Source organism: Gemmatimonadota bacterium (assembly GCA_026387915.1).
Lineage (GTDB): Bacteria > Gemmatimonadota > Gemmatimonadetes > Gemmatimonadales > Gemmatimonadaceae > Fen-1231.
In genome coordinates this window covers 1-115,343 of sequence record JAPLKS010000020.1, presented here as the reverse complement: position 1 = coordinate 115,343, position 115,343 = coordinate 1, and the positions used below count along the sequence as shown (strand labels likewise).

Here is a 115,343-nt window from a genome sequence, read left to right as displayed (position 1 = left end):
CGAGCAAAAAGGCGGGCCCGGTCGTTCCTGCTACCGTGATACCCACACGCGAGATGTACGCGCGCTCAATCGTCGACGGAAACTGATAGCGAACCTGCAGCGTCATGGCGCCATGCGTGGCGGCAAACGTCAGTGTGGAATCCGCGCCGGCAGTCCCACGCGTCGCCGTGAACGTCGCGGCATCAAACCGCACCGTGTCGTTCGCCATAATGACGCGGTAGCGCAACATCGGCTCGGCGCCGTGACGGAGCGTCACGGCGGGACGGGCCGCGCCTTTCGCTCGCCCGGCATTGAGCGCGGGGTAGCTGTCCAACTGCACGGTGAGCGGTGCCGCGCCAACCGTGCTAAACGACATCACCGCCAGCGGAGCATGCACCAGCACCGTCTCGGCCGCTGTCGCGGGGAGCGCGAGGGGCGCCGCTCCTGGGACTGTGGTCAGGTCGGCTTTGGGCGCCAGCGCGGCCGGAGACGTCACCGGCGCGCTCGCGTTGGATGAAGCCGCGGCGCCCGTCGCGGATGAATCCGCAGCGGTGGTCGAAACGGCAGGAGCCGGTGGAGTCGGCATCAAGAGCGGCGTCACCGCCACCACAGCACCCGTCAACAGCAGGGCGAGAACGAAACGCTTTTCCATCTAGCGATTCACACGAAGGTTAGGGAACCGGATCAAAGCCGCCGGCACGAAACGGATGACACCGCGCAATGCGTCGCGCCGCCATCCAGCCGCCGCGCCACGCACCATACTTCTCGAGCGCCTCAATCGCATATGCTGAACAACTTGGAAAATACCGACACGACGGTGGCAGCAGTGGTGAGAGTGCCACTTGATACGCACGCACGAACCAGATGAACACGTGTCGCATCACGACGTCTCGCGCACTTCAAGAGTTTCCCGAACGCGGCGCGTGGCGTCGCGTAACCGGTCGAAGCTTGCGCCATACGCGGAGGGCGCCGCCCGCACCACCACATCAAGGGACGGAAGAAACGGCAATAGTTCGCGTCGGACCAGCTCTCGCAGGCGTCGCTTGACCAAGTTGCGTTCAACCGACGAGTGCGAATGCTTCGGCACGATCACCCCCACTCGGGCATGACGCAGAAGGGAAGCGAGATACCGAACCTCGATTACTCCGGTTCGGATCCGCTTCCCTTTCAGCCGCACGGCGTCGAGCTGTGCAGCACGCGTCAGCCGGGCTGCACGAGGCAGCCGGGCGCGATCAGACGCCGGCGTACTTCGACGGGAGCTTAACGGTCAAGCGCTTGCGCCCCTTCTTGCGACGGCGGCTCAATACGTCCCGGCCCCACTTGTCTTCCATCCGCGCACGAAAACCATGCGTCTTGAGACGACGCGTATTGCGCGGACGATAGGTCGGCTTACCCATGCAAACTCCAAAAGAAAACTGTGCGCGATTCTGATCTAATACAGACGGCTAAACCTAGTTCGTTACTAGAGATAGGTCAAGTCCGGCACTTCTGGCTTGCACTCTCGAATGTTGACTTATCCACATCGCTGGGGTAGGTTCGCTCCCCCACCCAAGGCACCACCCTGCGACACCGCGAATGACCCTCACCGCCGCCGAAGTCTGGTCTCGACTGCTCGATCGGGCAAAAACCGAACTCCCGGCGCACGTCGTCGAGACTTGGTTGATTCCCCTAGAACCAGCGGTGTATGCCGACTCGCAGCTCACGCTGACCGCCCCAGACCAATGGTCCGTTGAGTGGAACGAAACAAAACACAGCGCCCTCCTCGAAAGCTATGGCCCGATCTGTATCGGCGAGCCACTCAAAATTGTTCTTAAGGTCCAGCAGGAGCGTATAACACGCCAGCAAATGGACCTGTTTGTACCGCAATCTGGCGCCACCATAACGCCACCAAGGCGCGACAATAACGTCGTTTTAAGTGTTTTGAGCGATCGTTACACCTTCGCCAACTTCGTGGTCGGACGCTCAAACGAACTTGCTGCCGCTGCTGCCACCTCCGTCGCCAGCGCTCCAGGAAAGAGCTACAACCCGCTCTTCATTCACGGCGCCACGGGGCTTGGCAAAACCCACCTGATGCAGGCGATTGCGCACGAAATCCTCACGCGCAATCCCAACACCCGCGTCATGTACATCAGCACCGAGCAGTTCACCAACGACGTCATTACCTCGATCGGCCGGCGCACCATGGTGGACTTTCGCCGGCGATATCGAGAATCCGACCTGCTCCTCGTCGACGACGTGCAATTCCTCGGCGGCAAGGAAGCCACCCAGGAAGAGTTCTTTCACACGTTTAATGCCGTCTACGAGGCCGGTCGCCAGATCGTCCTCACGAGCGACCGGCCACCGTCTGAAATTCAAAAACTCGAAGCGCGCCTTGTGTCACGCTTCGAGTGGGGTATGGTCGCCGATGTCATTCAGCCGGACCTTGAGCACCGCATCGCCATTCTCCGAGAGAAATCGCAAGCGGATCACCTCGAGCAGACCATCCCGGACGATGTGCTGCACTTCATTGCGGATAACGTACGCGCCAACGTGCGAGAGCTTGAGGGAGCCATCATCAAGCTGCTCGCCTTTGCCTCGCTCAAGCGGCGCGTGGTCACGGTCGAGCTCGCCCGCGAAGCACTTCGGGACAAACTGAAAGCAAATGATGACGCACCACCCCGGAGTTCGCGTCATGATCGCATGCGCACCGTCCAACAGCGGGTCGCCGCGGAGTGGGGGGTCACCATTGAGGGGCTCCAGTCCAAAACCAGGACCAAGACCCTGACGGTGCCACGTCAGGTGGCCATGTTCCTCTCGCGGGAGCTCCTGGGGCTACAGCTGGTCGAGATCGGCCTCGCCTTTGGGGGACGAGACCATTCGACCGTTATTCATAGTATTGAGCGGGTTGGTGAGGAAATGCGGGACGATGCCGCCTTCCGAAACCGTGTGGAAAAGGTGAGGGAAACTTTGCGTCGTGAACAATGACCATCGGTTCCAGAAAGGTGGGCGAGACCCGGGCCCCTCAATCCACGGCCTCCCCCGAAGTTTCCACGGCGTGTTCACATCACCTGACAGACGAGAAGTTCAAGTAAAACAACGACTTGTATTGCTTTTCAACTTTCCACACCTTACTACTTCTACTGCGAGAGTTGGAGACTCCTTAATCAGTAAAAGATAGAGCGAGTCGGTGTCCACACTTTCAGGGACTTGGTCGCGTATGCGCTTTACAATTTCGCGGGAAAAACTCCAGGAAGGGCTCGCCGCGGTTGCCTCCGCGGTCCCCTCCAAAACCACGTTGCCGGTTCTCGCGAACTTGCTCGTGCAGACAACCGAGAAAGGCATCCGGATTTCCGGTACCGATCTCGATATTGCCATAAGCACGGAAGTGACCGCCGACGTCGAGGCAGCGGGAGCGATTACGATTCCGGCGCGAAAGCTGTCGGAGATCGCTCGCGAGCTTCCGCCGGCCCCAGTCAAAATTTCGGCGACCGGCGACCAGCGCATCACCCTCGAGTGTGGGCGCTCACGCTTCAAGTTGCTTGGACTCCCAAAGAGTGAGTTTCCAAGCTTCCCGGCTGTGCATTTCGAAAAGGCAATGCGTATTCCGTCTGGTGAGTTGCAAAAACTCATTCAACACACGGCCTTCGCAGCAAGTACCGAGGAGAGCCGACCGATTCTCAACGGTGTGCTCTGGGAGCTTCGCCCGGAGTACATGCGCATGGTCGCCACGAATGGACATCGCTTGGCGAAAATGGAAGTTCCGGGACGGACCGCCGGCACAACCAGCGATCTCATTATTCCGCCAAAAGCGCTCGAACAGATCCGACGCCTCTTTCCGGCAGAAGAGGAACTCGAGGTCGCGCAGGGTGAAAATCACCTCGGCTTCCGTTCACCGTTCACCGCCGTGTACACCCGCCTCATCGAAGGCCCGTACCCGAGCTATGATCAGGTGATTCCCAAGGACAACGACAAGTACGCCATTCTCGACAAGAGTGCGTTTGCTAGCGCGCTGAAGCGAATGTCCGTCGTGGCGTCCGACCAAACACACCGAATTCGCCTCTCGTTCAACGCCGCGATGGTGAAGTTCAGTGTGAGCACACCGGACCTTGGCGACGCCCAAGACGAAATGCCCGTACGGTTTGTTGGAGATCCGCTCGACATCGGCTTCAACGCGGCCTATCTGCTTGAGATTCTCCGCTATATGCCGACGGATGAAGTGCGCATGACCTTCAAGGCACCAGAGCGTGCGGCGACGATCGAACCGGAAGGCTGGTCCGATCCCACCAAATACCTCTGTCTGTTGATGCCGCTGCGCCTGGTGGACTAACCACACAGGACAAAGGGCGAAATAGTATCACAGTGATACTATTTTAGCGCACGACGAATCCGAGTCATGGTGGTCTGGCGCACGCGTTGCATGCGACGCGTGCCGCCGAACCGCAGCTCAAGGACTCCAGTCCCCTCTGCCGTGAGCAACGCGCCCGTGCTCGCGGAGACACGCAAGCTCATCTGTGAATCTCCCGCGCCCTCGGCAGAGACCGCCTCGCCCCACTGGTCGCCACGGCCACTGAGTGTGAGGTGCTGGCCGCGCGTGATGACCACGACCACCCCGTCATCGGTGTCCTCGGTTCGTGCGACGCGGTACGAGCGAACCGCGCTCAGGTGCAGCGGAATTCCGTCGCGACACTGTACCATCGTGGCCGTGTCTTGCCACACCGTGCCAACGCGCAACGTATCGGGAAGGCGAAACCAGAGATCTCGCGTGCTGTAGATCGCGGCGGCCACGGCAGCCGCAGGTGCGGGCGCCGCGCAGCTTGGGGTCGGTGAAGAAAGCAGAACACTCCCTGACGTTCGTGCGTCGCCAGAAAAGGCGAGCGGGAGCGTGTTGGGAGAAACCGGAGTGGACGTGTTGCCTGTTCGCGTCACAAAGACACCGACCCGGCCACTAAACCGACCAGACGTGACGCCGCGCCACAACAGCTCGGTGTGTGCCGAAGTACTGTCGGTTCGCACCGTCGTGTCTTGGGCCACCTGCAGAGACGACATCGCGTCAATCACGAACGTCATCGAGTCACCCGAAGAGCGCGGAACCCACCACTCCGCGCGCGCGCCGAGCAGCGGTCCCGCCGGCGTAGGCATGGACGGATGAAGGACTTGTTCCGGAACGGGCGGACGGCAGGCGCTGACACCAGCAACACCTACGAGCACCAAAGCGCTGACGAGCGAGCGGATGAGTGAAGGCGCGCGCATAAAAAACGAGGTGGGGTGAATCCCTCGGCCTGTAAGCCGGGTTCTGTCAGCGTCAAATCAACGCCGTACGGTCATTTCTCTCGGAGTACGGTCGCCCGTACCCTCTAGCAGCCTACCCGCGGCGTCTGGATCGCAGAGGACTGCTGCTCGCCGCCTATTCGGCCTTGCTCCCGCTGGGGTTTGCCGTGCCGTCCGTGTTACCACGAACGCGGTGGGCTCTTACCCCACCGTTTCACCCTTACCCACCGAAGTGGGCGGTCTATTTTCTGTGGCACTGTCCGTCACCTCTCACGAGGTGCCCAGGCGTTACCTGGCAACGTGTCCATGGAGCCCGGACTTTCCTCGGCGCAGAAATCCAACCTCTGCGACGCGACCGTCCGGCCGAGGGAATCCCCGTCTGTAAGGTAGTCGCTCTGGGGACGGTCTGCACAGGAGACAGTGCAAAGCACGCGCAGGGGCGCAAAAAAGGGCAGAGTGACACCCAAGCGTCTGGCGGGGCGTGGGGGTGACAGGAGGGTGACGAGGCGCATGAACCGTTGGCGCGACCCCCACCCACCCCACCCTGGAGGGAACACCATGACACACCGCGCCTCACCACACATGGCTCCGGTTGCAACGATGCTGGAGCCGCACGAACGTTCGCGCGTTGACGCTGCCGGCGCCGGCCTCTATCGCACCATCCATCGCGAGCGCGTTGATGAGATTGTGCGGGATCTGCGAGAGCGACGTGTGAGTGCCGTCCTCCTGTCCGTCGCGCGATGTGTGCACGAGGAGCCCGCGCGTGTAGAAGCGATGGTGCGAGAATTTCCACGCATCCCTGCCGTCGCGCTGCTGTCATCGAACACGGGTCAGCGCAACGCGGAGGCGATTCTTGCGATGGGAAACTGCGGCGTGCGTTCGCTCGTGGATGCACGGGAACCCGCAGGATGGGCACAGCTTCGGGAGTTGCTCGGAGCAGAAGCGTCGCGCGACGTCGACCGGGCAACACTCGCGCTGCTGCGCGAGGATCTCGCGGGGGTGCCTGGAGATTGCTGGCGATTTTTCGAGTCGTTGTTCGCGGCTGGCGCGCAACTGTCGACCGTTCGTCAACTCGCGAGCAGTCTCGGTGTTTTGCCGTCAACCCTCATGAGTCGATTCTTTCGAGCGCGGCTGCCGGCACCCAAGCGCTATCTCGCGTATACGCGACTGATTCGCGCGGCGCGCTTATTCGAGAACACCGGACTCTCGGTTGCCGATGTCGCCAACCATCTCGACTATTCGTCACCCCAAAGCTTTGGACGGCACGTTCGTACGCTGTTACATCTCACCGCCAGTGAGTTTCGCGCGCGCTATACGGGAGATGCGATGTCGGAACGATTTCGCGCCGACCTCGTGCTGCCGTATCTGGATCGGCTCCAAACCTTGCGACCACTCGCGGTGCGGGCGACGGTGCGGGCGGTCGCCGTTCCCGGTACTATTTCCGCCGCCGCTTAGGACCCTGAGGTTTCTGGCATGCGCGCGATGATTTCAGCCGCGCCCGCCAAGGCAATGGCCGTCACCCCCGAGGCGGCAATAGCCTCACGCCCCCCCTCTTCCCGGTCCACAACGGCGAGCACGCCGAGGACCGTCGCGCCGGCAGCTCGCACGGCGGCGATGGCCTTGAGCGCCGATCCGCCCGTCGTGATAACATCCTCAATGACCACCACGCGGTCGGTCGGCTGGAACGGCCCTTCAATGAGCTTGCCTGTACCGTGTGCTTTCGCTTCCTTCCGAACCGTGAACGCACGGATCGGAGCTCCCGCGAGGGCGCTCGCATACGCAATCGCGTAGCTCACAGGATCGGCACCAAGGGTTAAGCCACCAACAGAGTCTGGTGACCACCCCGCATCATGAATGGCGGCGAGTGCCAGGGGGCCAATCGTGGCGAGGCCATCCGGGCTCATCGTGGTCAGGCGTGCGTCGATATACAACGACGACTGGCGTCCGGAGGCCAGCGTGAAGTTGCCGCGGCGCGCCGAGCGTTCGGCGAGGAAGGCGAGGAGTTGTTCGTGAGGCGTCATGGTGCAGGAAGTAAGGAGCGGACGAGGGGCGCGTCAATGTGTCGACGAATTATTGCCGGGAGGAGTTGAGGTGAGTCTGCGGTTTCGGTTGCGCGCTTCTACGGTCGCCCTAGGCACGGTGTTTGTCAGCGTCTTCATCGTATTGGTGATCGCGGACCGCTACGTGCGGCAGGCAGGCTGGCCGATGCGCTTGGCGTTATGGGCCACCCTCCTGGTGGCCGTGATCGCCATTCTTGTGGGGCTGGTGTTCGAGCGCCGACAGGCCCGCAGTATCGCGGAGCGATCAGCCGAACTGGAGCAACTTTCTGCGGAACTGTATCGCGCGAATCGGGCCAAATCCGAATTCCTCGCGAACGTCTCGCATGAGCTTCGCACGCCGCTGGCGGCCATCGTCGGGTTCGTGGACCTCTTACGCGAGGGCGCGTATGGAGAGCTCAGTGCGCGTCAGACGGGCCCCGTCGAGCGCATTGAGTCGTCGGCCAATCATCTGCGCGAGCTTGTGGAGCAGGTGCTGGATCTCGCCAAAATGGCGGCCGGCCGCCTCGATGTGCATCGCGAACTCATCAAGCTTCGCCCGTTTGTCATCGACGTGGCCGCTGAAGTGGAGCCACTGATTACAAAGAAAGGGCTCGCGTTTTCTATTGCGGTGCCGTCCACACTTCCGCGCATCGCCACCGACCCAACGCACCTGCGGCAGATTCTCGTGAACCTTCTTGGCAATGCCATAAAATTCACAGCCGAAGGAAGTATCACGATGCGCGCGGCCTTCGTGCTGGAAGGGCAGGTGACAACGTTCGCGGCCGCGGCCCACGCTCGTCCGCTGTTAGCGGCGGGCGGGAACTGGGTGGCGCTGCAGGTCATCGACACGGGCCCAGGGATCGACGAGAAGGACCTGGAACGGGTGTTCGAAGAGTTTGAGCAAGTGAATGCGGGGCCGCGCGGCGATTCGATGCGGCGCGGAACGGGGCTTGGCCTTTCAATCTCACGGCGCCTAGCCCGACTGCTCGACGGGGATATCACCCTCGAGAGTCAGCTCGGTAAAGGAACGGTCTTCACGCTGTGGGTGCCTGCCGACTCACCGCCACCGGAAAAACAGACTAGTTCTTTCCCCGAAACAAGCCCTTCATCCGCGTCATAAAGCCCCCACCGTCCTCAGCCTTCCCGCCATCGGCGAGAGAAAGTTCGAGGGCCTTGGCAAACGCCAGAACGTCGGCAAAGCGATCCGCGGGCGCCTTCTCGAGTCCACGCATAACGGTCTGCTCAACCACCGGCGAGAACTGGACGCCTGGCTTGGCCTTATTGAGCGCAATCGGCGGCTGAGAGAGCAGTTGCGTGAACATCTCGCGCGGCGTCTTGGCGGTGTACGGCAGGGTGCCAGTCAGCAGCAGATAGGCGATCGTCGCGAGGCTGTATTGGTCGGCAGCAGGTGTGACCACTTCTCCGGACAACGCTTCGGGTGCGACGTACATCAGGGTGCCGACAAAAAATCCCGCACGCGTCAGGCGGTCGTCTGCCGTTGCGTCTGTGGAAGTGGCAATACCAAAATCCAGCAACTTGACGATGCGGGTTGCCGGGTCATACATGAGATTTTCGGGCTTTAAGTCCCGATGGACAATGCCGCTACTGTGAGCGGCGTACACGGCATCGGCGATCTGAAGGATGATCGCCGATACTTCGTCGGCCGGAAGCGGGGCGTGTCGCTTGGCGTATCCCTCAAGGATCTCGCCCGGAGCCCATTCAATGGCCAGAAAGTGAAGTCCTTCGGCGGACTGTCCAGTTTCGAGCGTTCGTACCACATTTTGGTGTTGGACGCGGGTGCCGTATGAGGCCTCGCGGAGAAAACGGGCGACCGCGGTCTTATCTTGACGAAGCCGCTCGCGTAAAACTTTGACGGCGCACTCACCAAACGTTGGGTGAGTGGCACGGTATACCGTGGCCGTGCCCCCCTCACCGACGCGGTCGAGAAGGGCATAGCCTGCCAATGTTGTGCCTACAAGGGGATCACGAGCCACGCGGGCGAACCTAACTGGCGGTGCGGAGACTGGCAAGCGAAACGCCCGAGCGACTTTCGGGTACGTGTAAGATTGAGCGGGGCCAACGACACTTTAAGGGACGCAATAATGCCAACACAGGCCGGCCGCGCAGTTGCCTTTACGGCAACCATTCTGATTCTCTCTGCCTGCCGCGGAGCGACTCCAGCGAGCGCTCCAGGGCGCGGCCCAGCTCCGTCAGCTGCGCCAGACGCTGGCGCGCGCCGCGTCACACCGGCCGGTCCTGAGTTTGATCAGGCCAAGCTGTATCAGGACATGGGATTCCTTGCTCGTGGCGCGCCGATGCCATTTATCGGCACCATTTCCTTTCTTGCCGCACCCAGTAAAGACTCCACACACGCGCTGTTCGCCGTCTCGATGACCAATGCCGCGCTCACCTTTGCCCGCGAAAACGATCGTTTTCGCGCCGGCTACAGCATCAGCATTTTCATCAAGGACGGTGGCGCAACAGTCGCGCAGAGTGAAGCGCACGAATCTGTGTTGGTCGCGAGCTACAAGGAGACATCCCGTATCGATGAAAGCATCATCTATCAGGATTTGCTCACGGTAAAACCTGGGCGCTACACGCTGAGTGTGACGGTTCGCGATGATGGAAGCTCTCGCTCGGCCACTGAGGACGTCGCACTGATTGTCCCAACACTCGGTGTGGGAGCGGGCACGATCTCAACCCCCATCGCCTTCACGCGCGTATCGCCCCGCATTTCAGTGGATTCACTGCCTCGGCTCGTTGCCAACCCGCAGTCGGCGGCCGTCTTTGGGCGCGACAGTGTTGTGGGCGTTTACGTCGAAGCGTATGACAACGGAACGCAAGCACGCCTCCCGTTGAACGTGACAGTGACAGCGGATCGCGGCTCGCGCCTTTTTTCGGACACCCTCTCTCTTCCCCGCCGCGGCTCGCTGTACAGTGGCGTCGTGTATCTCGCCGTGTCCCGCGTCGGCATCGGCCCGGCAACGGTCGCGTTTTCGCGCCTCGGAACGGCGGACAGCGTAAAGGCGGTTGTATTCATTTCGTTCGGCGATGATCTGCCGGTCGCGTCCTATCAGGACATGGTCGACTATCTGCGGTGGTTTGCGAATCCCGTTCGACTCAAGGCGCTTCGCGATACGGCTCCTGAGATGCGGGCGGGGGCCTGGGCGGCCTTCCTCAAAACCAGCGCTTCGGCCGTGGCTGGAAATGACCCATTGCGCGAGTACTTCCGTCGCTTGCTCGACGCGAACACCCGGTTCCACGAAGAAGGATCTCCCGGTTGGAAGACCGACCGCGGGAAGGTCTTACTCGGATTGGGCGACCCAGATGCCGTGTTTGAGCAACAACCGAGAGCTGGTGACATGGGCCAGCGCGGGCGAACGCAAATCTGGGAGTATCGAGGCCTCAACGTGCAGTTGACATTCTATGACCAGAGTGGCTTTGGACGGTGGCGCCTGACGAATAGCAGCGAACTCGAGTTTACCGCGGCGTGGCGCCGGCGCGTGCAATAGCGCCGCTAGCGCCGCTCTGGCGCGAGCTTGCGCGCAAAGCCCTGCACTTCGCGACGTGCGCGGTGCCCGTCGCGTACGCGCTCGGGGTTTCCCGTGCGCATCTCTTGGTGCTACTGGGTTCGACCTGTGGGGTTGCCCTCTTGGTGGAAGGGGCGCGACGGGTACACGCGCCGAGCCGCGAAGCCTTCCGTCGTGTGTTCGGTTCGCTCCTCAGGCCATTTGAACACGAGCGCCTGACTGGCGCCACCTGGTTGGCGGTCGCCTGCGTTGCTGCCGTAGCCGTGCTTCCCCGCCCCGCAGCCGTAGCGGCCCTGTGGGCAGCCACGGCTGGCGATGCTGCCGCTGCGATCAGTGGCGTCGCGTGGCGAACTTGGCGAGGCGTCCCACCACAGGGCCGTTCGATCGCCGGTTCGACCACACTGCTTGTGGTGAGTGCCGTCGGAGTCGTCGCCCTGACGGGCGTTTCCCCTGTGACCGGGCTCTTGGTCGGTCTCTCGGCCGCCGCCGCCGAACGAGCCTCTGGGCGACTAGACGACAACGCGGTCATCGCCACGGCCGCTGCCGCTTCGTTCATTCTGCTGTCCTGAGACAGCGAACACGCCGATCTCCCCCGCTACAAGCGCGCACTCCTGTGGCAGGTGGGTGGTCAAGAACCGCCGCGGCGACCAACTTCCATCTATGTCTGCACCCACCGGTCCCCGTCTGTTTCTCATCGACGGCTACGCGCTCATCTATCGCTCGTTCTTTGCGCTCGGCGCACAACCGCTCCTCAACAGTCGCGGTGAAAACACGTCGATTGCGCGCGGGGCGAGTGATTTTCTCAAACGCCTCATCGAAAAACACAAACCCGAATATCTCGGGTGGGTCCACGATGCGGGCCTTTCGTTTCGGCACGAGCGCTACCCCGCCTACAAAGCCACCCGCGAACGACTTGAGCCGGCCATGCAGGCCGATTTTGACACCGGTGTCGAGCGGATTACGCAGATTCTCGAAGCGTATCACGTTCCCGTGCTGTCGCTCGAGCATTACGAAGCCGACGACGTCATTGGCACACTTGCGCGGCAGGCGGCGGCGCGCGGTCTCAATACGGTCGTGGTGTCCGGCGACAAAGATTTCGTACAACTGATCGACGAACACATTTGGATCTTGAATCCATGGCACGGGCGTCCTGGTTTCACGAGCGAGAAATGGTACGACCTCGCGAACGCCGCCGAACGGCTTGGGGTGCCACCCCACCTGGTGACGGACTATCTCGCGCTCCTCGGCGATAGTTCCGATAACGTGCCGGGCGTCAAAGGGATTGGAGAAAAAGGCGCCCACGCGTTGATCGAGAAATGGGGACCGCTCGAAGCGATTCTCGCGCACACGGAAGAAGTGGAACCGACCCGCGCCCGTAATGCGCTCAAAGAGTTCGGTGCCAACGGCGTGTTGTCGAAAGAATTAGTAACAATTAGAGACGATTTGGCGATGACACTCGACCTCGAGGCGCTTGCCCTGTCGACGCCCGACTGGAATCGTCTCCGTGAACTATTTGTGGAACTCGAGTTTCGCGGCGCCGCACAGGATGCGGCCGTGCAGGCGGGCGCGCCAGCGACGACCACGGCCACCGCTGTTGCTGATACCGGAGACCGTCCGGCGGGTGCGTCAGCAGCGACCGAGCCACCACCGCCTCAGGTAGAGAAGCGGTATCGCGTGATCGACACCGTGGCTGGGGTGCACGAACTCATCGCACGGGCCCGCCAGGTTCCGTTCATCGCCATCGATACGGAAACCGTGCTCGACGCTGGTGCGCCACCCATCATCACCCCGCTCCGTGCGAACCTCGTGGGGTTGTCTGTCGCGGTGGCACCAGGCGAATCCTATTATTTGCCATTCGCGCATCGCGACCGCGCGTCCTCGCAAGGCGACCTCGCGCTTGGGGCATCTCCCAAGAGCGCCACGGCGGCGGGCTCCAGTATTGCCGCCCGAGCGATCGCCGAAGGCGCTGCGCCAGCCCAAAATCTTCCATCGTTGCTCGGCGACGAGATGGCGCCGCTTCGGGCCCTCCTCGCCGATGTCTCGGTGCGCAAGACGGCACACAACGCGAAATACGATCTCTTGGTATTGCGCCGCACCGGCGTCACGGTGGGCGGACTTGATTTTGATTCGATGCTGGCCAGCTATGTGCTAGATCCAGGCCGTCGCTCCAATGCCATCGACGCACTAGCAATCGAGTTTCTGCAAATCCCCATGACAGGGTTCGACGAACTCACCGGCAAAGGCAAAACACAAATCCCCTTCGACGAAGTCCCGGTCGCGACGGCAGCGGAGTATTCGTGTGCCGATGCCGACATTGCGCTCCGGCTTCGCATGCTGCTCGAACCGCGGCTCGACACGGTCGAAGCCACTCCCCTGATGCGGGATGTGGAGCTGCCGCTTATTGAAGTGCTCGCCGAAATGGAATGGCACGGGATCGCGATCGATGTGCCGTGGTTTCATTCGCTCAAAACGCGCTTCGCGAAAGAACGCGAAGCGGTAGAGCAGCAGATTTACGCCGCATCCGGCGAAGAGTTCAACATCAACTCCAATAAGCAGCTCGGCGTTATTCTCTTCGGAAAACTCGGTCTTCCGGTTCGGAAAAAAACCACAACGGGCCCGAGCACCGACGCATCAGTTCTCCAGGAACTCGCGGACGAAGGCCACGTGTTGCCCGCACTGATGATGGAGTACCGCGAGCTGGCAAAACTCGAAAGCACATACCTCGATACGCTGCCGGCGCTCGTGAACCCCAGGGACGGTCGGCTGCATACGTCCTACAGTCAAACGGTGGCGAGCACGGGGCGCCTCGCGTCGAGTGATCCGAACCTGCAGAATATTCCCATCCGCCGGCAACTCGGCAAAGAGATTCGCAAAGGGTTTATCCCGGTTCCTGGTTGGACAATGCTTGCCGCGGATTATTCACAGATTGAACTCCGACTGCTGGCACATCTTTCGCACGACCCGGCGTTCGTCGAGGCCTTCAACGCCGGAGGCGATATCCACCGGCAAACCGGCGCAATCATTTTTGGGGTGCCGCTCGACTCGGTCACATCGGAAATGCGCGCGCGCGCCAAGACAATTAATTTCGCGACGATTTATGGCCAAGGCGCGTTCGCACTCTCTCGGCAGTTGAAAGTCGAGAACGCAGAAGCCAAGGCGTTCATTGAGACGTACTTCGAGCGGTTTGCTGGGATTCGGAAATTTCTCGACGATACGGTCACCCAGGCCAAGGCGCGGGGGTACGTCGAGACAATCTTTAAACGGCGGCGTTATATCCCCGAGCTTCAGGACCGCAATTTCAACATCAGGGCCTTTGGCGAGCGTACGGCCCAGAACTCTCCGATTCAGGGATCGGCGGCCGACCTCATCAAGGTGGCGATGATTCGCATCCACCACGCCCTGATCGCCGCGAAGCTGACTGGCCGGATGTTGCTGCAGGTGCACGACGAATTGGTGTTCGAGTGTCCCAGTGATGAGCTTGAAACCCTACGGACCCTCGTTGAGCACGAAATGACGACCGCCGTCGCGCTCGACGTGCCATTGGTGGTGGATATTGGGACGGGCCCCAACTGGCTGGAGACAAAACGCTAGCGCTTCAGGGGGGTCCACCGTCTTGCAGAGTGCGATGAATTGTGCGAAACGACAGCCAGCAGGCGCACGTGAAACCGATCCACTTGCCAGGCAACCTGTTGCGGTGTTTACGTTTATGTCACAATATGTACTGCGGCCTTGAGCTTGCCGTTATAGAAGAACAGTAACCAGGCGGCCCTTTCAACCGTCTTGGGATCGTGGGGGCTGTTCTGACCCTTCTCTCGCGTTACCGTTGACCGGATGCGTATGGGTGCTCAGAAGCGCGGGTTCACGCTGATCGAACTGCTGATCGTGGTTGTGATCATCGGCATTCTTGCCGCGATCGCGATCCCGAAATTTCAGAACACCAAGGGCAAAGCCAATGCTGCTGCCCTGAAGTCTGATTTGCGCAATTTATCGGCGGCCGAAGAAGCCTACTTCTACGACAACGACGTCTACACGTCGACCTCGAGCAGTCTGACTTTTCAAACATCTCCGGGCGTCGTGCTCACGATCACCAACGCCACGAGCTCTGGGTGGGCCGCAAAGGCCACGCACCCCGCGTCCTTTCCCTACACCTGTGCGATTTACTTCGGCAACGTGGCTGCACAGGCGCCCGCCACCGTCGAAGGGTTGATCGGCTGCCAGTAAGCCGGCAGCTGCCCGATGCGTCGCCAGCCCCAGAATGGCGTGAGTTCAAGAACCGCCGAGAGGGGATGATACACGCGATGTCGGGCGGTCTTTGGTTGCATCGCCACATCTGGATGGGTCGTCCAATGGCGCACCTCGTGTCATCAGACCACAGCGCGCTCGTCCGCTACGGCATCTCGCGCGGATTGAACCCGGTACGACTGCAGTTCAAACCGCTCCGAGACCCTCGGACCGAAGAGCGCCGCGACGCTTGGCATTGGGATCTTGTTGGTCCCTGGCTCCCACCCGTCACGGACACACGATGAATCGCGCGGTCGTCCTTTTGTTATTTGCTGCTGCCTGTGCGGACAGCAAGAACCCCAGCATCACCCCCCAAACACCAGCGGTGAGTCCGTCTGCGATCACGAGCACGAGTAGTGCCGTGTCGCCGATGGCGACCCGCGTTTGGGATGATGCGCTGGGCGCACTCGTGGCGACTCCTGCCATTGATGGCACGCAAACATTGGCATTCGTTCGCGACACTGCGGCCGGTACAGAAATGGTGGTGGACCTATTCTCTCACGACGAGCGCGCGGCCACCGGGACATTGCGCGTGGGGTCGCCGATTGGCGGCTGCAGCTGGCTTCGGCAAACGCAGTTGATTCACGGGCCGCAAGCCGACTCGCCGACCGTGTGGTCACTCGCGCTCGCTCCGGGAACGGCGACCGCACTTGGCATTACCGCCGTGGGAGATCTCGCGCCCAAAGATTCAAGCGCCTTGATCGTACGCATCAACAAACTGGTGAGTGCTCTGCCCGACGACTCTACCTCGGCGCCCTTTCGTGGACTTCCCGTGACAGTGCGGGATGCGTGGCAAGTGCAGCTCCCGAGCGGTACAACGGTGATTGCGGCGATCGCCACCCGTGCACTGAATGTCGAATCCAATCCACGGGCGGATGTGGTGACGCTGTTGGCAGAATCTGAGGGGACAGCCAAGAGCACCGCGTCATGGCGGACGGTGTTTACCCGTCGAGATGCGGGGCCTGAGGAAACGGTGAGTGGGGCCGATCTTCTCGCGGCGCTCGTGTTAGCCGACGGGCGCCCGACATTTGTCTTTGTGCGAGAAACGGATCGGGGGCCGCACATTGAGTTTGTCGAGCGCCTGTCGCAGGGCGACTGGCGACTGCGCTGGACAACACACTCCCTTCCCTGCGTGCGCTGACATTTAGTCTTCGCGCGCACCCAGCGCCGCTGGAGCCACCGCCCGTCCGCGCGTGACGGCCAACACCACTAACGTAAAGACGTACGGCGTGGCGAGTGACACAGAGTACGGAATAGGCCACGCCATGGCTTGCGCGAGAAACTGGAGCGCTCCGGCGGCACCAAAGAGCAACACAGCGCCAGCGACGCCGAGCGGGGTCCACCGCCCAAGCGCTACGATCGCGATGGCAATGAATCCTCGCCCCGCCGACATGCCCTCAAGAAACGTCCCCGCCTGCGCGAGAACGAGCGTGGCGCCGCTGAGGCCACCCATTGCACCACCAAACAAGAGGGCGAGCCATCGGACACGGGACACCGAAACCCCCGCTGCCGTGGCTGCGAAAGGTTTTTCACCAACCGCGCGGAGAGCAAGGCCAGCGGCGGTTCGATACATCCACCACGCAAGCAACGGAAACAAAAAATACAGCGGGTAAGTCATCACCGGCTGGGCAAACAACGCTCGTCCAACAACAGGTAACGAGGACAACCCGGGAACGGCGAACGGCGCAAAGGTTGGCGTGGTGAGTGCGACACCGACACTGCCGTACATGGTTTGATACAGGGCACCCGTCACTCCGAGCGCCAAAATACTGATGGCCGTGCCAGTAATAATTTGGTCCGCGCGAAACACCAACACAAAGACCGCAAAAAGAACCGCCAACAACACACCAGCCAAGAGCCCGCCCGCCACACCGAACACGGCGCCACCGTGTCCGGCGAAGACGAGTGCCCCATAGGCACCAGCAATGATGGACCCCTCAAGGCCAATGTTGATGATCCCCGAGCGCTCCACAACAAGTTCACCGAGCGCCGCATACGCCAACGGCGTGGCCACACGCACGACGGCTTCGGCGAAAGCGCTGGTTGTGTTCACAGGGTCATACCCCGTCGGCGCGCCTGTAAGCGATCAATCGCCAACACACCGAGAATAACGAGCGCCTCAATAATCGCGGCAAATTGAGAGGGAACACCGGCATCGCGTTGCATGGCCGACGCGCCCGCTTCTAGAGCGCCAAAGAAAATCCCGGCTCCAATCACTGCGGTGGGGTGCAGTCGCGCCAGTAGTGCGACCGCAATCGCGCTGTACCCGTACCCCGGAGAGATTCGCTCGAACAACGTATACGTGACTCCCGTGACTTCCACGGCACCAGCAGCGCCGGCAATGGCACCACTCGCGATAAACGCAAGAAACGATACGCGTGCGGTGTCGACCGCCCCCGCACTGGCCGCTGCCGCCGCCCCCGCTCCTGTAATGCGGATGCGAAACCCTGCCGCCGTGCGCGCGAAGATATACCACAACGCAAGACCAAGCAGTACGGCAAAGATGAACCCGAGATGCAGCCGCTGGCCATCAATCACAAAGGGAAGCCGCACAGCCAGCGGCAGTGTGGCCGACTGCGGATACGCACGCGTTGGCTCCTGCAGCGGTCCGTGCACGAGATAACTCACGCCATACAGGGCCACGAAATTCAACATCAGCGTGCTAATCACCTCGAGCACACCAAACCGTCGCTTGAGCTCAGCAGCGACCGCGGCCCACACGCCGCCGGCGAAAATGCCGGCACACAGGGCCAGTAGGAGGGAGAGGTATCCCGGAAGCACCGGAGCAGTTGCAAGCGCCACCGCGCCACCGGCGCTTGCACCAGCGATAAACTGACCTTCCGCGCCAATATTCAAAACACCGGCACGAAAGGCGAGTGTCACCGACAAGCCGAGCAGGATCAACGGAGTGGCTCGTACGAGCGTCGCCGAGAGCAACGCGTACGGGCTCCCGAGAGAGCCAAACCAGAGGGCGGAAAGCGTTGTGCGCAGATCAGCGCCCGCGCTCGAGAGTACCGCGAGCGCAACCAGCAACAGCGCGCCAGGAATAGCCATCACCGGCAGGACCTCACGCCATGCGCGCGCGCGGCTCACGCGATCCCAACCATCGCACGGCCGATCGCTTCCATATCCGCCGGAACCTCTCGCACATAACCCGCGTGACACACGACCATGCGGTCGACGAGTGTGAGGAGTTCGTCGAGATCGCTTGAGTATACGACCACCGCGCAACCGGAGGCGCGCGCCGACCGAATGCGATCCAGGACGAACTCAGCAGCCCGAATATCCAGACCGCGTGTGGGATTTTCCAACACCAGAAGCTCCGGCGATCCTCGGAGTTCGCGCCCCATCACGAACTTCTGCTGGTTTCCACCAGACAACGCTCCAAGCGTCTCACTGTCGGTCGGCCGCACATCGTACTCAGAAAAAATAGCGGAGGCCTCTGCGGAGAGTTGGCGCCACGGCATATGGCCGTGAAATTGATTGGCGTTGCGCAGCGCCACATTTTCAGCAGGCGACATCGTGGGCACAATGGCGTCACGCAGCCGATCTTCTGGAACAAAACCAATCCGTTTTGGCAATGTGACCGTGCCAGTCGACGGCGCACGACGGCCCGCCAGAAGACGGAGCAATTCAAACTGGCCGGCCCCTTCGATGCCCGCCACGCCGAGCACCTCTCCTGCACTCACCACAACCGTGGCGTCGCGAAGTCGCGACACCCCGTTCGGATCAACCGTACTGACGTCACGCAGCGCGACAACCGGCGCGTCGGTCCGCAGCACCTGCGGAGACTCAAGCACCGACCCGACGCGCGCCCCGCGCGATTCACCGTGTGAGTCCCCGCGCGATTGACCGCGCGATTGACCGCGCGATTGACCGCGCGATTCACCGCGCGATTCACCGCGCGATTCACCGCGCGATTCACCGCGCGATTCACCGCGCGATTCACCGAGGAGGGCCGCCACAACGGACTCTTCGGTGACATCACGAACAACCGACTGCAGCACCGTGCGGCCGTGACGCAACACCGTGACATCATCCGCCAGCGCCAGCGCCTCGCGCAATTTGTGGGTGATCAAAATTCCCGTTCCACCACCGGAGACGAACTGGCGCAACCAGTCGTAGAGCTCCACACTTTCGCGCGGTGAGAGCACCGCCGTTGGTTCATCGAGAATGAGCACGCGCGCATGTCGGGCAAGCGCTTTCACAATCTCCAGGCGTTGTTGTGCACCCACCGGAAGATCGGATACATACGAAGTCGGCTCGAGAACCAAACCCGTTTGTGCGCCGATCTCCCGTACGCGCGCCGCCGCCCGTGCCGGAGTGTAGCCACCCCAAAACCCGCGATCACCGAGCGCAACGTTCTCCGCAACGGTCAGCGCGGGAACAAGGGTGAAATGCTGGTGCACCATCCCAATGCCAGCGGCGATGGCGTCCGCGCTACTGCGCCACACGCGGTTCGTGCCGGAGAGCGCAACCACACCATCATCGGCGCGCAGTTCCCCAAAGGCAATGCGCATGAGCGTGCTCTTTCCAGCGCCGTTTTCACCGAGCAGTGCGTGCATCGTTCCAGCTCGCACTTCCAACGCTGCACCCTCGAGCGCGAGCGTTCGACCGAAGCGCTTTGAAATTCCGCGCAGCGACAGCGCGGCGTCACTCACAGGCCGGTGGGCGCTGGCAGGAAGCTCCACGGAAGGCCGAATTGCGCCGACGCATGCGCGGCGAGCGCCTGCACCCCAAGCGTTTCCGTGGCGTAGTGACCGGCGTAGATAATCGCGAGCCCCCGTTCCTCGGCGTCCACCGCGCTCCAATGCGGACCTTCCCCAGTGATCAACGTGTCGATACCCCGCGCCGCCGCTTCTGCCATCGTGTCGGCATTCGCTCCTGCACCGGAGCAGATCGCCCAGCGGGCAGTTTGGCGGCCAGCTGCAAAGAGGCTTGCAATGGCATCGCCACCGTGCAGCGCGGAGAACTGCCGAACGCGATCAAGCAACGCCGTCGTAGCAAGCGCACAGTCGCCGCTCACACCACAATGAATCGTTTGATAGCGCGCAAACGGCGCGGTCGGCTCAAGGCCAATGGCCTGGGCGAGCAACCGGGAGTTCCCAAACGTTTCGTGCGCGTCGAGCGGTAAGTGCGAGGCGTACAACGCAATATCGTGATCGAAAAGCAGTCGCAGGCGTGTGTGCATCGGCCCGGTGATGGGTCGTAGCCCGCCCCAGAAAAGACCGTGATGCACCAGCAACAAATTCGCGCCCGCCGCAGCGGCCGCGCGAATGGTTCGCTCTGAACAGTCGACGGCGGCTGCAATGCGCGAGACCGGACCACGATGCTCGACCTGTACACCATTCAGCGCCGGCGCATAGTCGGGCGTGTCGTGCGTGCCGAGGAGTGTGTCGAGGTGATCGGTGATGGTGCGCAGGGCGATCGGTGTCATCGGCTCACCGGAAGAGCAAAATGGCCCGCGAGCATAATCGCGCGCACGGAATCAATCATTGAGACGGCCTTGGCCGAAAGCAGCGACGCCGTCGCAGGGTTGGGTACCCAGCGCACCACTTCGCTTCGCGTGTCGAGTTGAATGACCCGCGGCTGGAATGTTTTCGCTTTCACTTCGCGGGCGACCGTGATGAAGGCATGCGGGAGGTCGATGACCACACTGCCGAGTGTCACGCTGGGCGCCACTTCGTTTTGATTGGAGTTAGACCCAACGACATACACGCCCTTGGACTCTCGGGCCGCCTGAAACACACCGAGCCCTGCGGCATCGGCGTTCTGAAAGATGACGTCCACTCCCCTGCCGATCTGTGCGAGCGCCTGTTCCTTGCCGGCTGCGGCGTCATCCCAATTTCCGATAAACGCCGAAATGACTGAGGCGTTTGGCTTCACGGCGTGTACGCCCGCCGTGAACGCAAGAAAACTGGCCTTTACCGGCGGGAGCTCCGTGCCGCCGAGGCACCCAATGATGCCGCTCTTACTGACCGATGCGGCGATCATGCCGGCGAGAAACGATGGCTCGTCAAACGAGAACGACATGGAGGCCAGGTTTTTCCCCGTGATCGTGCCGCCGGTCGTCACGTAAACGGTATTCGGATATTCAGGACTGACGCGTGCCGCGGCTTCTTGAAATTCAAAACCGTGTCCGAATACCAAGGAATAGCCGCCCGCGCCGTACTGCCGGAAATTTTCGTCAAACTCAGCAGGGGTCTTGGTCTGGATATGGCTGACCTGTGCGCCAAGACTGTCCTTGATCCGCATCAGTCCCGCGTACGCCCCACCGTTCCAAGATTGATCGGTAATGGGCCCGGGGGTCAGGAGAGCCACGCGAAAAGCGGCGTTACGCTCCGTTCCGGCACATCCACCAAAAACCAAGAGCGCCAGAACACCTGAAGCAAAACTCCTACATTTCAGCATTGTATCCTTCGTATTGACAAGTCTTTACGCCGGTGACGGAAACAAGTGTTTGAAATACGGTTTTCAGAAGGCTATTTAGGAACGTTTGTGGATATCTGCCACCCGGAGAACGCTCGGCACTACTGGTTTGCTTTCGCGACCTGAGTGCTGATTCGCGCCGCTACACCCGTCATGCGTACGGTTCCGTTGATTCGCGCGCCCTCGAGTACCACGATCGATTTCGTTTCGATGTCGCCGTTCACGACCGCGCTGGCCTGCAGTTCGATTCTCGTGGCTGCCCGTACACCACCATCCACCGTTCCACCAATCACCACCTCTTCTGCCGAGACATCACCCTGGATTGAACCACCTCGGCCCAGCATAAGTTGCCGCGCTCCAGATACAGAGCCTTCAACCCTGCCATCGATCTTCAGCGTTCCGGTTGTCTCAAGGTTGCCGACAATTCGAACGCTGGCTGACAGAATAGAAAGTGTGCCTTCGGTGCCGGCACCACGGGACTCCGGTCGTGCGGCAGCATCTTTTCCGAACATCACGACATCCCCTTTGAAAGCGTAGGCGCTACGGTTTTCTGGCGCTACTATCGGTTTTTGTTTTTCGTTCGGCGGACGCGGAATCGTTCTGTGTTTTTCGGCGAGGAGGCAACTGAGTGTCCGCGGCACTTTTTGTTCGCTTGAGCACCGCGAGCGCGGCCGTGGTGTCAGGCTTGCTCTTGTTTCCGGCAACTCGCTTTGTACTGTCGCGCGTTACCGTTGATAGTGCAGTGGCGGTCGGCGGTGTGGGCGTCGGTGATCCGGCGCCCGCGCCTCGTGCGCCGTTCTGGGCGCTCATCATTTTCTGCACCTGATCGTAGCGCTGCTGTAACTGGGTCAGCGCGCGCTGTAGCGTATCGAGGCGAAGCGCGTCCGCTTCCAGCACCACCAAGCGGCGGGACACGAGCGCCACGCGCGCGGCCTGAACAGCGAAGTACCCCCAACTGCAAACGGCAATGGCAAGGATCGCCACGAACCACCGCGACAGCGCGACCCGGAGCAACTGTACCTGCCAGGGACGCAGCGACATCGTGCGATGGGCAAGTCCGTTTTCCCGCTGCACGTGAATCAACATCGCTCCCGAGTGACGAGAGAAGATGTTCCCGTGGCGGTGTGACGTGGACTCGCTCCCGCGATCACTCACAGGCGTTCTCTCGACGCGCCCAGGAGGATGTCCAGCACACGCTCAAGGTCGTCGGTGGAATAGAACGCAATGCGTACCTCGCCCTTGTCCTGTGCAGACAGGTGAATTTTCACATCCGTCTGGAGGTGGCGCCGAAGTTCATCTTCAATACGGACGACCTCTGCTGGGCGCTTGGTTTCGGGAGTGGCGCTCGGGGCGGCTCCGGCACGAGTGCGCGCCGTACCGGACTCACGAATGCGACGCTCGACATCACGCACACTCAAGCCTTCTGCGATCACGATCTTGGCAAGTTCGAGCATTCGATGATCGTCGCCGAGCGCGAGGAGTGCGCGCGCATGTCCGAGCGTCAACTGTCCTTCGCGGACCATCCGTCGTACTGCCGCCGGTAATGCCAGCAAGCGCAGGACGTTCGCGACCGTTGAGCGATCCTTGCCAACGACCTCTGCCACTTCTTGCTGTGTCAGCGAGAACTGCGCAATGAGCTGCTGATATCCTTCCGCTTCTTCAATTGGATTGAGATCGGCGCGCTGTAGATTTTCGACAAGCGCGAGTGTGAGCGCGGCCTTGTCATCCACATCCGCTTCACCGCGAACAATCGCGGGAATCTCCGTCCATCCGACTCGCTGCACGGCACGGAATCTCCGCTCGCCGGCAATCAACTCGTAGCCATTCGCAGCGGTGCGCACCGTGACCGGTTGCAATAAGCCGTTCGCTCGAATGCTCGCCTCAAGATCCGCGAGCTCGGTGGCATTGAACTCTTTGCGCGGCTGCAACGGATTTGGGCGAATCTGCGAGAGCGGAATCTGGCGTAGCCCGAGCTTAGGCGTCTCTTCACCAGAGGGCCGCGCCGGCTGAACAGGCTCAGCTTGTGGAGGGCGCGGAGAGAGGAGCGCTTCGAGGCCGCGGCCAAGCCGCCGCGTTTTATCAGTTGACATAATATTACCGGCGAAAATTATTGAACGGCTAAAAGAATCAAGATTGAACGACCGACAGGTCCCAGTATTGCACCGTAACTATTTGTGGTTAAAAGAGTTACGGCCTCTTTGATGTCGATCGTTCAATCACCTCATTGGCCACACCCAGGTACGCCTGAGCTCCCACAGACGCGACATCGTAAAGAATGATTGGCTTTCCAAAACTAGGGGCCTCTGCCAATCGGACATTTCTGGGAACCACGCTTCGGAACACCTTTTCGCCGAAGTACTCGCGTGCGTCTGCTGCGACCTGGCGCGAGAGGTTGAGGCGCGCGTCATACATCGTGAGGAGCACACCATCGATTGCCAGCGTTGGGTTCACGCCCTGCTGCACGAGGCGCACGGTGTTGAGCAACTGTGAAAGCCCTTCGAGCGCGTAGTACTCGCACTGCAGGGGAATCAGGAGTGCATCCGCTGCCGCCAGCATATTGACGGTGATCAATCCAAGCGACGGAGGGCAATCGATAAGAATGAAATCGTAGTTCCCTCGGACGATTTCGAGCGCGTGCCGCATCGAAAGTTCACGATCGGTCTTCGAGACGAGTTCGACTTCCGCTCCAGCGAGATCCGGAGTAGCGGGCAACACATCGAGGTGCTTGAACTGCACCTCTCGCTTGATGACCGACTCAATAGTCGTTGGCTCTAGCAACACGTCGTAGACGGTGCCAAGGTAGGAGTCTCTGTCGAGGCCAATGCCGCTCGACGCGTTGCCTTGAGGATCCCCGTCTACAAGGAGCACCCTCTGTTCGGCGGCGGCGAGACTAGCAGCCAGGTTTACTGCGGTGGTTGTCTTACCAACTCCACCCTTTTGATTTGCGATTGCAATGACTCGAGCCACAGCCGGTGCCGTTGTTTTGGGAAACAGAGAGGGGGACCGAAGAAGTTACCGGTCCCCCCAACCCGTGGCAAGCACGGTTGTTCCACGTGGAACAATCCACACCCTACCTGGGGATAAACACCCATTTTCCGCTCACGAATGCGGAAAACTTTAGAAGACCGCGAGAAACCGGCGTTTCGGGAGGCGGGGAAGCGACCATCCTCGCTACACGGTAGTCAGCGGAGGCCTGCTCAAAAGCTTCGGGAGCCGGACTCGCGTTCATTTCGAGGAGTCCCCCGAGAGCTCCCCCTGCAGCTACGGCCATGGTTGCCGCTTCCTCTCGTGCCTTGGCTACAGCGCGCGCGAGTGCTTGAAGCCTTGCTTCGCTCGCCTTTGAGCTGCTAAACAGTAGCCCCCCAAGGCCAGAGGCTTCTTTGGCCAGTGCCGCGTCAATCAGCGCTCCCGTTTGGTCGATAGTGCGGACTTCCACTTGAATCGAGTTCCGCGCCACGTATCCGGTGAGCCGAGGAGGCTTACCCTCCCCCGGGTAGCTGTATTCAGGTGAGATGTCGAGGCGAAGGGTTTTTATAAGCTCACCGGACACCCCAAGGGCCCTTACGGTGTCGATCACAGCGCGTGCCTTTTGCGCAGTCTCTGCACCGGCCTTGGCGGCGGTGCTGCCACGGCCCTCGATGGTGAGGGTCAATGTTGCCTGGTCCGGCTTCACCTCAACCTCAGCGGACGCGGTGACCGACAGCTGTGGAGGTTGAGGCGAAGGACTGCCGCCCTGGGCCCGGCCAATGGAGGGAAGCAGACATGCGCCAGAGGCGAGCAGCGTTGCATGGAATACGCGAAGACGGGTCATGGCCTCTCCTGGGGATTATAAGTAACTATTTGATACTAAATATTGGCGATATATACAATAGTCGTTCGGTCCAGTGTAAAGGCTGGAGATTTTAATAGTATCAATCTGGAACTTAATTGGGCGCGCGGATGCGCGGGCACGGTCGCGGTGCGGGATACGGCGCTGGCGACTCGGCTGGCGATCCGGCTGGCGATCCGGCTGGCGATCCGGCTGGCGACCCGGCGCGCTACGGTGTTGACGACTCCGTGGGCTACGGCTCGCTGCGCCGCCATGCCGCGAACAACGAGTCGCGGCGGAGTGGCGCCCACTGCAGGGGCGCGTCCGCGTTCGTCCCAAGACGACGTAACAAGAACACGGGTCGATCGGGGTGCTCCTGGAGCAACAAAGAATCTCGGCTGTGCAAGTCGCGCGCATAGAGGTTCCGGCTCGTCCGCTCGAGCAGCAAGGGGGCTAAGTGGACATACCCCTCACGGTCCTGGTTGATGCGAGCGACACACACTGCGTCGTAGCGAGCGCCGCGCAAGAATTTTTCCGTGCTGTCCGGACTCCAAGGGCTCGACCGGACACGCGATGAATCCACAAGGAGTGGGGTCAGCGAACGCTCGGCGTCCACGCCCCGGAGTTCCGCCGTCTCTACGCGCTGCAACCCGCGCTCGAGCAGGCAGGCGTCCACCCCGGCGTAGAGTGCCGCGGTGGCGCTTCGTGAAACGCCAACCGCCCACAAACGCGCAATCAACTGCGCCCCCCAACTTTCCCGCACAAAAACAAGAGCGCCGCCAGCGCCCGCCGCCGCCGCCGACCGCGCGTAGTCTGTGCGCATCGACGTTAGCCCGCTTCGGTATTGCGTGATCCGCACGGGCAGTGAAAACCCGACAGTCATCACAATCCCCGCCGCAAAGAATGCGGTGAGTGCAGCCCGAGCCTCGATGCTCCGCGTGACCGGCCAGCGCGCGCGAATGACACCGGGAAGCCGCACCGTCCAAAGCACCAGCACCGGCAGCCACGCAAACACAAAACGGGGGCCGAGAAAGAATCCGTCATGCCAATACGCAAAGTAGAGCGCGCCGAGCAGGGCAGACGAGATGAGCAGAAAACGGTCGAGGGCGCCCAGTGGCGCGGCCAAGGCCAACGCGATGATGGCCGGTGCTACTGCGGGAAACGGTGTTTCGAACAGATACGTCTGGAGGCGCGTGACGTAGAGCGACAACAACTCCAACCCTCTCGCCGGCGTGTGCAACGCGCCCCATGGAGCGGCGTGAAAGCCAAGACCGTGTGCTTTTCCCCAGAGCACCTCATATCCAAACACAAGTGGCGATCCGGTGGTTTGTATGTTGACATAAAACATCGCGAGCATGGGGATGCTCACACCGACTCCGGAAAGCCAGAAGGCGCGGCGCGCGCGCGCGACACTCGCTGTATCTACATGCGACCGTACATAGAGCGCACGCCAGAGCAGCCAGCCGCCAATCGGTAACGCAAAAGCAAAGGCATCCAGCGGTCGTATCGTGGCAGCCGCTCCCAAGGCCAAACCAATCACGAGCCCCCACACGGGGCCGCGCGCGCGCAGCAACTCGCCTACCGCGACGAGCGCAACCAGGAGCCACATCAGGGCCGGCCCGTGATTCATGTGCGAGGAAAATTGAAAAACGCCGAACGGTGCGGCGGCAAAAAGTGCGCTCGCACCAAGGACGAAGGCGCGCGACGAATACGGCTGAATGAGGCGCACCAGGCGCGCAAAGAGCGCCACGGAGAGCGCGCCACACAGAGGCCCGGCCATCCACGACACGCCTGCGCCATCGGCGAGAGCGAGCATGGATGGCCACCCAGGGGGAAACTGCGAATACACGCGATCGCCCATGTCCACCACATGCAGCACCGAGAAGAACTCACGGTGCGCGGCGACGGGGAGTGCGAGCTGTCCAGACTCAAAAATGCGCGCCTGAAACAACTGCACGAGTTCGTCAATCAAGAGAGGCGCGGCGGAAAAGACCCAGTGGGCCACTCCCGCATAGAGTGCGAACGCCATCAGCGAAGCGGTGGCGAGCGTGAACACCGATTCGTCTGGGTGCGCAGCGATCGCTGATGGTGCGCCCGCGGCATCGTCTGCGCGACGCGAGAACCAGCGGCGTACGGGGTCACGCCGTGCCAGGATCGCCGCAATAATGGCAACGCCAACACAAATGCCGGTGCCATATCCCCACTCTGACCATCGTCGCGCATACGCAGGATCCACAGCGCCGCCGCCGATCCAGTTGGCGATCGGCAGCACGCCCAGGAGCGCGAGGACAACGGCGATTAGCCGCGCGATCGTTCAATCTCCATGATGAGGTTCTGGAGATCGCTCGGACTGACGCCCGGTATGTTAGCCGCCTGCGCCAGAGTAGTTGGGCGCCGAACGGCGAGTTTCTGTCGCGACTCCATCGATAGGGATCGCATGGATTCGTACACGGCATCCGGCGGAAGCGGAAACTGCGCCATGCGACGCAGTCGATCGGCGGCCACACGCTCACGCGCAAAATAGCCGTCGTATTTAAGTTCAAGCTCGACCGTGTCGAGCACCTCGCGTGGGAGCGAGGCTCCCACCTCGACCGCCGCGAACAGTGCGGCAAGGCTCACGCCGTTGCGTTTTGCAATTTCAGAAACGCGCATGGCGTGTGGGAGCGCCGTCGAGCCACCGGCTTCCAGTAACGCGGACACCTGCTCCGGCCGTACACTCGTTTCGCGCGACAAGACAAGTGCGCGGTCTTCCGCGTCCAGTCGATCGGTAATGGTCTGCCGTTCGATGTCGGTGAACATTCCGCGCGCCACTCCCACAGAGGCGAGCCGTCGCACCGCGTTGTCCTGTCGCACCGTGAGACGGAATTCCGAGCGAGAGGTGAACAACCGGTATGGTTCATCAACCCCTCGGGTCACGAGGTCGTCGATTAACACACCGATGTAAGACGTTTCGCGGCCAAGGATCAACGGTTCACGGCCAAGCGCTCGAGCGGCGGCATTGATGCCGGCCATCACTCCCTGCCCCGCAGCCTCTTCGTATCCGGTCGTTCCGTTGATCTGTCCGGCAAAGAACAATCCGGCAATGGCGCGCACTTCGAGGCTCGCACGCAACTGCGTTGGCGGATAATAGTCGTACTCAATCGCGTATCCGGCGCGCGTCATCTCGACGCGCTCGAGGCCGGTGACCGAGCGCAACATTTCAATCTGGACGGCAGCCGGGAGCGACGTCGATAGCCCGTTGACGTACAGTTCGTGCGTGTCGAGCCCTTCGGGTTCTAGGAACAACTGGTGTCGTTCAGCGTCCGGAAAGCGCACAATTTTGTCTTCGATGGACGGGCAATACCGCGGGCCACGGGCGCCGATGGCGCCACCGTACATCGCGGACTCATTAATGTGCGCGGCGACAATCGCCTTGGTTGGAGCTTCGGCAAAGGCGATCCAACAGGGCAGTTGCGGCAACGGCGGATCGTTATGCTGGCCGACGCGATCCCCCGAGAACAACGACCAGTGGTATCGGAAGTCGGCGAGCTCGCTGTCCTGTTGCTGGAGCACGGAATAATTCACCGACCGCCCATCGATTCTGGGCGGCGTACCGGTTTTGAATCGTTCGACCGTAAGACCAATCTCGGCGAGCTGTTCCGCGAGGTGCGTGGTTGCCGCTTCCCCAGCACGTCCACCAGCGACACGAGTCTCCGTGCCAATGTGGATACGACCGCGAAGAAAGGTGCCGGTGGTAATAACGACGGCGCGCGCTCCGAAACAACGCCCCTCGAGAGTCTCGACGCCGCAGACCGTCGAACCGCCGGCCTCGAAGAGCAAGCGCTGCACGGTGCCCTGCACCACGGAGACGCCTGGCTGAGCTTCGACAAGTCCACGCACGGCGCGCCGATACAGACCACGGTCGCACTGCGCACGCGGGGCCCAGACCGCCGGACCCTTGCCGCGGTTGAGCATGCGGAACTGAATAGTGGCGAGGTCGGTTGCGCGGGCCATCACGCCGCCAAAGGCGTCCACTTCGCGCACCACCGTCCCTTTGGCAACGCCGCCGATGGCCGGGTTACACGACAGCTGGCCAATCGTTTCGACGGTGCTGGTAATGAGTGCGACCGCCGCTCCCGACCGCGCCGCCGCGACGGCGGCCTCGGTTCCCGCGTGGCCGCCGCCGATCACAACAACGTCAAATTGTGCTTCGTACCTTGTGGCGTTCATTACCGGAAAGCTATCGTGCGCGCATGCCACTTTCACTTACCAACAGCGCCCCAACCCTGCTTGTCCGCAAAGAAGCGTTCGAGCGCACCGGGTTTACCCGCGCCGACGTTGATCGCGCGCTCACCCTCACCGACGAGGAGTTTCGCGTCGAAGGACCGCTGATTGCTATCGGTCCGGTGTTTGACGATGCGGGGTTCGATGCACTCCTTGCCGCCTTCGAGACGGCAGGGTTAGTGCACTTTGAGGATTTTTTTGACTTAAGCGGCAATTGGCCTGAGTGGATCGAAGTCTTCGTGCGCGGCGCGCGCGGCGCCGGCGAGACTACTTCGAACTGAGGTGCTTCTTAAAGAATGAGACGGTGAGCGGCCACGCGTCCTTGGTGGCCGCGAGGTTCGCTGCCTGTGCGGCCTGCGTAGCTGCACTTGCCTGCTGTCCCGGAGCAGGCCCATCGTCCTGAGCGCGAAGGAAACCGTGCACGGCGCCTTCGTAGTTCTTGCCGAGGTAGTCCTTTTTGAGCGCCTTCATCTTGGCCTCTAACTCCGGCATCGCCGCCGCGATCCGCTGATCGGCGGAGCCGTTCAGCAACATCATGGGAACGGTAATCTTCGCGAGTGAATCGGCGATCACTTCGACGCCCACGGCCTTCCCTGTCGAGTCGGTGAGGGGGCGCGTAAACGGCAGTCCATAGAAGGCGACCGCAGCGCGTAGCCCCTTGCCGTTATAGACCGCGTGGCCGAATGCGGTTGAACCGCCCCAGCAATAGCCGACCACGCCATAGCGCGCTTCTGCACTTGGTTGGCTCATGGCGTACGCGGCCACGGCGGAAATGCCCTTGTTGCGATCGGTGAAGTTGACGCCCGCGATCAACTTGCGCGCCGAATCCGAAGACAGTTCGGTGGTGCTCGGTCCGCCACGCACCCGTGAGTTCAGGTCGGGGGCGATGGCAATGAACCCCTCGGCGGCAAACTGGTCGGCCACAGACCGAACCCAAGTGGAAAGGCCAAAAATTTCGTGCACGACGACGACGACCGGCGCCTTGGTCTTCGTCATCGGGTACACAATCCACGCCATCAGGGAGTCGCTGGATCCCGGCTCCCACGCGATTTTCACCCATTCGGCGTGGCGCGGGGAACCCGATACGCGTGCGGCGGCCGTCGCGGCGCTTGCTGGCAACCCTGGGGTTCCCTGAGGCGCCGCTGTGTTTGCGCGAGCTGCGCCCGAGCCTGCGGCCATGTCCACCGCGGTCATATGGGACATGTGCTCATCCATTGCCGAGGACTTCGATGGTTGCCAGCGCTGAACGGAGCAAGCGGAGGCAAACGCGACGGCAATAAACAGAGCGACAGAGCGAAGGGACATCAGAAACTCCTCGGTTGGGGGAAACCGGATGATAGGGTACTCACGATGATGCACGAACTCGCACCCAGCGTCAACGGAACGCTTGTGGGCGGGAGCCAGTTCGCGGCAAAACCGAAGGCCGCCGAACCCTCGGTGGCCGAAACACAGTCGTGACCTTAGGGCTCGTGCAGAACTCAGCTGTCGCTGTATCGTTGGGGCATGATTTCTCTTGCACTTATGCTTTTTCAGGCCGCTGCCGCGACCCCCGTGCCTCCGCAGCCTCGGCGCTCCGTTCCCGATTCTGGCGTCATTGCCACTGCTCAGCGCGTCACGCCGGCTGGCGTGCAAAGCGTGTTCGAAGACCGTGTCTATGGTGTACGATTTGGCGACACACCGTCGGAGGTGTGGATCGCGAGCCAAGGTGGCGCGTATCTAATGAGTTGGCGAGACAATAAACTCGTCGCGCGCGGAGATTTTGATGGTCGCCCTGGCGTACAGGGGGTCGCCTATGACCCATCGACGCGCCGTGCATACGTCTCGTCCGTTGGGAAGCTGCCAGGAACACTGGCCACATCGCGGCTTCCAGGAACCGCAGTTCCAGCGAGCGCGAAGGTTATCGCGCAACTCGCAGGGTTCACGCGCCCTGGCGTGACAACCGGCAACGCTACGCCAAAGCCAGAAACACAACTCCCTGCCCCCCGTGTATTCAGTTCTGGATCAGTGGGCGACTATATGGCTGGCGCGCCAGCGGTTGCACGCACCAAAAATGCGACGGGCCACCGGCCAGTGGTCGTGCCATTGCCGGCAAATGACCGGCTGGCGATTGTCGACGCGGATGATGGCGCGTTGCTCGGCGCCGTATCACTCGGAGTGCTGCCGATTGCCGCCGTGATCAGTGATGACGGCTCGACGGCTTGGGTGACGGTGTTCGGCGGCGACAAACCAACGTCGCGTGACAGAGCCGCCACGCAGTGTTGCGATCCACGCATCGAGCGTGTGCGAGTGGATGCGCGCGGAATTGCGGTTCGTGGATCGGCGGTGCGGGTTGACCTCAACCGAATGCAAACCACCCACACACTGATGGCGGGTCTTCATCCAACCGGCATCGCCTGGGACAAGGCGCGCAATCTCCTCTACATCGCGAACGGCAACTCGGATGACATCACCGTTGTGGATACGCGCACCAACGCGGTGCGCGGAACGATTCGCGTGTCACCGTTTCATGAACGCAAAATCGGCCTCGCCCCTACGGCCGTCGCCCTCGCACCGAATGGCGCCTCGCTCTACGTGGCGCTCGGTGGCATTAATGCTGTGGCTGTTTTTGATGTGTCGGCAGGAACCACAGACCGTGCCGTCCTCCGCGGCTTGATCCCAACCGGTTGGTATCCCAACGCCGTTGACGTGAGTGCGGACGGCACGACGCTCGCCGTCGGCACACTGCTCGGTGTTGGATCCGGCCTCGGCGAAACCTCAGGTCATCCCGGAAAACGCGGCGGATTTGTTCACGCGAATCGTGGATCTGTGAATGTGATTTCCGTGCCGGCCGCAGCGGAACTTGCCGCGTACACCACCTCGGTGGCACAGAACAATCGGCTGTCACTCGCCCGCGATGCGGCGGTCGACGTGACGCCACGTCGCGGTCTTGCGGCGCAACCCGTGCCAGAACGTCCCGACGAAGCAAGCCGCGTCTCGCATGTCGTGTACGTGATTCGCGAGAACCGGACGTACGATCAGGTGCTCGGTGATATGGGCAAGGGCGCAAGCGACGCCAATCTCACAATGTATGGGCGCGATGTTACCCCGAATGCGCACGCGCTCTCAGAGCAATTCGTGCTCTTGGATCATTTCTTTGCGACAGGCGGCAATAGCGCTGACGGACACCAGTGGCTGACGCAGGCGAACGAAACGGAGTATCCCTACTGGCCGCTGTATTTTGGACGCAGCTATCCAAGTGAAGGGAACGATCCCCTCGCGTACAGTTCGGGTGGATTTTTGTGGGAGGCAGCGCAGGCGAAGGGCAAGACGGTTTCTGTTTTTGGCGAGTACGCTCCCTCGCCGCGCGATTCCGTCAGCAGCGTTCGCACTCGCTTACTGGAACAGTACCGAGACTCGCAGCCCCATCGCCCTGCGTTCTTTCGAGATGCGCTGCGAGGGATGTATCGAACGACGAGCGAGATCCCATCACTGGACCGCGCGTTGGTGCGCGAATACCCAGGGTGGACGCTTGAAGTGCCTGATGTGGTGAAGGCCGACGTGGTGCTTGAGCACCTCAAGGAATGGGAAACGGCAAAACAGATGCCGAATCTCGTGATGATGGTGTTGCCGAGTGATCACACGGTGGGGACGCGCGCCGGATGGTGTACGCCGAAAGCGTGTGTGGCCGACAACGATCTGGCGCTCGGGAAGATTGTCGAGGCGTTGAGCCACTCGAGCTTCTGGCCCTCCATGGCGATTCTCGTGGTCGAGGATGATGCCCAGAATGGCGTTGATCATATAGATGGCCACCGCACAGTGGCCTTGGTGGCGAGTCCGTGGGCTAGGCGTGGCGTGATTGACAGCACGTTCTACGGCCAGCCGTCGATGGTAAAAACCATTGAGTTGATGCTCGGATTACCGGCGCTTTCAATGTTTGATCTCGTGGCGAACCCGATGCGGGCCAGTTTTTTGGCACCGGCAGAAAAGCCAGACTTCACGCCGTATTCGGCATTGATGCCCACGCAGAGTCTCCACGAAACAAACGTGAAGGTTGGGGCCATCAAGGGTCCGAACGCCGCGGAGCAACGAAAGGCCGCGCTGGCGAGTGGAAAGATGAATTTTCGTGAGCCAGATGCCGCGCCATCGGACCGGCTGAATGAAATTCTTTGGCACGACGCGCGGGGCTGGGGGACACCGTTCCCTGGCGTTCGTCGGTCGGTCTTCTTTCCGTTGAGCTCCGATCTAGACGATGAGCAGCGGGAAGACGTGGAGCGCCGCCGCGAGGTAGCGCCAGCCGCGCCGCGCGCTCCGCGCGCACCAACGAAGCGCCGCTAAAGAGGTTGTGGTACGGGGTCTCCGAGCGGCGAAGGCCCCGTCACCAGCACGTCGATTGGCCCTTTCTCGGTTGTTGAGAGTGCGAGCCTTGGCACGGCCTTGAGGGTGGCCGCGTCCATGATGAATGGGAGCCCACCTTCAATGCCGCGAGGGTAGGCTCCCCACTCCTTTAGGTGATGGGAGAGCCGCTCTAGTGCCGCCGGCGAATCCTCAACGCGGATCACCCATACATCTGAGATTGGGGCCATTCGCGGACGTGCGCGCTCGGCGCTCGCCCGCTTGGGGCGCCCTCGCGACTTCGGCTGCGAGAAGGCAAGGGCTGCGGCGAGGGCCGCATTAGCCGTGGAGTGGAACCGCTCAAGGTCGAAATGAAGCGCAACGGAGTGGTCTGTACTGGCGGCAATGCGTACCCGGTGCGTGGTGTGGGGTGCGCCAAGGATGGTGTCAGCCAGTATCACAGAAGAACCGAGCGAAATTCCGAGCTCGCTATTGAGTATCCGGATCATTCCCCACCACCGAGCCCCGTTAGGCGTGCGGTGGATTCGGCGACCGGTGAGTCGCCTCGCGTTGTTGAGCCAAGCAACGGAAGATCGCGAGGCGATCGCGAGTTGAGCGAGAGTCATAAATAGATATACTAAGTATATTTATTTATTTCAGTACCCCTCATGCACCCCTGCAACAGTCACTGTCGAGATTGATACTCATTCTCATCGCCACTGTTTCATCAAGTCGATGGCCATGGAGTATCGCCTTAATATCATGCAACAATCACAGGTATCTTCTTTATTGGTATGCTGTTAGCACAACTATGAGGCGCACGGTGCTTGCAATGAAAGCCAAAGACTTACTTCACCCCAGAGAGCCACTCGATCACTCTTTCTTCCATGTAATAGCGCTGGTTCCATGGTTGTCCTTCCACCCAGCCCACATGCCCACCTCGTTGCGAAAACTCAATATGAAGGCGCGTGTTTGAGGCACCGATTTTCCGTACCTTTTCCAAGACTGAAATAGGAAGGAATGGGTCATCTTTGGAGTTGAGCAGGAGGGTGTCTACCGCCACCCCGTCAAGAAACCCGATCGAACTCGATTTTGTGTAGTAATCGTGCGCATCGATAAATCCGTGCAAGGGACCGGTGATAAGGTCGTCAAAGTCACGAAATGTGCGTGCAGCTAACAGTCGTTCTTTGTCAAAGAGCCCAGGGTGAAGCGCGAGCTTCTTGAGCGCCTTTTCCGTGAGCGTGTCGAGGAAGTGTTGGACATATCGGCGGGCAAACCCCTTCTCCATAAAGACGGCGCCGGCCTCTAGGTCGTACGGCACACTCACGGCAGCGGCCCGCTTCACCTGCTGCGGCAGTGACGAGCCCTGCTCGCCAAGCCACTTGAGCGTGACATTGCCGCCAAGTGAAACACCGCAGAGCACGAGATGTAGCGCTGGCTCTTGGGCGATCAGTGCGCGAATCACGAAATCGATGTCGGTCGTCTCGCCGGAGTGGTAAAACCGCCGCGCCGCGTTGATCTCGCCGTCACACGACCGGAACATCATGAGATCACCACTCCATCCCCTCGCTCGCGCTTCGTCGAGCAGGCCGTGTGCGTACTTCGCATTGACCTTGCCCTCCAGTCCGTGAAGCACGAGGAGGTGGGGAACACCGGGGCGTGCCTGCCCCATTCGCACCAGGGTGATGTGATCGCCATCGGGGGTGGTCAGGCGCTCAAGCCGGTCGTGCACCGTAGGACGCCGTCGGCCGAGTTTCCCCCAAATTGTTGGGAGATGGGGACCTGGGAGCCACCACGCAGGGCGAAATCCGGATTCCAGTTCAGGCATCGGCTACCGCACGAGAATAAGACGGGGAGAGAAGAGGAGGACGACCGTTAGCATTCCGCAGGCATCAGCGGAGCTGTCGCCGCGATATAATAGTAGCGGAGTTGCTGCAGGGCTTCATCGCATAGTCTCCGGGATGCCACTCTCGATGGAAGTTCAGATTTTTGGCACGAACAAAAGCCAGGATACCAAAAAGGCGCAGCGATTTTTCGCCGAGCGCCGCGTGAAAGTGCATTTTGTGGACCTCAAGGAGCGCGCGGCGAGCAAAGGGGAGTTACAGCGATTCGCGCAGCGGTTTGGGCTGACGGCGCTCATCGACAAACAGTCGCGTCGGTATCAAGATCTCGGACTTGGCGTGGTCCGCTACGGCGACGAGCGGTGGATGGAAACCCTTGTTGCCGAACCGCTCGTGCTGGTGCAGCCGCTGGTGCGATGGCAGCAGAAGGTGACCATTGGGCATGCGGCGGCAGAGTGGGAACAGTGGATTGAGGCGGCCAAGCGTGGCTAGTCGTCCTAGTGGTCGCGACCTCGAGCACGGAACGGTTTCGTGATTCTCATGTGGATTGGATTCCTCGCGTTTGTGGCAATGCTGTTGGCACTCGACCTCGGGGTGTTCAACAAGAACGCGCACGCGCCGACCATTCGCGAAGCCCTTGCGTTTACCGCCATGACGGTAGCGCTGGCCATTGGATTTGCGGGCTTCATCTACGAAGCCTACGAGAATCACTGGAACGGCCTTGGCCTCATTCGCGATGCCGTTGACGGTCAGATGAACGATGGCCGCTTAGCGGCGGTGAAGTTTGTGACTGGCTACATCGTTGAGATGAGCCTGAGTATGGACAACGTCTTTGTGATTGCGTTGCTGTTCGAGCATCTCAAAGTTCCCAAGACGCTGCAGCATCGCGTGCTCTTCTGGGGAATTCTGGGCGCGCTGGCAATGCGTGGCGCCATGATTGGTGGTGGAACCGCGTTGGTGGCGCGCTACCACGGCATCTTGTACTTCTTCGGCGCCTTCCTGGTGTTTACGGCCATCAAGATGCTTGTGGCAAAAGAGAAGGAAGAAGAGCCCGAAGAAGCGTGGGTGGTTCGCTGGCTCACGCGGCACTTCCCAGTGACGCGTGGATTTCACGGATCACGCTTCGCGCTTGTGGTGGATGGCAAGTGGAGCCTGACGCCACTTGCTGTGGCGCTGGTGTTGGTGGAAACGACGGACCTTGTGTTTGCCGTGGATTCTATTCCAGCCATCTTCGCCATCACGACCGATGCGTTTCTCGTCTTCACCTCGAACGTCTTTGCGATTCTGTGTCTGCGGTCGCTCTACTTTGGCCTCGCTGGGCTCATTGAGAAATTCCGTTATCTGAAGATCTCACTCGCCGTGATTCTCGGCATCGTCGGCGTGAAGATGCTGGCCGCCAAGTGGATTGCGGAGCGGTTTGGTGAAGCGCAGAATTTTGGAATGCTTGCAATCGTCGCCGGCATTCTGCTTGCCGGATCGTTGGCGAGTGTTGTTGCGGACCGGCGACAAAAGCGCCATTCGTAACTAGAACGTCGTGGTGTCGGCGGTGAGGATCGTCGCCAGCAAAACATCGGCGCCACGCGCAATCGCGTCCGGCGCCGAAAACTCCGCTGGCGCGTGACTAATGCCCGCGACGCTCGGAACAAAGATCATCCCCATCGGCCCGATGCGTGCGAGGTTTTGCGCATCGTGGCCAGCGCCGCTCGGCAAACTCATGGTCGAAAATCCAAGCCGGCGCGCGGCGTCGCCGATGATCGTGCGCAGACGCGGATCCGATAGCGCACTCTCGTGCGTGACGAATTCACGGAACGCAAAGGTCGTCCCGTTTTTCACGCCAATCGCCTGCGCTTCTCGCTGCACCGACCGGAAGAGCCGTTCAATTTTCGGATCATCGAGATCACGAAGTTCCAACGTGCAGACGACCTTTCCTGGGATGACATTGGGTGCACCCGGAAATGCCTGAATGCGGCCGACGGTTCCCACTTGTCGCCCGGCTTCACTGGTGACCACACGGTTGACCATTTCCGTGAAACGGGCGGCGGCGAGCATCGCGTCGTGTCGCTCAGGCATGGGGGTCGTGCCAGCGTGGTTAGCCACGCCCTGAATTGTCACTTCCCATTGCCGCAGTCCGACAATGCCTTCGACGACACCAATCTGAATGCCGGCCTTGTCTAGCAAACCGCCCTGTTCGATATGCAACTCGAAATAGGCATGAATGCTGCCGCTCCGGAGTCGCGCGGCGCTCAGCTGTTCGACGTTGCCTCCGAGGAGGGCAAGGCCTTCGCGGATCGTCTTGCCGCTGGTGGCGACGGTGGCAAGTTCACGGTCGGTGGTGTCACTCGTGACGAGGTGACTGCCCCATGTGCCCCCTTCTTCGTTTTGCCAAATGACCACATCGAGCGGATGTCGCGTGACCACGCCAGCGTCCTGCAGGGCGTGCGCCACTTCGATAGCGCCCATCGACCCGACCTGCCCGTCGTAGTTACCGCCGTCCGGCACAGAATCCACGTGCGACCCGAACAGAATGGGGGTGGCCCGACTGTCGCTGCCCGCGCGCCGACCGAAAATATTGCCCGCGGCGTCCGTTCGGACGGTCAGCCCCGCTTCGCGCATCAGCTGCCTCGCGTAGTCGCGCGCGCCGAGATCGGCTGCAGAGTAGGCGATGCGAGATATCCCCCCCGCCTCGTTCTTCCCGAACTGGCGCAAGGTCAGCAAATGGGCGTTCAGGCGAGCCGCGTTGACCGACGGGGTGGCGCGGAGGTGCGCGAGGTCGCGCCACGACTTCGGGATGCCGGCGGAGGACGCGGCGAGGGCTGCCAGGCGAACAAAGTGTCGACGTTGCATCGGGCAAACATAGGGGTGCTGGGTAGCGGTCGGACAGGGGCGCCGACCCCGTGCATTTGCTCCCAAGGTATCATTCGCCCCATCTTCAGAGCAGGAAGATCACTACTATCCTCGGATTAAGGCTGCCATGTCTTCACGTCGCGACTTTCTTGGGTCCGCTGCCGCTGCCACCGTTGGAGTGGCCGTGGGTACACGTCCCGCTGGCGCGGCTCAACGGAGCGCCGATGATCTGCCGCCCGCGATCAAGGCACTGAAATCCATGCGGAGTTTGGCCACGCCGATTTCAGTCGACGAGCGTCGGGGGCGCATTGAAAAAGCGCGCGTCCTGATGAAAGCGAACGGCATTGACGCCCTGATGCTGAACGGCGGCACCTCCATGGAATATTTCACGGGGATCCGCTGGGGGCTGAGTGAGCGGATGCTGGCGACGGTCATCCCAGTGAATGGCGCAGCATTTTTAGTGACACCAAAGTTCGAAGAAGAGCGCGCGATGGAACAAGCGCACCTCGGGCCGCTCGGAAAAGACGCGCAGGTGTATCCGTGGGAAGAGCACGAGAATCCCTGGGAGCTTATTGCGACAGGATTGCGCGCGCGTGGCCTCGCCACCGCAACCATTGGCGCGGAAGAAACTGTCCGCTTCGTTTTCGCTGATGGAACGGCACATCTCCCGGGCGTCAAGGTGGTGAGCGGTACGCCCGTCACGGCTGGCTGTCGCACCATCAAAGACGCACATGAAATCGCACTGATGCGCTTGGCCGCGCAGGTCACGTTGAAAGCCTATGAGGCGGCGTGGAAATCTCTGAAAGAAGGCATGAGCCAAAATGATTTTGCTTCGCTGGTAAGCGCGGCTCACACGCGACTGGGTTTTGATGGATCGGCCGGCGTGCAGGTTGGCAAATTCAGCGCACTGCCGCACGGTTCTGCCACGCCGCAGGTGGTGCGAGAGGGCTCTATTCTGTTGATCGACGGCGGATGTAAGGTCGAGGGATACAGTTCTGATATTTCACGCACCTTTGTCCTCGGCAAGGCCACGCAACGCATGAACGACGTCTTTGAAATCGAACATCGTGCGCAAACGATGGCCGTGAAGACGGCCCGTCCGGGATTGCCCTGCGAAGCCGTGGATGCCGCCGCGCGCAAGGTGATTGTGGATGCCGGCTTTGGTCCCGACTATAAATATTTTTCTCATCGCGTTGGGCACGGAATGGGGATGGACGGTCACGAGTGGCCATACCTTGTGCGCGGCAACACGCTGCCGTTGAAGGCCGGGATGACCTTCAGCGATGAGCCAGGAATTTATATTCCAGGAGAGTTCGGGATTCGCCTTGAAGATGATATGCTCATCACGGAAAACGGCGCGGAATTGTTCACACCACAATCCCCCAGTCTGGAGAAACCGTTCGCCGCTGCGTAGGCGCGGCATAACGGGAATCCCAAATGGCCTACAGCCTGTGCGCAGCGTGCGGAGCGAAAACGCTCGTCGGAGCCACGCGGTGTCCGCGGTGCCAGACGCCGCTGGTATCCTATGCACCGGGAGCCAAGCGACCGGAAACCGTGCGATGCCAGGGGTGCGGTGTGTTGCGGCCCTCAGCCATCGGCGTGTGTCCCAATTGTCACGCTGGGCCGGAAAGTCCCAACAAACGGTCCGCGCGCGGGCTTATGCTGGCTGGCGGTGTGATTCTCTTGATACTGGTTGGCGGATTCGCGATTACACAGTTCAGTAGCACGTCACGCGACTCGGCCGTTGCGAATCAGCCGACGGTCGCTCCAGACATGAATCCTGGTGCGTCAGCCGCACCGGCATCATTGGATTCGGTCGGCGGGTCGCGCGAAAACATCCCGCCAGAAACGCCAGTGGATTCCACTCCGGCGCTGATGAGTCGTTCGCGCGGCGCCACAGCCGTTGTGCAGGCTGCCCCTCCGAAGGTTGAGGTGCCCAAGACTGCGCCGATCGCGCCACCCAAGACGGCGACAGCGCCAGCCACAACTCCCGCTTCCGTGCCAGCTCCCGCTATCGCGCCAGACGCGCAGAGAGCCACGCAACCGGTGCGGCCTGCGGCTGATTCGAGTTGGAGTTACTGGCGTGCGACCACGTGGGTTCGGCTCCGGGATAAACCGGGTCGCAACGGTGACGAAGTACGTATGATCGATTCGTCGCAGCGCGTTTTGCTTGGTCCTTCGACAAACGGTTGGCGCGCGGCGCGCGTGGGAACAGACCAAGGGTGGGTCGATCCACGGTTGTTTGTTCCCGCCGCAAAGCCGTAACGGTCAACCGAATCGACGACGGATCCGTACGGTTCGTTCGAGTTCATCGACGGTCTGTTGCACTTTCTGGCGAAGATCGCGAGGAAGTGCGGGGTGCTCGTCGAGAAACTTCCGAACAACATCGAGCGCGTCGCTTCCAGATTGTCCGCCAATAAATGCACTCAGCCAACTGCCCAAAAAGAAAATACGGCGGTTGGCCTGAACAAACGGAAGTGAGTCGAGCGCGGGCCGCAGATACGGCAGGGTAAGCGCCGCGTGTTCGTGCGCGTTGAAGGCGCCGAGCGAGCCACTGGCCCACTCTTCGTTGAGTGCGGCATCACTGAAATACCGCGTAAAGTATTCCCGCTTTGCCTCGGCTGTGCGTCGGGCAGCCCCCGCGACGAACGCGCGGCGCTTTCCGTCCGCGGTCGTATCGCGGGCACTCTGTACCGCCAGGACGCGCAACGCGTCAGAGTGTTCGAGCACCATGAGACGATTCACGATTTCCCATCGCGTCGGATCGCGCACCGGCTCGCCGACCACCGAGTCCGCCGCATAGAGCACGATCAACTTCCCGATGGCGTCTGGCGACGTCGCGAGCCCGATGTATGTGTCTAGGCACGCTCGCCGTAGGCCGTATGCGAGCGTCCGATCGCCCAGTTGTTGCCAGAGCATCGCCTCTAATTGAGGACGCAGTTCGCTCCGCACGGAGTCGGACGCATAGGCGGTGAAGGCGCGCGTGAGTCGGCCCAAGACATTCGGAAATATTTGTTCGTCACGTTCACGCGGCAGATCGCGTAAGGCGAGGCGAATGAAACGGGCTGGCTCTAGGCGCGCGTCACGGACGAGATCCCAGAGCGCGCCCCACAGCATAGTGCGGAGCAATGGATCGCGCACGGTCGTGATGGCGCCATGCTCGAGCGCGGCGACGCTATTGGAATCGAGCAGCGTGAGGAAATAGCCGTAATCGTCTGCGTTTGCAAAAACAAAACGCGGCGCTTTTTTGCCCGCCGCCGCGCGCACAACGGTTGTCTTTGCCGTGAGGTCCACCGACAGGCGAACGCTGGGCGTCGGATCGTCGTAGGCCAGCAAGAGTTCCGTGCGCATCGGCCACGGCGCGTCGCCACTGAGTGCCTGCGCGGGCCGCTGCGTGAGTTCGAGCGACACGATCTTTCCGCCGGCGAGTGTCAGTTTTTGTTCGACCACCGGCATGCCCGGCCGGAGCATAAAGTTCTTCCCAAACACGGTCAAATTTTTCGAGGACGCCTTTCCGATGGCGGAGAGGAGATCCTGCCAGGTGGCGTTGGCGTACGCAAACTTTCCGAGGAAGGCCCGCACCCCTTTCTGGAATGCGGCTTCGCCGACCAGAAAGTTGAGTTGCTTGAGTACACTTGGCGCTTTGTTATAGACGATAGCGCCGTAGTTGCTCTTGGCTTGGTCGAGGTTGCCAAGCTCCTGCCATAGGGGATTGGTCCCGGTGGTTTGGTCGACCCCGTAGGCGGCTGGTTTATTGGACTGATAGAACGACTTCCACGCACCACTGTTGGGCTCAATGCTCGCGAGCGCCTTGGCTGCCATGTATGTGGCGAACCCCTCCTTGAGCCAGAGATCGTCAAACCACTTCATCGTAACGAGGTCGCCAAACCACTGGTGTGCGACTTCGTGCAGAATGGTGGAGAATCGACCTAAGCGACGCGGCAGCGTTGGACGTTCCCGAAAAATGAAAGAATTTTCGTTGTACATCACCACGCCTGGGTGTTCCATGCCGCCAAACGGAAAGGCAGGGGCGAGCACGAAATCGAATTTCTCAAAGGGATAGGGCCGCGCGAAATACTGTTCCATCCAGCTGATGGCACGCTGGTTGAGCGCGAGCAGCGTGTCGAGGTCTGCTTCCTTGGCGCGCGAGGCTCGGACAAAGACGTTGATCGTTCGACCGTTCGCGGTACTCGTGGCTCGTGTCCAAGGGCCTGCGGCGAACGCGATGAGGTACGTGCTCAGCGGCCGCGTTTCGGCAAAGTGATGTGCAATCGTCGTGGCGGTGCTGTCGGCTCGCTGCTCGGAACCATTCGCGATGGTGGTCCAGCCCCGCGGGGCGGTCAGATGAAAGGTGACGCGCGCCTTGAGGTCGGGCTGATCGAAGCTTGGAAAGAGCTGATTGGCATCGCTGGGGACGAGTAGCGTGTAGAGGTAGTCGCTACCGTCTGGGTCGTGGGCGGAAATGATACTGGCGCCCGTCGGGGCGATCTCGCTCACAAAGGAAACGACGACGGTATTGAAGCCGGCGTGGAGTGAGCGAGCCGGCAGTCGAATGTGCGCGCGATTCCAGGCCGTGAGTGGCACGGCCTGCCGGTTGGATTGAAGGCTGAGTACCCGTCGGCCGCGGAAATCGAGTAATACGTCGCCGGTGTCGAGGTAGTCGAACCGGATGGAGACGGTCCCGACGGCGGAATCTCGTGCGGTGACGTCGAGGGAGAGGTCGTATTTGACGTCACGGATGGTGTGCGCGCGGAGCCGAGCGAGCGGGAGCGAGACGCCTGGGCCGTCGAGAGCACCCTGGGAGTAAGCTGGCTCGGCGGAAAACGCGGCGGCCGTGAGGGCAAACAGGAGATGAATGAAGCGAAAGCGCATGGTCGTCTCAGTGGAGGCTTTGGCAATCTATAGGAAGAGAAGCCTTCTGGAGGACAGCCGTTTTGTTGACCCTCGGGACCGACAGGTGAGCCACAAGAACACTGAACTGCGCTGCCACTCGAGCGTTATAAGTGGCGAGCACCGGCGTCTGCTACCCAATCCGGGTAATACGGAGTGTGTAGAGCCGTGAAATCATGTAAGTGCTTGATGTTACGTACGGTACTAGACAGTTCTATCGAGTAATTGTAAGATTCATGAATCGTGAACATTATGCCGAAACAACCATCACTAAAGCCAGTTGATCTCGTTGTCGCTCTTGAACTTGCGATACGAGTGCGGCAGCCTATTAGCAAAATCGGTGCGTCCATAGGCATTAGTGTCGGTGAGGTTCACAACGCACTCAGACGGCTGGCTCTTTCTGGGCTCCTAGATCACGACATGCGTCGGGTTGTGCGCGCGCGGCTTGACGGCTTTTTAGAGCATGGTGCCGCAGTAGCCTTCCCGCCAATCTGGCTTCCGGCCGGACCGGGAGTCGAAACTGCTGTCGCCGATACCATGCCAGATGACATCGGTTCGGCCCCGCGGTCCGTTGTCTGGCCGAAGGCTGGAGGGCCAACCCGTGGGCGTGGTCTCGTTCCCCTGTTCCCAGGAGCGGCCGACCTCGCTGAGCGAAACCCCACCCTCTACCGCCTCCTCGTCTGGGTGGATGTGATCCGGACGGCTGGGGTTCGCGAGCGCGGTTGGGCCCTCGGCCAGATCCGTGAGCAATTGAACTACGGTGCCGAAAACGGGGCACCGCCCCTCGCCCCCCTCGCCCCCCTTACCCCCCTTACCCCCGGAAACAGCGGAGAGCACTCGCTCGTTGATGTTGCCAAGGCCATCGGGCCACTGCTGAACCGCGTTGTCTTTGCTGGGCGCGCCGCTGCGGAAGTTCTCCGAACAGAAACTGTCGTGCTCGCACCGGCGCGCCACCGCGAGGACGCAACGTTGCGGGTGCTGACCTCTTACTCCGTTGACCGAGTAGGAGCCGAGCTTCGAGCGCTCGGACTGGAGCGTGTACAGCGTGGACCGACGGCAGATCGGTGGCGTGTTCCTGGCGGACCTGACTTTGATCTCGAGCAGGTGAGTGGGGACGATGATCAACCGGGAATGCCGTGGATCGAATACGCACTGTTGCTTACGAACGGGTTTGATGTTGGGGGAGGTGTCGTTGTGCGAGTGACCGCCGCTCACGCACTGCTCGCGTTGCTGTGCAATGGTTTTCTCTCCGGCGGTCAGGCGGCGTCGGACAGCGCCTGGGCCGAAGATGTGGTCGCGCTCCTGGCGCTTCGTGCGTCGGTGGTCGGCGAATGCGCGTCGGCACCAGCGGAGATCCGGATTATTGTTCGCCGCGCGGCAGAGGCGCTCCTCGCGGACACAGGGCTGAGCTTTGTGATCGCGCGCACCCTGCCCGACGCTGCCGTGTTGCACGAACTCACGCAGACCGTTGTAGATCGCCTTCGGACGCTGACCCAACTCACGTAGGACGAGTACTTCTCGGTTCGATCCGCCCGTGGCGGTGCGAACACTCATTATCGGTCACCATGTTCGCTCTGCTGCTGCTCGTTCAGGTCGTCACACAGACTCCCGACACCGCCACGTATACCTCGTTGGCGCTGCGTCGCTTGGTTGCGGAGGCAAGCGTCATCAATCACCGGGTGCCACCGGGGCTTGGTCAGTACGCTGCGCAACTCGAAAGCGAGATTTCACTCGGATTTCGGGACGGAAGTTCCGGGCGCGAAATCACGACATCGGTTGAACAAGTGGCCAGCGCGCTCACGTGGAAGCGCACGGGTGAGGTAGATCAGCACGTCACGGGGTACCGGTCGCAGTCACTCGGTCCGCAACTCGCAACGATTGGCCTGTTCGAGGACGCGTGGGCGGTGCCAAGCCTCTATGGCAATCGGTTGGCCTTACTCTTTGGGCGCAACGCGGCACCTCGGCGGCGGTCAACCGGTACCAAGCGCGCCGAGGGTGCGCGGCAGTGGGCCGTGCATCCGCTCGCGGATGATCGTGAGACGATTTATCGGTTTGCCGGTGGCGATACCATCGAATCGCTCACGATCGGCGACCGCGTGATCAACATTGTGCGCATTGATGTGACGCCGCGCGCCGCGCTGCCGGCGGGCACGGTTGCGTTCAATGGGGAGGTGGATCTTGATGCGGCGCGCAAACATGTGGTCCGTATGCGTGGATCGTTTACCGAAACAAAAGCCCCTCAGGCGTTTGGAGTTGGAGCGATCCTGCGGGGCGCCACGGCCCTCGATGCGGGTGTGTTTGTTGAGCTCGTGAACAGCGAGATTAATAGTGAATTCTGGCTGCCCCAATACCAGCGATTTGAGGCGCAGGGGCTTGCGCCTGTTCTGGGGGAAGGAAAGGCCATCTTCAGAATTCTGACCCGCTTTAGAGGATTTGAAATTGAAGCCGCGCGCGCGGGCGACGTCGCCGTGTTGGGAGTGGATTCAGCCCGCGCGTCGCGCGCCGCACCGCAGGACACTCACGGAACACCGTCCGTGTCCGACACGCTCGCGGCTCGCCCTCATGTGCTCAGCTTTGCCAGTGCCGACTCGTTAGCGCGATACGTGAAGTGGCGAGAGCAGATCGGCACGGCCAGCGCGACAGTGAGTTCCGAAGATTTTGTAGATGTCGCCCCCACGCGTTGGCGTTCGACCGGTCCACCGATCTTCGCGGTTCAGGCCGAGCACTTTCAGGATGTCGTGCATGTCAACAGAATCGAGGGGCCGTACACGGGAATTGGGGCATCCGTGCGTTTGCGCGACCGCTTTCCTGGACTGATCGCGCGCGGCAACGTGGGGTACGCGTGGAGCGAGCAGACCGTGCGCGGGCGCATGAGTGTGGAATTGGCGCGTCGACCCTGGCGATTCGCCGCGCGTGGTGGGCGTTCCCTCGACCCGACGAACGATTTCTCAAACGGGTTGGATTCCATTTCGACACTCGGCGCGCTGTTTGGTGTTGATGATCATGACTATGTCGATCGTTGGAGCGCCGGCGTACAGGCGTCACGGTTGTTTAACGGCGATAACAGTTTACTGCGCCTTGACGTTGGCTGGGCACGGGATCAATCAGCGGTTCAACATCTCGCGCACGGTCTTGTTGGACGTGAACCGTTTGTGCCGAATCGCCCGGTCGATGCCGGCGAGTATCTGCGCACCGCACTGGCATTTGAATGGAATCGCAATGTGCAGGCCGAGTTCTTGCGACCCGGTACGGGATTCTCGGTGAACTATCTCCGTGGTGACGGGACGCTTCGCTTTCAGCGAGTGGAAGCGCGGGCCACGACGCGTCGCAATGTGAACGCATGGACCTTTGCCGCGCGCATGGATGCTGGCGTTGTGACCGGAAATACTCCCACGCAACAATTGTTTGAAATGGGGCGTGAGCTGAATCTTCCAGGATATGAGTACAAGGAATTCACGGGGACCCAAGCAGCGACGGCACGCGGATTGGCGATGTATCGGCTCGGCTGGTGGCGCGCGCCGCTCCATCTGTATGGGCGGGTTTGGTTGCCGGCCCTTGATCCCGCGCTGTCGCTGTCGTTTCAGTCGGGCTGGACTGGCGCCACGAGTGCGGCCGACTGGGTTGCGATGCGGCGCCTTACGCCAAGTGCGGTGATCACCGATGGCGTACGCTCGTCGGTGAGCGCTGGAGTCCGATTCTTTGGCGGTGCGCTCGGTGTGGCGATTGCCCGACCCGTTGATCACGCGGCTGCCTGGCGCGTACGCGCCGAGTTTGGGCAGCGGTTTTAGAACTCTCCGATAAACCCGATTTCAGGTTCGAGGTGGTGGCCACTGCGCGCCAGCACAGCAGCTTGTGCGTGCGCGATGACGGCGCGCACATCGGAGGCCGTGGCGTTGCCGACATTCACGATGATGTTGGCATGCAACGGAGAAATCTGAGCACCGCCAATCCGAAAGCCCTTGAGTCCACAGTCATCGATCAACCGACCCGCCCCTACGCCTTCGATCTTCTTGAAAATCGATCCAGCGCTCGGTTCCACGTCGAGATGAGGGTGTCGCGCGCCGCGCCAGTCGAGATTCTCCTGCATGGTGCGCCGCATCGCGGTTTCATCACCGTGAGTTAGGGCGAAGGTGACGGCAAGCGCGATCTCGCCACTGTCGTGGAGGCGGGACGTGTCGTATCCAAACCGCATTTCGGCAGCGCTGACGGTCTGACGGACACCCGCCCCGGTCAGGAGGTCAACGGACTCCACGACTTCCGCGATGAACATGGTCCGCGCACGTTCGGGGGCCGGCGAGAGGAAATGCAGGTTTTGCCAGACGGCCCCACCGACGGTGCTGGGAATGCCGACATAGTGTTCGAGCCCAGAGAGCCCCAGACGGACGGCTTCTGGAATCAGGTCGGCGATTATGACACCGCTGCCGGCGTGGATGGCTCCCTCACGCGGAACATCGAACTCGCGGGCACAGTTCCGAATGACCAATCCGCGGAATCCGAGGTCGCCGATCAGGATATTGGCACCGAGTCCGAGGACAAACCACGGGATTCCGGCGGATTGTGCAGCGGTGACAGCCGTAGCGAGATCGTCGGCCGATGTGGCATCGTACAGGACGTCGGCCGGACCGCCAATACGAAAGGTGGTGTACGGCGCCAACGGGATGCCGGGGCGCAGTCGATCGGCCGCGAGTGAAGGGCGAAGGGCACGAATCAGTTCGTCAGCCGCGCCAGCCGGACGGGAGATTTCTTTGGGCATACTATCGGTAATCAACAAGCGCTCGCGCACTCTCGCCAGCGCTGTGCTGTTCTGTATGGTTGGGGCGGCCCCGGTGCTGGCTCAGCGCGCCGTCTTGGAAAAGGTGATCCAGCGTCGGGTGCTGCCGAACGGGTTAGAGGTGGTGGTGCTCGAAAACCACGGGGTGCCATTGGCGACCGTGGAAGTTTCGGTGCGCAACGGCTCCTTCACCCAGTCGCCCGAATACGCTGGGCTGGCCCATCTATATGAACACATGTTCTTCAAGGCCAACGACCAGTATCCGATTGTTGACCAGTACATCGACAAAGCCAGCGAGCTGGGCGCCGTGTTTAATGCGCAGACGCGGGAAGAGCAGGTCAACTACTACCTGACCGTGGCCTCGGACTCAGTAGAAGGGGCGATGCGGTATCTCGTGGCCGCGTTGCTGGGCCCCAAGTTCCGTCAGGATGAGTTAGAACGCGAACGGCAGGTGGTCATCGGTGAATATGACCGCAACGAATCTCAGCCATTCTTCCGCCTTGAAGAGGCGATGGGAAAGAAGCTGTGGAGCGATCAGTGGAGCCGAAAAAACGTCATTGGCGACCGGCAAGTGATTTCCACCGTCACGCCGGACAAAATGCGCCGTATTCGCGACCTGTACTACGTGCCCAACAATTCGGTGTTAATCATATCTGGTGATGTCAATCCGTCGGCGGCGTTCGCGATGGCGGAGCGTATTTATGGAGTCTGGCCGCGCGGTGAAGATCCGTTTGTGAAAGTGCCGGTGCCCACGATTCCGCCGCTCGTCAAGAGCGACGCCGTGATTGTGGAAGAGGACGTGAATGCGGTGACCGTCCTCATTCAGTGGCAAGGCCCCAGTGTGCGAAAGGACGAGGACGCGACCTTTGTGGCCGATGTGTTCTCGGATGTACTCAATAACCCGCAGTCTCGCTTTCAGAAACGGCTGGTCGATACGGGGTTGTGGCAGGGCGTTGGTGTGAACTACTACACGCTCAACAACGTTGGCCCCATCTCGATCAGCGGACAGACCACTCCCGATAAACTTCGCGAGGCACTCCGCGCGTTGTTTGCGGAACTGCGGCTGGTGGTTACGCAGCCCGGATACATGTCACAAGAAGAACTGGACGCGACCAAGGCGAATCGCTCCGTGTCCACGGCGTTTGGGCTTGAGCGCAGTTCGGAGTCGTCGCACACGATTGGTTTTTGGTGGAGCGTGTCGGGGCTCGACTACTATATGAAGTACAACGATGAAATGGGCAAACGCACGGCCGCCGATCTTCGTGCGTATGCGAACAAGTACATCATTGACCGTCCCCATATCACGGGGGTGATGCTTACGGCTCCGGATCGTCGTCGGATCGGACTGAATGTGTTGGAGTTGAGCACCATCGGCGCGAGGGCCACGCCATGAAGCGCGCTCTGATGGTTCTCGCCTGTGCGCTGACCGCGCCCGCATCAGTCGTGGGCGCGCAGGATACGGACAGCAACACGGTGCGCTACGTCGTGAGTGGTGTTCAGGTGATTCAGCGCCGGACGCCGGCAAGTATTGTCGTGGCGAACCTGTATTTGCTCGGTGGGTTGCGGCAGGCCACGCCACAGACCGCAGGCACCGAAAGCCTGTTGCTCGCGGCCTCGGAGCGTGGGTCCACGAAATATCCACGCGATGCGATGCGTCGCGCCCTAGCGCGCACGGGGAGCGAAATCGGGATTGCCCCTCGGGAAGATTGGACCACCATCAGTATTCGAACAACACCACAGGAGCTCGATTCCACCTGGGCGATCTTCGCCGACCGTGTGATGCATCCAACGCTCTACTCCGCGGAAGTCGAACTGGTGCGGACGCAACTCTTGAGCGGCGTCCGTCAGCGCGCCGATAGTCCCGACGCGATGCTCGACTATTTATCCGACAGTATTGCATACACCGGACAGCCGTACGCCTTGTCCGCCGTCGGAACGGCGGAAACGATTTCGAGTATTACGCGTGCGCAGTTGCGCCGGTATCATCGCGATCAGTTTGTGACGTCACGCATGCTCCTGGTGGTGGTGGGCAATGTGGCACGCGAGAAAATTGAAACGTTGGTCCGGACGACGATTGGTACGCTTCCAGCCGGTTCGTATCAATGGAAAGCGCCAGAGGCCAGTGCGTCGTTGCCCACCGATGCCGTCTTTCTTCGGCGGACGCTCCCGACCAACTATATACAGGGGGTCATTGCCGGACCGCCGGCCAACCATCGCGACGCTGCGGCCTTGCGGGTGGCGGCCGCCGTGCTCTCGGGACGCCTCTTCTCCGAAATTCGCTCGAAGCGCAATCTGACGTATGCGGTGAGCGCGAATTACCGAGACCGCGGCCTGACGTCAATTGCGTTGTATGTCACCACGACGGCGCCGGACACGACGATTGCGCTGATGAAAAAGGAAGTGCAGTTCATTGCGAAGGCGAATATTCCGACCGAAAATCTCGCGCCATTGGTGGCACAGTTTATTACGGAGTATTTCCTCGAAAACGAAACCACAACGGCGCAGGCGGATTTTCTCGCGCGCGCACAACTCTTCCGCGGTGATTTTCGAGCCGGATCAAAATTTGTCAGTGAGTTGCGTGCCGTAACTGGCGACGACATCAAGCGCGTTGTCGCGCAATACTTCCGCGACATCCGCTGGGCGTACGTCGGTGATCCTGCACGCATGCCGCGCGAGCGCTTGCTCAGCTTTCCGTAATCGACCGCAGAGAATCGCGCGGCGGGATGATTACCGCCGCCGCGCGCGTAGGACGTCGCGCACGCCATCGAGCGTTCCGCCAGCGGCATGTAGCGCGACAAGCGTGTGGTAGATCAAATCCGCCGCCTCCTCGGTCGCACGCACGGCGTCTCCGTCGGCGCATGCGGTGACGAGTTCACTCGCCTCTTCGCCAATCTTCTTGAGGCGAGTGTTTCGGTCGGCCAAGAGCTTTGCCGTGTAGCCGGTCGCGTTGCTCTCGCCCGCCCGAGCATCGATGGTGGCATCGAGTTCGCCGAGCGTGTCTGCAGCACCCTCGCCAAAACAGGTGGTGGCGCCCGTGTGACAGGCCGGACCGGCCGGGATCACGCGGGCAAGCACCGCGTCGGCATCGCAATCCATGAACAGTTCCACGAGTTGCTGGGTGTTACCGCTTGTCGCGCCTTTGTGCCAGAGACCGCGCGTGCGCGAACGGTAGTGCATCTCGCCGGTGTCGAGGCTCAGCTGCAAGGCTTCCGCATCGGCGTGCGCTACCATCAATACCCGACCGGAGCGGGCGTCCTGCGCGACGACCGTAACCAAGCCGCCGCTTTTCTCGAAGTTCAATGCCGCAATATCACATGTCATGGTGTGGAACCTCGCAACAGCGTGCGGACGGCGGTATCAAGCGCGGCGTTGGTCGCGACCGCATTGCCGCCGAACGCGGTCGGATGCCCCACGAGATCCGTAAACACACCACCGGCTTCCGTAATGATCGGTTGAAAACATGCGGCGTCCCAGTCCCCGAGCGTGAAATCAATCATGACTTCTGCGCGACCGGTGGCCACCATGAGGTAGCCGTAGCAGTCACCCCATGTTCGGCTGACCGCGGCGCGCGTGTGTAGCTCCTGCCAGCCGCGATGCGCGGCGGCCGGACCTGGGGTTCGGTCGTCTGTGACGAGCATGGTGGCACTCTCAATGGTATCCACCGTGCTGACGTGGGCGCGTACGCCGTTGCACCACGCGCCACAGCCAGGAGCGGCCGCGATGAGTTCTGAGAGAGGCGGAAAGGACGCGGCGCCCGCCAGTACGACGTCGTCATGGGCGACGGCAACCAGAGAACCCCACAGTGGCACGCCGCGCACGAACGACTTGGTTCCGTCGATGGGGTCGAGAATCCACCGACGCCCACTTCGCCCTACCTGCTCACCGAACTCCTCACCGAGAATGCCGTCGTCCGGAAACCGTTGGGCGATCCAGTCACGGGCGGCGCGCTCCGCGGCGCGATCAGCGATGGTTACCGGCGTGCCGTCTGCCTTCCATTCCACGGCGACATTCGTGTGGAAGTACTGGAGCGCCGTCGCACCGGCGATGCGCGCAACTTCGGCGGCGGCTTGCATCAGCGTATCGGCAGATTCGTTCATGCGGCAGTGTCTCGTACTGAAAGGTTGGCCATACGCATCGCGCTTTTGAGTGCCGCGATCGTGGTCACTCCGTCATGAAGAATACCGGCCACGAGGGCGGCGTCCGCCCCCCCGTCGGCAATCGCCGCGGCGACGTGCTCAGGGAGCCCCGCCCCGCCGCTGGCGACCACCGGCACATCGACCACAGACGAAATGGCCTGCGTGAGGGCAATGTCGTAACCGGTGCGAGCACCGTCACGATCGATGCTCGTGAGCAAAATCTCCCCGGCACCGCGCGTCGCACACTCCTGTGCCCATGTTACCGCGTCGAGGTCCGTGCGCGTACGGCCGCCGGACGTGTAGACCACCCAGCGATCTCCCTCGCGCTTGGCATCAATAGACGCAACGATACATTGCGCGCCGAATCGCGACGAGCCCTCATTGATCAGCGACGGGTTATGCACAGCCGCCGAATTGATTCCGATTTTGTCGGCGCCTGCGCGCAAGACGGAGGCGATGTCCTCAACCGAACGAATGCCGCCACCGACCGTCAGTGGAATAAACAGTCGCTCTGCCGTACGCCGAACGACGTCGAGGAGTGTCGCTCGTTCTTCGTGCGTTGCGGCAATATCCAAAAACACCAATTCATCCGCCCCGTCGCGTTCGTACTGCTCGGCGAGCGCGACGGGATCTCCCACGTCACGGAGTCCCACGAAATTGGTCCCTTTGACGACGCGACCATTGCGCACATCGAGACAGACGATGAGCCGGCGGGTGAGCGTCACGACCGCTCCAACCGGACCGCGCCTTTCGTACTGAAGACGCTACCGGTATCGCTGAGCGACTGACGCAAGGCAAACCCCAGCGCCTTAAATGCCGCTTCAATGACGTGGTGGCGATCGGAACCGCGCAGCACTCGGATATGCAGGGTAAACTTTGACGCATCGCTGAACGAGCGCATAAAGTGTTCGTACAGTGTGCTGGGCAACGGGCCGCGGTAGAACGGCCGTCCGCCGACATCCAGCACCGCCTGCACGAGCGCCTCGTCCATAGGGACCGTGCGTTCGCCGTAACGCGCTGCACCGGGCGGGACGATACCAGCGAGCGCGGCGCCGACTGCCAGCGCCACATCTTCAATGATGTGATGGCGCAGGTCACCAGTGGCGGATACTGTGAGATCGACGCCGGAGTACCGGGCGAGCACGGTGAGCATATGATCAAGGAAACGCTCAGGCGTTTTGATTTGCGCGACGCCGGTGCCGACCACGGCCTCGACACGCACGACCGTCTCGCTTGTTTCGCGCGTGATGATGACAGGCGTGTTCATTGCGCAAATTCCTCAACAAGAACGTGGGGATCAATGGCACCGGTATAGAGCGCCATACCAAGGACCGCACCGGCAATGCGGCGATCCTCGAGCGAACGTACATCCGCGAGCGAAGCAATACCGCCAGAGGCGAGGACCGGCCAGGCACTCGCCTCTGCGACGTCTTCCATCAGCGGCAGATCCGTGCCCTTCATTTGTCCCTCACGGTGAACCGCCGTGACCAGCAATCCCGCGAGTGGCAGTCCCGCGAGATCCTCGATCACATCGAGAATCAAGCGTCGAGAATCGCGCGCCCATCCATGCGTGACGACGCGACGCTCACGTACATCGGCGGCCACGATGATCCCAAAGGGGTGGTCGTGTGCCATTTCGTCGAGCCAGTCCCGATCTTCGAGCGCACGCGTGCCCACCACCACACTCGTTGCGCCGGCGTCGAACAACTCTGTCACTTGATCCGTCGTCCGAATACCTCCGCCGACCTGTATCTGCACGCTGGCATCGCGCAACAACTCGCGCACGATCGGCGCATTGGATCCGCGCCCCGTTGCGGCGTCGAGATCGACGATGTGGAGTCGCGAAAAACCAAGCCGCGTCCACCGTTGTGCGACTTCGCGCGGATCGTCGAGGCGCACCGCTTCCTTTGCAAAATCGCCGCCGACCAGCTGCACGACACATCCATCCCGAAGATCGATAGCGGGAATGACAATCATGCAGCCTCCGCAATGACGCGTTGCAGAAAAGCGAGGCCGGGCGCCGAACTTTTCTCTGGGTGGAATTGCACGCCAATCACCCGACCGCACCGAATAGCCGCAGGAAAACGATCTGCTTCATGCACGGACCACGCGATCACCACATCAGGGTCTGTGGGGCGGCACACATAGCGGTTGGCATAGTATGCAATGCCGAGTCTCGGCGCTGCAAAGAGTACGTCGCGGGTGTCATCAATGGTGTTCCACCCGATTTGCGGTGTGTGCCGCGCGCGCAGTTTTTCGACCCGCCCTGGCACGATGCCGAGTCCGTCACCAGGCCCTTCGTCGCTGGCGTCGCACAGCAGCTGCATACCGAGACAAATTCCCAACGTCGGTAATCCGGCGCGGATTGCGGTCGCCATAGCATCACGGCCCGGAGCCAGCGCGGCGGAGGCCGCTCCAAAGGCGCCAACGCCAGGTAAGACGAGAAAGTCTGTTTCAATCGCACGGATTGGATTTGGTTCGATCACCACGACGCGACCTCTCCCCTGCAGTGCCTTGGCCAGAGAATGGAGATTTCCCGCGCCGTAGTCGAATAACGTCACACGCACGCGAGTGCCTCTCGGATGGCGCTGCATGCGCGCTCCATCATCGGCCACGGACCGGCGGTAATACGTAGTGCCGGACCAATGTTGGGAAGGTTGGCCCAGGCGCGGAGCGCGATGCCAAGTGATCGTGCGTGCGCCGTGATCGCCAGAGCGTGCGGAGTTGGAATGCACAGAAAGTTCGCGTCGGACGGAAGCGCCCTCAGCCCGAGCGTGGCAAGTTCCGCTGCCAAGCGGTCGCGATTGCGGACGCATTCCGCTGCGTGCGTGCGTACCCAGTCTGCGTCCTGGAGCATGGCGGCGACGCCGGCTGCTTCAGCGACCGTGCTGAGTTTGTACGGACCACGCGATCGTTCGACCGCGTCAATGATGTGACGCGATGCCACGCCGTATCCGATGCGCAGTCCGGCAAGGCCGTATGCCTTGGACAGCGTACGGCACACCAGCACACGCTCAAGCGCAGCCGCCTGCCCGATCAATCCGTCCATGCCACTGAACTCGGCGTACGCTTCGTCAATGATCACGAGCCCCGGTGCTTCGGCAATGATCCGAAGGATTGTTTCGGGACGTGTGGCGGTGCCGGTGGGATTGTTGGGGGTGCAGAGATAAATAATGCGCGCGCCGGTCGCGAGCAGCGCGTCAGCATCCATTTGATGGTCAGCCGTGAGCGGAACCGCCACTGGTCGGAGGCCGTTGATTTGCGCAAAGATTGGGAGCATGACGAACGTGGGATCGGGGTGCGCCACGAGATCGCCCGCCCCAGCGAACGCGCGCACCGCGCAGTCGAGCACGTCGTCCGAACCGTTCCCCGTGACCACGCAGGACGCCTCAACGCCATGAATCTGCGCGACGGCCTGTTTGAGCGAGGCACCATAGAGATCAGGGTAGCCTGCGGCGCCACCGTCGACCACCGACTGCATGGCCGCGATCGCCGCCGGCGGTGATCCCCAGAGATTCGTGTTGTCAGCGAGGTTGATTTCCACGCGCGCATCGGCGTTGTACAGCGGAATCTTCGCCAGGTCCTCGCGCGCGAGTTGCGTCGTCCTGCGGCGCATTATGGTGTCCCCTCCATCCAGTGTCGTGCCGTGGCGGCGTGCCCCGGCAATCCCTCGGCGTCCGCGAGGATTCCTACATCTGCGGCGAGACGCGCGGCGGCCGCACGGTCGACGCGCTGCCACGTCGTCCAGCGATAAAAATCGATCGTGGATAGTCCAGAATAACTCCTCGCCAAACCACCCGTCGGCAGCACATGGTTGGCGCCGCTGAGATAATCGCCGAACGCGACACTGTTTGCGGTGCCGACAAAAACGGTGCCGGCATTGCGAAGCCGCGCGGTGACGCCGTCGCCGTCTCGGCAGGCTACCAACACATGTTCTCCCGCGTACTCCGCCGCAAATGCTTCTGCCTCGGCGAGCGTTGCAGCGGTGACCAACCCACCGCGAGCGGCGAGCGCCTCGCGAACAATCATCGCGCGAGGTGTGGTGGCGATGAGTGGCGCGAGCGCCCGTTCCACTGCGTCGATCAGCAATGGCGCGGTGGTCACAAGGACGACGGCAGCGAGCGGGTCATGCTCCGCCTGCGCCACAATTTCGCGTGCGATAACGTCCGCGTCCGCAAACTCATCCGCGATGACCAAGAGTTCGCTGGGGCCTGCCGGTGAATCGATCGCTACGGTGCCAGCAACCTGAAGCTTCGCCTCTGCAACGTACGCATTGCCCGGCCCCACAATACGATCCACTCGCGGAATACTGTTGGTGCCGAATGCGAGCGCAGCGATCGCGCCGGCTCCCCCAACGGCGAACATACGATCCACACCAGCAATCTCGGCGGCCGCGAGCAGCACTGCCGCCGGCAGTCCTGTGGCCGTTGGGGGCGAGCAGACGATCACGGTGCCAACCCCCGCGACGCGAGCGGGGACGGCGCCCATCAGCAGGCTACTCGGATACGTGGCGCGTCCACCCGGCGCATACACCCCCACACGCGCCAAGGGATCGGGACGCCGCCCCACGACCACGCCATCCGCCGTCACGACTTCACGGGCGACCGGCTTGAAGGCTTCGTGCACCTGCCGAATATTTTCGGCCGCACGCTCGAGAGCGGCGATGAGCGTGGGATCCAGTGTTTCCAGTGCGCGACGCCATGCCGTGCGTGGGACCTCGAGTGCCTCGAGTGATGCTCCGTCAAATTCGCGCGCCATCGCCATGAGGGCTGCGTCCCCTTCGAGGCGCACGCGTTCAATGAGCCGAGCGGTTGCCGCTCGAATCGCCGGGTCGGCACTGGTTGATCGATCAAAGAGGATGGTCCGCTCGGCAGCGGACAAGCGCGAGACGTCGGCGCGAACGGCCACGGTGATCATGCCATTAACCGTTCAATGCGCGTGACGAGGATGCCCTCGCCGCCGAGTGCCTTGAGGTCGGCGATGGTGCGGAAGATTGTGTCGGCTGGCGCGACAGCGTGCACGGCGACCATCGCCCCGCCGTTCATCACGTCGATGACGGTGGGTCCTGAGATCCCGGGCAACACGCGCTTTACCTCCTCGAGGCGCGCGCGCGGCACGTTCGCCATCACATATCGTCGCCCACGCGCGGCGAGCACGGATTGCAGCGCCATAACGAGCTCGTCGAGCGCCCGAACTTTTTGGACATCGGCGAGTGGCGCGGCGGCGCTGATGAGGCGCGCGCTTGATTCCATGACCGTACACACCGGGCGCAGTCCGTTGACGCGCAACGTAGACCCCGTGGAGGTAATGTCCACAATGACATCGGCGATGCCGAGGTGCGGTGCGATTTCCACGGCACCAGAGACCGGGGCCAGCACCACCAACTTGCCTTGGTCCGCGAAAAATGTGCGCGTGATATTTGGAAACACGGTGGCCACGCGGCTTTGCTCGGGAATGTCAGCGACGGCGCGGATGCCGCTGTCCTCACGCGTGGCGACGACGATCGTGCATCGACCAAAGGCGAGGTCCAGCCGAGAGGTCAACGGTCGCCCCGATTCCACCACGAGATCCCACCCGGTGATACCGGCGTCCGCCGCGCCGTCTGCGACGAACTCGGGAATATCTTGCGCGCGAACAAAGATGGCCTCGAACTCACCACCCAGCGATGCGGTCAGCGCCCGTTCACTGGATGCGCGAACCGCAAGTCCAGCGTCCGCGAGCAGTTCACGGCAGTCTTGGTGCAGGCGTCCTTTATTGGGAAGTGCGATGCGAAGCATGAGTCACTGAGATGTGGCGAGAAAAAAAAGGCCCGTCCAAGAGAGGACGGGCCGGAATCATTGAGGCAGATCAGAGCGCTTTAGACAGCCACTCGAACGCACGACATGATACCGCGACCCGTCAGGGCGTGGTGGTGCAGGTCGTGGAGATGAAAGCGGCGTGTCATAACAAGAAGGGTAGTAGACGGTCACCGGTGCGTCAATCGCGAAGGCGAGCAAGCGGTGGCGCGAGGACGTACCAGCGCAAAGATTCCTGTGGCGCGATCTTCCGTCGACACCGCACTGCGTGCGGTGTGATGTTCCGGCGCCGAATATGCTCCCGACTGTCTCCTCGTTCCTTATAGGTGCCCGATGCGTCGAGTCGTTCCGATAGTCGCCGCTGCCCTCGTGACCGCCCTCGCGGCCTGCTCTCGAGGCGAGTCCCGTCAAGCCGACGCCACCTCACCGGTGGCGTACGTACAGGGAGAGACAACAGCGCCTATTCAGTTCACCTACTACGACGATCTTGTGTGCGACGATTGCCGACAGTTCTCCACGGCTGGCGCCGAGCTGCTGCGGCGAAATTGGGTAGAGACTGGGAAACTCCGTCTCACGGTCATCGATCTCGCGTGGCATCGCGGCAGTGTCGCTGGGTCGGCAGCCACGGTCTGCGCCGCAGCGCAGGGAAAGTTCTGGGAGATGCACGAGCTGCTGTTCGCCCGACAGGACAAATGGAAACGGGAACCTGATATCCCGAACACCCTACGCGGGTACGCAGGCGAAATGGGGCTGGACACCACGGCATTTTCCGCCTGTGCCGCGAGCCGGACCCATCAGCAGCGCCTTGATGCCGCCGAGGACGATGCCCGGCTGAAAGGGGTACGTGGGACGCCGGCCTTCTTTGTGAACGGCAAGGCCTATTTCGGGGCCCAGGACTGGGATTGGATGAATGCGGTCCTGACCGCATTCGCCGCCGGAACCCCAGAAAAGGCCCCCCCGCCCCCGCTCAAGATTCCGACCAAGAAGGTGGTGGACTCCGTTGCCCTCCGAGGCCTCCAAGATTCGCTCAAACAAGCGTCCGTACCCCCAAAAACCCCGTAGTTCTTCGGTTGCATCCACCCCTCCAAATGAATATTTTTCGGACTCTGCACAACTGCGTGCAGTGTATTCCGTTCCGACTGCTTACCTGATTCTGTTTTGGGCCTGGAGGCTTGATCATGCGGTTCATCGGTGTTGCGCTCGTTGCGAGCGCTGTGGTGCTGGGCGCTTGCGGTGGTGGCGAGAAGAAGGAAGAAGCAGCGGCGGCTCCGGCTGCAGCTCCGGCGGCAGCGGCTTCGGCAGCGGCTTCGGCAGCGGCTCCGGCGGCGGCTGGCACGGCTGCCCCGATCACGGGCACCACGTTTGAAGTGAAGATGATCGGCGACGAAAAGGGCTATCGTTATGAGCCCGCCGAGATCAAGGCGAAGACGGGCGACGGCATCAAGTTCATCATGGTGACCGGCGGACCGCACAACGTCGCGTTTGATCCCGCCAAGCTTCCGGCGGACGTCAAAGGACAGCTCGATGCCAACTTTGGCGCCGACAAGATGGCCGAGCTCTCGAGCGGTCTGAAGATGAACCCGGGCGAGACGTTTGTTCTGTCGCTGGGTGGCATCAAGGCCGGCACGTATGAGTTCAACTGCACGCCGCACCTGGCGATGAACATGAAGGGCAAGATCATCGTTCAGTAGGCTGACAGTCATGGTGTGAGGCGGGCGTCCGGTTTCCGGGCGCCCGCTTTCCATTCCCATGGAGTAGTTTCGATCGTCCATGTCGCCCCACTCTCCTCCTCCCCGCCGACGTGCCGAATGGCTCGCCGCTCGAGCCGCACTCGCTGGCCGACGTGACGCGCGCCTTGCGGTGAGCTCCCTGCTCTCCGTGGGTGTTGTGTTTGCCGCACTCTATTCGGCGACCAGCGGGCAACGGCACGACGAGGGCGCGTGGTTTGCCCTTGTGGCCGCGTCATTGATCGTTGGATTGATTGCTGGCTACGCGATCAACTTGGCTCGAGAAATGGCGCGGGCGCACGTCGCGGATGCGCACGAAGCCGAACGATTCCTCGGCGTGCCCGTCTTAGCCACCGTGAGTGATCGACGTCCGCGGTCACACACCAACCACGACGCACTGGATCCGCACCGGTTGATGTATTTGAGTGTGTCGCCTGCAGGCGCACGCACACACACCGTGATTGTCACCGGAGATGACCCCGCGATTGTGGCACGTACCGCCGCCGGGATTGCACACGCCGCGGCCACGGATACCCGAGCCACGTTGGTGATTGATCTCGACAACGAACGCTCGCCGGCCGCGGCCTTCTATCGTGTTCGCACCGAGCCCGGCTTTAGTGACGCCATGGCGGGCGTGCGACTGTGGCGCGAAGTCACGCTCGCCGTTGGCGCCAACAGTGGATTGAGCATCGATGTTATTCCCGGCGGTGCACTCCGGCGCGATGTGCCGGAGCGGACGACCGCTGAACTCACGGAGTTTCTCCTCGAACACGATTTTTGTGTTGTGGTCGCACCGGGGGCGCGTGCGGCGCGCCGCGCCGTAGGGCTCATCGAAGGGGCAATGGTAATTCTGTGCATCGAACTTCAGGTCACCACACTCATGGCGCTTGCCGCCTGGAAGTCGCTGCTCTTTACTGAAACAACCCCCCATGTGCACGGCCTGGCACTGGTAGAAAAACACACATTATCGCGCCAGTAAACGAACAGCATAAAGCCAGTATAAGGTCAATTGCCGATAAATTGCGGATGCGCACAACTTTGTGCCTGGTGATTATTCGCTTGCTGTTTACGCTTCAGGATCCTGTTCACCTGCATTCCTCATAGCGTTTTTCATTCGCGTCAGGGGCGCTGGTCAGGTGGCCAGTTGTTTTGAGCGGCGTGCTCTCCCGCTGGATATGTTTCGCACCTGACGATGACTGGCTACTCGGATCGTATCAATCACGCGCTCGCGTTCGCGGCGAAGCACCATGATCGTCAGGTGCGGAAAGGCACGCGGCTGCCCTATCTCACGCAGCCGGCGAATGTCGCCATCATGCTGACGCGATACGGGCAAGACGAGGAAACTGTCGTCGCCGGTATTTTGCTTGATGTGATTGAAGACTGTCTGCGCGAGGGGTGGACCCGCGAGACGCTGGATGAGCGCATTGGCGACAAGTTCGGCACGCCCCTTCTGGATGCGCTGTTGACGGTCACGCAACGGCGGATTGACGACGACGGTAACGAACTCGACAAAGACGAACGGCGCGCGGATTATCTCGAACGGCTGGCCGGCGCGGGAGATGCCGCACGGTGGGTGTGTGCGGCGGACAAAATTCACTCCGGTCGTTCCCTGCTCACCGATTTACGGCGCACGGTAGATGCGGATACCGTGTGGAGTCGATTCGCGAGTGGACGCGAAGGGACGATCCGGTGGTATCGCGCGGTGTGCGATCGGTTGGCAGCGCTGGGTTTTACCGCGCCGATTCTGGACGAGCTGCGCGCGGTGACTGAGGCGCTCGAAGAATTTCTCTAGGCCGCGCGCCGCGCGCTCCGCGTGCGCTGCGTGCGCTGCGTGCGCCGCGCGTTAGGTCGTCGCGCTGGCACCGGACGGATAGCGTCGCGCCACATACGTATTGAGAATCTCGAGAAACTCAGGGACGATGTGATCTCCCTTGAGGGTCACGGAGAGCGCGCCATCGATATACACGGGCGCCTTTGGTTCCTCGAATGTTCCCGGGAGTGAGATTCCGATGTTGGCGTGCTTGGATTCGCCCGGCCCATTCACGATGCAGCCCATCACGGCGACTTTGAGTTCTTCGACTCCGGGGTGCTGCGTGCGCCACACGGGCATCTGCTCGCGCACGTAGTTCTGGATGTCTTCTGCCATTTTCTGAAAAAACGTACTCGTCGTGCGGCCGCAGCCTGGGCAGCTGGTGACTTGCGGCGCAAAGGAACGGAGTTCGAGCGACTGGAGCACCTGCTGTGCGACGTACACTTCTTCGGCGCGATCGCCGCCGGGGCGCGGTGTGAGTGACACGCGAATCGTGTCACCGATGCCTTCGGCGAGCACGAGTGCGAGCGCGGCGGTTGTGGCGACCACGCCCTTCGTCCCGAGTCCGGCTTCGGTAAGTCCGAGATGCAACGGGTAGTCGCAGCGCGCGGCGAGTCGACGGTAGCAGTCGAGGAGGTCTGGCACCTGTGAAATTTTTGCCGAGATCACGATGCGGTTGTGTGCGAGGCCCGTCTCTTCGGCGAGTGTTGCGGACCGTAGCGCGCTCTCGATCATCGCTTCCATATAGACGTCCTTCGCGATGCGGGGCGTGGCGCTCCGGGCGTTGTCGTCCATCATGGTGGTCAGGAGGTCTTGATCCAGCGATCCCCAGTTGACGCCAATGCGTACGGGTTTATCGTGCTCCACGGCGATCTGCACGATAGTACGGAAGTTGTCATCGCGATGTTTGGCGCCGACGTTGCCGGGGTTGATGCGGTACTTGGCGAGTGCGCGTGCGCAGGCCGGAAATTTTTTGAGGAGCAGGTGACCGTTGTAGTGAAAGTCGCCGATGATCGGGACGCCAAAGCCCGCATCGGCGACGCGCTGGACGATCTCTGGCACGGCCGCGGCCGCTTCGTCATTGTTGACGGTGATGCGGACGAGTTGCGACCCGGCGACGGCGAGGGCGACCACTTGGGCGGCGGTGCCAGCGGCGTCTGCGGTGTCGGTGTTCGTCATGGACTGCACGACAATGGGATGACCGGCCCCGATGGGGACGGCTCCAACGACGGCAGTGACGGAAGGGCGGCGAGGTTTGAAGACCACTGGCAAGTCCGGAACAGGTTGCATGCACTAAACTACTGGGAAGCGCTTGAAGTGCCGAGCGGTTCGTGTGAAAGCGAACCGCCCCTTCCCTTCTTTCCCGAATCCCCTGCTGAGGAAGTCGCGATGACCGACGCCACGAACTCCCCCGTGATCCCCGAACCCGCTTCGCGCCCTGGTTTTTTGAGGCGCCATTGGGGGAAAGCGACGTTCGTGGTCGTGATTATCGTGCCGGTGCTGCTGTTTACGATTTGGGCCGGGCTCACGCTGACCTATACGTACTCAAGCGGCGAGCGCTCCGGCTTCGTGCAGAAACTGTCGCGAAAGGGGTGGGTTTGTAAGACGTGGGAGGGGGAGCTGGCGATGGTGAATATGCCGGGGGCGATGAGCCAAATCTTTACATTTACGGTTCGGAGCGATTCCCTAGCAGAGGCTATCAATGCGGCGATGGCCAAGGGGCGTGTGGTGCTCTACTACAAGGAGCACCGTGGGGTGCCCAGTTCCTGCTTTGGCGAGACGGGGTATTTCGTGGAGCAGGTGCGGAGTATTGGTCAATAAAAGTCGGTTCGGGATGCGGATTTAGAGGGCTCCGGCGCGTGCGGATGGGAACTATTGCTCTTTTCTTTTGGGAGGCATAGGTTCATACGACTCTTTCTCCACTCAGCCGAGGCTGACGGATTTAGGGCGATCCAGCGCGGGGGATATTGGGGTCCTGCGGCGCAGAACAGATTGTCAGGGTACGGCGCGTTCCGCTCCCTGCATCAATCATCACACAGGAGTTGGGCATGCGTACGACTGGCAAGGTGAAGTGGTTCAATGATGCGAAGGGCTTTGGGTTCATCACGCCCGACAATGGCTCGAAGGATTGCTTCGTCCACTACAGCGCGATCCAGGGCAGCGGCTTCAAGTCGTTGGCCGAGGGCGATGCGGTGGAGTTCGACATCGTACAGGGCCAGAAGGGTCCGGCGGCAGAGAACGTCACGAAGCCTGCCTAAGCGCTTCGCACGTCGCTTCACCTGGCGGGGCGCCTCCTAAAAGGAGGCGCCCCGTTTGGTTTTCTGGTGTTGGCGCGGGCGTCCCCGGGTGGGGTTGGAGCCTTCCTCGAGCGTTTGGGCGATGGCTTGGTGGAGCGACCGCCGGACGCGCGCGATGTCGAAGGTGATGGCGCCAAGTTTTCCGATGGCGGCCTGCCCCGCGCCTTCGACGAGTTGCTGGGCGATTTGGAGGGATTTGGCGATCGGGGTGCCGAGTTCCCTTTGGAGCAGGAGGGCCACGCAGAGCTGCTCGATGACGGCAACCGGGATTTGCCGGCTCTTTCCTTGCTTGCCGAGCGGGAGGAGTGAGGCGGCTTCCCGGGTCAGGATATTATCGAGGAATTTTACTGGAACGCCGAGTGCTGTCGAGGCCATGGCGGTGGTGAGTCGCATGGCTACAAATATACTCAAATAAAAGTAAAATAGGTAGTGACCGGCAAAGATGGAGTAAGTAAAGCAAACGACAGTCATAAAGCGTTCTATGACTGTCGTTTGTATCATTATAAGAAACAAATGTTTTTATGCTTACCTGTCGACACATCCGACCCTGCTCACTCAACCACCCACTAGACCACGGGCTCTCATGAGCTGCGCCTTTACCGCAGATGGGCCGGTGCCTCCCTCAATCTCACGATGCGATACCGTGTGCGCTGGGTCAAGTTCCTTCAATACATCCTGCTCAAAGAGGGGGTGAGCGGCCGCAAAAGAGCTCCACGGCAGCTCCGTGAGTTCCAACCCCTTCTCCTCGGCCTCTCTCACCAGCCTGCCAACAGCACCGTGCGCATCGCGGAATGTGGCCCGTTTCCGAACCAGATAATCGGCCAGGTCGGTCGCCATCATCGTACTTGAGACCGCGGCGCGCATTCGCGTGCGATTGAATGTGAGCGTGGCCACGGAGCCCGCGACCGCTGGAAGCAGTAGTTCCAGGGAATCGATCGCGTCAAACAGGGTCCGTTTGTCCTCTTGGAGGTCCTTGTTGTAACCGCTCGGGAGTCCTTTGATGGTCGAGAGCAAAGCGACCAGGTCGCCCAACACACGCGACCCAGAGCCGCGCGCGAGCTCCAGCGCATCTGGATTGCGCTTCTGGGGCATCATCGAGGAGCCGGTGCTGAAACCGTCGCCGTAGCGCACAAACCCGAACTCACTGGACCCAAACAGAATAAGATCTTCGGCGAGGCGAGAGAGGTGCGTGCCAGTGAGCGCCAACGCAAAGAGCAGTTCTGCGATAAAATCGCGATCGCCAACGGCGTCGATGGAGTTGGGTGATACGGAATCAAACCCGAGTTCCCGCTGCAGGAGCGCACGCGGCACCGGGAATGCAGAGCCCGCGATGGCGCCGGAGCCCAGCGGCATGACGGCGGCACTGCGGCGCGCATTGGCGAGACGCACGAGGTCGCGCTCGAGTGGCCAGAAGTGCGCGAGCATCCAATGCGCAGCACTCACGGGCTGCGCGCGCTGGAGATGGGTGTAGGCCGGAATAAGATCGTGCTCGAGTTGTTCCGCTTGCGTCACCATCGCGCGCTGGAGATCGCGGAGCAGCACTTCGATGCGCCCGATCGCATCGATCGCCCAAAGACGGGTGGCGGTGGCGACTTGATCATTCCTGCTCCGGCCGGTGTGCAGGCGCGACGCAGGTTCGCCGGCCTCCTCATGGAGGAGGCGATCGATCATCGTGTGAATGTCTTCGTCGGTGGCGATCGGTGGTGCGCCGGCCGCGAAACGCGCGGCGACGCGATCGAGACCGGAGCGCACACGCGAGACGTCGTCCGGAGACAGGACCCCGGCCTCACCGAGGGCGAGGGCCCACGCCTTGGAAAGTCGGATATCGTGGGGCCACAGGCGAAAATCCACGCCGATGGAGCGATTGACGGCGTCGAGTGCGGGGTGGGGGCCTTCAGAAAAACGGCCTCCCCACAGCTTGTGCGTCTTGGCGTCTTCGCCGCCGCTCACGGGGCGGCCGGCGCTGGGGTGCGCATAGGAGATTTGGGGCGGGTATTGGTGAGCAAGGCGATGAGAATAAACATATTCACATAAATATGCGATTTCAAGGGGCCTTGGAGTGTCTCACGAGGCGCCAAAATGGGCGGATATTCGCCGGCTATTTGCGGGCGAGGGCGAGCAGGCGCTTGGCGGTGCGGTCGCGCGCCGATTCGGAACGGCAGATGATCAGGATGGTGTTTTCGCCGGCGATCGTCCCCAAGACATCGGGGTTGCCTTCGGAATCGATGGCTTCGGCGATCGGCTGGGCGCCGGCCACGACCGTTTTGACGACGATGAGCTCGCCGACGGTATCGAGTCGCCCGAAGAGTTGTGGGAAGATCGCGGCGAGTGTGGCGCGCCCCTTTTCATCGCCGGCGGATTCCGCTACGGTGTATCGGACGCCGGATTGCGTGGGGACGCGGGCAATGCGCAGGTCGTGCATGTCGCGCGACAAGGTAGACTGTGTGACATCAAGGCCGCGCTCGGCGAGGAACTGTCGTAGTTCTTCCTGGCTGCCAACGAGCCGAGTGGCGATAATTTCGCGGATAATCTGTTGTCGTTCGCGCTTATTCATATCGTCCGGGGCGAGTCAGAGGGGCAAAAGAGAGCTTAGCTCAGAGCAGGGATGAGCGTAAGGCAACTTGACAAGTAACTAGTGAGAGTTTATGCATTCATCAATGCATAGAATGCCAGTTGGAGTGCTCGGCGCGAGTGGGTATGCGGGCCGAGAGCTGTGTGCGTTGGTACTGCGCCATCCTCGGATGTCGCTGGCTTTTGCGACGGCGAATGAGCAGCGCGGAAAGTCTGCCGAACTCCCAGGTGGGGGGGCGGTGACCTTTGTCGCGACCGACGACGCCCCACTTGCTGAGGCGGCGCTCGTGTTCAGTTCGTTGCCGCACGGCGCGTCAAAGCTCTGGGTTGAGCGCGCGCGGGGTGCCGGCGCAAAGGTGGTGGATCTGTCGCACGATCTTCGCATTGGGAATGACACATCGGGCGTTCCGTACGGGCTGACCGAACTGCGGCGGGAGCAGGTTCGCGGCGCAGACGTGGTGGCGAACCCTGGGTGCTATCCCACGTCGATTCTCTTGGCGTTGTTGCCGCTCGTGGAGCAGGGGCTGGTCGCACCGGGTGCACAAGTGATTGCCAACTCCGCGAGCGGTGTGACCGGTGCTGGGTTTTCGGCGCGCACGGATCTCCTGTTTGGTGAAATCACGGAGAACTATCGCGCGTACGGCATTGGCAACACGCACCGTCACCTCAACGAGATGCGCGCCATGATGGGTGAGTGGAGCGCGGATGCGGATTTGATCTTCACGCCGCATCTCTTGCCGATTGCGCGGGGAATTTTATCGTCGATCACGATCCCGCTTACCGCAGCCGTTGCCGATGCGATGGCCCCGTTTCGCGCGCGCTACGCGGGCGAGCGCTTCATTGAACTGTCGGATGCGCCACCGGAACTGCGGCACGTAAATCATCGGAACGTCGTCCGGATTCATGCAACGATGTTACAGAACGTTCGCACGCCTACTATGCTCGTGTTGTCGGCCATCGACAACTTGATGAAAGGCGCGGCTGGGCAGGCGGTGCAGAATGCGAATCTGATGCTTGGTTTTGAAGAATCCGCGGGGTTGCCGGTTTGATACGCGTGGTGAAGATCGGCGGACGGGCGCAGGGCGATGCGCGGTTGCCCGCGGAGCTCGCGGTGGCGGCCGCGCACGTGACTGATGGCGCGACTGATGGCGCGGCGGAACTGTGCGTGGTGCACGGCGGCGGCGACGAAGTGTCGGCGTTACAGCGGCGTCTTGGATTAGAGCCGAAATTTCACGGCGGCCGGCGTGTGACGAGCGCGGAGGATTTGGAAATTGTGCGTATGGTACTCTCGGGGACGACGAACAAGCGTCTAACGGCGCAGTTGTTGTCGGCGGGGGTGAATGCGGTGGGGATATCGGGCGAAGACAGCGGGCTGTTTCTGGCGCGCGCGACGGACGCTGCGACGATGGGCCGAGTTGGCGGGCACGTGGTGGTGCATCCGCGGTTGATTCACCTGTTGCTCTCCGGCGGATTTGTGCCGGTGGTGTCGCCCCTGGCCCGTGACGCAGAGGATGCACAGGGCTCCGGACTCAATGTGAATGGCGATGATGCCGCCGCGGCATTGGCCGCGGCACTCGGCGCACACGAACTTGTATTTGTGGCAGATGTTCCTGGTGTGCTGGACAGCGGGAACGTGATTCCGCTGCTCGACGAAGCGGGTGTGACGGCGCTGACGACGAGCGGCGTCGCTGCTGGCGGTATGGCAGCAAAACTGGATGCGGCACTGGCGGCACTTCGGGGCGGTGTTGCCTCAGTGCGCGTTGCGGGACTCGCGGGTATCGCTGATGCGAATGCCGGCACACGGATCGTGCTTCACTCTTCTCACGCGTGAGTTTTACATGACGACGATTACACCTTCCATCACTGACGCGCTTGTTGGTGTGTACCGTAAGCCACCCGCTGAATTTGTGCGGGGCGCGGGTGTGGAGTTGTTTGACGCTGATGGCAAGTCGTATCTCGACTTTGTGGCCGGCATTGCGGTGAATGCGCTGGGCTACGGCGACGCGCAACTCACGCAGGTGATGCGCGACGCGACAGAGAGCGGACTCGTGCACACGTCGAATCTGTATCGCACGTCGCCGGGCGAGCGCTTGGCCGAAGGGTTGGTGGCGAAGACCTTTGCCGACCGTGTGTTCTTCAGCAACTCAGGCGCCGAAGCCAACGAAGGGGCCTTCAAGATGTCGCGGCGCTGGGCCCGCTCGATGGGTGGCGCGGCGAAGCATGAAATTCTCGCCCTGCGAGGCGCGTTCCATGGGCGACTCTTTGGAACACTCGCGGCCACTGACCGTCCGAGTTATCGCGCACCGTTCCGGCCGCTCGCCGGCGGTATTTCCATTGTGGAGCGCGATCTCGAAGAGTTGGATGCCGCGCTGAATCCTGACACGGTGGCAGCGGTGATCGCCGAGCCGGTGCAGGGTGAGGGAGGTGTTCGTGTATTGGATGCAGAGTTCCTGCGCGCCTTGCGGGTGATGACGCGTGAGCGCGGAATTTTATTGATTCTCGACGAGATTCAATGCGGCTACGGTCGCACCGGAACCTTTTTGGCGTGCGAACAGGCAGGCGTTGAGCCGGACTTATTGACGGTGGCAAAGCCGATGGCGGGCGGACTTCCGATGGGCGCGATTCTCGCGACCAAGGCTGTTTCGGACGCGATGCAGCCCGGTGATCACGGTACGACGTTTGGTGGCGGACCGTTTGTGTCGTCCGTTGCGCTTCACGTGCTTGAGCGTTTGAGTGACCCCGCGTTGCTCGCGCATGTGCGAACGGAAGGCGCGTGGCTTGGTGCCGCACTCCAGTCGCTTGCCGGACGCGCGGCGAAAGTGCGTGCGGTGCGCGGCACGGGCTATATGTGGGGAATCGATGTGGTGGAGCCCGCCAAGGATATTGTGGCGCGCGCGATGGAGCAGGGGCTGCTCATCTGTTCGGCGGGCGAGCACACGCTGCGGTTGCTCCCGCCGCTGGTAATGACGCGCGCCGATCTTTTGCGCGGTCTTGCGATTTTGGAGCAGGTGATCGGGTAGGCCCGATCACCTGCCGGCGACTGCGGTCGCCGGACGTCAGGGGTAGGGACTACCGCAGCTCTACCTTGAGAATCCGCGTGCCGGCGGCGGTGGTGAGGGCGTCGTGTACGACGCCGGCGGTGACGTTCTCCTCGAGATCCACGCCGTATTCGAGCACATGCGTCCCGTCTTTTTCGTGGACGATGTCGCCAAACCGCCAGCGCGAGAAGAGGCCGCCGAAGGCGCCTTCCACGAACGGACGTGCGTTTTCTGGATCGTCGGTGCGGATGCGGAGCAGGGTGGCGTAGCGCACATCGGCCACGTCCGTATCGTCTGCGAGTTCCGGCCCCTGCCGTTTCCGCCGCCGCCACGCGCGGTCGGCGAGCGCCTCGAGCTGTTGCGGCGCGAGGCCCTTGAGGATTTCGTCGTCCACGCGTGCGATGAACATGCCGGTGCGGTTGGCATCTTCGAGGGCGCGGTCGAGCGCTTTTTGAGCGCGGCGCCCTTCGAGCGCGGCGGGAGCCACGCCGAAATCCGTATACCAGAGCGCGACGGCGAGGAGGTTGAATCCCACCGAGAGCACAGCGCCGACGCCGGGATTCACCGCCGCGGCGAGTCCAATACCGGTGGTGATGAGTACATACGCCGCGTCCTTGGTGTCATCCAGCGAGTTGCGAAAGCGAACGGCGGCGACGATACCGCCTAAGCTGAACGCGAGGGCGAGACTGTGCTTCACGAGCACGACGATGCCGGCCACGATAACAGGAAGGACGAGCAGGGTCTGAACCACCGATTGCTGCCACCCCTTCTTCTTGCGGGTCAGCGTGTAGATCCAAGCCACTGGGATCGTGAGGGCCAGGGCGCTGGCCATCGCGACCGCCGTGGGGAGCATCGCCGGGCCGCTGGTTCCCTCGGCGCTTTTTACAATGGCCTTCTTTCCCATTCCCGTCAGCTCACCGAACCCATCGCCTCCAAGGACGCCGAGGCCGCCGACGGACAGGTCGCGGAGGAAGTACATCACCACACCGAGGACCAAGTAATAGACGGTGCAGCGAACAAGGATGTTCGACCAAAGCACCGATTCAGAGAAGGGGCGTCGTGACATAACAGGGAGGGGGGGTGGGGGGACTGTCGGGGCGCCGGCGCAGGAGGTGGCATGCGGAACTTGGCCGCTCGGCGCGAATGGAGCAACTATTGCTGCATCTCTGGCGGCTTCCCCCTCTAGCAAAGCTCCCTGCGCCCTCGCATCGTACAGCGACATTGCCGTCCCTCTCTCTCTTTAGCCGTCGGGGTTCCATGTTGCGCCGCTTTGCATCGCTGGCTCTGGTGTTGGTCAGCGCGAGTCCACTCGCCGCGCAGGCGGCACGATCGAGCACGCCAGCCGACCGTCCGACGCTCGTCGTAATGCTGACCATTGACCAGATGCGCAGCGACTACTTCGATCGATTCAAGGGCCAGCTGACCGGCGGATTGAAGCGATTGTTTGACGGTGGCGCGTTTTTTACTGAGGGCTATCAGGATCACGGCATTACCGAAACCGCGCCAGGGCACGCGAGCACGCTGAGCGGCCGGTTTCCGGTGCACACGGGCATTTCGACGAATCGTGAAGGGGTGAACACGAAGGACGCTCCGTTGGTGGGAGCGCCGGAGCTTGGTGCGTCGCCATTCCGGTTTCAGGGCACTACGCTCGTGGACTGGATGAAGGCGGCAGACCGCACGACGCGTTTTCTCTCGGTGTCACGCAAGGATCGCGGGGCGATTTTGCCAATCGGGTGGTCGCGAGGCCCGGTGTTTTGGTATTCGCCAAGCACGGGCTTGATGACAACAAGCCGCTTTTATGACGACACGTTGCCGACCTGGGTGAATCGGTTCAACGCGCGGCAGATTCCCGAATCGTATGCCGGTAAATCGTGGACGCCGTTGCTTCCTGCCGCATCGTACACTGAGCCAGATAGCGTGCCGGTGGAATCGTTCGGAACGGATTACACGTTTCCGCATACGTTGCCCACTGATCCCCTCGCCGCGGTGACGGCATTCGTGAACTATCCGTGGATGGATGACATGACGATGGCCTTCGCGCTGCAAGGAGTGCGCGAGCTTGGCCTGGGGAGCGACAGCCGCCGGACCGACCTGTTGGCTGTCTCGCTGTCGTCGCTCGATGCGGTGGGGCACAAATACGGGCCGGACTCGAAAGAAGTGCACGATTTCATTCTTCGACTCGACGCCTCGCTCGGGACCTTTCTCGATTCCCTGTTTGCGTTGCGCGACCAGAAACGCATTGTGATCGCGTTGACCGGCGATCATGGGATGAGTCCGTTTCCGCAGTTGAAATCGACCATCGCGGCGAACGGCACGGCGCGGCAGGTGACGCTCGATCCGCAGTGGGCGCAGTTCAAGGCGCAGTTGGTGGCTGCCGGCGTTGATTCCACGGCGGTGGCGTTTGATGGCGGGCTGCTCGAGGTGCTCGACACGGCAGCGTTCCGCAAGGCGAAGGTGAACGTCGAAACAGCCGTCGCGTCGTTTGGCGCCGCCGCCATGATGGTGCAGGGTGTGCAGCGCGCGGACATGATGTCAGCGCTCACCCGTGCGGATACGACGCAGGACCGTATCGCCCGTCGTTGGCTCCACACGCTCGATCCGAAGGGTCCCGTCAAGCTCGTGGTGACGCTGACGCCGTTCAGTTACTGGGCGAACGTGAAGTATGCGACGCATGGTTCGCCGCATGACGACGACGCGCACGTGCCGATCGTGTTTTATGGGAGCGGCATCGCCCCAGGGCGCTACGGGAGTTATTCGCGAGTTGTGGATATTGCTCCGACCTTGGCGACGCTCTTGTCGATCAAGCCGCAACAGACGCTTGACGGCCACGTGCTCACCCAGGCGATTCGTTGATTGTGGAACCATTGGCGCTGTTGGTGTTGACCGTCTCGTGCTGAGCCGGCGCGAGATTATCACCCATCCATCGGATCGTTGATGCCTAAAGCAACTCCCCCAACTATTGAACAGCGTCCGCTCGGTCGCACCGGCCGCGGCACATCCATTCTGGCACTCAGTACGTCGCGTTTGGCCGATGTGGGGCAGGAGGAGGCGACGCGCATTATTCGCGAGGCTATTGATCACGGTGTCAATGTGATTGAGACCGCGTGGGAATATGGCGACGGGCGAACGGAGCGATGGCTCGGCCTCGCGCTCAAGGATGGTTATCGCGAGCGCGTCACCCTGCTGTGGCAATGCTGTGCGCACCAGCGCGATTATAAGACGGCCATGAAGCAGCTCGACGAATCCCTTGTACGGTTGAAGACGAACGCCGTCGATGTCTGGTCATTTCATGAGATGATTTACGATAACGACGTTGAGTGGCTCTACGATCACGGCGGTCTCGATGCCGCACAGGAAGCGCGCGAGCAGGGCAAGGCGCGATGGCTTGCGTTCGGCGGCCACAAGTCGCCGCACATTCACGTGAAGCTGTTACAGCGAGGATTTGCCTGGGATGCGGTGATGATGCCGCTCAATCCATTCGACTCGGGCTTTCGATCGTTTGAGAAGCAGGTGCTTCCGGAAGTGGTGCGCCGTGGCATGGCCGTGATCGGGACGAAGCCGCTGGCAGGTGGCGCGGTTGCGGGCTCGCGCGTGCTAAAGCCGGAGGAATCGTTGCGGTATTGTTTTTCGCTGCCCGTCAGTACGGTGCTGTGCGGTATGGACAGCGCGGCCATATTGCGCAAGAATCTCAAGGCAGCGGCCACGTTTGCGCCGTTTCATGCCGGGGAGATGGATGCGGTGCGTCAGAAGTCGCGCCCCGTGGGCGGGGACGGTCGATTTGAGCGGTACAAAACGACCCAGGAATTCGACGGCGTGTTGGGGCAAACGGCACACGGTTTCAAAAAATAGTTTAGGACGTTGCGGTACGGGCATCTGAGTCCGCAGGGCACTGTCGCGTGGGGCGACCGCGCCCATTCCAACTTCGAGGAGCACCACGTGCGCGCCGTGCATTGGATGGGCAGCATTGTATTGACCGGAATGATCCAGGGCGTGCTCGGTGCTCAGGGGACTCCCGGGTACACGCCAGCGAGTGCCGCACGTGAGCGCGCAGCGGAGCAAGCGGCGATTGCCCGCCCCGATGCGGCGAAAGCGTCGGCGCACTCGAAGGCGATGTCTGACGGTCCGCACGTCAGCGGGACACCCGGTCAGGCGCGCACCCGCGATTATGTCATCGCGCAGATGAAAGCGATGGGGCTCGAGACGGAAGTGCGCACGTATGACGTCTGGATGCCGCATCTATTAGAAGCGCGCGTGTGGCGGGTGTCGCCGCTTCCGGTGGAGTTAAACCTCAAGGAAGGGCCCGTCGCCGGTGATGCGTCGTCCGCAGCGTATCCCGAAACGCCACCGATCAACGGATACGGCGGCGCGGGCGATGTGACGGGCGACGTCGTGTATGTGAACTACGGTCTCATTGAAGACTATCTCACGCTCGATTCCCTTGGCGTGAGCGTGCGCGGGAAGATCGTGATGGCGCGATACGGCCGCAGTTTTCGCGGCATCAAAGCGCGTGAGGCGGAAAAACATGGCGCGGCGGCGCTACTGATCTATTCCGATCCACAGGATGATGGGTTTGTGCGCGGCGACGTGTACCCCGAGGGGCCGATGCGTCCGCCGCAGGGAATTCAGCGCGGCAGCGTGATGAATGGCGACGGAGATCCGAGCACACCCGGCTATGCGAGCCGTCCGGGTGCGGCCCGTATTCCGCTGGCGCAAATGGATGTGCCGCACATCCCGGTGATTCCAATTGGCTACGCGAATGCCGCCGAGTTGATGCAGGGTGTGCGAGGCGCTGCGATTCCTGCCGGTTGGCAGGGCGGAATGTCGTTCCGCTATCACGTGGGTCCCGGCCCCGTGCGCGCGCGTGTGAAGACGGTGACAGACACGGCAACGAAAGCATTCAAGGCGATCTGGGACACCTTTGGGATTATTCGGGGGACGGAGTTTCCTGACGAGATGGTGATCATTGGTTCGCACCGAGATGCGTGGGGCCCGGGTGCGGCAGATAATGTCAGTGGCACGGTGAGCGTGCTCGAGGCGGCACGCGCGGTGTCTGAGCAGATGAAAGCGGGATGGAAACCGCGTCGCACCATTCTCTTTGCGACGTGGGATGCGGAGGAGTGGGGACTGATCGGCAGCACGGAGTATGTGGAGGACGACAGTCTGCGTTTGATGAAGGGCGCCGTGGCGTACTTCAATCAGGATGTGGCGGCGCAGGGCGCTGCATTCGGCGGAGGCGGTTCACCGTCGCTGCGTCAGCTGTTGCGCGATGTCGCGACCACCGTGCCGGCGCCAGATGGTTCTGGCCAGAGTGTCTATGACAAATGGCGTGCCGCGACGCGCCTAGCGGATGGGCAGGAGCCGACGATGGGAGATCCGGGTGGCGGATCGGACTTTGCCGGATTCTATAATCATTTGGGAATTCCGATCGCTGAGTGGGGATTCGGCGGCGGCGGCGGGGTGTATCACTCGCTGTACGACACATACGAATGGATGGAAAAGTTTGGTGATCCCGGGTTCAAGTATCACGCGACCGCTGCCCGGATTGCCGCGGGGATGGTGATGCGCGCCGCCAACGCCGACATATTGCCGTACGACTATGTGGAGTACGCGCGCACGATGCGTCGGTATGTGCCGGCGCTGACGAAGGCTGCGGCTGCGATGCGTATGACGTTGTCGACAGACGGACTCGCCGAGGCTATTGATCGCATGGAGCGTGCGGCACAGTCCTATGCTTCGGCACGGGACGCGGCGCTGCTTCGCGGTGTTGATAACGCCGTGTTGCGGCGCGGCAATGCGGCGCTCCTCCAAGTGGAGCGCGCGATGACGCGTCCGCAGGGGCTCCGAACGCGTCCGTGGTTCCGAAACCTGATTTATGCCGCGGATGAGAACAACGGCTACGCGAATATGGTGTTTCCGTCGGTGAATGAAGCGATTCGTGTGGGAAGCGCGGAAATCGCTCGTCAGGAAATTACCGATCTCGCGTCACGGTTCGATGCGGCGACGTCGGCGATTCTCGCCGCGCGCGCAGCGCTGCAACCGTGATTATTGATTTGCCAGTTCTTTTCCATAACGGTGCTTGACGTTGCGCATCAGCGTGATCGTGGCGACGTACAACTGGCCGGAGGCACTGGCGGCCGTCCTCCGTGCCTTGCGTGAACAGGATGAGGCGCCGCTGGAGGTGCTCATCGCGGACGATGGGTCGCGTGACGACACGCGCGATCTCGTCGAACGAGAAGCGCGGCGGTTCCCAGTGCCCTTGCGACATATTTGGCACGACGACACCGGATTTCGGCTCGCAGCCATCCGCAACAAGGCTATCGCAGCGTCGCAGGGTGACTACGTGGTGCAGCTCGACGGCGACATTCTCGTGCACTCGGCATTTGTGCGCGACCATCGCATGTCGGCGCGCCGTGGGTGGTGGGTGCAGGGGAGTCGCGCGATGATTGGCGAGGCGCAGACGCGTCGCTGTTTGGCAGCGGAGCGTCTTGTGGTGGGACCGTTTTCCGCGGGTATTCACAACCGACTTAATGGCGTGCGCGTGCCAGCCCTGTCGCGATTCGTGCGCGGCGCGTCTGATCCCCACGTTCGAATTCGGGGATGCCACATGGCATTCTGGCGCGATGATCTACTTCGTGTGAACGGATATAATGAGGCGCTGGAAGGGTGGGGGCGAGAGGACAACGAACTGGCGGCTCGGTTGGCCAACGCGGGTGTTCGTCGCCGCAATCTGAAGTTCAGAGCCGTCGCTTGGCATCTGTACCACGCGGAGCGTTCGCAGGCATCGGTGGGACGCAATCAGGGGATTCTCGAGCAGACGCAGCGAGATCGGTTGGTGCGGTGTACGAGAGGGGTGGATCAATACATCGACGCCGCGATCGAGTCGGAGCGTCGCGGTTAGCTCGCGAACGGGAAGGGCGCAGCCGTTGCATCACCACACGGGACGTAGATGATTCAACCGTCGTTGCTGATCTCGACCTATAATTGGCCGACCGCTTTGGCGGCGGTTCTCGCGACGGTGCGCCGTCAGCGGGTGCTGCCGCTGGAAGTGCTCATTGCCGATGACGGGTCGCGTGACGACACCGCGGCTTTGGTGCGTGCGGCCCAGTCCACCTTTCCGGTTCCACTGCGCCACTATTGGCAACCGGATGAGGGCTTTCGGAAAACGCGCATCCTGAACGAAGCGCTCGCTCACGCGGCGGGCGACTATGTCATTCAGGTGGACGGCGACATACTGCTGCATCCGGAATTCGTGGCGTCGCATATGCGGTGTGCGGCGCCCGGGTGGTATCTGCAGGGAAGCCGCGTCATGCTCAGTGAGGCACTGACGGCGCGTTGCATCGCGCAGCAGGAGATTCCTTCGCATCCGGTGTTTGCAGCCGGCGTTCGGAACCGCATCAACGCCATTCACGCGCCATTGCTGGCCGGACTCGTACGCGGACCGCGAGACGCCATTAAGCGAACGCGCGGGTGCAACGTGTCGTTTTGGAAATCGAATCTGTTCGCGGTGAACGGATGGAACGAGGCCTTTGAGGGATGGGGACGTGAAGATCCGGAGCTCGCGGCGCGACTTCAAAATAGTGGTGTTCGCCGGAGGAATCTGAAATTCCTCGCTGTGGCGTTTCACCTCGAGCACCGTCGTGCGTCCGCGGCGGCGGTGGCGGGCCAACACGAGCAATTGCTTGAAACGATTGCGAGCGGACGCCGTGTGTGTGAGCGTGGCGTCGCACAACACCGAGCGCCGTGATGTTCGACCTGACAGCAGCGGTCTCGCCGACGGTGAAAGTACTTGGCGTGTTGACGGCATTCACCGCGGCGACCGTCTGGTGGCGGATTCGCCGTCGCGCCGGTGAGCGTGCAGAACGGGCGTTTGAGGCACGGTTTACGCGCGATGCGGACGGCATCATTGTGGGCGCGGAATCGATTCGGCTCACGGGCACGCGGCACGGGGCGATAGTGTTGCTGCACGGGTACAACGACTCGCCGCAGGCGCTGGCGGGCGTTGCGCGTGAAATGCACGCGCGCGGCTGGAGTGTTCGGGTTCCGCTGCTCCCTGGACACGGTCGCACGTTGCAGGCATTCGCCGCATCACATGCGGAAGAGTGGATCGCCGCGGCGCGTCGTGAACTCCATGAGGCGTTGGCAGAGCACGCGGAGGTGGCCGTTGGCGGCCTGTCGATGGGAGGCGCGATCGCGGTGATTTTGGCGGCGCGTCATCCCAAAGTGAAAGCGATTGTTGGATTCGCCCCATTTCTGCACGCGGCGTGGCCGTTGCGTCTGCTCTCGTTGTTTTCGCCAATCGCGGCGCTCGCCAGTCGGTACATGGCGAGCGGCGGTCAGCATTCCGTGCACGATCGCGTGGCCGCGGCCTCGATGATCTCCTACGGTCGTTCCACGCCTCGGCTACTCGCACAACTTGCCTACGTGCTGCGGTTGGCGCGTCGCGTACTCCCTGACGTGCGACAACCCGTGTTGATGATGCAATCGCGCGAAGACAATCGCATTCCCCCGTCCGCGGCGGAGGAAGCGTTTGCGCGCCTTGGATCGGCGGACAAGACGCTCGTGTGGACGACTGGGGCCGGGCACGTCATCACGGTGGATTTCGGACACGAAGCGCTGGAGCGCCAAGCCGCGGACTGGCTGGAAAGCCGGCTGGCCTAAGCGCGCGCCTGCTCGGTCCTGGTCTCGCCGGGCCGCATAATCCATAAGTATGAAGGGTCACGTCCCTTCGCGTCCCAGGCGGCGCGCGTACGGCGCGGGGGCTCGTCCACCGGCTCATCGGTGAGCACGAAGGTGCCCCAGTGCATCGCAATCATGACGCTGTCGACGCGGCCCGCTACGGTGTCAAACAGCTGCACGGCTTCTTCGGGATCGACGTGCACGGGGCGCATGAACCAGCGCGGATCGTAGGCGCCGATCGGCACGAGCACGACGTCAAACGGACCGTGTTGTTGGCCGATGGCGTCGAACTCTGGGTGATGGCCAGTATCGCCAACAAAATAGATGTGGTGCCGCGCCGTCTTGAGCACCCACCCGCACCAGAGGGTCTGGTTGCGTGACGCCATGGTGCGGCCGGAGAAATGCGCGGCCGGAACTGCCGTAGCGGTTGCTCCGCAGGCGGTCACCGACTGGTGCCAATCGTGTTCGCTCACTTGAGTCACGCCGCGCGCGCGCAGTTGTGCCGCGACGCCGAGCGGTGCGAGCCAGCGTGCATTGGGGTGGCGCGCGGCGAGGGCGCGCACGGTGGCGTCGCAGAAATGGTCGTAGTGGTCGTGCGACTGCAGCACGAGATCGATGCGCGGCAGTGCATCGAGTGAAAGCCCCGGTGGCACGAGGCGCCGCGGTCCTGCCCACGAGACAGGGGACGCGCGATCACCCCAGACGGGGTCGGTGAGAATGTTCAGCCCGTCCACTTGTATGAGAAAGCTCGAGTGTCCGATCCAGGTGACGTGGCAGTCGCCTGTGCCGGCCGCTGGGTGCCGGACATCCGCGCTCGCCAAGGCCGGCGCGGTTCCAGTCGCCGAAAAGCCCAGCCGCCCGCGGAGCAGCCGCTGGAACATCCAGCGCAGCATGGATCCGAGCCCCCGAATGGGCGGCCCTGGCCATGGGTTTCGAAATCCACGCGGTGCCGCATGGTGTGCTGGGCGGTCGAGCGGCGAGGTCATGCGTAGAAAATAGCGCGGTGGCCGGGTTCAGGACGGCGGCGAGGAGTGGCTGTGGCTCAGCCACGGAACTACTTTTCTGCATCGGCTCGGCGGCTACTGCACTCCGGGCCGTCTGTCGTTTGTGAGACGGTGTGTGGCGATGTTTCCTTTCCGTTTTGGTGCGCACGGCCTCCGTGCGAGAGGGTTCGGTTTCAATGGCGACGATCACCTGCGCGCGGTGTGGCAAAGAGAAGGATGCATTCGACCGAGCGCCCTTTCCCGGCGCGATCGGCGCGCGCGTGCTCGAGGGCACCTGCCGCGAGTGCTGGGGCGCGTGGTTACAGCAGCAGACCATGTTGATCAACCACTACGGGCTCAACGTCATGGATCCTCAGGCGCGACAGTTTCTGACGCGCAACATGGATGCCTTTTTATTCAAGGCGGGCGCTGCGGACGACGTCGATACGACCAAACAGGGTACGATTCAGTACTGACGTTGCGCGGCCGACGCATCGCCGCCACCGTACGGAATATCGACGCGACGAATTGGCAGAGTGCTGGCGTCGTGACAGTGGCTTGACAATAGTTTCACCGAGCTACTAATTGCGCGCGCGATGCGTACCCACACAAAATCTTCCACGCGCGGTGCTCAGCCCGCTTCGGTGAGCCTCGATCTGGTCATTTGTGCTCCAGCGGGCCGACAACTGTCGGTGTTGCTGGTGCCGAGTGCCGACGGGTCGCGCGAAAAATGGACGCTACCGTGGGGATGGTCGGTGGCCGGGGTGCAGCCGGATGACGGCGCCCTGAAAATCGCCACCACCGCTCTGGGCGCAAAGCCGTCGTGGATCACGCAGGTGGTCGCGACCGGTGATGAAAAGCGTCACCCAGCGGGCGCGTCGATTTCTGTGGGCTATGTGGCGGTGACGGCTGCGCGCGAGCGTGGCCTTGGTGAGGGCGCGGTCTGGTTTCCGAGCCAGCACTTGCCGCCGATGGCACCCCGTCACGTGGCGTTGGTTGCCGCCGCCGCCGAGGCGCTCCGCGTCCGACTCGACACGGCCCCGATCGCCTTCCGGCTCTTGCCGCCGACCTTCACGCTTTCTGAGTTGCAGGACGTGTATGAGTTGCTGCTCGGTCGGCCTGTTCATAAGGCCAGTTTTCGGCGTTCACTGCAGGCCGTATGGCTCGTGGAGCCCACCGACGAATGGCGCAGTGAAGGACGGGGCCGTCCCGCGCAGCTGTTTCGCTATGCGCCGCGGAAGCGCCGCGGGAACCGTCGCGGGGTTCGGTTCGACCTCATGGGCTGAGTAGCTGGTCGAAGTTAGAAGCTCCCCCCCCCGTACAATCCGCGTGGTGCTCGGCGGACATGCGTTCGTGGCGCTGCGATCGATTCGCCGTCAGTTGGTTTTGGAGACATTATGGCTGCAACTGTCAGGCCGGAATCGGATTCACTACGGCGCCGACTCATGCCGGTGCTTTTTGTGGGCGTCTTCATGGCCGCGCTGGATACAGCCGTGGTCGGCCCTGCCATTCCGGTCCTTCGCGCCACCTTTGGCGTGGACAACCGCGAAGTGGGGTTGGTCATGAGTGTCTTTGTGCTGTTTTCGCTCTGCAGCACGGCGCTGATGGCCAGCCTGAGCGATCGCTACGGTCGTCGTTCGGTGTTTTTGGCGAGCGTGAGCATTTTTGCCATCGGATCACTGCTAATTGCCGCGTCGCCGAGTTTTTGGATGATCCTTGTGAGCCGCGCCATCCAGGGCATTGGCGCGGGCGGCATTACGCCGACGGCCAGCGCTGTGGTGGGTGATGTATTTCCGCCGCTGGAGCGCGGCCGTGCGCTGGGTTTGATTGGCGCCACGCACGGCATGGCCTTTGTGCTCGGACCACCGTTAGCCTCTGTGTTGATGGTGGTGCTGAGCTGGCACTGGATCTTTTTGCTCAATCTTCCCATCGCGGCGCTCGTGCTGTATCTCGGCGCGCGCGCGTTGCCGACGCATCAGTCTGCAGGGGTGCAACCTCCGCTGGATATGACGGGTATCGTTGTCACGTTTTCGGCCTTGAGCGCCTTGGTGCTGGGGATTACCCGCGTGCTAGATCGCCTCGCGGGCGTGACGCTATGGCCGTGGCTGTTTGGCGCGGTTGCCCTGCTGCTTGTGCTGCTCGTGGTGATCGAACGTCGAGCGCAACAGCCACTGATTCCGATGTTATTGCTCGCGAACCGGCAGTTGGCGACGGTGTATCTGCTTGCGATGGGTGCCGGCGTGGGGATGGGAAGCGTGATGTTTCTGACCTCCATCGCCACGCAAGCGTACGGTGTGACGGTGAAGCATGCGGGGTTTGTACTGTTACCCCTCGTGGTGTGTTCGATGGTGGGCTCGATTGGTGCGGGGAGACTCTTGAACCGCGTTGGGGCGAAGGGCCTCCTCGTGATCGGTTTTGCGATGCTCGCCGTTGGGTACGGCGGTTCAGCGATCATGGCCTATGGTTTGGCGCTGTTTCTTGTGGCGTCGATGCCCGTTGGGTTGGGAATCGGAATTGTCGTGGGCGGCTCGTTGCGCGCGATCGCGTTGGAGGAAGCACCGGCGAGCGTCCGCGCATCGGCGCAGGGGCTCATCAATATTTCCACCGCCATCGGGACGCTCTTCGCGGCGGCGGCGATCGGCGCGATTGCAGATTTGCGCGGTGGTAGCGCGGCCGGCTTTGGCTTTGCGTATCTGATGGTGGCCGTGCTGATGGTGCTGACGTCGCTCGGGACGTTCGGCTTGCGCGGCGGTCCAGCCGCGCACGCGGCCGCGTAACGCACCTGGCACCACGCGCGTGGCACAACGCGCGTGGCATAACGCGCGTGGTGCGGACGGCTACTTGATGATCATGACCCAGAGCGAGTAAAAAAGCGGAACGGCAGCGAGCCAGCCGAGCGCATTCCACCGGCGAAAGTATCGCTGGATGTCGAGTGGGTTTTCCGTACGTTCGAGGCGGAGTTGATCTGGGATGAGCCATCCGAGCCAGATGACGGCGCTCACGCCCATTGCGACGATCCCGCGGACGAGCCACGCGTTCTGCAGCACCGGCATGGAGCTCATCAGGATCATCGCGATGCCGGTGCCCGAAATCAGCAGGCTGCCGCCGAAAGTGAACAGCAGGTCCGCCCACAGAATCGCTTTGGCGATCGGCTTGAACATGCCGCCGGTGGTGCGGACGTGCCGGTACATGAACGCGGCCCAAAAGCCGGTGACGGTAACATTGCCGAGCATCAGGACGCCACCTGCGACGTGGAGTGCCTTGAGGGCGGAGTACAGATTCATGCCTGTTACCGATGTGGTGGGTGAAGGCGGTGCCTGTTCGGCCGATCGGGTGATGCCGCTGTGCGCTGACGCGGAATCTATGATGCAGACGCTCGGCTGCGGCAGGGCGCCCCTCCCTCGCCTAACATACTGGGCGCATACTGGGCGCATACTGGGCGCCCGATGGGCGCATACCGGCGCCGGACCCACCGTGGCGATGCGACGCCCCTTGACGGTGTCTCGTATTAGTTGCAATATGTACATAACGTCAAAAGGAGATGCGGTTGCTCGCTTACCTCGACGCACTGGTGGCTGCGGTACGCGCCCGTGATGCCGCGGAGATCACGCGGCTCTTGGCGCACCCGTTGGCACGGATGCTGTCGCGTGAAGTGGCCGCGGAGGCTCGTGCGGCAGTGATCGCGACGCCAGCACTCGCGCCGCTCCGGCTGTTGCAGCTCCGCCATCAGACGGCCATGCTCCTCGGCGCATCATCAACCGATGCATCCGTGGATGCCCGTTCGGCGGTGGTGCCGCCCTCTGCCGCGCGCACGGCGGATCGTCGCGCACCCGCGCGCCACCAAATGGAGCTGCCGCTCTCCGCGTAGTCTCGAGGTCAAAGACGAGAGGCCCCAATCCACAGGATCGGGGCCGCTCGTCTTTTTTGGATAGCCAACACCCAGGTGCGCTCACCGGATTCGGCGACCCTCGCTTAACGGAAGCAGGGCTATGGGCGCTCGCGAGTCCGCGCCGCGTCCACTTCTGGAAGCGGGCTAGTTTGGTACGACTCGCGTGGAAACACTACGGACGAACGGGACCTCGGGGAGAGGTCAGGCGGCGCCGGCGATATACCTGGCGAAACGACCGCAGTTGCTGCACTTGAGCGTAACCTGACAGCGCGGCGGCGGCGGGAAATCACCCGGATCGCGCTCGATTGAGCCGGCGCACGACGGGCAAGAAAGCGCCCCCCCGTTACGATCGTTAGCGATAAGATTCAGGGCCTGAGCCGGGTTGTAGGAGGCCGGACGGGGCTTTCGCATTCAATCTCCAGAGCGGGTACACCAAGGCGGGCCGATGGACCGGGCGCCGGTATGTTCGTATGCCTGTAAACTAATCGGCTCTGCCCCAAACTCGAAGGGGCAGAGCCGATATTTTGACTGAATTCGACCAGTAATTACGTAAAAACTGCCTCTGTAACGATTCTAGACGGCGGCGATCGGGAGGGAGCGGATGCGCTTCTGCCATTCCGCTGGCCCGCTCTCGTGGACATTCTGACCCGTGGCGTCGACCGCCACCGTGACGGGCATGTCCTCGACCGTGAACTCGTAGATCGCCTCCATACCGAGTTCCTCAAACGCTACGCAGCGGGAGGCGCGGATGGCCTTGGCGACGAGATAGGCCGCGCCACCGATCGCCATGAGGTAAGCGACTTTGTGTTTACGGATGGCTTCGAGTCCGGCGGGGCCACGTTCGGCTTTGCCGATCATGGAAATGAGGCCCGTTTTTTCGAGCATCATTTCGGTGAATTTGTCCATGCGCGTGGCGGTGGTCGGGCCGGCGGGGCCCACGACTTCGTCGCGCACGGGATCGACGGGGCCGACGTAGTAGATCACGCGATTCGTAAAATCCACGCCGGGCGGAAGGCCCTGACCGCTCGCGTAGAGATCGGCGATGCGTTTGTGCGCGGCGTCGCGGCCTGTGAGCAGCTTACCGTTGAGCAGCAGACGATCGCCCGCTTTCCAGCTTTGTACTTCAGCGGGCGTGAGGGTGTCGAGATTGACGTGTTTGGCGTTGCGATCGGGGTGCCAGGTGACGTTGGGCCAGTCGCTGAGTTTTGGCGTGGGTAAGTGTGCGACGCCGGAACCGTCGAGCGTAAAGTGCGCGTGGCGCGTGGCGGCGCAGTTGGGAATCATCGCCACGGGTTTCGACGCCGCGTGCGTGGGGTAGTCGAGAATTTTGACGTCGAGCACGGTGGACAGACCACCGAGTCCCTGCGCGCCGATGCCGAGCGCGTTGACTTTGTCGAAGAGTTCAATGCGCAGTTCTTCGATTTTGTTCTGCGGCCCACGCGCTTTGAGTTGCGTCATGTCGATGTGGCCCATGAGCGACTCCTTGGCGAGGAGCATCGCTTTTTCTGCGGAGCCACCAATGCCAATGCCCAGCATACCGGGCGGACACCATCCGGCGCCCATGAGCGGAACGGTCTTGAGCACCCAGTCCACGATGGAGTCGCTGGGGTTGAGCATCACGAATTTCGTCTTGTTCTCGGAGCCGCCGCCTTTGGCGGCGACGTTGACTTCAACGGTGTTGCCCGGCACCAACTCGTAGTGAATGACCGCGGGGGTGTTGTCTTTGGTGTTCTTGCGGCCGAAGGCCGGATCGGCGACGATGGAGGCGCGCAAGACGTTGTCGGGCTGCAGATAGGCGCGGCGCACGCCTTCGTTGATCATGTCGGTGACGGACATCGTGCCTTGCCACTGCACATTCATGCCGACCTTCAGGAAAACCACGACGATGCCGGTGTCTTGGCAAATCGGGCGGTGTCCCTCGGCGCACATGCGCGAGTTGGTGAGGATTTGCGCGATGGCATCTTTGGCCGCCGGCGATTGTTCCTGTTCGTACGCGTCACCGAGCGCCTTGATGTAGTCGACGGGGTGGAAGTACGAGATGTGCTGCAGGGCGTCCTGCACGGACTGAATGAGGTCGTCTTGTTTGATGACAGTCATTGGGGTCGGGTAGAGACAAAAGGAAATCTAGTCGTGCTCTCGCGGTTGGGATGTCTCTGGGGATCGGAACACAAGCCCAGTTCAGTTACGGTCGACACCGTGGCCGGAGAATGACGCCGCCCAAGGGTCGGCACGACCCTAACCCCAATACCAGGTGCCTGTCGCGACGGTACATTAACTGATTGTCCGAACATGAATCGGCTTGCCGTTCGTGCTCTCAGTCCAGCGTACCGAATCACGCTGGGCGCGACCTGCGCTTTGAGGACGTGATGAAGCTGCTGCATATGATGCGGTTGTGGGTAGAAGCCCTGTGTGCCGCGCACTGGCCGTCCGTCTACCACGCCATACTCCGGTTGTGGGGCAGATCAAACGGCATGAAGGTGTTGCAGGTGGCGCTCGTGCGCAGCGGCGACGTTGTGCTCGACGTGGGAGCGAATCGCGGCATCTTCACGGCGCTGCTCTCGAACCTCGTGGGCGCGAATGGACGGGTGCACGCCTTTGAACCATCGCCCACGACCTGTCAGTTGCTACACCAATCGCTTGCGGAACGCGCGCGCCTCCCGGGCAATGTGGTCATCAACCAATCCGCCGTCGGCGACGAACATGGCGTGACCACGCTGTACACGCCACACGAAGACCATGGTCAGGCATCGCTCCGGACGCACGATGCGGGATCGTGGTCGGCAGACGTGGCGGTCGGCGCGCTCCAATGTCCCATTACGACGCTTGATTCGTATGTGGATTCCCAGCGACTCACGCGTGTGGATATCGTGAAGATGGATGTTGAAGGAGCTGAGTTGCTCGCGCTGCGCGGATTCGCCGCGGGTCTCCGCCGCTTTCACCCAGTCGTGATCTGCGAACTGTGTGGGGCTTGGACTCACGCGTTTGACTATGCGCCAACCGCAGTCATCGCTCTGCTGCGAGAAGCAGGGTACGACACATTCTACCTGGTGACTGATGGTGGCGACCTCCGGCACCTCACAGATCCCGTCGAGTTGAACGACGGTGCATCGCACGACATTGTGGCCGCCGTGAACGCGGCACATTCGGATCGACTGCGGCGCGCGTTGAGCGCCAGTGAACGCAGTTAGCCGTCAGGATACGGGACCGATGTTAGGATTCGTGCAGCGCAACACTCCGAGGTAACTGCCGTGGGCTGGAAGGGAACGCTCGTCGAAGGACCGCTGGCGATCACGAGTCGCCTCGCGGCATCATGGGGCCCACTTCCCTCGATGCCACGGGAAATTCTTGTGATTCGTCCGAACGACCTCGGCGATCTCCACACGACCACGCCCGTGTTTGACGCCTTACGTCGACGATTTCCCACGAGTCGTATCGTCGCGGCCGTCGGATCGTGGGGAATTCCGATTCTCGCCCATAATCCGAACATCGACGAAGTGGTCGCGCTCGACGCGCCGTGGAACAATAAGTTCGTCGCGGACCAGTCGTGGGGAGCCGTCGCGAAATTTCTCTTCCGGTCGGAGCAGGTCGCATCGCTTCGTCGCCGCGGCGGCTTTGATGTGGGGATCGACGTCCTCGGCAGTCATGTCGGGGCGCTGCTGATGATGCGGCTCGGCGTTCGATATCGAGTCGGCGTACGCGGATACCGCGGCGGATGGACGGCCTGTCAGCAATACGTGCGGTTCTCTGAGCGCGTGCACGTGGCTCGTGCGGCGCTCGATCAAGTGGCACTGCTGGGCGCGACAGAACTTCCCTTGGCGCGGCCCCAACTGTTTTTGACGGATACTGAGCGACAGAGCGCTGAGCGGTTGTGGGGCGCGCGCCGATCGGGTGCCGTGCGCTTGCTCGTGGGTTGTGGCGGCGGATTGGCGAGCAAGTGTTGGCCAACGGAACAGATGGCCGCCGCGCTTCAGCGACTCACGCGTGCGGAGCTCGGCGACCGCCGTTTCGAGGTGCTACTCGTGGGTGGCGAAGCGGATCGCGCGCGCGGCATTGAGATTGTCGCCATGACCAATGGAGCGGTCCGCTCGGTGTGCGGCGACACACCGCTCCGCACCACGTTCGCGCTTTGCGAAAGCGCCGATGCCGTGCTGACGAATCCGAGTATGCTGTCCCACACGGCCGCTGCGTTCACACGTCCGACGATTGTGGTGCTCGGCGGCATGCATCAAGACGCGAAAGCGTACGACACGTTGTGGGGCTATCCGTCGCCGTACCGGAGCATTGGACCGGTGACCGCCGCGGAGCAGCAGAGCGGATGGCCGGATGCGGCGACCGTGGCGGCGGCGGTGCTGGCGCAGGTGAGCTGACCGTCATTAGGCGCTGCGGCGAGCGCCGAGTGTACGACGTCAGTTTTGCGCGACGGCGCCCGGCGTGCCGTGCGCGATCAATCGCTTGATAGACGCGATGCCCAAGAATGGGCCGATGGCGAGAAAGGCGAACACCCACGGCCATCCCGCACCGCGGACGATCATCGGGACGATCTGCACGCTGAGCGTGGTGAGCAGAAAGCCAAGTGAGATTTGCAGGGTGAGCGCCGTACCGACCGCGTGCGCGGGAACGCTCTCGGTGACGAGTACGCTGAACTGCGCGCTGTCGGCAATGATGAAGAACCCCCAGACCAGCGCCAGCGGTGCGAGCAGCCAGAGCGACCGGCCGAAGGCGAATCCGACGAGCGCGCAACAGGTGCCACTCACCAACAGTGCGCGTGTGACAAGGGTAGTACGTCCGATGCGATCGGCGACTAATCCACCCCAGACGCAACCGGCGCCGCCAACCGCAATGACACTGAATGAGAGTACCGACACAAATGGTGAGGCGGGTGCGGTAAGCGAGTGCGCGTCACCCGCGACGCTCGCTGCCACGAACGCGGGAATCCACGTCCAGTAGGAATACAGTTCGGCCATGTGCCCCAAATAACCACCCGTCGCCAATCGCCAACGGCGAGACCGCACCACATCGCCGGTCAGCGACCACGAGAACGGACGATTGGGAAATGCATGTGGCCCGTCGCGGTACGTTGCCAGCACCACAAGCGCGGCGAGCACCGCGCTGAGCGACGCCGCAAGCGAAACTGTTCGCACGCCAACGTCTGGAAACACATGGACGAGGTAGGGTCCGGCTTTTCCAACGGTTAGTGCGCCCACGATTGTACCCACGGCGAGTCCGCGCTGTGCTCGGAACCAGGTAGCGGCCATCTTCAGTGCGGGCGGGTACACCCCCGCTAAACACAAGCCGCATGCAAAACGACTGGCGAGCATGGACGGATACGATACGTCGAGCATCATAGGCAGATTGGCCACAGCTCCGAGCACCGCTGCCGATGCAAACAGCGTGCGTGCGGCGACGATGTCGGAAATATTCAGGAGCGCCGAGAGGGCCGTGCCAACGACAAAGCCAGATTGCACGGCGGTGGTCAGAGCCGCGACCTGCCCACCGGATAATCCAAAGCGTAGTTGCAGTTGCGGTGCGACGGCGCTCCCAACAAACCAGAGCGACATGCCCAACAATTCCGCGATGGACAGAAAGGCCAGCATGCGCCAGCGCGCCGGCAGGTCATCGGTGCTTGCAGTCGCCGCGGCTTCGTTTGTGCGGCTACCGCTCATCTTGGAGTGGCGAGTGTTGCGCGTACTTCCCGCCGCCACTGTCTCCAGTACCGGAGCATTGTTGCCAGCTCGACCACCATCGAGACCGCAGCACTCGCGCCATCCGCGCTTAACGGCGCGCGCGCAATCGCGTGCAGTCGTCCCCGAACCACGGCGCGCAAATTCCCAAGCAGTGTGTGGGGCTGCTGATGAATAGCCGAAAACAACATGTGCGCCGCATGCCACGGCGCGGTCTCCGCTCCCCAACGCTCGCGGCGCGGCGGGTGATCGACGATGGCGAGTGGTGCGAAGCGCCACGGTAGCTTGGCGGCAAAGACCCGTACCCGAAGGTCGGCGTCTTCCATGTGCGGCACGGGATAGCGTTCGTCGAATCCGCCAACGGAATCAAATGCATCGCGACGGATCGCGAGATTCGACGTCCACCAGCGGCCACCGAGTTCATTCACTGGCGCGTGTTCGCGGGGCGACCGTACCCCAACGCGGCACACGGTTCGGCCCTCCACAGCACTCACGCCATCACTGGCGGCGAGGAGTTGCTCGAGCCAATCGCGATCGGGAAGGGTGTCGTCGTCGGTGAAGGCAAGCCATTCGCCGCGTGAGGCGCGAACGCCGGCGTTGCGGTTGGCGGCCGGGCCGCGGCGTGGGCCCGCCGTGTAGTGCGCCCAGGGGAACCGCGCCTGCAGCATGGTGCGCGTGTCGTCGGTGTGGCCGTCGTCGGCAACGATGACTTCGTAGTGCGTCGCGTCGAGCGTTTGCTGGCCAGGGGCGAGCCGTTCTAAGCAGGAGCCAAGCGATTCCAGCCGATGCCGTGTGGGAATAACGACCGAAATGCGAGGCGCAGGCGCTGCGGTCGGATCAACCATTGAGCGGATCGTTCCACCCATGGCTGCGCCGCCACACTTTCCGGTCGAGGCGCCACGCTTTCTTCACTGAAAATTCCTCACTCCCCGGAAACAGCTCCGCGTCATCCATCGCGTCGTTGAAGTTGTTGCCGTTGGCCGACATTTGATCGGCCCAGTGCAGCAACTCCGCCTCGAGTGTCATGGGGCGCACGGCGGCGCCGTACTCGGGCTGTCCGTGGTGCGACTGAATAAAGTGGTGCAGTTCCGTTTCCTGTGCGTCGGTGAGCGTACCCACGGGGAGCGCACGCAGGCGGCGATCGAGCATCAGGGAGCCGAGGACGATGTGCTGCAGGAGGAGCCCCTGCTGCGTGTAGTCGAAGCCACCGGCGCCAATGGAATACGTTTCCACTTTACCGATGTCGTGCAGGAGCGCGCCGACGGTGACGAGGTCGACGTTGCCACCCATGGTTTGCGCGGCGGTCCGTGCCATTGCTGCCACTTCAACCACGTGCTCCAGCAGTCCACCGACCAGTGCATGGTGTCCGCGCGGTGCGCCGGGCGCGCGCTCAAAGCGTGCGCGAAAGGTGTCATCGGCAAAGAAACAGTCGACGGCCGTGCGGAGTGCCTTTGATTTGATCGCGGCGCGCCAGCTATCGATGTCGTGCCAGAGTTTGGCGGGGTCCTGCTTGATGCGCGGCAGAAAAGCGTCGGTGTTCACCGCGGACGGCGCGACCACGCGCACTGAGGTCAGCTTGATCTGCCGACGTCCCTGATAGTTCTCAATCGCGCCAATGACCTGCACCACCGAACCTGATTTCACGCCGTCGAGGAGCGGGAGTTGCTCCTTCCAGACATTGGCGCCAATGGTGCCGGTGGCGTTTCCCATTTGCAATGCGGCGAAGGGGTCGCCGTTCTTGGTGGTTTTGTCCTCGCGCACACGCACCATCAACTCGTGCTGTACACGATCGCCTTCGCGCAGGGCGGGGATGTCGAGAATGCTCATCGGGTCACGAAGGCGATGGGGGTGTAGTGGTGCCGGTGTGTGCTCAGGGCTTCCAGTCGGCGATGAACAGATTGGTCTCGTGTTCCTTCGTCGCGTGGCGGTTGGAGGCCCAGATGATTTTCTTGCCGTTGGGGCTGAACATCGGGAAGCCGTCAAACTCTTCGTTGGTCGTGATCTGCTCCAGGCCGGAGCCGTCGAGGTTGACCATAAACAGATCGAAGTTGCGGCTCTTGGGATTCTTGTAGTTGGACGAGAAGATGAGCTTCTTGCCGTCGATTGACCACGACGGCCCAAAGCTCGCGCCGCCCAAGTTCGTGACCTGATGATTGTTGCTGCCGTCGGCGTTCATGATGAACAGATCCATCTTGTTCGGCCGGATCATGCGCTGCTTGAGCAGATCGCGATAATCCTTCAACTCCAACGAATCGGTGGGGTGATACGCGCGATACACAATCTGCTTACCGTCGGGCGACCACCACGGGCCGCCGTCATAGCCCGGAAGGGTGGTCAGCTGTTTCACGTTGGTGCCGTCGACGTTCATCGTGTAGATGTCGAGGTCGCCGCCCTTGAGTGACGTGAACACAATGCGCTTGCCGTCCGGGGAGAGCACCCCTTCGGCGGTGTACGTGTCGTAGTTCGTGAGGCGCTTGAGCCCCGTACCGTCGCGATTGACCGTGAAAATGTCGAACGGGTCAATGCCCCACACGTAGCCTTTGGAATAATCCGGCGACGGCGGGCAGAGTGAATCGGCGGCGTGCGACGACCCAAAGAAGAGGCGCTTGCCGTCGTTGAGGAACCAGCCGCAGGTCGTCTTGCCGGCGAGCGGCGAAACGCGCTTGAGACCCGTGCCGTCGGTCTTCATCACGTACTGCAAGTCGCAGGCGTGCCCGTTCTTTTCCGGCGTGCCCTGAAAAGTGATCCACTGACCGTCGCGCGAGAAATACGCCTCGGCGTTCGTGCCGCCGTTGGTCAGCTGCTTGATGTTGGCGAAATGCCGCTCTTCGCCCGCGTCAGCTGTGCGGGCAATGGAAGTCTGAGCGTACAGCGCGGTCGCCGAGCAGAGCAGGGCGACCGCGAGGGAAGTGCGACGGATCATGGGAGGATGCGGCAAGGGTTACGGGTTGGCTTTCTTCGTGGCTGGGGCCGGCGTGTTGCCCGCGAGTGCGAGGAGTTCGCGCGTGGTCGGCCCCTTCTTGAGGAACTCGAGCGCGCGGAGCAACTGCCGGTCTTCGTGCAAGTCACGACGCTTGGCGGTGCTGTCGCCAAACGCGATGCTCGAAATCTTGCTGTCGAGCGTGCGATCGATGTACCGAATTCCCGCCGCCCAGTCCTTTTTGTCGATGACGAGGCCGCGCTTGACGAGTCGCTGATAGAACTCTTCACGCATTTCCGGCGTGAGCGTGAAGTCGGACTTCACGTTGGCCTTCTGTTCGAAGGCGTAGTCGTAGAGCGCGAGGTACGCATCCTGCTGCTTGGAGAGCAGGGCGCGCGAGAGCTTCTGCTCGACCGTCGGAAGCGTATCGTATGGGACGATCACGTCGGGCGTGATGGCGCCACCGCCGTACACCACGCGACCCCCATCGGACTTGAACTTGGGGCGCGCCTTTCGTGCGGAGTCGCTTTCCATTGAATCCGGATGCGATTCCACGAGCGAGCCGTCGTCGAGCAGCTTGCGGTCCTTCTGAATCGAACGGCCGCTCGGCGTATACCACTTGGCGGTCGTGAGTTTGATGGCGTAGCCGCCGTCGAGGCGATACATCGACTGCACGAGTCCCTTACCGAACGAGGTCGTGCCGATGATGAGGGCGCGATCGTGATCCTGTAGCGCGCCAGCGACGATTTCCGATGCCGACGCCGTGTAGCCGTCAGTGAGAATGACGATCGGCAGGGTCGGCACCATCGGGCTCGCCGTCGTGACGTGCACCTGATCCGGTTCCCCGCGCCCGCGCACCGCGACGATCTCCTTGCCCTTGGGCAGGAAGATGTTGCTCATCGTGATGGCTTGCTCGAGATAGCCACCCGGATTTCCGCGCAAGTCGAGAATGATCGACTTGGCACCTTCGCCCACGAGGCGCTGGAGATTCTGCGCCACTTCTTCGGATGCGGTTTCGCTGTAGCCCGTGACGGGGATGTACGCCGCCTTCCCTTCGAGCATCATCGCATACGGCACCGCCGGAATGCGCACGACACGCCGCGTGAACTGCACGGCGAAGACTTCACTGTTTCCGGGGCGCGAAAAACGCGCGGTGACTTTTGTGCCCGGCGGGCCCTTGAGTTTGCTCGAAACCTGTTCGGTCTTCCAGCCACGCGTGCTTTGCGAGTCGACGCCGACGATGCGATCGCCGATGCGAATGCCCGCTTCTTCAGCCGGTGTGTGCGGAAACACTTTGGAGATGACGATGTTGCCATCTTGCGGCTCGATCTGCATCCCCACGCCGGCGTAGAATCCGCCGGTCGTCTGGTTGAAGGCCTCAAGCTGCTTGGGCGAATACAGTTCGGCGTACGGATCCTTCAATTCGGCGACAAGACCGCGGGCTGCTTTTTCGTACAGCGACCCCACTTCGATCGAGTCAACGAACTTGTCGTTGATCAGCGAGAGCACCTGACTAAACAGGCGCTCGCCCGACTGAGCCGTCCGCTCCTGGATGGCAAAAGCGCCCCCCACGAGAGGGACGAGAAGGAGGCAGAGAAGCGCCGCTTTGCGGGAGGGGGACGTCATAGGAATAACCGACCGACTCTATAAGGGAACAGGAGAATACCCTGTCTCTACGCTCCACGCAAAGGAACGTTCCGAGACAGTATAGTTGTGAAATTTCGGCGGAAAACGTGATAACTCTCTACGCCGCAACGACCTAGCCGTTTAACTCGCCTTCGCGCCGAGTTGATAATTTACCCTCCAGGCGCGCCCTTCCTGTACAAACTGTGCTTCGCGAAGCAATCCCGCTGCCACGAGCATCTCGTGTGCCGGTTGTAGGACGCGCTGGAGATGCGACGGAAACCGTTGAATCAACGGTACCTGATTCGCAAGTTCGTCCAGGTCCACGTCCCAGGAATTGCCGACCGTCACACGGACGCCCTCAAGTAGCCGATAGATGCGGCGTGCGACCGGTGAGTTCAGTGCGAAATAGCGTGGTGCGATGAGTGTCGTGGTGTGACCTGCCGAGATGTTGGCGCGCAACACCGAGGCAATCACCACGCGTGCGTCGCCGGGCTCGTTATTAGTGAGTGTCGAGAAAAGCGCGAGCTGATCGCGATCCGTCTGTCGGCGGCGGTCAATCTGTACGGTGGAGAGCACCGTGAACTGCGACTGCAACTTGGTGCCGCTCACGGCGTCGTCGTACGCGCCGTCACTCTCGAGCGTGGTGCGGTGAAGCCGCGTGAGGGCCGCGCGTAGCTGTTCATACGTGCGGCCATCCACGCGGCGGCCCATCGAGCGGAGGAAGGCGTGCAGGGTAAAACTCACGGCGCCGTCCGACGGGGCTCCGGCTTCTTGATACCGACGCAGGAGTTCGACATACACATCCTGATCGAACGTTCCCGGCAGGCGCTCGCCCGGCGCTGGAAGTACGCGCCACCGAGCGCCCGAGGATGTGGTAAAGTCGATGGCGCCGTCCTCGGCGGAATCGCTCAGTCGAAACAGTGGAAGTAATTCGAGCGAGCGGTCGAGGAGAACGAGGCGAGCGAGCTGGCGCCGCGCGGTGGCCATCATGCGCTCGTGATGACTAGGGGATGGACCCTATTCACGACGGCGTCACCTGACGTCCTCGCGCCCCAGCGCGGCACGGACCGACTCACGCATTGCCACCACCGCGTCGTCGCGTGCGGCGGCGACATCGTCGCGCACGTGTAGTTCGACACCATCTGCCACCGGAATGCGACGCCAGCTTACGGTGCGCTCGTCGTCGTGCGGGACCACTTCTTCGGCACCGCCATCCAGTGCGCGGGCGAGCGACTGTGCCACTCGTTTTTCGAGCAAGTCGCCGCTGAGGCCTGCCATCTCGATTTTAATTGCCTCGAGGGCATGGCCTTCGCGCTGTCGGACCTTGATGGCGAGGAGTTGGAGCAGGTGACGGTACAGATACGTTGCCGCCGTTCCTTTTCCCTGCGGATGGTCAATCAGTCCGTTGGCGACATAAAAGCGTACCGCACGCGCGCTCGGCGCGGCCCGTGCCGAGGCGTTAGTGGGTCGCATACCAGCTGCGTCCACAAGCGCCGTGGCGTGCGCCGCTAGTCCGCGGGCATTCCACGGAGCGTGCCGCGCGTGAGCGCGGAGCAGGGCGACGGGCGATTCAGCCATTGACCAACAATAACGCTCGTGGAGGCAAACTTCGAGCGAACGGCCATCTCGACTTAAAACGCGCACGGCGGGGTGCAGTGCTTGCACCCCGCCGTGCGCTATTCAAGATGAAGTACCGGATGTCGGCTACTTCTTGGGCTTGGCTTTCTTGACCGCCTTCTTGGGGGCGGGCTTTTTGGCCTTAACGGCCTTCTTTGGGGCCGGCTTTTTGGCTTTGACGGCCTTTTTGGGGGCGACCTTCTTTTTGGCCTTGGCTACGGGCTTCGCCGCCTTTTTTGCCTTGACTACTTTCTTGGCTTTGGCTGCCGGCTTCTTCGCTGCCGGCTTGGCCTTTGCGACGGGCTTGGCCTTTGCTACTGGCTTCGCCGGCTTTTTAGCGACGGCTTTGGCTTTTGCCGCCGGCTTCGCCGCTGCTTTTGCAACTGGTTTGGCCGCTGGTTTAGCGACTGGTTTAGCCGCTGGAGCCGGCTTTGCAACCGGCTTCGCCGCCGCGGCTTTGGCCTTCGGGGCTGCTGCAGCGGGCACCACCACTACTGGTGGGAGCCCAAATGCCGCGTTTTCAGCAGCTTTTTCTGCGTTCGGACGACGCCCGCGCCGGCGGGGGGCGCTGAGCCCACCGTCGAACAGGTCGGATTCTTCTTCGTCGGCACTTTCGCCGGCGTCGACGAGTTCCGGCTCGGCGTCGTCATCGTCATCGTTGTCTTCGGCGCTGTCCCACAGCGAATCGCTATGGTCCTTGTTGATGGCCCAGCCGCCGTCTTCGTCTTCGTCGTCATCGTACGGGATGCCCGCGCTGCCGCCGCTAAAGCTTGCCGGCTCGTCGTCGTCGCCGTCGCCGTACATGCGCTCGTTTGTCACTTCATCACCGCGCGCCATGGTTGCCTCCTGTCATTTGAAATGGCTCTTTCACTACCGCTGAATACACTACGCGACTCGTTGCGTCAAGCGTGGGAGCGCGCGTCGACTGCTGCGAGTACCGCTCCCGACTCATTTTCCGACTCCGTTTCCGTGGTAGCGACCGGTCGGCGTCCGCCCCCAACCCACACTGCCATATCGTCGAGCAAGGTATACACCACGGGCACTACGAACAACGTCAAGAGCGTGGAGGTGATCAACCCACCGATCACCGCATGGGCCATCGGGGCCCGCTGCTCCGCGCCTTCGCCGATGGCGAAGGCCAGCGGGAGCATGCCGAAAATCATCGCCACGGTGGTCATGATGATCGGGCGGAGACGAATACGACCGGCCTCAAGAATCGCGGCCAGACGGTCTTCGCCCTCCGCGCGGCGTTGGTTGACGAAATCCAACAGCAGAATGCCGTTCTTGGTGACGAGTCCCATGAGCATGATGATGCCGATCATGGACATGACATTCATCGTGCCCCGCGTCACCAGGAGCCCAAGTCCCACGCCGAGGAAGCTCAGTGGGAGGGAGATCATGATGGCCAGTGGTTGGAGGAACGATCCAAACAGCGAGGCCAAAATCAGATAGATGAATACGACGGCGAGGGCGAGCGCCTCCGCCACGTACCCCTTGGTGTCGTTGAGTTCTTGCACGCTTCCCGTGAAGACGGTGCGGTAGCCTGGGGGCAGGACGAGCGAGTCGATGGCGGCACGGGCCACGTCGGCGATATCACCTACGGGCGCCCCGGGGAGCACCTGTGCGTTGATGCGAATCTGCCGTTCGAGGGCTCGGCGTTCGATGGACTGCGGTCCGACGCCAGGCACCACATCCGCGACCTGCGACAGCGGCACGACCGCGGGCAGCCCGGTGCGGCTGTCGATCCCAGATCCGTTTACTGGAATATTGGCGACATCCGCCGCGCTTGAGCGTAGTGAGTCGGGATAAATCACGACCACGTCGTGCGAATAGCCGAGCGGATCCTGCCAGACGGTGGCGCGCTGGCCGGTAAACAGCGGTTGCAGGGTGCTAGCAATGCTGGCGATGCCGAGGCCGGCGGCCCAGGCCTGCTGCCGGTCCACGCTCACGTTGAGCTGTGGCACACTACCTTCGTCGCTCGACTGCGGTTCGGCGATACCGGGAATGCGCTTCATCACCTCGAGTACTTGGCTCGCAATGAGCTTGAGGCGGGCCGGTTCCGGGCCCTGCACATTGACTGTGATTGGCGCGCCGCGTCCGCCGAAAATGGTCGGCGTTTGGCCGATGCTGGCGCTGATGCCAGGAAACTTTGAGAGTTGGGCGCGCAGCGCGGTCTGCACCTCGAACTGTGAGCGCTTGCGCTGGTTCCGCGGCTTCAGCCGTACGCTGATATTGCCGTTATTGATGCCGCCGCCGCGTCCGCCGTTCGAGAACGCGGTGAAATCCACTTCGGGCATCGAGCGGATGAAGTCGTCCATCGGTTTACCGCGCGCGATGACGTAGCTCAGGCTCGAGCCTGGTGCCACGCGGAAACTCACGTTGAACTCGCCACCGTCGAAGTCCGGCATCCAGGTGAAGCCTAGGCGCGGAATGATAACGGCGGCCAAGGCAATGGATGCGAGCGCGCCGACTACGACGATCCCACGGTGACGGAGCGCGGTTGCGAGCATGTGGGGGTAACGATCCGCAGTGCGTTCGAACCAGCGATCAAAACGCAGGGCGATTTTGCGGATAAAGCCGGCGCTGCGCCACGCATCGCCACCGTGCTGCATGGCTTCGGGGTCGTGCCAGACGCTCGAGAGCATGGGGTCGAGCGTAAATGAGACAAAGAGCGACACCAGCACGGCGAAGGCGACCGTCATGCCGAACTGATAGAAAATTTTGCCGATCGTGCCGCCCATAAAGGCGACAGGAATGAACACGGCAACCACGGCGAGCGTGGTGGCGAAGACGGCCAATCCGATTTCGTCGGTGCCGTCCTTGGCCGCGCGGTGATGGTCTTTGCCCATCCCGAGATGACGCACGATGTTTTCGCGCACGACAATCGCGTCATCGATGAGCAACCCGATGGCGAGCGAGAGTGCGAGCAGCGTCATCGTGTTGATCGTAAACCCGAGCGCAAACATGGCGAAGAACGCCGAGATGATGGACACCGGGAGCGTGAGCCCGGTGATCACGGTCGAGCGCCACGAGTTCAGGAACAGATAAATGATCATCACCGTCAGGACCGCACCAAGTCCGATGGTGAGCTGTACGTCGGCGAGAGAATCCTTGATGTGTCGCGAGTCGTCACGCGTGAGCGTCAACCGCACGTCGGCCGGAAGCTGGCGTTCGATGTCACCGATCACAGCCTTGACGTTATTGGCGACCGCGACCGTGTTGGAGCCCGAGATCTTCAGGACGTCAAGCGAGAGGGTCGGCGTCGTCTTATCACCGCGTCCAACGAACGACGCCGAGCGACGTTCCGCGATCGTGTCGATCACGTGGCCGAGATCGCGCACGCGAATCGGCGTGCCCGCGCGCACGACGACCACAACATCTTGAAAGGCGATGGGGTCGGTGACGCGCCCCGTGACACGCACGGCGCGTTCGTTGTCGCCCTTTTTGATACGGCCCGCTGGCACTTCCTGGTTTTCACGGGCGAGCGCACTCGAAATAACGTCTGGGGTGAGTCCGGCGGCGCGCAGCGCGTTCGGGTCAACCTCGACGTGGATTTCGCGTGTGGCGGTGCCGTTGAGCTGCACGCCGCCGACGCCGTTGACCGACTCGAGGCGTGGCCGAATGACTTGATCGCCGAGATCGGTGAGTTCGCGGAGCGACCGCTCGGAACTCGACATCGCCACCGTGAGAATCGGCTGATCGTTGGGATCGTAGCGCGAGATGGTGGGCTCGTTGATGTCGCGCGGCAACTGACGCCGGATGCGGCCGACCTTGGCCGACACCTCCGGCTGCATGCGCGTGGGATCAATGCCGAGCTTGAACTGCAGGCGGACGTTGGCCGAGCCTTCGGACGACGTGGACGTCAGTTCGTATAGGCCGTCGACGGTGTTGAGCGCCGTCTCGATGGGACGCGAGACGTCACGTTCGACCACTTCGGGCGAGGCGCCCGGATAACTCACCGAGACGCTGATCGTGGGATATGTGACGTCGGGATATTCGTCGACGGCAAGTCGTTTATACGAGACGACACCGAGCACGACGAGCGCCACCATCATCATGGTGGCGAACACCGGACGCTTGATACTGATATCGGAGAGGAACATCGAACGGGGTCCTGGTGGTGGTGGCTACGGACTCTTCTTTGGGCGGGCGCCTGCATCAGCGCCGGTCTCATTGCCGCGTGCCCCGCGGCCACCACCCGAGCCGCGGCCGCCGCGTTCGGATTTCTGTTCATTGCCGAGGAGTGTCACCTTCATGCCGACGCCCAGCGTACCGACGTTGCCGGTAATGACGACGTCGCCTTCCTTGACGCCACCGACGATTTCGACGAGTCCCTTGGCTTCATCGAGGATGCCGGTGCTGACCTTGGCAATCCCGAGCTGACCGCCTTCGACGGTGTAGACGAACGACTTACCGTCCACTGCACTCTGTCGGACGGCGGACTGCGGGACCACCAGCGCACTGGGGACGGAGCGGGCGATGATCTGTCCGTTGGCAAAACTGTTGCCCTTGAGCTCGCCCTTTCCGTTGGGGATCTGTACGTACACGGTGATGGAGCGCGTGGCCGGATCGATAGTGGCGCTCACGCGGGCCACGCGGCCACTGAACTGGCGGGAATCGGCATTGAAGCGGACGGATTGCCCGACCTTCACGTCGCTGGCGCGTCGTGCCGGAACGGTACCGGCAAGCTCGAGCACTTCGTCGCGCACGAGTGTGAACATTTCGGCGCCACGCAGCGTGTTCTCGCCGTTCTGCACTTTGCGTTTGTCGATCGTGCCGTTGAACGGCGCGATGACTTTCGTGTCGCGCACGACGTTCTGGGCAATACGCTGCCGCGATTCCGATGCGGCCATGCGTGCGCGCGCTGCGTCCGCGGCCTGCTGTGCCGAACGCAAATCGCGCTCGGCGATGGCCCCCACTTTAAACAATTCTTTGGACTGCTCGTAGTTCCACTGCTGGGTGTCGAAGTCGCTTTTGGTCGCAATGAAATCCGCGTCGGCGCTCCGCAGGGACGCTTCTTGTTCGACGGATTCAAACTTCGCGAGTAACGTACCGGCCCTTACCTGTTGACCGTCGCGTACCGTGACTTTCTCGAGTACGCCGTCAATGCGTCCACGCACGATGGCGCTCTCGATGGGGCGGAGATCGCCGGCAATAGCGACGCCCGCGTCGACATTCGTGCGCATGACTTTAAAAACGTCGGTGGCCGACAGCACGACGCTGGCCGTGCGGGCACCACTCCCGCGCCCGCCTTCGCCTTTTTGTCCATCGCCGCCGCCGCTCTTGCGACCGTTCTTCGCGTCTCCGGCTGGCGCTCCGGCGGCCTTGCTCGCGGCTTTGGCGTCCTTGGCATCGGCTTGCGCGGCGGTTGGCGCGGCGGTTGGCGCCTGCGCTTGCTTGGAGGCCGCCGCGTCTTTTGCGGGTTGCTGGGCGAACACGGAAGACGACACGCTGAGTGCGATAAGGCACGCGGCGAACCGTCGGTTATCGATTGTCAGATACACTGGATAGTCCGGCGTTGGAGCGGATCGGTACGGTGCCGCCTGTGGGAAGCGGAATCGGCCGTCCGCGCACGCGCGCCAGTTCGGCGGCGGAGAGATAGAGGTCGTAGATGGAGCGAGCTTCGGTGGAACGGGCCGTGAGCAGCGCGACCTGCGCGTCGGTCACTTCGAGTTGCGTGGAGAGTCCGCGTTGAAAGCGCAGTGACGCCAACTGAAAGGCTTCTTCGGCCTCTGCGGCGTTGACGGTGCGCGCTTCCCACGCGAGCCGCGCGCGGCTGAACTCCGCACGGGCACGGGCGAGATCCAGCGCGGCCGTTTCGCGCGCCTGATGGAGCGCCGTTTCGGCGATACGCGCCTGCGCGGTGGCGAGGTCGAGATTGCCTTTGGTGCGAAGTCCGTCGAAGAGGGCCCACGTGACGGTGAGGCCGATGCTGCGATCGGGGAAGAAGCCGTTGTTCTGGCAGAGCTTCCCGGCGGCGCTCCCCGGCGGGCAGAAATCAATGGATGTGGCGCCCAGACGATCGGGGAGGCCATTCCGCGTGGGGAGCGCGAGGTAGCCGATGTTCGCGGTGGCGGTCACCTGCGGAAAGAAATCGGCGCGCGCGACGCGTACCCCTTCACGGCGTGCTTGGAGGGAGAACTCCGCCGACTGCACCGTGCCGCGCAAGGTTTCGCCGAGGCTGTCGGCACGTGCGGCGTTGACGATGGTGCGGACAACTGCGGTGTCGAGCGTGGTGGTGAGGAGCAGCGGACGTTCGACGTCTACGTCGAGGAGACGTTTGACGTCGAGCAGGGCGAGGTCGCGATCGTTAGACGCTTGTAGCGCGAGCGGTTCGATGTTCGCGCGGTCCACGCGCGCTCGGAGGAGGTCGAACCTGGATGAACGACCAGCGGCGACGAGTAGCTCGACTTGCTTGAGCCGATCGGAGGTCAGCGTCAGATTGCGATTCTGCAGATCGGCGAGTTTGGCGAGATAGAGTGCGTTCAAGTACGAGCGTTGCACGTCGAGCGCGAGGCGTGCGCGCGTTTCGCCGGCATCGAGCCGCGCAGCATCGCGTGTGCGCAACGCGCCGCGTGCGCTCGACACAATGCGTAAGCCCTGAAAGAGCGGCTGCGAGATCGCGACCGCGCCCGTGTATGTGTAGGCCTGCCCGAACACGGTGCCGACCAGTTCGGCGCGTGCGTTCTTGAGCACCTGCGAGTAGGAGCCGTTGAATCGGAACTGCGTCATCCCCGGTGCGAAGGCGGTAGTGACGCCCGCGTTGGCGATGTCGACGGCGAGCAGCGCGAGTTTGTTCTCGTCGGAGCTGCGAAGCACATACTGCACCGCATCGGCAACGCCCATGCGGAGGGTATCGGTGCGCTGCTGGGCGTGCAGACCGGCGAGAGGGGACACAAAGGCCACCCCTGCCGCGCAAAGGAGCAGAGAAAATGCGGTTCGTTGGTTCATCGGGCTTTAAACGTATAAGGAGCCCTCCCCGTTGGGTGGGGACGATAACCGCTGGGCTCAGCCCCTCAGGGGACTTCGTCGATGAAGTGTAACGACTTACGCCGCAGAACCACCGGACGCATGGCCTCGAACACGTCGGGGTCGAACTTGCTGCCGCTCAGGAGCGACAGGTAGTCGATGGCCTCTTCGGGCGTCTTTGGTTCGCGATAGGCCCGTCGCGAGGTGACCGCATCGTAAGCGTCCACCGCATGCACAATCCGGCCTCCGAGCGAAATGGCCTCCCCTTGGATGCCCCTCGGGTAGCCCGATCCGTCCCAATTCTCGTGGTGATCCTGGACGTACGGGAGCACGCGGTCGAGCTGGGGGAGGGGTTGGAGGATTTCGACGCCAATGCGGACGTGTTCGCGGAGGTGCTGTCGCTCCTCGTCGGTGAGCGGGCCCGGCTTTTTGCTGAGCGACTCCGCGACCCCGATTTCGCCGATGTCGTGCAGTTGGCCGGCGAGCCGGATGTCCTCCACGTCGTCGTCCGAGAGCCCCAGCGAGGCCGCGACCGTGGCGGCGAGCGCGGCCACGCGCTGGGAGTGGCCCCGCAGATACATGTCCTTGGCTTCCTGCACATTCACGAGCGTGCGGACGATGCCAATGGATGTTTCGGCGAGGACACGCTTTTCGTGCTCGAGCTCCTCGGTGCGCTGTGCGACTTCTTCGCGAATCATGCGCTCCACGTGGCGCTGCTGAATCAGGAGCTCGCGCTTGTGGAGCGCGCGATCGATGGCCGCGGCAAGGTCGGGCAACTCGACGGGCTTCATCAGGTAGTCCATCGCGCCCTGCGCCAGCGCTTCGGTGGCGGTGGGGGCGTCGTTGACGGCCGTCAGCATGACGATCGCGAGGTCGGGGGAGAGCTCGAGGGCCCGCGGCACGACCTCAAGGCCCGACATCTCGGGCATGCGCACGTCGCAGAGCATGCCGTCAAATGCCGTGTGTTGCAGGAGGTCGAGCGCTCGGGCTCCATCCTCGGCGCTCGACACATCGAAACCGCGCGCGCGGAGAAATTTGCTCATCGCGTTGCGCAGATTTTCTTCGTCGTCCACGACGAGAATATTGCGCGCCACAGGAAGAGAGGCGGCGCTAAAGGCGCGCGTGATTCGAGCAGCAGCAGTGGTCGATTGCATCATGCCCCGGGGAGTTGGCATTCGGCGATCATTCTACGGTGAACTGAACCGGTACACGCTAGCGCAGAGTGATCGTTCCCAATAGAAGTATCGGCATGTGGGAGCAGAAGCCTGCGGGTAACCGGCTTGGATCAATAGATGGGAAATATCTTCAAACTGTCTCTATAATATCCCTATGGTGTCTCTTGAGTGGCGCTAAAACTACTTCTTTCCTTTGGCGGCAGCCAAGGCGGCATCGACGTCGGATTTATGATCTTCATACTCGAGCACTTTCTTGGCGCGCTCGGACGGTTCGGCGGCAACAAAGCGTTTTTCGAAGGCGGCGCGTGCCTTGAGGTCGTTTCGCAGTCCGGCGGCCTTGGTGGCGAGCACGAGGCCGAGGAGATGCTGCGGATTTTCTTTTAGAATAGTGTCGGCTTCTGCGGCGGCGCGCGTCGCGTCGCCCGAGACAACGGAGATCATGCCGATGTCATAGCGCGAGTGGGAGGTGGCGTTGCCGAGCATTTCGTAGGACTGAATGGCCATGGGGGCGAAGATTTTCGCGCTATCGAGCTTGCCCTGTTCGCCATAGCGCATGACGCGGTCGAAGAGACGCGAGGCGCGTTCTTCGGGGGACATCTTCGAGATGTCGACACTGCCCGCCCCGCCGGCACCGCCCGCCCCACCTGCGCCACCTGCGCCACCTGCGCCACCTGCGCCACCGGCGAACGGTGCGACCGCGGCACCTTCCGAGAGTGGGGTAGCGTTGGCCGACGGGTCGTTCTTATTGGCGAGTTGTTGGCCGATGAAATAGGCGATCACGGCGAGCACCGCGACGCCCGGTACGGCCCACGTGAGTGGATTACGGGAGATGGCGCCGCCCTTGGCGGGGGCGTCTCCCGCAGAGGCGCCGCAATGCTGACAGAAACGGGCGCCGGCGACAATGGTGCCGGCGCATTCGCCGCAGGTGGTGGCGGCGACGGCTGCGCCGCACTCGACGCAGAATTTTCCGGAAGCGGCTTTGCCGCAACGGGGGCAGGTCTTGGAGTCAGAGCGTGTCATAGAAAGAAAAATACACCGGAAAAACGATTGCCGGAGGTGCCCCCCCTGCCTGATATTTCCCTCTCAGGGGTGGACCGGCGCGTCCACCCGTCACGGAATCACCGGAAGGAGCGTACGTGGCCGGACCCTCACGTTCCCTGCTCACCGATTTGTCGGGCGCCACCAAAGCTGATGTTCTTGCGCTGGCCGCCTCGCACTCGGTGCGCTATTTGCGGCTCATGTTCACCGATATCCTCGGTGTGAACAAGAACGTCGAGATTCCTGCGTCGCAGTTCGCGAAGGCGCTCGACGGCGACATCATGTTTGACGGCTCGTCCATTGAAGGGTTCGTGCGGATTGAAGAGAGCGACATGCTTCTGACGCCCGACCTCAGCACGTTTCGGATTTTTCCGGGCGACGACGAGCGGAACCGTGTGGCGCGGTTGATTTGCGATATCTCGACACCGGACGGTGTTCCGTTTGGCGGGGATCCGCGCGCGGCGCTCAAGCGCCAGGTCGCGCGGGCCAAGGCCATGGGCTACACGATGAACGCCGGCATGGAAGCCGAGTTCTTTTTGTTCAAGCTCGGCCCCGATGGCGGCCCGTCGACCGCGACGCACGATGTGGGCTCGTATTTCGATCTCACGCCCGTCGACCAAGGAGAAGACGCGCGACGCGCGATTGTGGACGTGCTCGAGCAGATGGGCTTTGAGATTGAGGCGGCGCACCACGAAGTGGCACACGGCCAGCACGAGATCGACTTTCGGTATGCTGACGCGCTGACTACGGCCGACAACTTGGCGACGTTCCGTTTTGTGGTACGCGACGTGGCCAAAAAATTTGGAATGCATGCGTCGTTTATGCCCAAGCCAATTTTTGGACAGAACGGCAGCGGCATGCACACGCACCAGTCGTTGTTCCGCGACGGCAAGAATGCGTTTTACGACGCCAAGGGTGCGTATGAGATGTCGGCGGTGGCGCACTACTACATTGGCGGCCTGCTGAATCATGCGCGCGGGATGTGCGCGATTACAAATCCGTTGGTGAATTCCTACAAGCGGCTCGTGCCGGGGTTTGAGGCGCCGATCAATGTGGCGTGGAGCATGCGCAACCGGTCGCCATTGATTCGGGTGCCCGCGCGGCGTGGCACGGGGACCCGGGTGGAACTGCGATCGCCGGATCCGAGCGCGAATCCGTATCTCGCGCTGGCGGTGATGCTCGCCGCCGGACTCGACGGTGTGGAAACAGAAGCGAGCTCGCGCGAGCCGGTGAGTGAAAATATTTGGGAGATGTCGCATCGCGAGAAGCGTCGGCTGAAGATTGATGATCTGCCGCACGATCTGGACGAAGCGTGTGATGAGTTTGAAAAGGATGATGTGATGCAGCGCGCGCTGGGCGAGCACATTGCCTCGCACTTCCTTGCCGCGAAGCGACAGGAGTGGCGTGAGTATATCACGCAGGTGTCGCCGTGGGAGCTCGAGAATTATCTCGCTAAGTATTAGCGCGGCGGCGACACGCTGGGTCCGACTCGGGTGGCTTGCGCTAGCCGTGCTGGTGTTGGTGGCCGCGCCGCGCGCGGCCGCCGCGCGACAGGCGCCGATCTGCCGTGTAGATACCCTGACGGCGGGGTTTCCGAAGGCGTGGCTCGGGCAGTCGGTGGGGCAGCTTTCGATTGATGCGCAAACGGTAGAAACACCGGGTGGCATTGTCGGCAACGTGGTGCGGGAACTCCACTCGCGCACACAGTTGTGGGTGCCGATGAATGAGATTTCTGTCGCCATTGGTGCGCCGATCGACTCGCTGGAGCTCCTCGAGTCCGTGCGCCGGCTTCGCGCGACGGGCCTCTACAACGAAGTCACCGTGACGGGTGCGCGCTGTGGGGACGATCCCCTGGAACTCGTGGTGCACACGCGCGATGCGTGGAGTTTGCGTATGGATGTGCGCTATGGTCGCACGTCGTCACGCGCCGCGCTGACGGAAGTCAATCTGTTTGGACGTGCGCTCACGGTGTCGGCGTCGGCGGAAAAACTCGATGACCGGGGTTCGGCGACGTTTGGACTGGCGGAGCCATATCTCTTTGGGTCGCGGGTTCGCGGCGCGGCGTATTTGCGTGCTTTCGCGGACGGACGCGCGTGGAGCTGGTCGTTGCGGTCGCGGCAGTACTCACCGCGCGATCTGTGGCGCTTCTCGGTATCGAGCTTTCAGTTGCGGCGCTTTCAGGACGACGGCCTGAACCTGACGCTCACCGATATCAGCCGGCGAGCCGACGCAGGGACGGCTGCGGTGCGATGGGCACTGGATGAACATCGCACCTATGCATTTGTGTTCGGTGCGGAGCACGAGCAAGCCAATATCATTGTGCGGCAACCTGGCGCGCGGCTCGGGAGCCCGGAAGTCAGTCGCGAGTTCAGCGCGGCCATCGTTGGGGTGGCTCGCCGATCACTCGACGTAGGCAAAGTGAACTGGCTGGTGCCGGGGCAGCCGAACGCCGAACTGCCGCTCGGTCTCGAAGGAGAATGGGTGGTCGGCATCGGGCCCGAGGCGACCACGAAGCAGGGGATCGCGCATTTCGACGGATGGAGCGGCATCACGTTACTGCCGACCCCGACGATGATCGTGACTGGCGATGTGTGGGCGTCGGGATACTGGAATCGGGATTCCTTGAGCAATGGGACGGTGCGCGCCGCTGGAAGCATCTATCAGCATGGACGCGGCGGCATCTGGGCGCTCCGTGTTTCGTTTGAGCGCTTGCAGAATCCGGATCCTGATGTCTACGCGCTCTCCATGGTGGATCCGGTGCTTCGCTCGCTCGCGCCGACAACGCGATTGGCGGAAAGTGCGCTCACGGCGTCACTCGAGCGGTCGTTTACGATTTACTCCCGCGAGGGGCGCTGGGCCGCCGATGCAGTGCCGTTCATCCAGTTCAGCGAACGCCACCGTTCGGTGGATGTGTCGAACGCATCGCCCACGAACCCACAGGCGCTGTTGCTGGGCTTGGGCTTTCGTCACCTCTTCAATCAGCCGACGCAAACGACCGTGCGATTTGACATTGCCAAGACGGTGTGGTCTGACGGCGGGTTGTCGAACCGCTGGGTGTTTGTGCTCTCGACCCAACCGTGGTTGGCGAACGGGCGGGTGCGTGATGGTCTGCGCGAAGCGGTTCGCTAGCACGGAGTCCGAACGGACGATCGCGTCGCGTGACTCCCGCGATGTGCATCTCAAGAAAAGGGCGGTGATGCAAAAGCATCACCGCCCTTTGTGTGCTTCACGCACGATGCCTCACACGGGGAACAGCATCTCGCGATAGCGCGGCAACGGCCACTGATCGTCGCCGATCGTGATTTCCAGCGTGTCGCTCAGCGCACGCACCTCGTCCATCGCCTCGGCGCCGGTCTCGGTCAGGAACGCGGCCTGTTTGGCCAATGCGTCGTGCATTCCCTCGGCCTTATTGATGGCGGCGCGCAGTGCGGCTGCTTTCTTCTGGAGCGCAACAACGAGCTTGCCGGCGGCGTTGGCCGCATCTACCTGCGGGACGATCTTGATGCCGGCGCGCTTTGCGGCGGCCGCGGCTGTCTGGAGCGATCCGAGATAGGTGTAGCAGGCCGGTAGCACCATGGTGTCGGCCATCTCGCAGAGCGTGTGCATTTCGATGAGCATGTCCTTGGCGTAGCGCTCGAGGCGAACGTGGTAGCGCGATTCGAGTTCTTCCTTGGTGAGGATGCCCAGCGAGGTGAACAACGCATACGACTGCTTGGTGACCATCTGCGCGAGTGCTTCCGGTGTGCGGCGGAAGTTCGGCAGGCCGCGCTTCTTTGCCTCGATCACCCATTCGCCCGAGTAGTTGTTCCCTTCGAAGCGCACGGCCTTGGTGGCGCGGAAGGCAGCGCTCACAACCTTGAGCACTGCGTCGTCGCGATTCTTGGTAGTCTTGAGTTCGGCCTTGAGGGCCTCGGTGAGTTCGTCAATCGCTTCGGCAGCGGTGGCGTTGAGCAGCATTACTGGGAACGCAATCGACTGACTCGAACCAACGGCACGGAACTCGAACTTGGCGCCCGTGAACGCAAAGGGCGACGTACGATTGCGGTCGGTGTTGTCCTTGGCGATTTCCGGCAGCTTGGCGACGCCGAGCTGAATCATGGCCTGCGCGGCACCCTGCTTGCCCGTCTTGCCGGCGGCGATGTCGTCGATGACGCGCGTGAGCATGTCACCCATGAATACCGAGATAATGGCCGGCGGCGCTTCGTTGGCGCCGAGGCGATGCTCGTTGCCGCTGGTGGCAATGCCCGCGCGAATGAGTCCCGCGTGCTTGTGCACGGCTTTGAGCGCCGCGGCCAAGAAGAGCAGGAAGCGAATGTTCTGGTGCGGCGTCTTGCCGGGCTTGAGCAAGTTGACGCCGTCGAGTTCGTTGTCGGACGCGATGGCCATCGACCAGTTGCAGTGCTTGCCCGAGCCATTGATGCCGGCAAAAGGCTTTTCGTGCAACAGCGCCTGGAGGCCGTGCCGGAGCGCGACCTTCTTGAGGATGGACATGACGAGCTGATTGTGATCGACCGCGATGTCGGTGTCTTCGAACTGCGGCGCCATTTCGAACTGACAGGGCGCCACTTCGTTGTGCCGCGTGACGATCGGCACGCCGAGCTTGTAGAGTTCGAATTCCACTTCGGCAATGCACGCGAGCACGCGCTCGGGAATGCCACCGAAGTAGTGGTCTTCAAGCTGCTGGCCACGCGGCGGCGGCGCGCCGACGAGCGAGCGTCCGCTCATAACGAGGTCGGGGCGCAGCGCGAAGTGCGTGCGATCGATGAGGAAGTACTCTTGTTCGGCGCCCATCGTGGTGTTCACGCGGAGCGCGCCCTTATCACCGATGAGCTCCAGGAGCGACATGGCTTTCTGCGAGAGCAATTCGCTCGAGCGGAGGAGCGGGGTCATTTCGTCGAGTGCTTCGCCGTGGTAGCCGATGAACACCGACGGAATGCAAAGCGTCTTGGCGCCCGGCGATTCCATGATGAACACCGGCGACGCCGGATTCCACGCGGTGTAGCCGCGTGCTTCCCACGTCGCGCGCAGTCCGCCGCTCGGGAACGAGGAGGCGTCCGGCTCGCTCTGAATGAGCTGATCGCCAGTGAACTGTTCGATGGCCGACTTGTTCTCGTCGAAGTTGAGGAATGCGTCGTGCTTTTCGGCGGTGAGGCCGGTCTGCGGCTGGAACCAGTGACAGAAGTGCGTCACGCCGCGGCCGACAGCCCACTCCTTGATGACCTGCGCAACCGTAGGAGCGATTTCGGTGTCGAGCGATTTGCCGAGTCGCACCGCAGCCACGAGTTTGGCGTGCACGTCCTTCGGCAGTTTGTCGCGCATCTGACGCGCGCCGAAAGTATTGATGCCGAAGTAGGTGGACGTCGGCATCGATTCATCAGCTTCGACCGGAACGTCTGGAGCGTCAACCGTGCGCGAGCTGATGGCACGGATGGCAGCGGCACGAGAAGAAATGGATGGCATCTGGGAAGCCGGGTTGGCGAGTGGGAGAATGCTAGATGAGCCAGGTGACCAGCAATAATTGCAGATTAAGCAAATTTAGCACACCAATAACTCAATTTCAATGCGGAAAATGTAAATTCGTCTTGGCTGTTTTGCAGTAACTGCATTTTGGGTGATGAATTGCAGGAGAATTGAGCATTTTGGACCGTCGATATTTCTGTAACACAAAGCGGGATAACGCTTTACACGTTATCCCGCTTTGCTGTGCTATTCATTCACTTCAATAGACATTGTGGTGCCTTTAGGGCCGTCCGCCCGGAGGACCGCCGCCTCGGCCGCCCGGACCGCCCGGGCCGAAGACCGTTGCTGGGTTCCGGATACGTTCGGGGAGCTTGGCCCACTGCTCCTTGGTAAGAATGACCTGCGCCTCGCGTACGGACTTGGCGCCGAGGTCCTGCGCTTCGGTGAGCACTGGGCGCAGGAATGCGAGCATCGCCTGCTGTTCGACATTCGCGCCGGCTTTGGTCACACGATCGGCGAGATGCGCGCTGAGCGTGTCGATCTGCTTGGCGAGAGAATCGGAGAGCACTTTGAGGAGCGACTTCTGCGTGTCGGTGAGTCCGAGCTTGAGCGTGTCGGCGCGATCGAGAATTTCTTTGAAGATGTTCGGCGCATAACGACGCACCATACCGGCGTACATACCGCCAGGTGCGTTGGGATCGCCACCGCGTCCACCGCGGCCGCCGCGCGCGACGTTCTGCGCCGCGAGCATCATCTCGCGCTGACGATCAGGCCCGATGGTGTAGCGTGCGGTAAGCGACACCTGGAACGGCTGCTGAATGACCTGCGAGGTGGAGCGCTGATCACCGAAGCGTTCGTTGACCTGATACTTGAAGTTCTGCGTGATGGGATCGAAGCCCGTGACGTAGAGCAAGTTCGAGTCGATGCGGTTGGGCTGTCCCCAACCTTGCAGATGATCTTGGCCGTGCGTGAGCAGATCGAGCCCAGCGAGCGGATTCACGAACGAGATAGAGATCATCAGGTTGCGCTTGAGGCCGAGCGCGTCGGGACGCCAGTTGACTTGGCCGCTGAGCGACGGGAACCAGCCGGCCGTGCAGCTGTTGCGATCGGCAATCTCGCCGAGCTGTGAACGGAGGCAACGCGTGATGCGTGACGGCGCATTGGTGAGCAGACGCGCCATGCCGTTGGCGACGGCAGTGTCGGCGGTGTGGAGCGGGTCAAAGATGTACGCGCGGTCGTTGCGTGAGCCGTCGCCGTTGATGTCGCCGGAGATGCGTGGCGTGTAGGGTTGGCCGGAGGAAAAGCGGAGCACGCCGGTGAGTTCGACGGACGGACTCACGGGCCACGTGACGGTGCTGACGATGGTGTGCTGACGCTGCAGATCGCTCGTGCTCCACTCGATCAGGTTGGGATTCCCTGCCGTGGTGGGCGAGGTAAAGCCTGCGGCCGCTGACCCGCCGGAGAAGGAACTTTGATCGGTGGAGCGCGACCAGGTGTACGAGAGACTCACCTGCATGCCCCACGTATTGAAGCCGTTGATGCTGGCCACCAGCTGTTCGGTGCGCGACTTGAGCCCCGAGAACACGTTGTAGACCGAGCCGTACTGCGGCGCGTTGCGTGAGTTGAGGGACTGCAGTGCGCCGGTGGTGGAAATGATGGCGAATGGCGAGACATACACCGGGCGGCCGCCTTCCGCCGTGAGGCTGAACTGCGGTGTGGCCTTGAGGTTCATGTCGGAGACGCCGTACAGGTTCATGCCATATGCGTAGTTGGCGTCGAGCGAACCGGTGTAGCGTCCGAAGAGATGGTGCTGCACGCCCATCGACGCGCGCCACGAACGCGGCGCACCAAAATCCGGTGCGAAGGTGGTGACGTTGGGACGCTGCTGTGAGAAAATGCTCTGTGCCTGATTGGTGCCGTCGGCGCAGCTGGTGGGAATGTTGCTGGGATTGGCGAGGTAGTCCGTCCAGCTTGGCACGGGTGTAGCGGGGCCAATGCAGACGAGCTGCGATTCAGCGCCGGAGAGGCCGGTGGCGCCGAGTGCGCTTGTGAAGAGGCCAGTGGGTGCCTTGCCGCGGAACTCACCGATGCCGCCGCGCACGACCCAGCTCGAGAGGCCGGCGAACATGCCGCCGCCAGGGCCGCCCGCGCCACCACCGCCACCGCCACCGCCACGTCCACCACCACCGCCGCCGCCGAAGCCGCCGCGACCTCCACCACCACCACCACCTTGTTGCTGCCCTTCGGCGCCAGGCTGACCGTCGCGGCGCGTGGTGTCACGCGGCGCGGGAATGTTGGAGGTCCAGGTGAAGCCGATGCGCGGACTCACGTGCACTTCAGACGGGAAGTTGTCGGTACGACGGCCAAATAGCGTTTCGATGTCTGGGTTGTACTTGGGGCGGCCGTCGAAGCGCGTGCCCTCGGCGCGCACGCCGTAGGTGAACTGCAACGCACGGCTATAGCGCCACGCGTCGCCGATGTAGACGGCGGCGTTGATGGCATCGCCTTCGCGGCGGCTCGGCTCGAGCGTGCGCGTGTACTGCGACGGAACATTCGAGGCGAAGTCAGCGAGCGAGTTGAACGTGAAGGAACCGAACTGATTGTTTGAAGCGGTTTGATCGAAGGTGCTGACATTGAACAGCACGCCAAGCTTGGGGCGATGGCCGCCCGTCGAACGAAGGTATGAAACTTCGTTGCTGAATTCGATTTGCTTGGTGGTGTTATCGGAGGGGAGTCCGCTGTTACCGCCGAACTGCAGGCTGCTGATGCCGAGCGCGCCGTCGGAGAGGAGCGACGAGACGCGCACGACGCCTTGCGGCATCACGAGGAAGGGGCGCTGTTCGCTGGTGCTTTCGTTGGCGTACAGGCGCGCTTCGTTGATAATGCCATTGTCGAACGTGGAGCTGAGCGAGGCCATGAGGCCACCGCCGAGCGAGCGCGTGCTCCCGCCGTGCGCGGGGACGGTGAGTGCGCCCATGCGCGTGGCGCCCTGACGCTGCCAGTTCCAGTCGCCACGCAGGGTGAGCGTGTGCAGATCGCCGAGTGCAAAATCCTGACGCGTGAGCGCGGTAATGCGATCGGTGTTCTGCGCGTTGGGGACGAGGAGCGTGGTAGAGGGAATACCGTAGCGGTTGAGCAATCCGAGAAAGCGATCGGCGGAGTCGGGCGAGGTGTTATTGCGGAGTAGGATCTGCTCGTTGGCGCTGAGGAGCGACTGTAGCCCCTGGGAGCGCGCGTTCCACGACGCGGAGCCGAACCAGAAGTACGCGTCCGGCACATACGGACCGCCAAGGCCGAAGCTCAACTGGTTGGAGGTGAATTTTTGATTGAAGCTCGTGGATGATGTGTCTGGGAACTCGAGTGACGGCTCGTTGGTGACGAAGCCGACGGAGCCGACCACATTGTTGGTGCCGCCGCGCGTGGTGCTGGCGACTTGACCGCCGGTGAACTGACCGCGGGTGACGTCGTAGGTGTTCGTGATGACGCGCGTGTTGCGAACGGCTTCCGACGGAACGCCACCGGTGCCAAAGCTCAGGCCGTCAAGCGTGATCTGGTTTTGGTCCGTGCGCTGACCGGCCACGGAAAAAGCCGACGAGGTGGAATCGGTGCCGCCGAGGGTGACAACACCAGGCGCGAGGCCAGCGATGGCCGTGGGATCACTCGCGTCAATCGGCAAGCGAAAGAGTTGTTCGGCGGTGAGGCTGCGTTCGGTGCTGCCGGCGGTGGGGCGATCGTTTTGCCCCTGATTGTTCTGTGCGCCGCGCACCGTCACTTGCTGAAGCTGGGAGACGCTCTTGGAGAGCTTGGCTTCGACGACGAAGCGGTCTTCGTCGGCCTGTCGCGTGAGGTTTACGGCGAAGGGGGCGTAGCCGATGGCTTTGACCGCGACGCGGTATTGGCCGCCACCGTCAGGAAAGAGCAGTGTGAACTGCCCTTTGTCGTTGGTGGTGCGGCCACGCATGGTGCCGAGTTCGATGGAGGTGACCTCCACGCGGGCGCCGGCGATGGGTTCGCCGTTCGGTCCGTTGACCTTACCGGTAATGATGTCGGTGGTGGAACCGACCTGAGCACGAGCCGCAATGGGCAAACCAAGGAGCGCCAAAGCGCTGCACAGGGCAAAAAAAGTCCGCTTCATGTTTACAAGACGGCTAACCCCCGCGGGACGTTCACCATTATAGAACACGCGCGGTCATATCCAGCCAAGCAATCGCCACCAGAGTAGCCCAAACACCGAAAAGATGCTGAGCGTGACGATGAGGGAGATGAACCCGAGGCGCCACCAATCTTTTTGGCTGAGGTAGCCGGCGCCGAAGTAGATGGGGGAGGTGGTGGTGCCAAAGTGCGTGGTAGCGGCACCGAGGTTGGAGAAATAGGCGAGGAGAATAACGGAGAGGAGCGGTGGCGCACCGGCGGCAAGCAGAACGACAAGAAAAGGTGTGAACATGGCCGAGATGTGTGCGGTGATACTCGCGAAGCCGTAGTGCGCAAAGACGTAAATGGCGAGGAGTGCGGCGAGCGCGGCGGGCCAGTGCCAGCCGGTGGTGTAGGCGGCGGAGGCCTGTGCGAAGCGCGTGGTGAGTCCTGTTTCGCCGAGTGCGGCGGCCATGCGTACGAGGCCACCGTACCAGAGAAAGACATCCCAAGCGGCACGTTCACCGATGATGTCGTCCCAGGTGAGGACGTTAGTGAGAAAGAGCGCGCTCACGCCGACGAGTGCGACGACGGTGTAGTCGAGATGATGCCAGGCAGAGGTGAGCCAAAGACCGGCGACAATCGCGAAGATGGCGAGCATCACTTTTTCGTCGCGCTTCATGGCGCCGAGTCGAATGAGTTCGTCGTTGGCGATGCGCGTGGCGTCTGGAGTGCTGGTGATTTCGGGGGGATAGAGCTTGAAGAGGAGCCAGGGGAGGAAGAGCAGCGCGATGATGGCGGGTACGGATGCGCCGAGTGCCCATGTGCCCCACGAGAGATCCACGTGCGCAATGTCGTGCGCGAACTTGGCGGCGAGGACGTTGGAGACCTGGCCGGTGAGGAAGGCGGCGCAGGCGATAACATCGCACTGATAGACGGCGAAGAGGAGGAAGGCGCCGAGGCGTCGTGCGGTGGGGCCCGGGTGCGAGTCGTACGCTTCGGCGAGCGAGCGGGTGATGGGGAAGATGATCCCACCGGCGCGCGCGGAGTTGGAGGGGAGGAAGGTGGCGAGGAGGACGTCGGTGCCGGCGAGGGCGTAGACGAGTCCGAGCGAGCTTTTGCCGATAGCGCGAATGAAGACGTAGGCGATGCGGCGTCCGAGCCCGGTTTTGAGGACGCCACGGCTCAGAAAGAAGGCGGCGAGAACGAGCCAGACGAGGGGTTCGGAGTATCCGCCGAGTGCTTTTGCGGGGGGGAGGGCGCCCGTGACGGCGATGGTCACGACGCCGAGGAAGACGATGGCGCCGGCCGGAACTGGGCGGAGGATGGATCCGACGATGGTAGCGGCGAAGATGGCGAAGAGTCGCCAGGCTTCGGGGGGCACTCCGGTGGGGGTGCCTGCGGCGAGGATAGCCGCGAGGGTGGCGAGGACGGCAGCCCATCGGAGGAGGGTGTTCATGGGCGCGAATATATAGATAGGAGTGGCGTTTCGCCTTGAGGGCGGGTGTGGCGGGGGCTATTTTCAAGGGGTACGGCGCCGTCGCCAAGTGGTAAGGCAGGAGACTGCAAAT

At 62.1% G+C, this 115,343-nt stretch carries 96 protein-coding genes, 1 other RNA gene and 1 pseudogene (1 of these 98 running past the window's edge); 41 read left to right on the top strand and 57 right to left on the bottom strand.

Annotated elements, in window-relative coordinates:
- From NTZ43_13620 to rpmH, 3 genes are all read right to left on the bottom strand, one after another.
- On the bottom strand, window positions 1-631 hold the 5' end (the start) of the coding sequence (locus tag NTZ43_13620; GenBank protein ID MCX5768252.1) for a YidC/Oxa1 family insertase periplasmic-domain containing protein. 1,061 nt of this gene lie to the left of the window's left edge; the window shows 631 of its 1,692 coding nt (coding positions 1-631); the start codon lies at window positions 629-631; its stop codon lies off the left edge, out of view.
- Between the two features lie 19 nt (window positions 632-650).
- Window positions 651-860 (bottom strand): membrane protein insertion efficiency factor YidD, encoded by a 210-nt coding sequence (yidD, locus tag NTZ43_13615; protein MCX5768251.1) that lies wholly within the window; start codon window positions 858-860, stop codon window positions 651-653.
- Between the two features lie 351 nt (window positions 861-1,211).
- The gene (gene rpmH, locus NTZ43_13610) at window positions 1,212-1,376 is read right to left on the bottom strand and encodes a 50S ribosomal protein L34 (protein MCX5768250.1); all 165 of its coding nucleotides are present in this window, start codon (window positions 1,374-1,376) and stop codon (window positions 1,212-1,214) included.
- A gap of 178 nt (window positions 1,377-1,554) precedes the next feature.
- Between rpmH and dnaA the strand changes: the two genes are divergently transcribed.
- Window positions 1,555-2,943, top strand: coding sequence for a chromosomal replication initiator protein DnaA (dnaA, locus tag NTZ43_13605; GenBank protein ID MCX5768249.1), 1,389 nt, complete (start codon window positions 1,555-1,557; stop codon window positions 2,941-2,943).
- Window positions 2,944-3,175: 232 nt separating this feature from the next.
- Window positions 3,176-4,285: a DNA polymerase III subunit beta gene (gene dnaN / locus NTZ43_13600; protein ID MCX5768248.1), complete on the top strand. Its 1,110-nt coding sequence runs from the start codon at window positions 3,176-3,178 to the stop codon at window positions 4,283-4,285.
- Window positions 4,286-4,323: 38 nt separating this feature from the next.
- Here the strand turns inward: dnaN and NTZ43_13595 are convergent, their stop codons facing one another.
- Window positions 4,324-5,208, bottom strand: a complete 885-nt coding sequence (locus NTZ43_13595) for a hypothetical protein (GenBank protein MCX5768247.1) — start codon at window positions 5,206-5,208, stop codon at window positions 4,324-4,326.
- 16 nt (window positions 5,209-5,224) lie between these two features.
- Window positions 5,225-5,597, bottom strand: an RNA gene (gene rnpB / locus NTZ43_13590) — RNase P RNA component class A.
- A 187-nt stretch (window positions 5,598-5,784) separates the two neighbouring features.
- Here rnpB and NTZ43_13585 point away from each other — a divergent pair.
- Window positions 5,785-6,681: a helix-turn-helix domain-containing protein gene (locus NTZ43_13585; GenBank protein ID MCX5768246.1), complete on the top strand. Its 897-nt coding sequence runs from the start codon at window positions 5,785-5,787 to the stop codon at window positions 6,679-6,681.
- Here NTZ43_13585 and pyrE read toward each other — a convergent pair.
- Window positions 6,678-7,247, bottom strand: a complete 570-nt coding sequence (gene pyrE / locus NTZ43_13580; protein MCX5768245.1) for an orotate phosphoribosyltransferase — start codon at window positions 7,245-7,247, stop codon at window positions 6,678-6,680. The genes NTZ43_13585 and pyrE overlap by 4 nt on opposite strands.
- Before the next feature lie 70 nt (window positions 7,248-7,317).
- On the opposite strand from pyrE, the gene NTZ43_13575 reads away from it, so the two are divergent.
- The gene (locus NTZ43_13575; protein MCX5768244.1) at window positions 7,318-8,385 is read left to right on the top strand and encodes a HAMP domain-containing sensor histidine kinase; all 1,068 of its coding nucleotides are present in this window, start codon (window positions 7,318-7,320) and stop codon (window positions 8,383-8,385) included.
- Here the strand turns inward: NTZ43_13575 and NTZ43_13570 are convergent.
- On the bottom strand, window positions 8,345-9,259 hold the full coding sequence (locus tag NTZ43_13570; protein ID MCX5768243.1) for a serine/threonine-protein kinase: 915 nt from the start codon (window positions 9,257-9,259) through the stop codon (window positions 8,345-8,347). The genes NTZ43_13575 and NTZ43_13570 overlap by 41 nt on opposite strands.
- Before the next feature lie 108 nt (window positions 9,260-9,367).
- Here NTZ43_13570 and NTZ43_13565 point away from each other — a divergent pair, with 108 nt between their 5' ends.
- From NTZ43_13565 to NTZ43_13545, 5 genes and pseudogenes are all read left to right on the top strand, one after another.
- Window positions 9,368-10,777 carry a GWxTD domain-containing protein gene (locus tag NTZ43_13565; GenBank protein ID MCX5768242.1) on the top strand — a complete coding sequence of 470 codons (1,410 nt, stop codon included), beginning with the start codon at window positions 9,368-9,370 and terminating at the stop codon, window positions 10,775-10,777.
- A 107-nt stretch (window positions 10,778-10,884) separates the two neighbouring features.
- The gene (locus NTZ43_13560; GenBank protein ID MCX5768241.1) at window positions 10,885-11,364 is read left to right on the top strand and encodes a hypothetical protein; all 480 of its coding nucleotides are present in this window, start codon (window positions 10,885-10,887) and stop codon (window positions 11,362-11,364) included.
- 91 nt (window positions 11,365-11,455) lie between these two features.
- Complete coding sequence (gene polA, locus NTZ43_13555) at window positions 11,456-14,386, top strand: DNA polymerase I (protein MCX5768240.1); 2,931 nt, start codon at window positions 11,456-11,458, stop codon at window positions 14,384-14,386.
- A 246-nt stretch (window positions 14,387-14,632) separates the two neighbouring features.
- Window positions 14,633-14,731, top strand: a pseudogene (locus NTZ43_13550) (prepilin-type N-terminal cleavage/methylation domain-containing protein).
- A gap of 586 nt (window positions 14,732-15,317) precedes the next feature.
- Window positions 15,318-16,217 carry a hypothetical protein gene (locus NTZ43_13545; GenBank protein MCX5768239.1) on the top strand — a complete coding sequence of 300 codons (900 nt, stop codon included), beginning with the start codon at window positions 15,318-15,320 and terminating at the stop codon, window positions 16,215-16,217.
- A 3-nt stretch (window positions 16,218-16,220) separates the two neighbouring features.
- Here the strand turns inward: NTZ43_13545 and NTZ43_13540 are convergent, their stop codons facing one another.
- The 12 genes from NTZ43_13540 to mnmG all read right to left on the bottom strand — a co-directional run bounded on the left by NTZ43_13540 (window position 16,221) and on the right by mnmG (window position 29,522).
- Window positions 16,221-17,129 (bottom strand): ABC transporter permease, encoded by a 909-nt coding sequence (locus NTZ43_13540; protein ID MCX5768238.1) that lies wholly within the window; start codon window positions 17,127-17,129, stop codon window positions 16,221-16,223.
- Complete coding sequence (locus NTZ43_13535; GenBank protein MCX5768237.1) at window positions 17,126-18,169, bottom strand: ABC transporter permease; 1,044 nt, start codon at window positions 18,167-18,169, stop codon at window positions 17,126-17,128. The genes NTZ43_13540 and NTZ43_13535 overlap by 4 nt, the downstream gene beginning before the upstream one ends.
- On the bottom strand, window positions 18,166-19,737 hold the full coding sequence (locus tag NTZ43_13530; GenBank protein ID MCX5768236.1) for an ATP-binding cassette domain-containing protein: 1,572 nt from the start codon (window positions 19,735-19,737) through the stop codon (window positions 18,166-18,168). The genes NTZ43_13535 and NTZ43_13530 overlap by 4 nt, the downstream gene beginning before the upstream one ends.
- Complete coding sequence (locus NTZ43_13525) at window positions 19,734-20,513, bottom strand: Nif3-like dinuclear metal center hexameric protein (GenBank protein MCX5768235.1); 780 nt, start codon at window positions 20,511-20,513, stop codon at window positions 19,734-19,736. The genes NTZ43_13530 and NTZ43_13525 overlap by 4 nt, the downstream gene beginning before the upstream one ends.
- A complete protein-coding gene (locus NTZ43_13520; GenBank protein ID MCX5768234.1) occupies window positions 20,510-21,397 on the bottom strand; it encodes a BMP family protein in 888 nt (295 codons plus the stop codon). Before NTZ43_13520 ends, NTZ43_13525 begins: the two co-directional genes overlap by 4 nt.
- A gap of 209 nt (window positions 21,398-21,606) precedes the next feature.
- Window positions 21,607-22,017, bottom strand: coding sequence for a polymer-forming cytoskeletal protein (locus NTZ43_13515; protein MCX5768233.1), 411 nt, complete (start codon window positions 22,015-22,017; stop codon window positions 21,607-21,609).
- A gap of 28 nt (window positions 22,018-22,045) precedes the next feature.
- Window positions 22,046-22,546 (bottom strand): hypothetical protein, encoded by a 501-nt coding sequence (locus NTZ43_13510; GenBank protein ID MCX5768232.1) that lies wholly within the window; start codon window positions 22,544-22,546, stop codon window positions 22,046-22,048.
- 110 nt (window positions 22,547-22,656) lie between these two features.
- A complete protein-coding gene (locus NTZ43_13505; GenBank protein MCX5768231.1) occupies window positions 22,657-23,595 on the bottom strand; it encodes a ParB/RepB/Spo0J family partition protein in 939 nt (312 codons plus the stop codon).
- A gap of 97 nt (window positions 23,596-23,692) precedes the next feature.
- The gene (locus NTZ43_13500) at window positions 23,693-24,472 is read right to left on the bottom strand and encodes an AAA family ATPase (protein MCX5768230.1); all 780 of its coding nucleotides are present in this window, start codon (window positions 24,470-24,472) and stop codon (window positions 23,693-23,695) included.
- Window positions 24,473-24,575: 103 nt separating this feature from the next.
- Window positions 24,576-25,316, bottom strand: coding sequence for an SIMPL domain-containing protein (locus tag NTZ43_13495; GenBank protein ID MCX5768229.1), 741 nt, complete (start codon window positions 25,314-25,316; stop codon window positions 24,576-24,578).
- 250 nt (window positions 25,317-25,566) lie between these two features.
- Entirely contained in the window at window positions 25,567-27,585 is a 2,019-nt protein-coding gene (locus NTZ43_13490) for a hypothetical protein (GenBank protein ID MCX5768228.1), read from the bottom strand.
- 26 nt (window positions 27,586-27,611) lie between these two features.
- Window positions 27,612-29,522, bottom strand: a complete 1,911-nt coding sequence (mnmG, locus tag NTZ43_13485; GenBank protein ID MCX5768227.1) for a tRNA uridine-5-carboxymethylaminomethyl(34) synthesis enzyme MnmG — start codon at window positions 29,520-29,522, stop codon at window positions 27,612-27,614.
- Between the two features lie 23 nt (window positions 29,523-29,545).
- Between mnmG and NTZ43_13480 the strand changes: the two genes are divergently transcribed.
- The gene (locus NTZ43_13480) at window positions 29,546-29,857 is read left to right on the top strand and encodes a hypothetical protein (protein MCX5768226.1); all 312 of its coding nucleotides are present in this window, start codon (window positions 29,546-29,548) and stop codon (window positions 29,855-29,857) included.
- Here the strand turns inward: NTZ43_13480 and NTZ43_13475 are convergent.
- Window positions 29,844-30,881, bottom strand: coding sequence for a dienelactone hydrolase family protein (locus NTZ43_13475; GenBank protein ID MCX5768225.1), 1,038 nt, complete (start codon window positions 30,879-30,881; stop codon window positions 29,844-29,846). The genes NTZ43_13480 and NTZ43_13475 overlap by 14 nt on opposite strands.
- Window positions 30,882-31,652: 771 nt before the next feature.
- Here NTZ43_13475 and NTZ43_13470 point away from each other — a divergent pair.
- Window positions 31,653-33,890 carry a bifunctional YncE family protein/alkaline phosphatase family protein gene (locus tag NTZ43_13470; protein MCX5768224.1) on the top strand — a complete coding sequence of 746 codons (2,238 nt, stop codon included), beginning with the start codon at window positions 31,653-31,655 and terminating at the stop codon, window positions 33,888-33,890.
- An 844-nt stretch (window positions 33,891-34,734) separates the two neighbouring features.
- On the opposite strand, the gene NTZ43_13465 is transcribed toward NTZ43_13470, so the two are convergent.
- A complete protein-coding gene (locus tag NTZ43_13465; GenBank protein ID MCX5768223.1) occupies window positions 34,735-35,619 on the bottom strand; it encodes an alpha/beta fold hydrolase in 885 nt (294 codons plus the stop codon).
- 229 nt (window positions 35,620-35,848) lie between these two features.
- Between NTZ43_13465 and NTZ43_13460 the strand changes: the two genes are divergently transcribed.
- Window positions 35,849-36,220 carry an arsenate reductase gene (locus tag NTZ43_13460; protein ID MCX5768222.1) on the top strand — a complete coding sequence of 124 codons (372 nt, stop codon included), beginning with the start codon at window positions 35,849-35,851 and terminating at the stop codon, window positions 36,218-36,220.
- Window positions 36,221-36,268: 48 nt separating this feature from the next.
- Window positions 36,269-37,252 carry a TerC/Alx family metal homeostasis membrane protein gene (locus tag NTZ43_13455; protein ID MCX5768221.1) on the top strand — a complete coding sequence of 328 codons (984 nt, stop codon included), beginning with the start codon at window positions 36,269-36,271 and terminating at the stop codon, window positions 37,250-37,252.
- Here the strand turns inward: NTZ43_13455 and NTZ43_13450 are convergent, their stop codons facing one another.
- Complete coding sequence (locus NTZ43_13450; protein ID MCX5768220.1) at window positions 37,253-38,572, bottom strand: M20 family metallo-hydrolase; 1,320 nt, start codon at window positions 38,570-38,572, stop codon at window positions 37,253-37,255.
- Window positions 38,573-38,699: 127 nt separating this feature from the next.
- Between NTZ43_13450 and NTZ43_13445 the strand changes: the two genes are divergently transcribed.
- Window positions 38,700-39,986 carry a Xaa-Pro peptidase family protein gene (locus NTZ43_13445; protein MCX5768219.1) on the top strand — a complete coding sequence of 429 codons (1,287 nt, stop codon included), beginning with the start codon at window positions 38,700-38,702 and terminating at the stop codon, window positions 39,984-39,986.
- Between the two features lie 854 nt (window positions 39,987-40,840).
- Here NTZ43_13445 and NTZ43_13440 read toward each other — a convergent pair.
- A complete protein-coding gene (locus tag NTZ43_13440) occupies window positions 40,841-43,444 on the bottom strand; it encodes a M1 family aminopeptidase (GenBank protein MCX5768218.1) in 2,604 nt (867 codons plus the stop codon).
- Window positions 43,445-44,662: 1,218 nt separating this feature from the next.
- Between NTZ43_13440 and NTZ43_13435 the strand changes: the two genes are divergently transcribed.
- Together NTZ43_13435 and NTZ43_13430 are read left to right on the top strand one after the other, a co-directional pair.
- Window positions 44,663-44,968: a hypothetical protein gene (locus NTZ43_13435; GenBank protein ID MCX5768217.1), complete on the top strand. Its 306-nt coding sequence runs from the start codon at window positions 44,663-44,665 to the stop codon at window positions 44,966-44,968.
- Window positions 44,969-45,027: 59 nt separating this feature from the next.
- Window positions 45,028-47,250 carry a hypothetical protein gene (locus NTZ43_13430; protein ID MCX5768216.1) on the top strand — a complete coding sequence of 741 codons (2,223 nt, stop codon included), beginning with the start codon at window positions 45,028-45,030 and terminating at the stop codon, window positions 47,248-47,250.
- Here NTZ43_13430 and murB read toward each other — a convergent pair.
- Window positions 47,247-48,245, bottom strand: coding sequence for a UDP-N-acetylmuramate dehydrogenase (gene murB / locus NTZ43_13425; protein MCX5768215.1), 999 nt, complete (start codon window positions 48,243-48,245; stop codon window positions 47,247-47,249). The genes NTZ43_13430 and murB overlap by 4 nt on opposite strands.
- Before the next feature lie 43 nt (window positions 48,246-48,288).
- Here murB and NTZ43_13420 point away from each other — a divergent pair, with 43 nt between their 5' ends.
- Together NTZ43_13420 and NTZ43_13415 are read left to right on the top strand one after the other, a co-directional pair.
- Window positions 48,289-49,626, top strand: coding sequence for a pitrilysin family protein (locus NTZ43_13420; GenBank protein MCX5768214.1), 1,338 nt, complete (start codon window positions 48,289-48,291; stop codon window positions 49,624-49,626).
- A complete protein-coding gene (locus NTZ43_13415; protein MCX5768213.1) occupies window positions 49,623-50,930 on the top strand; it encodes a pitrilysin family protein in 1,308 nt (435 codons plus the stop codon). Before NTZ43_13420 ends, NTZ43_13415 begins: the two co-directional genes overlap by 4 nt.
- A 30-nt stretch (window positions 50,931-50,960) precedes the next feature.
- Here the strand turns inward: NTZ43_13415 and hisIE are convergent, their stop codons facing one another.
- From hisIE to hisG, 9 genes are read right to left on the bottom strand one after another with little or no spacing between them, the layout of a single operon-like run.
- Complete coding sequence (hisIE, locus tag NTZ43_13410; protein ID MCX5768212.1) at window positions 50,961-51,554, bottom strand: bifunctional phosphoribosyl-AMP cyclohydrolase/phosphoribosyl-ATP diphosphatase HisIE; 594 nt, start codon at window positions 51,552-51,554, stop codon at window positions 50,961-50,963.
- Entirely contained in the window at window positions 51,551-52,330 is a 780-nt protein-coding gene (locus tag NTZ43_13405) for a histidinol phosphate phosphatase (GenBank protein ID MCX5768211.1), read from the bottom strand. Before NTZ43_13405 ends, hisIE begins: the two co-directional genes overlap by 4 nt.
- Entirely contained in the window at window positions 52,327-53,094 is a 768-nt protein-coding gene (gene hisF / locus NTZ43_13400; GenBank protein ID MCX5768210.1) for an imidazole glycerol phosphate synthase subunit HisF, read from the bottom strand. Before hisF ends, NTZ43_13405 begins: the two co-directional genes overlap by 4 nt.
- Window positions 53,091-53,636 (bottom strand): imidazoleglycerol-phosphate dehydratase, encoded by a 546-nt coding sequence (locus NTZ43_13395; GenBank protein MCX5768209.1) that lies wholly within the window; start codon window positions 53,634-53,636, stop codon window positions 53,091-53,093. The genes hisF and NTZ43_13395 overlap by 4 nt, the downstream gene beginning before the upstream one ends.
- On the bottom strand, window positions 53,633-54,346 hold the full coding sequence (locus NTZ43_13390; protein MCX5768208.1) for a 1-(5-phosphoribosyl)-5-[(5-phosphoribosylamino)methylideneamino] imidazole-4-carboxamide isomerase: 714 nt from the start codon (window positions 54,344-54,346) through the stop codon (window positions 53,633-53,635). Before NTZ43_13390 ends, NTZ43_13395 begins: the two co-directional genes overlap by 4 nt.
- Window positions 54,343-54,936 carry an imidazole glycerol phosphate synthase subunit HisH gene (gene hisH, locus NTZ43_13385; GenBank protein ID MCX5768207.1) on the bottom strand — a complete coding sequence of 198 codons (594 nt, stop codon included), beginning with the start codon at window positions 54,934-54,936 and terminating at the stop codon, window positions 54,343-54,345. Before hisH ends, NTZ43_13390 begins: the two co-directional genes overlap by 4 nt.
- Window positions 54,927-55,985, bottom strand: coding sequence for an aminotransferase class I/II-fold pyridoxal phosphate-dependent enzyme (locus tag NTZ43_13380; GenBank protein MCX5768206.1), 1,059 nt, complete (start codon window positions 55,983-55,985; stop codon window positions 54,927-54,929). The genes hisH and NTZ43_13380 overlap by 10 nt, the downstream gene beginning before the upstream one ends.
- Complete coding sequence (gene hisD, locus NTZ43_13375) at window positions 55,985-57,286, bottom strand: histidinol dehydrogenase (protein ID MCX5768205.1); 1,302 nt, start codon at window positions 57,284-57,286, stop codon at window positions 55,985-55,987. Before hisD ends, NTZ43_13380 begins: the two co-directional genes overlap by 1 nt.
- Window positions 57,283-58,146, bottom strand: a complete 864-nt coding sequence (gene hisG, locus NTZ43_13370) for an ATP phosphoribosyltransferase (protein ID MCX5768204.1) — start codon at window positions 58,144-58,146, stop codon at window positions 57,283-57,285. Before hisG ends, hisD begins: the two co-directional genes overlap by 4 nt.
- 351 nt (window positions 58,147-58,497) lie before the next feature.
- Here hisG and NTZ43_13365 point away from each other — a divergent pair, with 351 nt between their 5' ends.
- The 4 genes from NTZ43_13365 (at window position 58,498) to NTZ43_13350 (ending at window position 61,683) form a co-directional block, all read left to right on the top strand.
- Window positions 58,498-59,226 carry a thioredoxin domain-containing protein gene (locus tag NTZ43_13365; GenBank protein MCX5768203.1) on the top strand — a complete coding sequence of 243 codons (729 nt, stop codon included), beginning with the start codon at window positions 58,498-58,500 and terminating at the stop codon, window positions 59,224-59,226.
- Between the two features lie 116 nt (window positions 59,227-59,342).
- The gene (locus tag NTZ43_13360) at window positions 59,343-59,855 is read left to right on the top strand and encodes a plastocyanin/azurin family copper-binding protein (GenBank protein MCX5768202.1); all 513 of its coding nucleotides are present in this window, start codon (window positions 59,343-59,345) and stop codon (window positions 59,853-59,855) included.
- A 79-nt stretch (window positions 59,856-59,934) separates the two neighbouring features.
- Window positions 59,935-60,870, top strand: a complete 936-nt coding sequence (locus tag NTZ43_13355; GenBank protein ID MCX5768201.1) for a hypothetical protein — start codon at window positions 59,935-59,937, stop codon at window positions 60,868-60,870.
- Between the two features lie 213 nt (window positions 60,871-61,083).
- On the top strand, window positions 61,084-61,683 hold the full coding sequence (locus NTZ43_13350; protein MCX5768200.1) for an HD domain-containing protein: 600 nt from the start codon (window positions 61,084-61,086) through the stop codon (window positions 61,681-61,683).
- Window positions 61,684-61,734: 51 nt separating this feature from the next.
- Here NTZ43_13350 and ispG read toward each other — a convergent pair whose 3' ends face one another.
- Complete coding sequence (ispG, locus tag NTZ43_13345; GenBank protein ID MCX5768199.1) at window positions 61,735-62,991, bottom strand: flavodoxin-dependent (E)-4-hydroxy-3-methylbut-2-enyl-diphosphate synthase; 1,257 nt, start codon at window positions 62,989-62,991, stop codon at window positions 61,735-61,737.
- Between the two features lie 99 nt (window positions 62,992-63,090).
- Here ispG and NTZ43_13340 point away from each other — a divergent pair, with 99 nt between their 5' ends.
- Both NTZ43_13340 and NTZ43_13335 read left to right on the top strand, forming a co-directional pair.
- Window positions 63,091-63,522, top strand: a complete 432-nt coding sequence (locus tag NTZ43_13340) for a hypothetical protein (GenBank protein ID MCX5768198.1) — start codon at window positions 63,091-63,093, stop codon at window positions 63,520-63,522.
- A gap of 227 nt (window positions 63,523-63,749) precedes the next feature.
- Window positions 63,750-63,959 (top strand): cold-shock protein, encoded by a 210-nt coding sequence (locus NTZ43_13335; GenBank protein MCX5768197.1) that lies wholly within the window; start codon window positions 63,750-63,752, stop codon window positions 63,957-63,959.
- Between the two features lie 36 nt (window positions 63,960-63,995).
- Here the strand turns inward: NTZ43_13335 and NTZ43_13330 are convergent, their stop codons facing one another.
- The 3 genes from NTZ43_13330 to NTZ43_13320 all read right to left on the bottom strand — a co-directional run bounded on the left by NTZ43_13330 (window position 63,996) and on the right by NTZ43_13320 (window position 66,552).
- Window positions 63,996-64,391, bottom strand: coding sequence for a hypothetical protein (locus NTZ43_13330; GenBank protein ID MCX5768196.1), 396 nt, complete (start codon window positions 64,389-64,391; stop codon window positions 63,996-63,998).
- 162 nt (window positions 64,392-64,553) lie between these two features.
- A complete protein-coding gene (argH, locus tag NTZ43_13325; protein MCX5768195.1) occupies window positions 64,554-65,948 on the bottom strand; it encodes an argininosuccinate lyase in 1,395 nt (464 codons plus the stop codon).
- A 148-nt stretch (window positions 65,949-66,096) separates the two neighbouring features.
- Window positions 66,097-66,552 carry an arginine repressor gene (locus NTZ43_13320; GenBank protein MCX5768194.1) on the bottom strand — a complete coding sequence of 152 codons (456 nt, stop codon included), beginning with the start codon at window positions 66,550-66,552 and terminating at the stop codon, window positions 66,097-66,099.
- Between the two features lie 112 nt (window positions 66,553-66,664).
- Here NTZ43_13320 and argC point away from each other — a divergent pair, with 112 nt between their 5' ends.
- Genes argC through NTZ43_13305 form a run of 3 tightly spaced genes read left to right on the top strand, consistent with a single transcriptional unit; the run spans window position 66,665 to window position 69,589 of the window.
- Window positions 66,665-67,618: an N-acetyl-gamma-glutamyl-phosphate reductase gene (argC, locus tag NTZ43_13315; GenBank protein ID MCX5768193.1), complete on the top strand. Its 954-nt coding sequence runs from the start codon at window positions 66,665-66,667 to the stop codon at window positions 67,616-67,618.
- A gap of 8 nt (window positions 67,619-67,626) precedes the next feature.
- Entirely contained in the window at window positions 67,627-68,400 is a 774-nt protein-coding gene (gene argB / locus NTZ43_13310) for an acetylglutamate kinase (protein MCX5768192.1), read from the top strand.
- A 7-nt stretch (window positions 68,401-68,407) separates the two neighbouring features.
- Window positions 68,408-69,589, top strand: coding sequence for an acetylornithine transaminase (locus tag NTZ43_13305; GenBank protein ID MCX5768191.1), 1,182 nt, complete (start codon window positions 68,408-68,410; stop codon window positions 69,587-69,589).
- A gap of 49 nt (window positions 69,590-69,638) precedes the next feature.
- Here the strand turns inward: NTZ43_13305 and NTZ43_13300 are convergent, their stop codons facing one another.
- A complete protein-coding gene (locus NTZ43_13300; GenBank protein ID MCX5768190.1) occupies window positions 69,639-70,673 on the bottom strand; it encodes a DUF4956 domain-containing protein in 1,035 nt (344 codons plus the stop codon).
- 191 nt (window positions 70,674-70,864) lie between these two features.
- Here NTZ43_13300 and NTZ43_13295 point away from each other — a divergent pair, with 191 nt between their 5' ends.
- The 6 genes from NTZ43_13295 (at window position 70,865) to NTZ43_13270 (ending at window position 78,265) form a co-directional block, all read left to right on the top strand.
- Window positions 70,865-72,460, top strand: a complete 1,596-nt coding sequence (locus tag NTZ43_13295; protein ID MCX5768189.1) for an alkaline phosphatase family protein — start codon at window positions 70,865-70,867, stop codon at window positions 72,458-72,460.
- Window positions 72,461-72,541: 81 nt separating this feature from the next.
- Window positions 72,542-73,456: an aldo/keto reductase gene (locus NTZ43_13290; protein ID MCX5768188.1), complete on the top strand. Its 915-nt coding sequence runs from the start codon at window positions 72,542-72,544 to the stop codon at window positions 73,454-73,456.
- Window positions 73,457-73,543: 87 nt separating this feature from the next.
- On the top strand, window positions 73,544-75,649 hold the full coding sequence (locus NTZ43_13285) for a M20/M25/M40 family metallo-hydrolase (protein MCX5768187.1): 2,106 nt from the start codon (window positions 73,544-73,546) through the stop codon (window positions 75,647-75,649).
- A 34-nt stretch (window positions 75,650-75,683) separates the two neighbouring features.
- Window positions 75,684-76,505, top strand: coding sequence for a glycosyltransferase family 2 protein (locus tag NTZ43_13280; GenBank protein ID MCX5768186.1), 822 nt, complete (start codon window positions 75,684-75,686; stop codon window positions 76,503-76,505).
- A 48-nt stretch (window positions 76,506-76,553) separates the two neighbouring features.
- Window positions 76,554-77,351, top strand: a complete 798-nt coding sequence (locus NTZ43_13275) for a glycosyltransferase family 2 protein (GenBank protein ID MCX5768185.1) — start codon at window positions 76,554-76,556, stop codon at window positions 77,349-77,351.
- Window positions 77,351-78,265 carry an alpha/beta fold hydrolase gene (locus tag NTZ43_13270; GenBank protein ID MCX5768184.1) on the top strand — a complete coding sequence of 305 codons (915 nt, stop codon included), beginning with the start codon at window positions 77,351-77,353 and terminating at the stop codon, window positions 78,263-78,265. The genes NTZ43_13275 and NTZ43_13270 overlap by 1 nt, the downstream gene beginning before the upstream one ends.
- Here the strand turns inward: NTZ43_13270 and NTZ43_13265 are convergent.
- The gene (locus NTZ43_13265) at window positions 78,262-79,269 is read right to left on the bottom strand and encodes an MBL fold metallo-hydrolase (GenBank protein MCX5768183.1); all 1,008 of its coding nucleotides are present in this window, start codon (window positions 79,267-79,269) and stop codon (window positions 78,262-78,264) included. The two genes, NTZ43_13270 and NTZ43_13265, sit on opposite strands and share 4 nt — an antisense overlap.
- A gap of 194 nt (window positions 79,270-79,463) precedes the next feature.
- Between NTZ43_13265 and NTZ43_13260 the strand changes: the two genes are divergently transcribed.
- From NTZ43_13260 to NTZ43_13250, 3 genes are all read left to right on the top strand, one after another.
- On the top strand, window positions 79,464-79,742 hold the full coding sequence (locus NTZ43_13260; GenBank protein ID MCX5768182.1) for an oxidative damage protection protein: 279 nt from the start codon (window positions 79,464-79,466) through the stop codon (window positions 79,740-79,742).
- A 168-nt stretch (window positions 79,743-79,910) separates the two neighbouring features.
- Window positions 79,911-80,552, top strand: coding sequence for a hypothetical protein (locus tag NTZ43_13255; protein ID MCX5768181.1), 642 nt, complete (start codon window positions 79,911-79,913; stop codon window positions 80,550-80,552).
- A 159-nt stretch (window positions 80,553-80,711) separates the two neighbouring features.
- Entirely contained in the window at window positions 80,712-82,043 is a 1,332-nt protein-coding gene (locus NTZ43_13250; GenBank protein MCX5768180.1) for an MFS transporter, read from the top strand.
- A gap of 60 nt (window positions 82,044-82,103) precedes the next feature.
- Here NTZ43_13250 and NTZ43_13245 read toward each other — a convergent pair whose 3' ends face one another.
- Window positions 82,104-82,550 carry a DUF2269 family protein gene (locus NTZ43_13245; GenBank protein MCX5768179.1) on the bottom strand — a complete coding sequence of 149 codons (447 nt, stop codon included), beginning with the start codon at window positions 82,548-82,550 and terminating at the stop codon, window positions 82,104-82,106.
- A gap of 257 nt (window positions 82,551-82,807) precedes the next feature.
- Between NTZ43_13245 and NTZ43_13240 the strand changes: the two genes are divergently transcribed.
- Window positions 82,808-83,134 carry a hypothetical protein gene (locus NTZ43_13240; protein ID MCX5768178.1) on the top strand — a complete coding sequence of 109 codons (327 nt, stop codon included), beginning with the start codon at window positions 82,808-82,810 and terminating at the stop codon, window positions 83,132-83,134.
- Between the two features lie 594 nt (window positions 83,135-83,728).
- Here NTZ43_13240 and NTZ43_13235 read toward each other — a convergent pair.
- A complete protein-coding gene (locus NTZ43_13235) occupies window positions 83,729-85,252 on the bottom strand; it encodes a fumarate hydratase (GenBank protein MCX5768177.1) in 1,524 nt (507 codons plus the stop codon).
- Window positions 85,253-85,521: 269 nt separating this feature from the next.
- Between NTZ43_13235 and NTZ43_13230 the strand changes: the two genes are divergently transcribed.
- Window positions 85,522-86,343 carry an FkbM family methyltransferase gene (locus tag NTZ43_13230; protein MCX5768176.1) on the top strand — a complete coding sequence of 274 codons (822 nt, stop codon included), beginning with the start codon at window positions 85,522-85,524 and terminating at the stop codon, window positions 86,341-86,343.
- 60 nt (window positions 86,344-86,403) lie between these two features.
- Entirely contained in the window at window positions 86,404-87,522 is a 1,119-nt protein-coding gene (locus tag NTZ43_13225) for a glycosyltransferase family 9 protein (GenBank protein MCX5768175.1), read from the top strand.
- Between the two features lie 39 nt (window positions 87,523-87,561).
- Here NTZ43_13225 and NTZ43_13220 read toward each other — a convergent pair whose 3' ends face one another.
- The 13 genes from NTZ43_13220 to NTZ43_13160 all read right to left on the bottom strand — a co-directional run bounded on the left by NTZ43_13220 (window position 87,562) and on the right by NTZ43_13160 (window position 104,163).
- Window positions 87,562-88,818 (bottom strand): MFS transporter, encoded by a 1,257-nt coding sequence (locus tag NTZ43_13220; protein ID MCX5768174.1) that lies wholly within the window; start codon window positions 88,816-88,818, stop codon window positions 87,562-87,564.
- Entirely contained in the window at window positions 88,815-89,681 is an 867-nt protein-coding gene (locus tag NTZ43_13215; protein ID MCX5768173.1) for a glycosyltransferase family A protein, read from the bottom strand. The genes NTZ43_13220 and NTZ43_13215 overlap by 4 nt, the downstream gene beginning before the upstream one ends.
- Complete coding sequence (locus NTZ43_13210) at window positions 89,674-90,663, bottom strand: HD domain-containing protein (protein ID MCX5768172.1); 990 nt, start codon at window positions 90,661-90,663, stop codon at window positions 89,674-89,676. Before NTZ43_13210 ends, NTZ43_13215 begins: the two co-directional genes overlap by 8 nt.
- A gap of 43 nt (window positions 90,664-90,706) precedes the next feature.
- Window positions 90,707-91,759 carry a hypothetical protein gene (locus tag NTZ43_13205; GenBank protein MCX5768171.1) on the bottom strand — a complete coding sequence of 351 codons (1,053 nt, stop codon included), beginning with the start codon at window positions 91,757-91,759 and terminating at the stop codon, window positions 90,707-90,709.
- 18 nt (window positions 91,760-91,777) lie between these two features.
- On the bottom strand, window positions 91,778-93,382 hold the full coding sequence (locus NTZ43_13200; protein ID MCX5768170.1) for a S41 family peptidase: 1,605 nt from the start codon (window positions 93,380-93,382) through the stop codon (window positions 91,778-91,780).
- A gap of 141 nt (window positions 93,383-93,523) precedes the next feature.
- Window positions 93,524-94,372, bottom strand: coding sequence for a replication initiator protein A (locus NTZ43_13195; protein MCX5768169.1), 849 nt, complete (start codon window positions 94,370-94,372; stop codon window positions 93,524-93,526).
- Between the two features lie 42 nt (window positions 94,373-94,414).
- Complete coding sequence (locus NTZ43_13190) at window positions 94,415-94,855, bottom strand: hypothetical protein (GenBank protein ID MCX5768168.1); 441 nt, start codon at window positions 94,853-94,855, stop codon at window positions 94,415-94,417.
- Between the two features lie 231 nt (window positions 94,856-95,086).
- Window positions 95,087-95,836, bottom strand: coding sequence for a hypothetical protein (locus NTZ43_13185; protein MCX5768167.1), 750 nt, complete (start codon window positions 95,834-95,836; stop codon window positions 95,087-95,089).
- Between the two features lie 65 nt (window positions 95,837-95,901).
- A complete protein-coding gene (locus NTZ43_13180) occupies window positions 95,902-99,102 on the bottom strand; it encodes an efflux RND transporter permease subunit (GenBank protein MCX5768166.1) in 3,201 nt (1,066 codons plus the stop codon).
- Window positions 99,103-99,126: 24 nt separating this feature from the next.
- Window positions 99,127-100,449, bottom strand: a complete 1,323-nt coding sequence (locus tag NTZ43_13175; protein MCX5768165.1) for an efflux RND transporter periplasmic adaptor subunit — start codon at window positions 100,447-100,449, stop codon at window positions 99,127-99,129.
- A gap of 34 nt (window positions 100,450-100,483) precedes the next feature.
- On the bottom strand, window positions 100,484-101,950 hold the full coding sequence (locus tag NTZ43_13170; GenBank protein ID MCX5768164.1) for a TolC family protein: 1,467 nt from the start codon (window positions 101,948-101,950) through the stop codon (window positions 100,484-100,486).
- 65 nt (window positions 101,951-102,015) lie between these two features.
- Window positions 102,016-103,143: a response regulator gene (locus NTZ43_13165; GenBank protein MCX5768163.1), complete on the bottom strand. Its 1,128-nt coding sequence runs from the start codon at window positions 103,141-103,143 to the stop codon at window positions 102,016-102,018.
- 180 nt (window positions 103,144-103,323) lie between these two features.
- A complete protein-coding gene (locus NTZ43_13160; protein MCX5768162.1) occupies window positions 103,324-104,163 on the bottom strand; it encodes a zinc ribbon domain-containing protein in 840 nt (279 codons plus the stop codon).
- Window positions 104,164-104,312: 149 nt separating this feature from the next.
- Between NTZ43_13160 and NTZ43_13155 the strand changes: the two genes are divergently transcribed.
- On the top strand, window positions 104,313-105,644 hold the full coding sequence (locus NTZ43_13155) for a glutamine synthetase family protein (protein ID MCX5768161.1): 1,332 nt from the start codon (window positions 104,313-104,315) through the stop codon (window positions 105,642-105,644).
- Between the two features lie 46 nt (window positions 105,645-105,690).
- A complete protein-coding gene (locus tag NTZ43_13150) occupies window positions 105,691-107,310 on the top strand; it encodes a hypothetical protein (GenBank protein MCX5768160.1) in 1,620 nt (539 codons plus the stop codon).
- A gap of 111 nt (window positions 107,311-107,421) precedes the next feature.
- On the opposite strand, the gene NTZ43_13145 is transcribed toward NTZ43_13150, so the two are convergent.
- The 3 genes from NTZ43_13145 to NTZ43_13135 all read right to left on the bottom strand — a co-directional run bounded on the left by NTZ43_13145 (window position 107,422) and on the right by NTZ43_13135 (window position 115,231).
- The gene (locus NTZ43_13145) at window positions 107,422-109,641 is read right to left on the bottom strand and encodes a glutamine synthetase III (protein MCX5768159.1); all 2,220 of its coding nucleotides are present in this window, start codon (window positions 109,639-109,641) and stop codon (window positions 107,422-107,424) included.
- Window positions 109,642-109,921: 280 nt separating this feature from the next.
- The gene (locus NTZ43_13140; GenBank protein ID MCX5768158.1) at window positions 109,922-113,776 is read right to left on the bottom strand and encodes a carboxypeptidase regulatory-like domain-containing protein; all 3,855 of its coding nucleotides are present in this window, start codon (window positions 113,774-113,776) and stop codon (window positions 109,922-109,924) included.
- Between the two features lie 54 nt (window positions 113,777-113,830).
- The gene (locus NTZ43_13135) at window positions 113,831-115,231 is read right to left on the bottom strand and encodes a DASS family sodium-coupled anion symporter (protein ID MCX5768157.1); all 1,401 of its coding nucleotides are present in this window, start codon (window positions 115,229-115,231) and stop codon (window positions 113,831-113,833) included.
- Window positions 115,232-115,343 lie beyond the last annotated feature (112 nt).

Excerpts from the sequence above, each read along its gene's own strand:
- yidD (MCX5768251.1), bottom strand. The coding sequence starts at position 860 with ATGCGACACGTGTTCATCTGGTTCGTGCGTGCGTATCAAGTGGCACTC.
- rpmH (MCX5768250.1), bottom strand. The coding sequence starts at position 1,376 with ATGGGTAAGCCGACCTATCGTCCGCGCAATACGCGTCGTCTCAAGACG.
- dnaA (MCX5768249.1), top strand. The coding sequence starts at position 1,555 with ATGACCCTCACCGCCGCCGAAGTCTGGTCTCGACTGCTCGATCGGGCA.
- dnaN (MCX5768248.1), top strand. The coding sequence starts at position 3,176 with ATGCGCTTTACAATTTCGCGGGAAAAACTCCAGGAAGGGCTCGCCGCG.
- NTZ43_13595 (MCX5768247.1), bottom strand. The coding sequence starts at position 5,208 with ATGCGCGCGCCTTCACTCATCCGCTCGCTCGTCAGCGCTTTGGTGCTC.
- NTZ43_13585 (MCX5768246.1), top strand. The coding sequence starts at position 5,785 with ATGACACACCGCGCCTCACCACACATGGCTCCGGTTGCAACGATGCTG.
- pyrE (MCX5768245.1), bottom strand. The coding sequence starts at position 7,247 with ATGACGCCTCACGAACAACTCCTCGCCTTCCTCGCCGAACGCTCGGCG.
- NTZ43_13565 (MCX5768242.1), top strand. The coding sequence starts at position 9,368 with ATGCCAACACAGGCCGGCCGCGCAGTTGCCTTTACGGCAACCATTCTG.
- polA (MCX5768240.1), top strand. The coding sequence starts at position 11,456 with ATGTCTGCACCCACCGGTCCCCGTCTGTTTCTCATCGACGGCTACGCG.
- NTZ43_13545 (MCX5768239.1), top strand. The coding sequence starts at position 15,318 with ATGAATCGCGCGGTCGTCCTTTTGTTATTTGCTGCTGCCTGTGCGGAC.
- NTZ43_13525 (MCX5768235.1), bottom strand. The coding sequence starts at position 20,513 with ATGACACCGATCGCCCTGCGCACCATCACCGATCACCTCGACACACTC.
- NTZ43_13515 (MCX5768233.1), bottom strand. The coding sequence starts at position 22,017 with ATGTTCGGAAAAGATGCTGCCGCACGACCGGAGTCCCGTGGTGCCGGC.
- NTZ43_13510 (MCX5768232.1), bottom strand. The coding sequence starts at position 22,546 with ATGTCGCTGCGTCCCTGGCAGGTACAGTTGCTCCGGGTCGCGCTGTCG.
- NTZ43_13505 (MCX5768231.1), bottom strand. The coding sequence starts at position 23,595 with ATGTCAACTGATAAAACGCGGCGGCTTGGCCGCGGCCTCGAAGCGCTC.
- NTZ43_13495 (MCX5768229.1), bottom strand. The coding sequence starts at position 25,316 with ATGACCCGTCTTCGCGTATTCCATGCAACGCTGCTCGCCTCTGGCGCA.
- mnmG (MCX5768227.1), bottom strand. The coding sequence starts at position 29,522 with ATGAACGCCACAAGGTACGAAGCACAATTTGACGTTGTTGTGATCGGC.
- NTZ43_13480 (MCX5768226.1), top strand. The coding sequence starts at position 29,546 with ATGCCACTTTCACTTACCAACAGCGCCCCAACCCTGCTTGTCCGCAAA.
- NTZ43_13475 (MCX5768225.1), bottom strand. The coding sequence starts at position 30,881 with ATGTCCCTTCGCTCTGTCGCTCTGTTTATTGCCGTCGCGTTTGCCTCC.
- NTZ43_13460 (MCX5768222.1), top strand. The coding sequence starts at position 35,849 with ATGCCACTCTCGATGGAAGTTCAGATTTTTGGCACGAACAAAAGCCAG.
- NTZ43_13455 (MCX5768221.1), top strand. The coding sequence starts at position 36,269 with ATGTGGATTGGATTCCTCGCGTTTGTGGCAATGCTGTTGGCACTCGAC.
- NTZ43_13450 (MCX5768220.1), bottom strand. The coding sequence starts at position 38,572 with ATGCAACGTCGACACTTTGTTCGCCTGGCAGCCCTCGCCGCGTCCTCC.
- NTZ43_13445 (MCX5768219.1), top strand. The coding sequence starts at position 38,700 with ATGTCTTCACGTCGCGACTTTCTTGGGTCCGCTGCCGCTGCCACCGTT.
- NTZ43_13440 (MCX5768218.1), bottom strand. The coding sequence starts at position 43,444 with ATGCGCTTTCGCTTCATTCATCTCCTGTTTGCCCTCACGGCCGCCGCG.
- NTZ43_13430 (MCX5768216.1), top strand. The coding sequence starts at position 45,028 with ATGTTCGCTCTGCTGCTGCTCGTTCAGGTCGTCACACAGACTCCCGAC.
- NTZ43_13415 (MCX5768213.1), top strand. The coding sequence starts at position 49,623 with ATGAAGCGCGCTCTGATGGTTCTCGCCTGTGCGCTGACCGCGCCCGCA.
- hisIE (MCX5768212.1), bottom strand. The coding sequence starts at position 51,554 with ATGACATGTGATATTGCGGCATTGAACTTCGAGAAAAGCGGCGGCTTG.
- NTZ43_13405 (MCX5768211.1), bottom strand. The coding sequence starts at position 52,330 with ATGAACGAATCTGCCGATACGCTGATGCAAGCCGCCGCCGAAGTTGCG.
- NTZ43_13395 (MCX5768209.1), bottom strand. The coding sequence starts at position 53,636 with ATGAACACGCCTGTCATCATCACGCGCGAAACAAGCGAGACGGTCGTG.
- NTZ43_13390 (MCX5768208.1), bottom strand. The coding sequence starts at position 54,346 with ATGATTGTCATTCCCGCTATCGATCTTCGGGATGGATGTGTCGTGCAG.
- NTZ43_13380 (MCX5768206.1), bottom strand. The coding sequence starts at position 55,985 with ATGCGCCGCAGGACGACGCAACTCGCGCGCGAGGACCTGGCGAAGATT.
- hisD (MCX5768205.1), bottom strand. The coding sequence starts at position 57,286 with ATGATCACCGTGGCCGTTCGCGCCGACGTCTCGCGCTTGTCCGCTGCC.
- hisG (MCX5768204.1), bottom strand. The coding sequence starts at position 58,146 with ATGCTTCGCATCGCACTTCCCAATAAAGGACGCCTGCACCAAGACTGC.
- NTZ43_13365 (MCX5768203.1), top strand. The coding sequence starts at position 58,498 with ATGCGTCGAGTCGTTCCGATAGTCGCCGCTGCCCTCGTGACCGCCCTC.
- NTZ43_13360 (MCX5768202.1), top strand. The coding sequence starts at position 59,343 with ATGCGGTTCATCGGTGTTGCGCTCGTTGCGAGCGCTGTGGTGCTGGGC.
- NTZ43_13355 (MCX5768201.1), top strand. The coding sequence starts at position 59,935 with ATGTCGCCCCACTCTCCTCCTCCCCGCCGACGTGCCGAATGGCTCGCC.
- NTZ43_13350 (MCX5768200.1), top strand. The coding sequence starts at position 61,084 with ATGACTGGCTACTCGGATCGTATCAATCACGCGCTCGCGTTCGCGGCG.
- ispG (MCX5768199.1), bottom strand. The coding sequence starts at position 62,991 with ATGCAACCTGTTCCGGACTTGCCAGTGGTCTTCAAACCTCGCCGCCCT.
- NTZ43_13340 (MCX5768198.1), top strand. The coding sequence starts at position 63,091 with ATGACCGACGCCACGAACTCCCCCGTGATCCCCGAACCCGCTTCGCGC.
- NTZ43_13335 (MCX5768197.1), top strand. The coding sequence starts at position 63,750 with ATGCGTACGACTGGCAAGGTGAAGTGGTTCAATGATGCGAAGGGCTTT.
- NTZ43_13330 (MCX5768196.1), bottom strand. The coding sequence starts at position 64,391 with ATGCGACTCACCACCGCCATGGCCTCGACAGCACTCGGCGTTCCAGTA.
- NTZ43_13320 (MCX5768194.1), bottom strand. The coding sequence starts at position 66,552 with ATGAATAAGCGCGAACGACAACAGATTATCCGCGAAATTATCGCCACT.
- argC (MCX5768193.1), top strand. The coding sequence starts at position 66,665 with ATGCCAGTTGGAGTGCTCGGCGCGAGTGGGTATGCGGGCCGAGAGCTG.
- NTZ43_13305 (MCX5768191.1), top strand. The coding sequence starts at position 68,408 with ATGACGACGATTACACCTTCCATCACTGACGCGCTTGTTGGTGTGTAC.
- NTZ43_13300 (MCX5768190.1), bottom strand. The coding sequence starts at position 70,673 with ATGTCACGACGCCCCTTCTCTGAATCGGTGCTTTGGTCGAACATCCTT.
- NTZ43_13295 (MCX5768189.1), top strand. The coding sequence starts at position 70,865 with ATGTTGCGCCGCTTTGCATCGCTGGCTCTGGTGTTGGTCAGCGCGAGT.
- NTZ43_13290 (MCX5768188.1), top strand. The coding sequence starts at position 72,542 with ATGCCTAAAGCAACTCCCCCAACTATTGAACAGCGTCCGCTCGGTCGC.
- NTZ43_13275 (MCX5768185.1), top strand. The coding sequence starts at position 76,554 with ATGATTCAACCGTCGTTGCTGATCTCGACCTATAATTGGCCGACCGCT.
- NTZ43_13270 (MCX5768184.1), top strand. The coding sequence starts at position 77,351 with ATGTTCGACCTGACAGCAGCGGTCTCGCCGACGGTGAAAGTACTTGGC.
- NTZ43_13265 (MCX5768183.1), bottom strand. The coding sequence starts at position 79,269 with ATGACCTCGCCGCTCGACCGCCCAGCACACCATGCGGCACCGCGTGGA.
- NTZ43_13260 (MCX5768182.1), top strand. The coding sequence starts at position 79,464 with ATGGCGACGATCACCTGCGCGCGGTGTGGCAAAGAGAAGGATGCATTC.
- NTZ43_13250 (MCX5768180.1), top strand. The coding sequence starts at position 80,712 with ATGCCGGTGCTTTTTGTGGGCGTCTTCATGGCCGCGCTGGATACAGCC.
- NTZ43_13245 (MCX5768179.1), bottom strand. The coding sequence starts at position 82,550 with ATGAATCTGTACTCCGCCCTCAAGGCACTCCACGTCGCAGGTGGCGTC.
- NTZ43_13240 (MCX5768178.1), top strand. The coding sequence starts at position 82,808 with ATGCGGTTGCTCGCTTACCTCGACGCACTGGTGGCTGCGGTACGCGCC.
- NTZ43_13235 (MCX5768177.1), bottom strand. The coding sequence starts at position 85,252 with ATGACTGTCATCAAACAAGACGACCTCATTCAGTCCGTGCAGGACGCC.
- NTZ43_13230 (MCX5768176.1), top strand. The coding sequence starts at position 85,522 with ATGAAGCTGCTGCATATGATGCGGTTGTGGGTAGAAGCCCTGTGTGCC.
- NTZ43_13220 (MCX5768174.1), bottom strand. The coding sequence starts at position 88,818 with ATGAGCGGTAGCCGCACAAACGAAGCCGCGGCGACTGCAAGCACCGAT.
- NTZ43_13215 (MCX5768173.1), bottom strand. The coding sequence starts at position 89,681 with ATGGTTGATCCGACCGCAGCGCCTGCGCCTCGCATTTCGGTCGTTATT.
- NTZ43_13210 (MCX5768172.1), bottom strand. The coding sequence starts at position 90,663 with ATGAGCATTCTCGACATCCCCGCCCTGCGCGAAGGCGATCGTGTACAG.
- NTZ43_13205 (MCX5768171.1), bottom strand. The coding sequence starts at position 91,759 with ATGATCCGTCGCACTTCCCTCGCGGTCGCCCTGCTCTGCTCGGCGACC.
- NTZ43_13200 (MCX5768170.1), bottom strand. The coding sequence starts at position 93,382 with ATGACGTCCCCCTCCCGCAAAGCGGCGCTTCTCTGCCTCCTTCTCGTC.
- NTZ43_13195 (MCX5768169.1), bottom strand. The coding sequence starts at position 94,372 with ATGATGGCCACCGCGCGGCGCCAGCTCGCTCGCCTCGTTCTCCTCGAC.
- NTZ43_13190 (MCX5768168.1), bottom strand. The coding sequence starts at position 94,855 with ATGCGACCCACTAACGCCTCGGCACGGGCCGCGCCGAGCGCGCGTGCG.
- NTZ43_13185 (MCX5768167.1), bottom strand. The coding sequence starts at position 95,836 with ATGGCGCGCGGTGATGAAGTGACAAACGAGCGCATGTACGGCGACGGC.
- NTZ43_13180 (MCX5768166.1), bottom strand. The coding sequence starts at position 99,102 with ATGTTCCTCTCCGATATCAGTATCAAGCGTCCGGTGTTCGCCACCATG.
- NTZ43_13170 (MCX5768164.1), bottom strand. The coding sequence starts at position 101,950 with ATGAACCAACGAACCGCATTTTCTCTGCTCCTTTGCGCGGCAGGGGTG.
- NTZ43_13165 (MCX5768163.1), bottom strand. The coding sequence starts at position 103,143 with ATGCCAACTCCCCGGGGCATGATGCAATCGACCACTGCTGCTGCTCGA.
- NTZ43_13160 (MCX5768162.1), bottom strand. The coding sequence starts at position 104,163 with ATGACACGCTCTGACTCCAAGACCTGCCCCCGTTGCGGCAAAGCCGCT.
- NTZ43_13145 (MCX5768159.1), bottom strand. The coding sequence starts at position 109,641 with ATGCCATCCATTTCTTCTCGTGCCGCTGCCATCCGTGCCATCAGCTCG.
- NTZ43_13140 (MCX5768158.1), bottom strand. The coding sequence starts at position 113,776 with ATGAAGCGGACTTTTTTTGCCCTGTGCAGCGCTTTGGCGCTCCTTGGT.
- NTZ43_13135 (MCX5768157.1), bottom strand. The coding sequence starts at position 115,231 with ATGAACACCCTCCTCCGATGGGCTGCCGTCCTCGCCACCCTCGCGGCT.